Genomic DNA, 113,860 nt, shown 5'->3' on the forward strand with positions numbered 1-113,860 from the left:
CACCCCAGGTGACGCTCGCCGTCGTGCCCGCCAAGGTGGCGCGGAGACCGCTGGGAAGGCCGGGTGGGCACTTTCGCGACGCCTGGCGTCCCGAAAGTGGCTTTCGCGACACGGTCGCCCCCGCGGCCGCGAGCGAATCCCCGCTACCCGACACCTTTGACCTTCTCCTCAACAGAACGCTCATTATCACTCACGACCCCACGTAGAACCGGGCATGGATACGCCAATCGGACACTCAGTGGCCAGGATGTGTCCTTTGTGGATACTGAAGCCCGACCGGCGCCCAGAATCAGGCCTTCACGCGCCAACCGGCAATAACCCGAAACGCCGCTACTCCCCCGCTCCGGCGCGCCACCCCCGCCGTCGTCCCCGCGGCACCACGACGGCCGCCGCGCCCAGCAGAGCGACGGCGACCGCGACCACCACGACCACCGTCCAAGCCGCCTGCTTCGCGGGCGCCAGGTCGGGGCCGGGCGTCACCACCACCGGTTCGCGGCGCGCGGTGGCGGCGGCCGCCGCGGTCGAGACCGACGTCAACGCCGCGAGCGGGTCGAGCACGGTGACGCCTGCCTGCGGGGCCGCGGTGTCCCGCAGCCGCCGGACGAGGTCGGCCGCGGTCGTCTCCGGCCGGTACGACCGGATCAGCGCCGCCGCGGCCGCCACGTGCGCGGCGGCGAACGCGGGGCCGACGCCGATCGCGGCACCGCCGCCCGGTCCCTTTCCCACGACCAGGTTTCCCGGTGCGGCGAGGGATCCGGGAGCGGCCCTGGCGTCCGGTTTCCCGTCCGGCCCGATGGCGGACACCGCGAGCACGCCGGGGAACGCGGCCGGGTAGTACGGGCCCGGCGGGACGTCGCGTGCTTTGGTCGCGTCCAGGCCCGCCGCCGCGACGATCAGCGCGCCGGCCGCGACGGCCCGGTCGACAGCGTGTTTCAGTGCCGGATCCGCTTCGGTGACCGCCGTGGCGACGCAGATGATCCGCGCGCCCGCCGCGACGGCGCCGTCGAGGGCGCCCGCGATACTCGCCGCGGTCGTCGCGCCGGTCTTCTCCGTCCCGCGCACCGCGAGCACCCGCGCCCCGGGCGCGAGCCCGGAAACCTCGGTGCCGTCCGCCACGGGCGCCGCGATCAGGCTCGCGACGACGGTGCCGTGCCCGACACAGTCCGTTCCGGCGTCACCGATCTGCTGCACCGGCAGGACCGCTTTGTCGACCCCGGTGTCCACCACGGCGACGGTGACGCCTTCGCCGGTCGACAACGCCCGAAGCCGGTCCGCGCCGAGATAAGGAAGCTGCCACGGCACCGAAGGGATCTTCTTGCCCGAGGAGGAAGTGCACGCCTGCCCGGATTTCAGCGTCTGCGGGATCTGCGGGAGCTCGGTGCCCTGCGCGGCCGCGAGGCCGCCGTTCGCCAGCAGAACGAGCGTCGCGCACGCCACGGTCAGGTGTCGCCTCATCGTTCCAGTCCAGCATGAGCCGCGCGACGCGCCCAGGAAGAACGACCGGCAGGATCGCCGGGCCGATGAACCCAATGGACCCTCCGCCGCGTTGTCCTGTGTGGAGCCGGAGGGCAGGTTCCGATCGGCGAACGACGAGGGGAGCGCTCGTGTCACGGCACGTGCTCACGGTGGACCGCGACCAGGGCTATCGCACCATTTCGGCCGCGTTGCAGGACGCGCGCAACGGCACGGTGATCTCCGTGCTTCCCGGCCGCTACGACGAATCCCTGGTCGTGACCAAGGTGGTCACCATCGCGGCGAGCGACGCGCGCGGAACCGTGGAGGTCGTGGCACGTCAGGGCAGCGCGGTCCAGCTCGCCGCCGAAGCCGTCAAGCTCACCGGTCTGGTGCTGCGGGGGCAGCACGAAGCCCTGCCCGCGGTCGACATCGCACGCGGACAGGCCGCGGTGGAGGACTGCGAGATCATCGGCGCGGCCTGGACGGCGGTGCTGGCCCGCAATTCGGGTTCGCTGGCGATGCGGGGCTGCCGGGTGAGCAATCCCGGCGGCGCGGGCATCGTGGTCACCTCGCCCGCCCCCAGCACGATCGAAGACTGCGTGATCGAGCACGTGGAGACCTCCGCCGTCGTGATCGCCGAACGCGGCAATCCGATGGTGCGGGACTGCACCCTGAGGCACGCCAAGGGAAACGGCGTCTGCGCGAACGGGCAGGCGCAGGGCACCATCCAGCATTGCGACATCTCCTCGACCGGCAGGCCGGGGATCGCGCTCGAAGAGGACAGCGCGACGAAGGTGTTCGACACCACCGTCCGTGACACCGCGAGCGGCGTCTTCATCAGCACCCACTCCTCCCCCGTGCTCGAAGAGTGCCGTACCACCAACACCACCGGTGACGGGATCACCGTGGCCGACGGCGCCGACCCGGTGCTGCGCCGCTGCCGTACGGCGAAGACCGGCGGCGTGGGGATCCGGGTCACCGGACGTTCCCGCGGCACTTTCGAGGACTGCGAGATCTCCGACGCGGCGGGCGCGGGCATCCACGTCGACGAGGCGAGCGGCCCGTCGTTCAGCCGGACGACCGTACGCGGTGGCACGGCGGAAGGGCTGGTGGTCATCGACGGCGCGACGGCCGAGTTCGACCGGCTGGAGATCCGGGACGTGGCCGGGCACGGTGTGCTGGTGCGGGCCGCCGCGAATCCGCTGTTGCGCCGGGCGACGCTGAACGCCTGCCGGGGCAACGGAATCGAGGTCACCGGCAACGGCCGCGGCCGGATCGAAGACTGCGAAGTACGCGATGCCGGGAAAGCCGGGCTCAGTGTCTCCGAAGGCGGAAGCCCCTACGTCAGTGCGCTTCGGGTGCATCAGCCGAAACTGTCCGCCGTCCTCGTCGGGCCGGGCGGCGTCGGTTCCCTGCGGGACTGCGAAATCGCCGAGGCCGGGGAACACGGCGTGCTGGTGCAGGACGGCGGGGAGCTGATGCTGTCCCGCTCCTCCGTGCGGCGTTCCCGCCGCCACGGCGTGCTCGTGGAAGCGGGCGCCCGGGCGAAGCTGACCGCCGACGACGTCAGCGGGAACCGCGGCGACGGCGTCCGGATCGAGTCGGGCGAAACGGTGAGCGTGGTGGACTGCACGGTTTCCGACAATACCGGCGGCGGGCTCCGGACGACCGTGCCCAACGCACGGCTGTCGGTCGAGAACCTGACCAGCGAGGCCAACGGCGCACCGGACACCGACGGCACTCCGGCCACCGCGGAAGTCACCGCGGCGACCGATCCCGGCGAGGCACCCCAGAACACCGAAAGCGACAGCGGGCCGCTGGCCAGGCTGGAGGAGCTCGTCGGCCTCAGTGGCGTCAAGCATCAGGTGAAGACACTGGTGAACCTGAACAAGATGGCGCGGCGCCGGGAACAGGCGGGCATGGTCGCGCCGCCGACGAGCAGGCACCTGATCTTCGCCGGCCCTCCCGGCACCGGCAAGACGACCGTCGCCCGGCTCTACGGCAGCATCCTCGCCGAACTCGGCGTGCTGCGCGAAGGTCATCTGGTCGAGGTCGCGAGGGCCGATCTGGTCGCGCAGATCGTCGGCGGCACGGCGATCAAGACCACCGAGACGTTCACCAAGGCCCTGGGCGGTGTGCTGTTCATCGACGAGGCGTACACGCTGAGCGCACAGAGCAAGGGCAGCGGGCCGGACTTCGGCCGCGAGGCCATCGACACCCTGGTCAAGCTGATGGAAGACCATCGCGACGAACTCGTGGTGGTCGCGGCGGGCTACTCGCAGGAGATGTCCTCGTTCCTGCAGTCCAACCCCGGCCTGGCGTCGCGGTTCACCCGGACCATCGACTTCGAGAACTACAGCACCGACGAACTGGTGACCATCGTCGAGAAGATGTGCACCGCCCACCAGTACCAGGTGCCCGAGGACACCCGGAACGCGCTGGCCGTCCACTTCGGACAGTTGGAACGCGGCGCGGACTTCGGCAACGGCCGCACGGCGCGCAAGGTGTTCGAGGAAATGGTGGACCGGCAGGCTTTCCGGCTCGCGAGCGATCCGGACGCCGACGACCAGAGCCTTTCGCTCCTGCTGGCCGCCGATGTCCCCGGAGACGCGGGAAAGGCCGCTCAGAGCGGCAACGACGACGAACTGACGGTGCTGCGGACGAAGCTCGACTCGATGATCGGCCTCACCGGGGTGAAGGACGCGATCAACGACCTGGTGAACCTGATCTCCACCGCACGGGCCCGGCGGCAGGCCGGGCTGCCGGTCCCCGCGTTCAACAACCATCTCGTCTTCGCCGGCGCGCCCGGTACCGGTAAGACCACGGTTGCCCGGCTCTACGGCGAACTGCTCGCCGCGCTCGGCGTGCTGCGCAAGGGACATTTGGTCGAGGTCGCGCGCGCCGACCTGGTCGGCCGCTACGTCGGGCACACCGCGCATCTGACCAGGGAGGCTTTCGACTCCGCCCGCGGCGGCGTGCTGTTCATCGACGAGGCGTACGCGCTGACCCCCGAAGGCGCCACGGGCGGCGACTTCGGCCAGGAAGCCGTCGACACCCTGGTGAAACTGATGGAGGACCACCGTGACGACACCGTCGTGATCGTCGCCGGGTACTCCGCGGCGATGCGCTCGTTCCTCGCCTCCAACGCCGGTCTCGCCTCGCGGTTCTCCCGGCACATCGAGTTCGAGAACTACTCCACCGACGACCTGGTCACCATCGTGCACCGGATGGCCTCGTCGAACGGTTACGAATGCGCCCCGGAGACGGTCATCGCGCTGCGCCGTCACTTCGCGGGCGTCGAACGCGACGAGACCTTCGGCAACGCCCGCTACGCGCGGCAGGTGCTGGAGATCATGATGACCCGGCAGGCCGGAAGGCTCAGCACGAGCGGCGCGCCCACCATCGCGGACCTGCGCCTGCTGTCCCCCGCCGACCTTCCCTGAGCTCCCTCTCGACGGCCGTGACGTTCCGCTGCCGGACGTTCACCCGCGCCATGGCAGGATGGCCCCGGCGCGGCCGTCGTTGAGAGGAGTTCCACGCAGCGTGGACAACACCGTGTTCGGAGACTTCCTCCGCTTCTACCGGCTGCGTGTCCCGATGACGCAGGAGGAGCTGGCCGAGCGCACGGGGATCAGCGTGCGCAGCATCAGCGACATGGAACGCGGACGGGTCCGCACTCCGCAGCGGCGTACCGCGGAACTGCTGGTCGAAGGGCTGGGACTGGCGGGCAAGGAGGCGGGCGACTTCGCCGACCTCGCCCGATCCGGACGCCGTCCGGTGCTCGCCCCGGAAGAGCCCGCCCCCGTCGAGGCACCCCACCCCGTCGTCGTCGCCGCCCTGCCACCCCACCTCACCGAACTGACCGGCCGGAACGCCGAACGGCGGCTGCTGGACGAGGTCGCCGAGTCCGCCGCCTCCTCGTCCCGGCTCCAGACCGTGGTGCTGCACGGACTTCCGGGTGCGGGCAAGACCGCGCTGGCCGTGGACGCCGGGCACCGGCACGCCCACCGTTTCGCCCAGGGCTGCCTGTTCCTCGACCTGCGCGGCATGGATCCCGAACCGCTCACCCCGGACAGGGCCGTGCACCGGCTGCTGCGCGGGCTGGGACTCGACGAACGCCAGTTCCCCAACGATCCCGAGGACCGGCTCGCGCTCTACCGGTCGCTGATGCACGACCGCGAGATCCTGCTGCTCCTGGACAACGCGGCCAACGAAGCCCAGGTGCGCCCGCTGCTCGCCACCAGCCCGGGCTCGATGGTGCTGGTGACCAGCCGGAGCACGTTGACGGGGTTGAACGCGCGGCACCGCGTCGCCCTCGACGTCCTGTCCGGCGGCGAGGCGGTGGACCTGCTCGGCGTGGCCGCCGGAGAGCCGCGGCTGAAGGCGGAACCTGCCGCGGCGCGGCGGGTGGCGGAACTCTGCGGTGGTGTGCCGCTCGCATTGCTCATCGCGGGCAACCGGCTGGCCAGCCGTCCTCAGTGGACGATCGCGCACCTCGCCGACCAGCTCGAGAACGAGCGGCGGCGGCTGTCCGTGCTGACCGCGGGCGATCTGCAGATCCGCGCCGCCTTCACGCTCTCCTACCACCACCTAGCCCCCGAAACCGCACGGGTGTTCCGGCGGCTGGCGCTGGTCGACGGCCCGGACGTCTCCGTCGAACTCGTCGCGGTCGCCGCCGGAAGTCCCGCGGACGAGGTCGAAGCGGAACTGGAAAAGCTGGCCGAAGCCAGCCTGCTCGGCTTCGGCGGCGCTTCGGGGCGGTTCACCACGCACGATCTGCTGCGGGTGTTCGCCAAGGAGAAGCTCGAAGCCACCGAAAGCGCCGAGGAGGTCCGGAAGACGACCGAGCGGGTGCGGAACTGGCTGCTCGCGGTGGCGACGAAAGCGGCGCAGTACTTCGACCACGACCGGACCGAGGTGACCCGCACGGTCGACGGGCCCGATCCGGTGCACGACCGGGAGTCCTCGGCCCGCTGGCTGGCCGAAGAGCAGCACCATTGGCGTGGGGCGCTGCGGACGGCGGCGGCACTCGGTGAGCACGAACAGGTCCTCGAACTGGCGCGGTCCATGCACTGGTACTCGGATCTGCGCGGCACCGGCCCGCTCTGGCGCGAGGTGTTCGGCGCGGGCGCGGCGGCGGCCGAGGCACTGGGCGACGTCCGGTCCGCGGGCGAACAGCTGAACTACGTGTCCTGGGCGCACTACGCGCTCTGCGGGGATCCCCACACCGCACGCGAAGCGCATGAACGCGCGGTGGCAGCGGCCACCGAAGCGGGCGACATGATCACCCAGGCCTGGGCCTGGTACTACGGATCCGCCATCGCCCGGCGGCTCGGCTCGCCCCGCGAGGCCGTGCGGCGGTGCCGGAAGGCCGTGGAGCTGTTCGAGCAGGCGGAGTATCCGAACGGCCACTATCTGGCTCGCTCCCTGCTGGGCTTCATGCTGCACAACGTCGGCGAATTCGACGAAGCCGTTGCCGTGCAACGACAAAGCGAGGCCTACTATCGGGGTTCGGCCACCGCGCCGGGTAACGACGAGCTACTCTCGATGGTGCTGACCCAGCTCGCCGACAGTGTCGCGGCGACCGGGGCCGTCGCGAACGCGTTGGACCTGCTGGACGAGGCCGAGTCGCTGTTCCGCAAGCACGGCGCGAAGTTCGCGGTGGCGAGGGCGCAGCATTCGCGCGGCCAGATCCTGTTCAACGCGAACCGGCTCGCCGAGGCCGAGGAACAACTGCTGTCCGCCTTGGCCGGAGCACGCTGGTCCGAACCCAAGATCCAGATCATGATCAACCTCGCGAAAGTGGCCGAGGCCGCGGGAAGACCGGCCGAGGCCAAGGCGCACCGGGTGCACGCCCTCGCCGAATGCGCCAGGTACGAGACGCCGCTCGCCAGGAAAATGGGGCACGAACTGGCCGCCGAACTCGGTGTCGCGATCCCCGAATCGGCCTGAGCCCACCGGTCACCACCCCGCGGCGGTGACCCCGCTGCACGCCAGCACCTCGGTCATGGCGATCGTCGCGTGATGCACCCGGGACTTGACCGTCCCCACCGGCACGCCGATGCTCGCGGCCGCCCGCTGCCGGGTGCGGTCGTGCCGGTAGACCTCGTCGAGTGCTTCGCGCTGGATGGGCGTCAGCTGAGCCAAACCCTCTTCGACAACGCACCGCTCGACGACCTCGTCGGCGAAGTCGGTGTCACCCGGCAGCAAGTCGAAGTCGTCGTCCCCGAACACGACCGGGCGGGCCTTGTCGCGGCGCGCCCAGTCGACGATGAGGTTGCGGGCGACCCTGAACAGCCACGGCCGCGGCGGGATACGCTTCTCGATCAGCGTCTCGCTGTTGCGCCACGCGCGGAACAGGCACTCCTGCACGACGTCCTCGGCCCGATGCGGATCGGTGGGCAGCAGGCTTCGGGTGAAGCGCAGCAGATGGTCCCGGTGCTCGGCGTGCAAGGCCGCCACGAAGGCGTTTCCCTCGGCCGACGGCGCCCTGTCCGCCAGCGAAGTCACCTGAGTATCGCGGTGGCCTGCCACGCCGACCTCCCTGACTAGTTGGCGTCCTTGGCCTCAATTCCACCGGTCGGAGCAGTCCGCGACCATGAGGAAGGACCGGCAGAACTCGGTGACGGCGGGTTCTTCCGGTTCGTCTGCCGCCGTCGGCCCGGCCGCACGGCCTCAGCCCGGTGCGGCACTACCGCTGTACTCGTTGAGGCCTGCCACCAGCTCGGCGACGTCGGGCACGTTCTCGAATCGGCGCCGGTGGACGTCGGCGATCTTCGCGCCGATTTCCGGATCCGGGTCGTCGGTGACGTCGTACGACACGAATCTGTCGATCAGCGGCAATCCCGTCCGGTCCATTTCGAGGTGCGCCGGATGATTCATGTACTGCTCATAACCTTCGATGTCTTCGAGCACCGTGACGGCGCCGTACTCGAATTCCCCACCGAAGTCAGGGCCGACGACGCGTGCCTTGATGACGGGAATGGCATTGCTGTGCTCGGCCATCCGCGCGAGGCCCGCCGCCTTTTCGTCCTCGGTGACACCGGGCTTGAGAGTGAACCGGATGCAGTGGTAGATCATCGGAATTCCTTTCACACGGAAGCGAAAGCGGCGGCGTGGTCGCGGGCGAAGTCGACGATGTCCCGCGCGGGTTTCCCGGTGAGATCGGCGACGGAAGTGTGCACTTCGGCGGCTTCGCCTCTGGCGTAGTGGGCGTAGTCCTCGATGAGGCCCTCGATCTGCCAGGGCGGGAGCAGACCGGTCAGCGCGGCGGCGAACTGATCGGCGGTCGTGTCGTGGAAGGTGACGCTCCGCCCGGTGGCCGTGGAGAGCGCGTCGGCGATCTGGCCGTGGGTCACGGCGCGGGGTCCGGTCAGCGTGTAGGTGCGGCCCGCATGTCCCGGACCGGTCAGCACGGCCGCGGCGGCGTCCGCGATGTCCCTGGTGTCGATGGCGCTGACGGCGGCGTCGCCGATGGGCGCGGCGAAGAAGCCCTGCGAGATGGTGCCGGCGAAGGCGAGCAGCGCTTGCAGGTAGAGGTTGGGACGCAGCACGGTGTGCGCCAACCCCAGTGATCCGACATGCGCCTCGACTTCCGCGTGCCACCGCAGGAATCGCACCGGCGAGTCCGCCTGTGCCGCGTACTGCGAGAGCAGCACGAGCCGGTTCACACCGGCGTCCCGGGCGAGGTCGGCGAACCTGATCTGGAGCGAGGCGGCGTCGGGTGCGGAGGGGCTGTTGAGGAAGGCCGCGTCGACGCCTCGCAGTGCCGCGGTGACCGATTCGGGATCACGCAGGTCGGCGACCACGGTTTCGGCGCCGGGAACGCGGTGGCCGGGGTCGCGGGTCATGGCGCGGACGGTGACTCCGCGGGCCTGAAGGGCGGGGATCAAGGCGGATCCGACGGTTCCGGTCGCGCCGGTCACCAGCACGGTGTCCATTGTGGAATGTCCTTTCGTTGCGGAGATCAGTGTCGTGTCCTTGCCGCGGAAACGAGCGACACCGCGAGGGCGATGACGACGAGCGCGGCCTCGCCGAGGAAAGCGGTCGTGAACGAGATGTCGCCGTGGGTTCCCGCGGCGCCGATGGCGATTCCGGCGAGTGCGGCGAGCCCGACCGCGCCGCCCAGTTGCTGCGCGGCGTTGACCAGCCCGCTGAGCAGGCCCGCTTCCCCGTCCGCGCTGTCGCGGACCGCCATCGCGGTGGCGTTGACGGCACCCAGCCCGAGTCCGGCGCCGATCAGCAGGAACGCGCCGAGCAGGCCGGCCGAGAAGCCACTGGTCGTCGGATCCAGTGCCAGCCAAAGAAAACCGGCGAGCAGGACGGCGAGGGCGAGTGGCAGCGCGCGGCTCGGTCCGACGCGTTTCGCGAGCATCGGCGCGAGGACGCTGCCCACGATGATCATGACGGCGAGCGGGAGCTGGGTCATGCCGGTCGCCAGCGGGCTCATCCCGAGGATGTCCTGCTGGTACTGGGGAAGGAAGAAGAACAGGCTCGTCAGGGTGCCGCCGATCAGCACCATCACCAGGTTCGCCGTGACCACCGGTTTCCGGCGGAACACGCCGAGCGGGACCAGCGGCCGGGCGGAGCGCCGCTCGACGAACACGAACGCCACCAGGGAAACGAGTCCGGCCACGAGGCCGACGATCGTGCCGGGCGCGGTCCATCCCGCGTCGGAGGCCGAGACCATGCCCAGTGCGAGCCCCGAGATCCCGACGGTGATCGTGACGGCGCCCAGCGCGTCGAACCGGCCCGGCCTACCGGGGACCGGCGGCACCGCTCGCCACACCACGATCGCCCCGATGACGCCGAACGGCACCGGGGTCACGAACACCGCCTGCCAGCCGAGCAGCTCGGTCAGCGTTCCGCCGAGGAAGACGCCGACGAGACTGCCCGTTCCCGCGACCGCGCCCCAGATCCCCATCGCGCGGGTGCGTTCCGCGGGAGACGAGTAGATGCCGAGCACGAGCGAGAGCGCGGCGGGCATCAGGAGCGCCGCCCCGATCCCCTGCCCGATCCGCCCGGCGATCAGCATCCCGCCGCTGGTGGCCAGCGCGCAGAAGGCCGAGGCAGCGAGATAGACGGCCATCCCGGTCAGGAACACCTTCCTGGCGCCGAGTACGTCGGCGAGCCTGCCGCCGAGCAGCAGCAGGCCGGCGAACGTCACCAGATAGCTGTCCACCACCACCGTGAGTTCGGCGGCGGTGAGGGCCAGCCCCTGACGGATCGTGGATCCGGCGAGGTTCACCATCGCGGCGTCGAGAATGACCAGGAACATGGCTGACGCGAGGCCGACCATCGCCACCCCGCGCGATATCCGTCTCTTCGCTCGTACTGTCATGCCGTAACGATCGCGCGGGCACCCCTCCGCTCGCGTCGGTGACAATCACCTAAGCCGGACACGGCTTGGTTCACCTCGCTAGGGTTCGGACCATGCCCCCGACGCCCTCCCGCTCGCTCGTCGGCAGGGGAGACGAGATCGATCGCCTCCTCGCCCTGGTCCACGCGGCGGGCCGAGGCGAGGGTGGCGTGCTCGTCCTCCGCGGTGAACCCGGCATCGGCAAGAGCGCGCTGCTGGACCACGTCGCGCACGCGACGGCGGAGGAGTTCCAGCTCATCCGCGCGTCCGGTTCGGAGTTCGAGGGTGAACTGCCCTTCGCCGCACTGCATCAGCTGTGCGTCCCGGCGCTGGCGCACCTCGACAAGCTGTCGGATCCCTACCGTGACTCCCTCCTCGTCGCGTTCGGGCTGGCCGACGGTGCGCCGGACCCGTTCCGGGTCGGTCTCGCCGCGCTCGAACTGCTGGCCGGCACCGCGGGGGCGCGTCCGATGCTGTGCGTGGTCGACGACGCGCATTGGCTGGACACCGCCTCGGCGAGGGCGTTGACGTTCCTGGCGAGGCGTATCTCGGCCGAACCGATCGCGATGGTGTTCGCGGCCCGTGACCAGAACCCGGTCCGCGGGTTGGACGAACTGCCAGGGTTGACGGTCGGTGGCCTGGGCGACGCGGACGCGCGTGCCTTGCTGGCCGAGGAGAAGACCGTGACGCTGGACGAGCGGGTGCGTGATCGCCTGCTCGCCGAGGCACGCGGCAATCCGCTGGCCCTGATCGAACTGCCGAAAGCGGGTGGCTTCGCGCTGCCGGCGCCGTCGCCGATCGCGAGCCGGATCGAGCGGAGTTTCCGGGCGAGGATGGCGGAACTGCCCGCGGACGCGCGGCACCTGCTGATCCTCGCGAGCGCCGATCCCACCGGCGACCCAGCTCTGCTGTGGGCGGCCGCACGGCGGTGGGACCTCGACGTGCCCGCCGCGAGCGCCGCCGCCGAAGCGTCCGGGCTGATCGTGTTCGACACGCGGGCGCGCTTCTGCCATCCGCTGGCGCGCTCGGCGGCATACCGCGCGGCCGAGCCGGAACGGCGCCACGCGGCCCATCGGGCCCTGGCCGAGGTCACCGATCCGGAAGCCGCGGGAGACCGGCGGGCCTGGCACCGTGCTCAGGCCACCACCGGACCGGACGAGCAGGTCGCGGCGGAACTGGAACTGTCGGCTTCGCGTGCGCAGGCACGCGGGGGTGTCGCGGCCGCCGCCGCTTTCCTCGAACGCGCGGCGGCGCTGTCCCTCGACCCCGCCAAGCAGACCGAACGCACGCTCGCGGCCGCGCGGACGACGCTCGAAGCGGGTGGGACGGACGCGGCGGCGGATCTGCTGGCCAGCATCGACACCGAAAACCTGGCTGTCCCCCAGCACGCCTCGGTGGACTTGCTGCGCGGGCGGATCGCCTTCGTGCAAGGCGCGGAGGGTGCGGTCCGCGGGCCGGAACTCATCCTGCGGGCCGCGCAACGGCTCGCCGGAGTCGACCCGGAGCGGTCGCGGGAGTGTTTCGTCGCGGCGCTGGAGATGGGGCTCGTCGTCGGAAGGGCCGCGGGCGTCCTGGACCGGGTCCTCGACGCGGCCCGTTCGGCGCCGCCGGTGTCCGGGCCGCCGGATCTTCTCGACGCGCTCGTGCGGTTGACCACCGAGGGTCACCACGCCGGCGTGCCGGCGCTTCGCCGGATCCTCACCGGCGACGACGCCGGCTGGACCAGGACACCGGCCTTGGCCACCGTGCTCGCGGGTGAACTGTGGGACATCGAGCTGCACGCGACGATCGTCGGCTGGCTGGTGCGGACCGGGCGGGGCACGGGAGCGCCGATGACCATCCGGCTCGGCCTGTCGCAGGTGGCACTGCACGCGGTGCTCACCGGGAAGTTCGGGCAGGCGATGGCCGCGATCGCCGAAGAGGAAGCGATCGCGGACGCCGTCGGCGATCCGCCGCAGCTCTACCCGAGAGTGCATCTGGCGGCGATGCGGGGCCGCCGTCAGGAGGTGCTCGACCTGTTCGCCGAGGCGACGAGCCGGGGCAACGGCCAGCTGACCGCGAACGCCCACTGGGCCACGGCCGTGCTGTACAACGGACTCGCCGAGTACCCGGCCGCGCTGGACGCGGCGAAGCGGGCCGTGGCGAGCGGCGACCTGTTCCTCACCGGCATCGCACTGCCCGAGCTGGTGGAAGCCGCGGTCCGGTGCGGGGACGACGACGTCGCCCGGTCGGCGCTGGAATCGCTGGCCGAACGCACGGAACCCGCGGGAACCACCTTCGCCCTCGGTGTCGTGGCGGGTGCGCGGGCGCTGGTCAGCGACTCCGAAGACGACCACCGGGAAGCCCTCGAACACCTGGCGGGTGGCCCGCTCGCGGTGCATCTCGCGCGGGCGCATCTGCGATACGGGGAGTGGCTACGCCGCGCAGGGCGCCGTCGCGACGCACGCGAACATCTGCGCACCGCGCACGAGCAGCTGTCGGAGATCGGGCTGGAGGCGTTCACCCGGCGGGCCGCCGACGAGCTGCGCGCGACCGGGGAGGTGGCCCGAAGCCGCTCCGGACACTCCTACGATCACCTGACCATGCAGGAGACGCATATCGCGCGCCAGGTCGCGGCGGGCGCCACTTCGAAAGAGGTGGCCACGCGCCTGTTCCTCAGCCCTCGCACGGTGGACGCCCACCTTCGCAACATCTTCCGCAAGCTCGGGATCACCTCGCGCAGGCAGTTGCGGGACATGCCCGACCTCCGCGACGCGGATCAGTAACGCGAGGAAAAGGGGTCCGGCGGCCGAAGGACGCTTTCCCCGCATGCCACGCGACGAAAGCTCCCTTCACCGCACGAGACGCGGGGAAAGGCCCCTTCGGCCGCGTATGCCAGAATTGCGCTCAAAGATATCTTTGGAGTGAACATGTCCCGGATCGATTCGCCAACGGCTTGCGGACCGAATATTCGACGCCCACTCTGGGTTCGGCTATTCGATTCGCGGGCTCTGAGGGGGAGCGATGCGGTTCTACGACACCGAGTACCCGGCCGCCGTCTTTCGGGAAGCGGACTGGATTCGTTCGAGTTACAGCGGGCCCAATGGGGGAACCTGCGTGGAGGTGAATTTCGGCGACCATGCCGTCGCCGGGGTGCGCGACAGCAAACTCGGGCGGCGTTCGCCGATCCTGACCTTTCCGGCCCGCAGTTGGCAGGCCCTGCTCGAGGTCCTGAAGGGGCGCGACCGGCCGTCGCCCCGGGGCAGTGCGAGCGGTGACCGTGGACGATCGGCAGCCACCCACCGACCAGACAGTTCGCCGTGATCTCGGCGAGTTGCTGACCGCCGCGCGGAAGAACGCGGGCAAGCGGCAGGTCGACATCCAGCGGCTGATCGGGAAGTCGCAGAGCACGGTGACGAAGATCGAGCACGGGTCCACGTCGATCTCCCACGAGGACCTGGGCCTCTGGATCGACGACTGCGCCGTGGAAAGCCGGCTTTCCGAGAAGATGTGGATGCTGTGGAGCAGGGCCAACGCGCCTCGGCGCGTCTGGTCCGGCGAGCGGATCGGTATCCCGGAATGGTTCGTGAAGGTACTGGCGACGGAGGCACGGGCCGCGGAAGTTCACTCCTGGACCGGCGAGCGGATCCCCGGCCTGATCCAGAGCGAGGCCTACATGTACGACCAGTTCGGCGGCACCGGGCTCAGCATGGAGGTCTCGCCGAGGTTCACCGAGCGCGTGAAACGGCAGGAATTGTTCAACCATCCCGCCAAGGGTTTCGTGTTCGTGATCAGCGAAGCCGCGCTCGACCGGTTGTGCGCGCAAAAGGACGACATCATCGAAGACCAGCTCGGTCATATGCTGGCACTGACCCGCCGCGCCAATGTCACCATTCGCTACGTGCCCTACCGCGCGGCCGCCTATGTCGATCCGGATTTCATCATCTTCCGTCGCGCGGACCACGGAAAAGACATCGGATACAGCGAGAACAGCGCGGGTATCGACTGGTCGACCCGGCGGTCCATCAAGACCTACGCCAAGGCTTGGGACGCACTGCTGGACACCGCCGCCACCGCGGACGAGACCCGTTCGGAATTGCACCGCCGGTATCAGCGGCAAAGGTCCGGTGACCCCGATCGCGAGTGAGCCTTCCTTCGAGTGCCGTCTATTGCGTCAGGTCACTCGGCCGCTACGTTCGGTCAAGAGGTTCAGAGTGGAGACGAGGAAGGGAGCGGCCGTGGCCGAAGAGGCGTATCCGCCACCGGGGGTCGACATGCGCAAACCCAGCGTCGCGCGGGTTTACGACTACTACCTCGAAGGCACCGCCTCCTGGGCCATCGACCGGAAATTCGGCGACCGGGTGCTCGGCGAATTCCCGATGTTGCGGCCGATCGCCAAGGCCAACCGCGTTTTCCTGCACCGGGTCATCCGCCATCTCCTGCGTCTGGGGGTCACCCAGTTCATCGACATCGGCGCCGGACTGCCCACCATGCAGCACGCCCACCAGGTCGCCGACGACGTGGCGCCGGGAAAGGCACGCGTGGTGTACGTCGACTACGAACCCGTCGCGGTGACCCATTCCCAAGCCCTGCTGGAAGAACACGGCGATCCCCGGCGCCACGCCGCCGTCCACGCCGACCTGCGCGCGCCCGACCGGCTGTGGGCCAAGGTCGCCGAGCAGAAGATCCTCGACCTCGACGAACCCGTGGCCGTCCTGCTCATCGCGGTCCTGCACGTCCAGCAGCCGGCGTCCCCGCGCAGTGGCGACACCGGCGACGTCGGCCCCGCCTCCGTCGAACGCTATCGGGAACTCGTACCGAGCGGTTCCTATCTGGCGATCTCCCATATCACCGACGAAGGTGTGCCGCCGGAATACGAAAAGCCGCTGGTGAAGCTCAAGGAACTGTACGACAGCGGCAGCAGTCCGGTGATCTGGCGCAACCACGGCGAGATCCGGGAATTGTTCGGTGACTTCGACCTTCTCCCGCCAGGATTGACCTGGACCACGCAGTGGCATCCCGAAGACGCGAGCCCGACCGAACCGGAGATCACGTTCGCGACCCCGAACGGCTCGCTCATCCTCGGCGGTGTCGGCCGGAAGCCCTGAAGCGACCGGTCCCCGACTCGCTATGGTGATGGGAACTCCACCCGGGAGACGAGGCGTCGCGACCTGAACCGAAAGGGACGGAACCACGGATGGCACCGATTCCGGATTCCTTCCCTCTCGATTGGACCGATCAGCGCCTCCAGGAACTGCGGAATGCGTTGAGCACGGCGATCTACCGGGACCGGGACATCGAACTCGTCGCGGTCGGCGCGGGGGTGCCCCCGGCCCGGATCTCCTGGAATCAGCCAGCCGAACGCCTCTGGTTCGACGTTCTCAACGAGGCCGCGGCACACGTTCGGGTGAAACAATTGCTGACCGACGTCGGTGACAAATGGCCTGCCTTGGCCGCCCGCATCGACGAGTTGTCGAAGACGGCGCCGGTCCTCACCGCGCGGATCCCCGAGGACCAGGCTCCCGCGTTGACGCCCGAGGACGGGCGCTGGACCAACTTCGGCGGCCTCGAGCGGCAGATCTTCGACGACGAGGAGACGTTGTTCGACGTGTCCTTCCTGGAACAGGGCCTGGACAGGGCGAAGTCGGTCTGCCGGATGACGGTGTCGTTCGAGAAGGCGGGGTGTCACGGCACGGCCTTCCGGATCGGCCCGCGCACCCTGCTGACGAACCACCACGTCCTCCACGACTGGCGGCATGGCGGCAGGCGGGCGAAGGCCGTCCAGGCCGAATTCCACTACGAGCTGGACAGCGCCGGCACGCCGCGGACACCGGTCGTGATCCGGTGCGATACCGCGTCGATCGACGGCGACCGGGCGCACGACTTCGCCGTCGTCACCACCGCCGAGCCGATGCCGGACGACGTGCCGATCGTGCCGCTCCACCGGGCCGCCACCGTCGAAGCGGACGACCGCGTCTACATCATCCAGCATCCGCGCGGCCTGCCGAAGAAGATCGCCATGCACCACAACCTCGTGCGTTACGCCGATGACGACGTGGTGCAGTACTGGACCGACACCGAAGCGGGCTCGTCGGGCTCGCCGGTGTTCGACAGGTATTGGCGTGTCGTCGCGCTGCACCACCAATGGGTGCGATCGACGGCCGACGACGGCGTCGCCTATCGCAATCAGGGACGGGCCATCGGCCGCGTGGTGGAGCGTCTCACCGAACTCGGCGTCGCTGCTGGCCGGGAGTGACATGGTCCGTTGGATCCACTTCCCCGACTGGGGCGACGGCACCGCACGCCTGTTGCACGACACCCTCAACAAGGCGTTCTACCTGCGTGACGAACTGATCGACATCTACCGCGGCGCCGGCTTGGCGCCGTTTGAGGTCGATTGGGGCCAGCCGGCCGCGCAGCTGTGGCCGACGATCACCCGGGACGCCGCCGACGCGGGACGGCTGGCCCACCTGATCGAGCTGGTCAAGGCCCGCTGCCCGGCCGTCGGGCCGGATCTGGACGCCGTGCTCGCCGCGCACAACACCGACGGCAGCTGGTATTCCCCACGGGAACGGCATTTGTCGCTGCTGCTGGGGCCCGGCTGCCAGCGCGCCCTGCTCGACCGGCGCGACCTGCGCGCGCATCTGGTGGACCTGGCCAGGAAACAGTTCCCCGTCCTCAGCATCACGGGCGAACCCGGCAGCGGGAAGTCCTACAGCCGCCACCTCATCCAGCATATGGCCGGTGATCCCGCGCTCGCCTGCGAATTCAGGCTCGTCAACGTCGAGGACGACTTCTACGACCACGTCGACGCGACCGGCTTCATGACCGCTCTGGCCGCCAGACTCGGTCTGCCCACCGATTTTCCCGTCGACCAGCACACCGAACAAGCCCGCACGGTCCGGGAGCTCGTCGACGTCTTCGTCGGCCGTTTCGCCGCCCTACCGAAGAAAATGCGGTGGATCTTCATCGACGGCCTCGACCGGCCGCAGGTGTCGTCGGGGGTGCACATGGTCGTCGCCCAGCTGGCGAAGGAGGTGGAGGCCGGCCAGCTCCCCGGCGCCAGGCTCATCGTCACCGGTCATCCCGGTGACTTCTCCCCCGCCGTGCTGGAAGTGCTCCGGCACGAGAAGCTGACCGGCGTCACCACTTCGCATCTCCAGGGTTTCTTCCGGGGGCTCGCGGACCACGTGGGCAAACCGATCTCGGACGAAGAACTCGAGGCACTGGTCGACCAGGTGCTCGGCGAGGCGGACCTCGACGACCTCCGCGTGCTCGGAAGCGCCGCGTGCCGGGCCGCGCACCTGCATTTCACCCCGGCGGGTGCGCCATGACCTCTCCGCACGAATTACGGCTGCGCGCCACCCTGCTGTCGCATTACGAACTGCCGTGGCTGGGTGTGGGCGCTGAACTCGCCGAGAAGGCCGGGCCGACGCTGTTCCCGGATTCGACAAGGGTCCGCACCGGCGACGGCCACCGGCATTGGCGGCTCAACGACTCCGTGCGCCGGTCACTCGTCCTGCAGGTCGGCTTCGCCGCGCTGCGCGACACCTGGGAGAGGATCCCGCGCCGGCCGTCCGACGACCGGCAATGGGCGATCGACCAGTACGTCGGCGCGGGGATGCCGGTCGACCTGGATTCGCTCAGCCTCCCCCGGCTCCGCGCGGTGGCCTGGCTGGCACGCTGGCTCGGCGGGGCGGCCGAGCACGTGCCGACCGGGGACGAACTGGCGAGGGAACTCGGCGTCGGCGAACTGCTGGAACCGTTCCGGGTGCTCGCGGGCGACCATTTCGTCGGCCGCGCGGAGGTGTTGCGCGCACTGGAAACCCGGTTCCGCGACGGTGGCACGCCGATGCTCGTCCACGGTCTCGGCGGGATCGGCAAATCCGCGGTGGCCGTCCGTCATCTGCTGAACCTCGCCGATCGGCGGCGCGCTTTGGTCGCGTACCTGAACTTCGACCACAGCGCGGTCGATCCGGCGGAACCGGTGAGCCTGGTCGCGGCGATCGCGCGGCAGGTGACCGTGCAGCTCACGGACCCGGCCGGGCACGACGCCGTCGCGAGCCTGGCCACCCGGTGCCATGAGCGGCTGCGCTCGGGCAAACGCGTCGTCGAGTCCCCGAGCGCCGGCAGCAGCGGCAGGCTCCCTTACGAGGACCTGATCGAGCGGCTGGCCGGTGCCCTCGGCGGTGAGCGCCTGCTGGTCGTCTTCGACACCTTCGAGGAGGTCCAACGGCGTGACCGGCCCATCCAGCGCCGGTTCTCGGACTTCCTCGGCGGGCTCTCGCGCCGGCTGGAGCGGCCGTCGATCGTGCTCGCGGGCCGGTCGCCCGCGCCCGAGCTGGACTTCGACGAGATCCGCCTGGACGGGCTCGACCACGACGAAGCCGTCGACCTGCTGCTCAAGCTCCTGCCCGCGCATCCGCCGCCGGACGCGCGGCGGATCGTCGACCAGGTCGGCACCAGCCCGCTCGCGCTGCACCTGGCCGCCGGGGTGCTGCGCAACGCCTCGGACGACGAGGCGCTGCGGGACATCGCCGTACACCGGGGGACGATCGAGGGCGAGCTGTACCGGCGCCTGCTCGGGCACATCCAGGACCCGGACGTCCGGCGCCTCGCCCATCCGGGACTGACCTTGCGCCGGGTGACACCCGAGCTGATCCGAGACGTCCTCGCCAAGCCGTGCGGTGTGGACGTGCCCGACGCCGAACGGGCGTCCGCCCTGTTCGACGGGTTGGCGCGCGAGGCGATGCTGGTGACCCGCACGCCGGACGGGCGCGCGGTGGTCCACCGCGCCGACGTGCGACAGACCATGCTGCACCGCCTCGCCGCGGATGAATCCGTTGTGGCGAACCGGATCCACCGGGCGGCCGTGAAGTTCTACAGTGGAGAGGGCGGGGTGGCCGCCCGCGCCGAGGAGATCTACCACCGCCTGATGCTCGGCCAGCGGCGGGAAACCCTGGACACGCGCTGGGACGGCCGAGCGCTGGCCCATCTGCTGCCGACGCTCGACGATCTCCCTTCCGCGTCCAAGGCGTACCTTGCCGCGAAGTCCCCGACGCTGTCCGTCTCCGACGAGGACCTTCGCCAGGCCGACACCGAGGTCGGCAGACGGCTGGTGACCCGCCGGGCCGCGGAACTCGTCAGCGCGGGCAACGGCGAAGACGCGCTGTGGGAGCTGGACGAGCACGTCGGCCGGACAGACGACGAGTCCCCCGTCCTGAGCGGGCTGCGAGTGCAGGCGCTGGAGCAGCTCGGCCGGTACGAGGAGGCCCTGTCCGTCGCCGTCGTCGAACGCAAACGCCTGGCCCGCACCGGCGCGATGCAGGACTTCGTCCTCTTCACCCTGCACATGGCCAGGATGGACGAGCGGCTCGGACAGGCCGCGCGGGCGAAGCCCTACCTGCTCGAAACACTCGGCCAAACCCGCCGCCTGCCGCCGACCGGTCCGCATCTGATCTGCCGGCTGAGTCTTCTCGTGTGCTTGCTCCGGTTGCGACGGTACGGCCTGCCGCTGGGCGAAAGCCTGGCGGACGACCTGGGCACGGAGGCCGTCACGGTCGCCGATCGGCTGTCGATCAAGGAGATCACCGTGATCCCCGGCCTGCTGCGAGACCTCGCGGCCGAACTGGGGGAACGGTCGCCCCGGCTGCTCAACGCCGCGTTGCGCCGGATCGGCCTCGCCGGCACGGAATCGGAGCTCGCCCTCGATCAGGACGACCCGACGGCGCGGGATATCGCCGAGTCGTACCAGTCGGACGCGGAATCCGCGCTGTACCGCGATTATCAGGACCACGGCGACTCCGTCTCACCGCACGGCACGCTTCCTTTCGGTGACGGCGCCGAAGGGGAACTCGCGAGGCGGTTCCACCGGTCGGGCCGGGCGGCGGAAGCGTTGCCGCACTACGACCGCGCGATCGGCCAAGGCGGGCGGATCGCGCCGCTGCTGCTCGATCGGGGCCTCGCGCATCTGGCGCTCGACAATGTGCAGGACGCGGAGCGGGATCTGTCCGGCAGCCTGCGACTGGCGCGCGAACAGGATCAGGGCCTGCTGCGCGCACACGCCCACCGGAGCTTGGGCACGCTCGCCAGGCATACCGGCGACTTCGCGACCGCGTTGCGGCACTACGAGCTCTGCCTCCGCCTGTATGCCGTCGAGGCGCCGGACCTGCTTCCGGCTGCGCAACTGGATCAGGCCAAGGCGCTGCTCGACGTGGGGTTGTCCGCCGAGGCCGACACCGTGCTGGACGAGGCTCTGCCCGCGTTGCGCAGGCAGAGTTCGGGGCACGAACTGGCACAGGCGGAACTCGTCGCCGCCGCCGCGAAGCTCCTCCAGGACGATCCGGAGGAAGCACGCAAGCTCGCCGCTTCGGCGCAACGACGCTTCGCCCGGCGGCACGACGACGACTGGGTGGAGATCGCCAAGCTGACACGGCTGCGGGTGGACACGGCACTGGCACTGGCCGGGACACCCGCCAGATCCGCGTCGGTGGCCAGGGCCACCGCGCTCGCCGACCGCCTGACCGAGTTCGGTCTCTCCGGCGAAGCCGCGACGGCGAAACTGCTCGGCGTCCGCCTGGCGGTCTACAAAGGACAGCTGGACGTCGCTTTGTCCCTGCTGCGTCAGGTGCGCCGCCCTGGCAAGAACGCCCTGATCGAGCAATGGGTGCTCTGGCATCTGGCGCGTACCGAACTCGCGGCCGCCTCAGGCCACGGTCGAGCCCTGACCCAAGCGCGGCGCGGACTGACGGAACTCAACGCCACCAGGGATCGCCAAGGCGGGATCGACGTGGTGTCCGGTGCCGCGGCGCACGGCAGGGAACTGGGCGAACTCGCCGTCGAACTGGCCCTGCGGCAGGGAAATCCGCAAACCCTGCTCCGTGTCCTGGAGCAGACCAAGGCACAGGTGTACCGCTATCGCCCGCTGACGAAGCCCCGGGACCCGGTCATGCGTGACCGGGTGGACGAGATGCGGTCGGTGGCGTGGTCGTTGCACTCCGCCCGCCGGGAAGGACGGCCCGCCACGCGGCTGGCGGCGCGGCTTTCCGAGTTGCAGCAGGACATCACGCGCCTCGCGTGGCATTCGAGCCCGTGGGGAAGCCCGCGGCCGACGGCCGATCTCGCGACTATCTCCGCGCAGCTGGGAAGCCGCGCGCTGGTCAGTTTCGCCCGCTCCGGCGAGACCTGGTCCGCCGTGGTCGTCGCCGACGGTGCCGCACACCTCGTCCAGCTGGGCTCCGCGTCTGAAGTGGACGAACGGGCCATCAGGCTGCACGCCGATCTCGACGCGCTGGCCCCGGACGGGCTCCCCCGCCCCCTCGCCGACGTCGTCGCCAAATCGGCTTCACATTCGGCGGAGCGGCTCGACCGGGAACTGCTGTCGCCGATCATCCGCGTGACCGGCGAGCGGCCGCTGATCATCGTGCCGACCGGCAACCTGCACGCGGTGCACTGGGGTGCGCTCCCTTCGCTGCGGGGCACCGCCGTCACGGTCGCACCCTCGGCGACGGCGTGGCTGGCCGCGGAAGACGTCGCCCCGCGGCCGGGCGCCGGAGCGGTCGTGCTGGTCTCAGGACCGGGTCTTCCGTCGGCCGTCGGCGAGGTCGACGGCCTCCGCGCCATCCATCCGGGGGCATGGACGCTGACCGGCCGGGACGCGACCGTCTCGCAGGTCCTCGACGCCCTCGACGGCGCCGAACTCGCGCACGTGGCCGCGCATGGTGCGCACGAACCCGGCAACGCGCTGTTCTCCCGCATCGAACTCGCCGACGGTCCCTTGTACGCCCACGAGTTCGCGAATCTGCGCCGCCCGCCCCGCCAGGTCGTGCTCGCCGCCAGCGAACTCGCCCTCGCCCACCTCCGGCCGGGCGACGAAGCGCTCGGGTTCGCCGGTGCGCTGCTCGCGTCCGGTTCGGCGACGATCATCGGAGCGGTCAGCCGAGTGGGTGATCAGGCGGCCGCGGCGGTGTCCGTCGAACTGCACGCGGCGCTCCGGCGTGGCCGGTCCATGGCCGAGGCGCTGGCCGAGGTGGTCGGCCGGGATCCGCTGCGCCGCCCCTTCATCTGCCTCGGCAGCGGCCATCGAGTGCCGTCGCGCTGAGCCTTCGGATCGTCAGATACCGAAATCGATCATGTCTGCGCTCAATGGTCACCAGCACGCGCCGGACAGGCGACGTCCGTGCGGCCGCACGGACGGCCTCGACCGTACCGGCTCGCGAATATTCGAGCATGCGCCATTTCTCACCCAGGAGAACTCACCCCACTGTGCTTTACTGCGAAGTAGAAAGCGGCATGCCGCACCGAAAGTGAGATCGAGTCACACTTTCGGGTGCATTATGGGAAATGGCGAGACGCGAATTCACGCTCCGCGCCGGAGCGATTATTACCCCTCGACCGCTCACCCTCGTTGAGAGACCGGTCGCCGATTACCTACTCGTGCGACTCGCCTTCTCGCGTGCGTTTCTGCAAGCTGGCTTTCAACGGCGGTCGGGGAGGCAACGTCGTGCGACCAGTGTGTGCGTCGCCTTCCCGCACTCAAGCCAGAAATGGACGCGGCCCCCTGCTGGCACAGGGAGCCGCGTGAGTGTTCGTCGTGAAGCCCGACCCAGATCAAGAGCAAGGAGACACGAGAACATGGAGACCGTACCGTTCGATACCGGTGAACCGCCAGAGAAACCATCGCTCGATCCGGTCATTTCCGATCCCGGAAGTAACGTGGTGCCGCCCGCCGCGGCGGCGGAGTACGTGAGTCTCGACGAGTTGCTGGACGCCACGGCCATCCCGGCGCTTCAGCCCGCCGAACCCGCGCTGGTGTTCCAGCCGCCGTGCCGGTCTTCCGCCCGCGGCTGGTGGGACATGGCGAACCGCGTCACCTCTGGCGAGTGGAAGCACACGTGGCAGGCCGTCATCCTGCTCGTCGTGCTCGGCGCCGTCCTGTGCGGCGTGCTGCTCGCCGGGTCCGTGGTACTGCGGGCAGCGGCGCTCTCGGCGCTCGGCCTGTCGGCGTGGGTGTGGCTGAGCAAACGCCACGCGGCCCAGGCTCAGCACGCGTAACCGGATCACCTGAGGAGGAAGGGACCATGCCGTGCCGCTGTTGCTACCAGCGGCACGGCATCCCCGGCTCGGGCGGACGGCCAGGCCGGCCACCCTCACCGTCGGGGATACGTCCGAGCTACGGCGTTCTTACGTCACACGGCCGGATCCGCCGTTCCTTCACCCGGTTGGCGGCAGGAACGCGGCTCACACCGGGACATCACCCGGTGTCCCCCACTGCGTGGTGAACAGGCCGAGGCCGTACCAAGTCCCGTTCGAGGGACGCCACACCACGAAGTCCGACCGTGGGTCGCCACCGAAATTGCCTGCCAGGGGCACATCGCCGGCGACGCCCCATTGCTGCGTCGCGATACCGAGCACGTACCAGACACCGTTGCTCGGCCGCCACACGGCGAAATCGGCACGCCCGTCGGTGTTGAAATCACCGGCCACCGGGATGTCACCCGCGACACCCCATTGCTGCGTCGCGATTCCCCGTACGTACCAGACCCCGTCACTGGGGCGCCAGACGGTGAAGTCGGCCCGTCCGTCCGCGTTGAAATCGCCGGGCACCGGGACGTCACCGGCCACACCCCATTGCACCGTGGCGATGTTCAGCACGTACCAGACACCGTTGCTCGGCCGCCACACGGTGAAATCGGAACGCCCGTCACCGTTGAAATCGCCGGTCAGCGGAACGTCACCGGCCACGCCCCACTGCTGGGTCACCACCGCGCCGGTGCTGCTCTGGATGACGTACCAAGTACCGTTGCTCGGCCGCCACACGGCGAAGTCGGCCCGATGGTCGCCGTCGTAGTCCGCGGCGACCGGAACGTCACCCGAAACGCCCCACTGTTGCGTCACCACACTTCCGTTGCTGCTGCGGATCACGTACCAAATGCCGTTTCCGGGGCGCCACACCGCTTTGTCGGCGAACCCGTCACCGTCGAAATCCGCGGCCGTCTTCTGAGACGAAGGCGAGGCGGTGATACCGACGCCGTCCTCCTCCGCACCCGCGGCCGGTGGTATCACGATCAGCCCAGCGAGCAAACCGGCCAACGCCGTCCCCACCCGAATGGATCTTCGCATTTCCCGCAACCCCTTTTCCGTTCGATGGACACGCTCTTCCCAGTTCGTGGTTTTTGACCGAAGATACGCACCGGGAGGAGTTGCAGCCTGACACCGACGGCCTGCCCTTGTCAGCAAGGATTCCGTCCAGTGGACCGCGCGAGGGGATTTCAATGGAAACCGGGAGAAGACCGAGAAGCGTTCTCGAAGGCGCTTTCACCCTATTGGACGCCTTGGTACGACATCAAGGTGAAGCAGGATTAACCCAGCTGGCGAATTCCTGCTCGATACCGAAAGCGACCGCACACCGATTACTCGAGCAATTGACCGAGCTGGAGGTTGTCCAGCGCAGCGAAAACCGCTATCGCGTCGGCGCGCAGGCATTCCGGCTCGGCCAATCGTGGCAGCCTTATCCGCGACTGCTGGAACTCGCCCGCGGCGAACTCCGGAGATTGGCCGCTGTCACTCGGGCGAGTTCGGTACTCGCCGTGCCCTGTGACGGCCGTATCCTCATCGCCGCCGCCAGCCTCATCCGGCCGGAAGACGGCATTCTGCTCCGGCCGGGTTCGACGGTGCCGCAACGCACCGGCCACTTCTGCCCCCTTTGGCAGGCCGAACACGACCTCGTCGCCGTCGAAGCGCCCATCATGGTGCCGACCGGCGAAACGGTCGGTTCGGTCGCGGCCGTGACCGCGCCGACACCGTCGCCCGGCGTGCCGGACACCGTCGCCCGCGCCGCCCGCACCATCGGCGCGGCGCTGGTGAACCGAGTTGAGACGCACGCGTAGTTTCTCCCTGTGGGATCAGGAATGAAGCCGCGCAGGGTGGTGATCGTCGCGTTCGACGACGCGCAGATCCTCGATGTGGCCTGTCCCAGCGGGGCGCTGGAGATCGCGACCTCGCACGGCGCCGCACCGCCCTATGCCGTCGAACTGGCCACGGTCGACGGGCGGACGACACGGAGTTCGTCGGGGATCATGCTCGCCGGTGCCCGGCGGCTGGCCGAGGTGTCCGGGCGAATCGACACGATGCTCGTGGTCGGCGGCGCGGGAACGGGGACGGCCGCGGCGGACGAGCGCCTGCTGACGCAGGTGCGGCGGCTGGCCGAACGAAGCAGGCGGGTCGCCTCGGTGTGCACGGGCACGTTCGTGCTGGCGGCCGCCGGCTTGCTCGACGATCGGCGGGTCACCACGCATTGGGGCTACGGCGAGCAGCTCGCCGCGGCTTTTCCCGCGGTGACGGTGGATCCGGCCCCGCTCTACATCCGTGACGGCAACGTCTTCACCTCGGCGGGGGTGATCAGCGCGCTGGATCTCACGCTCGCGCTGATCGAGGACGACCACGGGCCGACGCTGGCCCGCGAGGTCGCGCGTGAGCTGGTGACGTATCTGCACCGCCCGGCCGACCAGGCGCAGATCAGCACGTTCCTGGCCGCTCCGCCGCCCGGCAACCGGGTCGTGCGAGATCTGTTGGGGTACATCGCCGCGCATCTCGACGAAGACCTCAGCCCATCGGCGCTGGCCGCGCGGGCAGGCGTCACCACCCGGCACCTCAACCGCTTGTTCGGCACGCATCTCGGCAAGACCCCGGCCCGCACGGTGCGAGCGGCCCGGACCGAAGCCGCCGCCCACCTGGTGCGGTCCACCGCGTTGCCACTGTCCGCGGTCGCGCGGCGGTGCGGGTTCGCCTCGGCGGAAACCCTGCGCACCGCGTTCCGCCACCACTACGGGCTCACCGGGGACACACTTCGCAGGATGACGGACATGCCGCGCCCGATCGGGACTTGAGCGCTCCAGAATCCGCGGCATGACCAGTGCGAAAACAACGCGCAGAACAGTACTGACCGGCGTCGCGGCGGCCGCGGCGTTCGGCCTCACCACCGGCACGGCTCAAGCGGAGACCAAAGGCCCGCGGATCGGCATGCTGCTCTACGACGGTTTCAGCCTGCTCGATCCGACCGGCCCGGCCGAGGTGCTGTCCCGGCTTCCCGGGGCGACGGTGACGATGATCGCCGAGCACCGCGGCCCGGTGCGCACGGACACCCGCGATGTCGCGGTGCTGGCGGAACGTTCGGTGGCCGAGGTGAACCGGCTGGACGTGCTGCTGGTGCCGGGCGCCGGCAACCGCGGCACGATCGCCGCCATGGAGAACCAGGTGCTGCTCGACTGGATCCGCCGCATCCACCGGCACACGACGTGGACGACGTCGGTGTGCACCGGGTCACTGATCCTCGGCGCGGCCGGGTTGCTCCGCGAGCGGGCCACCACGTACTGGGCCTCGGCGGACTATCTGGAGAAGACCTTCGGCGTGCGCTACGTGCCCGAGCGGTACGTTCAGGTCGGCAAGATCATCACCGCCGCGGGCGTTTCCGCCGGCATCGACCTCGCGTTCCATGTCGCTTCCCTGCTGGCAGGCGAGGAAACCGCCCGCGGCATCCAGCTCGCCGTCGAATACGACCCGCAACCGCCCTTCGACTCCGGCAACGCGGCGAAGGCGAGTCCGGAACTCAAAGCGCTCGCGCTGAAACTGGTCGCCGATTCGCAGGAGTAGCACGCGGGAACGCCGTCACCGCATAGGATCGCCACGGCACAGACCGGGCGTCTCGATCCCTGGCGGAGAGCGGTGGAAGGCAAGGCATGTCAGACCTCATGTACACGATCATCGAGGCCATTCCGCGGGTATTGCTGCTCGTGGTGGGACTCCTCGGCCTGATCTTCTCGATCAAGGGACGCTCCAGGGGAGTCTCCGGCCTGATGGTGGCCGCTTTCGTCGTCATGCTCGTCGCCACGACGGCAAGCATCATCTGGCAGTTCGTGGTGTTGAACGTGTCGTCCTGGGTCGCGTCCGAGCAGCTCACCGGCGACGAAGTCCGCTTGATCTTCATGGGCGTCAGCGTCCCGCTCGACGCCATCGCGCTGCTCTCCTGGTTCCTGGTCGCGATCGCGGTCGTCAAGAGCGGCCGTCCGACACGGCAACCCGGCGTCGCGCCGTACCCAGGGCCGGTCAACTATCCGATGGCCGCACAGCCGGGCTTCCCGCACCCGCAGCCCGACAACGCCCAGCCTGGCTACCCGCAGCCCAACCCGCCTGCTCAGCAGCCGCCGAACTAGAGCGATGCCCGTACGCTCGCGGGGCCAGCGGTGAGGTGAAGGCTCCCTTCACCGCGTGCGATGCGACGAAGGACGCCTTCGCCCGCGCGACTTAAGCGTCGACAGGCACGAGCAGTCCGAACACCCGCAGCGCCACTCGTCCCTCGGGCAACGGTGCCGGGCTTTCCGCCACCACCACCTCGCCGGCGGGCCACGGCTCGCTGTCCAAGAGGACCTCATTGTTCAGCAGCCCGCCGTCGTGATGCGCGACGAACAGCCGGAGCCCGTGCACTTTCCGCTCGAGCTTCTCCGCGCGCAACGCCTCCAGCAACCGGTCCAAGACCGGCTCGGCGGACAACGTCGCGTCAGTGAACAGGGTGATCTGAGCACCCAGCACCAGCTCGAACACGCCATCCGGATGTTCGTATCGTTCACGCGTGACCTGATCCGGCGCGGCGCCTGGAGAAAACAGACCGTCGACGATCGGGTGCAGGGCCCCTTGGCTGAACATGTGCACCGCGCGGCCGATCGCCTCGCGCCACGTGGCTCCGAACCCGGCGAAGCTCTCCACCAGCCACGGTTTGGCCAGCGCGGGATGCGCGACGGCGAAATCCACTTGGGCCATCACCATGCCCGCCGGGGCCGGATGCACGATGAGCTTCGTGTCGACTTTCGTGTCCTCGTCGAGTGAGATGCCGTGCTCGCGCAAGAAACCCTCGAAAACCAGCTGCGGCGAAGGCACACCACCGTCACCGTCGACCACCGGTTCCAGATCGGCGCCGAGGGTGGGCTCGCTCAGCTGGAGGTCCGACATCTGCGAGCCGTCGTTCAACGCCTGGTTGATCACCGCGAACGCGCTGCTGCGCACCGCGATCCGCTCGAATTCTCCGCGATCCGCCTGCCTGGCGCGTTCCGACGCCGCCACGAAGACGGGCTCCTCGGACAGCACCACTCGCCCGCCGGGCCCCACCACCGCGTCCGGGTACGAGACATCCGGCAGCAAGCGCCGCGTGTACGCCATCGGGAGGAAGATCAGCAGCCGTTCGGCCAGCCACGGTTCGACTCCCGCGCCAGTCAGCCTTTCCCACACCTGGTCGTCACTCGGCGGTTCCTCGCCCACGCAGAACGCGGCGATCCCGACCTCGAGCGCGGCGTCCGGCCCCCATGATGCGATCACCACGGAAGTCTATGCGTGCCGCCAAAGCGGACGAACCCCAGCGTCGGATGGTCACGGCTTGGTGGCCACCGTCAGCAGATGTGGGCTGGCCCCGAGCAGGCTCGGCTCGCGTTCGACCCGTTCGATCGCCCGCAGGATCGCTGCGCGCGCGGCCGGGTCGTCGAGATCACTTTTGATGGTCGCCGGTGCGCAGGGCCTTCTACGGCGAACACGTCGGCGTCGGGGAAGCCGGAGTGCCGCACTTCCTCACGCAACTCATCCGGCGCGTGAAAGTAGGCGAGCGTAAACCATTCCGGCCTTCCCTGGACGTCGGGATTGCGATGGACCCCGGTCAGGAGGTCGTCCTGAACAATCGCCTCGAAGGTGCCATCGGTGATCGCTCCCGTCCGCGGACCGTCAAGGGTCGAGGCGAAGCGGGAGATACCTGCGGCCAGCAGCAGACCACCCGGACGAAGCACACGGTGCGCTTCCAAGAGCGCCTTCGCGCGGTCGTTCGCGTGCGTCGCCGATCTCCGCACTGGCCAGCGGTGCCATGGTCTGCCCGGCCGACGCACTCCGAGCAGCCTGGATGTGCGCGGAAACCGGGTCGATCAAGTGCACCTCGTATCCGGAGTGAGCAAGCGGAAGCGCGTACGCGCCTTCGGCGCCGCCGACGTCGAGAACGACCGCAGGCGGCGGCGGAAGAAAGCGCGCCATCAACTCCCGGGTTCGCTCCGCCTCCAACCGCCCCCATGTCGTGAGCCGGTTTCGCTCGACGCCTTGAACGTAATGGGCGGCGATATCCGCATCCAGGTCCATGCTCCAGCTCAACACGGACTGCGGCGACGCGCATCCAGTTTTCGTGGTCGCGGTCAGAGTGCGGGGCCCGCGATATAGCGGCGGCGTAAATCGGCGTTTCCACGGTCGGTCAAATCCGTGCTGTCGACGTACTGGTCGATCGCACCGGCCGGCGGCAGAGCCCCGATGGCCGGATCGCTGATCGTCGCGACAAGCGCGTCGGTGAACCGGTAAGCGTCGAGCACCTGGAACGGCCGGTCGTGGAAGTAGCGGACCGACGCCTCCAGCGGCTCCGTGAGACCGAGATCGTTGTGCATCCCCGCGGCGATCTCGTAGGCGGGAGAAAGGTGTCGTTCCCGCTCCTGCCAGCTTTGCGCGGCCAGCGCGCCGGACAGGCAGGGAGTCAGCGCCTCGGCGCAGGGCAGTGCCGCGAACGCGGTGCCCAGCCATTTGCTGTACGGCGGATACACCCGATTCATCAATAGGCACAGCTTCATCACGTCACGGACCTGGCGCGCGGCGACCACGGCCGAGCCCAGGTCGTCGCCGACCTCACCGCAGCGGCCGACAAAAGGTTCCTCCTGGGACAGGCGCATCCATTGACAAGCCAAGACGTAACGCCACACGTCGTCGGGAAACCAGGCGAGATGATCCCGGTAAGGCTCCAGCAGGCCGACGCCGTCGTGGAAGACCGTGCCACCGGTCAGTTCACGCAGGACTTGCGTCGGGACCGTCAACCACGCCGGAATCGGCAGGCCGCCGTCCGGCTCGGCGCCGAGCTGCTCGGTGAAGAAGTCCCGCAGATCCGTGACGTGCACCCAATGCCGGGCCGGCACGCCCGTCGGGAAGGCGAAGCGGACCGGGTAGCCGCGGAACTCGACCGGCAACTCGCGATCGAGCAGGGCGTCCAGATCGTCGGCGAGGGCGTGAAAGTCTTCACTGTCAAGGAAAAGCTGCATCCGCGGTCCCCAGGCGTGGTCGGTGGAGCGCACCGTGTCGAAGCCCTGCACCTCCGAGCCCCAGCCGATCAGCGCCGCCGAGTACGGCACGTCGTCCAGCGCGTTCTCCAAGATCGGAGCGACGACCTCGGCGTAAAACAGCTGGGACAGTTCAAGCCCTGGCAGGAAGGATCGCGTCACGACCGCCACCGTGGCAGGAATGACGGACGACGGCCAGTGGATAACCGGGCGTTCCCGCGTTGCCCGGCTGGTGGAGTCACCGCTCCGTGGGCCAGGTCCGCCTCAGGCTGTCGATCACGTCGATGAACAAGGCGAAGGTGCTGTCGACGCGTTCGCGGTCGTTGGTGGTGAGCAGGTCGAGTTGCAGGCCGCGGGCCTGGGCCACGATCATCGACGCCACCAGAGGTGCCTGTTCCGCAGGGCAGCCGTCTGCTGTGACGAGGCGTTGCATCAGGGTCAGTGAGTCGTGCACGACCTGCTGCAGGAAGCGTTCGTAGCGTTCCGGTTCTCGCGCGGCCTGAGCGAAGACCTCGAACAGCAACCGGTAGACGGGCAGGCGTTCCGTGGCCGTCGAGTTCCGCCACCAGGCCGCAAGGTCGGCGGGCTGGGTCGGCGGGTCGGCCAGGCCTGCCGCGTCGGCCAGTCTCCGGCGCAGCAGATCGATCACTTCGGTGACCAGATTCTCCTTCGAGCCGAAGTGGTGCAGCAACGTCCCATGGCTGACGTTCACCGCCGCGGCCAGCGGCCGCATCGCCAGACCGGCCAGACCGTGTGTCAGGACGTAATCGGTCACCGCGTCGAGCAGTTCGGGCCGCCGGTGCCGGTAGCGGACGCTGCGGCCGTCGATGCGCTCCTCCATCGGCCGGACGATACGGCAACACAAGATAGATTGACCGATTGGTCGAACTACTTTTAGAGTGACCGCATGGCTTCCGAGATCACTCGCCTGCACCACGTCGGCCACGTCGTCCGGGACATGTCCGCCGCACTCGATCTCTACCGGCGGCTGGGCTTTGCCGTGCCGGCGCCCGGTTATCCCGCGATGTCACCCCGCGAGGGCGCCGAGCCGGAGCCGTTCGGTGCCGCCAACACCCATGCCGACTTCTCCCGCGACTTCCTTGAGCTGGCCACCGTGGTTCAGGCCGATGGTCGCGTGCCGCGGAACGCGCGGCTCGTCCCGCTGCAGGCCCCGCCCGACGTGCTACCGACGCTGCTGGAGCGGATCCACGCCACCAGCGCGAACCTGTCGGAATGCCTGGACCGCTTCGAGGGCCTGCACATCCTGATGTTCTCCTCAGCCGACATCGACGCCACCGCCGCAAGGTTGACCACCGCCGCGGTGCGGCACGGCGGGGTGAACACCGTGCAACGACCTGCCGGCGACCACGTCGAGACCGTCCGCTACCTGGAGATCGACGGAGTGCGGCCAGGTGTGGAGGCGGAGGGCAGGGTCGGCGTCGTCGCGGATCTGGACCCACGGATCCAGGCCACCCGGCCGGCCGACCACCCGAACGGCGCCGTCGGCCTCCTCGATGCCACGTTGTGCGTCACCGACGACGAACTGGACGCCGCCCAGGCTCGCTACGAGCGTTACCTCGGCCGGGCACCTCGCACTGAAGGATCCACCCGGGTCTTCGACCTCGACGGCGCGACACTCACCCTTGCGCCCGCCTCCGGTCTCGCCACACTGTTCCCCGGCGAACAACCCCCCGCGTTGCCCGCTCTCGTCGCGTGCACGGTCGCCGTCACCGATCTGACCGCAACGAAGAATCTGTTGCAGAGCAACGAGGTCCCGCTGCGACAGACGCCGCTCGGAGATGTCTTCGTGCCTGCCGCCACGGCCCTCGGCGTCACCATCGTTTTCCGGTAGGCGCCACACCATCTCAGGCGCGAGCGACGACGAGCAGGGCGAAGGCAGCGATGGTGACGGCGACGCGCACGTAGTGAAAGCGGTCCCAGCGGATCATTTGCCGCTTCCAGTCCGCGGGCCGGTTCTCGGCGGTCCACGTCTTACTCCGGTTGTTGATCGGGACGAGCAGCAGGATCGACATGACCACGCTGACGATCAGCAGCGCGCCGGCGGTGACGACGAGTCCGGCGCCGGGGTGCTGCCACCCGGCGATGGCCCAAATCGCGACGAGGACGAGCGAACCGATGTACCAGACCGGCATGACCGCGCCGAGCATGCGACCCCCGTGGGCACGACCGCTCACCATGCTCTCCTCGGGAAGGGCGTTGAGGATCGGGTTGATGACGAACGCGACGGAGAACTCCACCCCCACCATGACGCCGACGATCACGGTCGTGACGATCTCAAGTGCGTTGAGCATGACTGCCTCTCCTGAAATCTAGCATTGCTAGCTGATGCGGCAACGCTAGCACTAGCACTGCTAGTTTGCCTAGCGGTGCTAGAAAACTTCTCGATCACCAACCGCCTGTCGTGACGACTCCGTGGCCACCGGCGGCGGCCTGCTCGAGCAGTGTGATGTGCGAAAACGTGAAGTAGCGGAAGTCGTGGAACCACAGCACCGCACCCTGCGGTGGATCGCGCTGCTCCTGCGGAATCGCGTCGCATTCCTCACCGAGACGGGTCAGGAGGTCCCAGGGCAGCAGATGAGCCGCGTCGAGCAACTCACGCACACTGGCCGGGCGCAGCGTGTAGTTCAGCAGGTGGCGCCAGTCCTCCGGTGGCGACTGAGCGTGGGGTCCCGCGTCCGCCGCCAGGTCATCGCGGCGCTCCGGCTCCCACTCCTCGGTGAAGACGTAGCCGGTGGTCAGTGTGCCGAGCACGGTGTCGGTGAGTGCGCGAGTCTCGGGACTCAGCCGTGGACGCAGACAGTCGCCGTAGTACCAAAGGCTGTTCCAGTGACCTTTGGTGCCGGGCATGTCGTCCACGGACAGAAACGGCGCCATCGGCTCTTCCGCGTCGTCCCACAGCCACACATGAGCCCAATGCGGCTCGCGAGTGAGGGCGAGCAAAGGCTCCCACTCGACCACGGCCCCGTAGGCGTCGTACCCCATGCCGCGAGTATCACTCACCGGATCGGTTTCAGGGAGCGAGGTTCGTACAAGGCACTCAGATGTTCAGCCGCCAGAGGGCGCGCTGCTGAGGTCGACAACGCAGAAGCGGTTGCCATCCGGGTCGGCGAGAACGACGAAGTCCGGGTTGGGCGGATAGCGGTCCCAATCGACGTCTCGGGCCCCGAGTTCCTTCAGACGTGCGACTTCGGCTTCTTGCTCCGCGGCGGTATCGACGAACAGGTCGAGATGGATCCGCGGATACGGCTCGAGCGGCGAAGTACTCGACATCAGCCCCAGCACGCGACCGGCCCCATCGGCGCCGACCAGGGTCCGCCAGCCGTCGCTCGCCCACTCGTCGTCGGCAACGAGGTTCAGCGCCGCGGTCCAGAATTCCACCGCCCGCGGCAGATCCGACACACCGATCACGGGCAACCCGAGCCTGAGCATGCCTTCAGGGTAGCCATGCTCCGGCTTGTCCGACGGGCACCTGCGCCTGGACCACTCGGCTGGCCGGGTCAGCAGCATTGGGGTCGCGTACTCGATCGGTGACCAAGAAGCCGGGGAGTTCAAGCCCATGTTCTTCCGTGAGCAAAAAGGTTCCACCGCGCACGTCCGGTTCCCAGCCGACCGTCAGCGCGTGTTCGATCAGTCGTCGAATGTCGACAGCGCCCGGATACGACCCATCCGTCTCGACAGGGGCCCACCCCACCCCCATGTCCTTGGAAAGCAGGTCCGCCTCCAGCGCACGACTGTTCTTGCCGTCGCCCCATATCCGTACGTTGATACATCGATGGAGACTTCCAGTATCGCCTGGCACCGCACCGATCCGGGCACGCCAGGTGAAGTCCCGTTCCCCGACGCGAAGTGCCCGCAGTCTCCTTCGCATTCTCCCGAGCTTACGGGCCTGCGCACGATTGTGCGCTTCTTTTACAGGTCACGGCGTCTTGCCCAAAACTGGTTCTGCCCGACGCCGCGGACGTCGGCGATCAGGTGACCGTTTTCCGGAAAACGACCGTTTTACGAAGACTTTCCGGCCGGTCGGTCCGGAATCAGAACCGTCGGGCATCGTCGATGACGCCGCCCCTTCCCGCGGGGAGGCTGATCACCGTGTTCACCAACCGATCGGTGATCCTCGACGGCATCCTGCACGCGGTCGGATGTGGCCGAGTCATCTACGGCGACTCCTACGCGGGACCCAACATTTCCGACTACCTCGGCAGCGGGAGTTCGACTCCGCGCTGCGACGGAAACTGGCCCTTCCACGTCCCGGTCCCGGCGGACAAGCCGGGCAGCGCAATTCGGAAGCCGGAGCGCCTACCGGGCGAGGGGTCGCGTCCGGGTTCTCCGCCCCGACCGCGTCGTGCCGGCGCTCGACAAACGTTCGGACGTTCCTGGTTCGGTCAGCGCTCGGCGGCGATCCTGAGGAATCTCGCTATCGAAGATGACCGGCTCCCTGAGCGCCAGAGTGCCAGGGTCCGGTACGGCGTCGCATCACCGACCGGCAGGTAGACGACGTCCGGGCGGACGTTCACGGCGGCCAGCGAGGCGGGCACCAGTGCTACGGCCTGCCCGAGAGAGACCACCTCCAGCAGCTGGGCGGTGTCGCGCACGACCGGCCCGTCGGACCGGCGATCGGGATGGCCCAGCCAGTGGCCGCGCTCGACGATCCGCGAATCCGCCCATCGCGGAGCGGGCTCGGCGAGCAGATCGGCGACGCTGAGCACCTCGTGCCCGGCGAGCACGTGATCGGCGGCGAGCGCGGCGACGCGCGGTTCGGTCGTCAGGAGTTCGGTTTCGAGGCCTTCGCCGTCCACACAGGCGGCGATCGCCAGATCGGCGCGTCCGTCGCGGACCAGCTCGGCCTGTTCACCGAACCCGCTCACCACCACACGGATCTCCGGCGCGGCCGGATCCTCCTGGAAGCGTTCGCGGACGCGGTGCAACAGTCGGGTGGCCACTCCGGGTTTGGCGGTCACCACGAGCGCGTTCCCGTCCCGCCGCGTCCGGCGAACGGCTGTGTCCAGTGCGGCGAGGACCTTGGCCGACTCGGCGAACAGGGTCTCCCCGGCGGGAGTCAGCGCCAGTCGCCGCCCGGTGCGATCGAACAGTTCCGAGCCGATCCGGCGTTCGAGCCCACGGATGGCCCGCGACAGCGGCGGTTGCGCGATACCGAGACGACCGGCCGCGCGGGTGATGTTCAGGTCTTCGGCGACGGCGCGGAAATAGCGCAGTTCGCGGATCTCCGGATCCGGCATACCGCCAGGGTAGGGCCCGCACACCGGATCGGTGCTTCTGTTCCGGCGTGCGGTCGGCTGAGGTGGTGGCATGCACCCCCACGAAGTCGCGCTCGTCACCGGCGGCGGCAAAGGCATCGGCAAGGAGATCGTCCGGCGACTGGCCGGACGCGGACTCACCGTCTACCTCGGCGCGCGGGATCCGGAAGGGGGCGGCGCGGCCGGACCGGGCATCCGGCCCATCCGGCTCGACGTCACCGACGAAGCGTCCGTGGCAGCGGCGATCGAAGCGATCGAGGCCGAGACCGGCAGACTGGACGTCCTGGTCAACAACGCCGGCATCACCAGCGAATGGGGCCTGCGCACCACCGACTTCACGGCCGCGCATCTGCGCGAGGTGTACGAGGTCAACGTTTTCGGTGTCGTCACGATGATCTCGGCCTGCTTGCCCTTGCTGCGCCGCTCCCCCAACCCGCGCGTGGTCAACCTGTCGAGCGGGCTCGCGTCCCTCACCCTGCTGAGCGATCCGGAGATTTCCCTGCCCACCGAAGGATTCCTCGCCTACAGCTCATCCAAGGCCGCGCTCAACGCCTTGACCCTGCTCTACGCCGAAACCCTCAATGCCGACGGCATCAAGGTCAACGCCGTCAGCCCCGGCATGGTGCCGACCGACCAGAACGCCGGCGCCCCTTTCCCACGCGGGCACCGCACCGTGGCCGAGGGCGCGGCCGTTCCGGTCCTGCTCGCGACGATCCCCGCGGACGGCCCGTCCGGCGTCTTCCGCGGCCCAGATTCCCTCGAGGACGTCATCCCCTGGTGAACCGGACTCCGCCGTCAAGGAGCACCATCTCCGACGCCGCCTCCGCCATCCGATACCCAGGACTGCTCGCGCTCGGGCTCGCTGTCGAGGCCGGCTGTCAGAATCGCCGATGATGCGATGCGGCGTGGCCAGGTCCAGGCGGAGCGCAGGATGAAGGCCAGGAGCAGCACCTCGAGTCCGATGGAGATGCCGTAGAAGGAGAAGTAGGTCCAAGACTCCCCTACCGCGTTGAACATCGAGACAGGGATGTAAAGCGTTGCCACGACGAGGTTGATGGTGCGGTTGACACGGGCGGGCAGTGTCGCGGAGAGCAGGATCATGAGGATCGGGATGGCCATGAGCGTGAGCGCGATGGCGACAAAGGTTGGGCCGAGGTCGAACTCGTGGACGATGCCGGCCTGGATGTCGTCGATGAAGCCGGGCTTGTACAGGGCGAGATAGTCGACGTAGATGTAGAGGAACATGAAACTGGTCCAAGCTGCGGCGAGCTTGGCCTGCACGGGTATGCGCAGAACTTCCAGCGTGCTCCGCGGCGGCGGATCCTCTAGTGCGGTGCGGGATCGAGGCGTTCTCATCACAATGCTCCCTGGCTTGATCGGGTGGGTGCTTCCACCTTCACGAATGCCGGCGGCGGGCACATCGGCCGCGGAGCCTGGTTCGACCTGGCCGTTGGCGCAGCCGGGCTCTTGTACTTTCGGCGGATACCCCGAGCACGCGGGCTGCCTAGGCTGATCAGATGGCCACCAACGCACTCCGCTCGCTGTGGGCCGAACCGCGACCCACGAATGTCCCGGACCTGGGACCGCGGGACTGGGCCTTGGTCGCTGTACTGATCTGCTGGTCGGTGGTGGAAGCGGTGCTCCGCCAGGACCTGGCGCCACGCCCGCTGCCGCTACTCGCGGTGCTCGCGGTCCTCGGCCCCCTGCTGTGGCGGCGCAGGCACCCGCTCGTCGCGGTTGCGGTCTCTTTCGGCACGTTGACGATCGTCGACATCGTCAGAATCCTCACCGGGTCGCAAGGCGCCCTGCTGAACAGCAGCATTGCGGTGCTGATCCTGGCCTACGCCCTGTTCCGGTGGGGCTCCGGCCGGGAAGCCGCAAGCGGTCTCGGCATCATCCTGCTCTGGCCGGCTGCCATCACCACCCTCGGCGCCGACGCCACCAGCCTGGCGGAGGTGGTCGCGGGATACGCGTTCTTCCTGTTCGCCGCCGCGCTCGGCACCGCGATCCGCTATCGCACGAAGATCCGCATCCGCGACATCGACCAAGCCAAGGCCCGCGAACGCGAACAGCTCGCTCGTGAACTCCACGACACCGTCGCCCACCACGTCTCGGGCATCGCCATCCAGGCCCAAGCAGGACGTGCCATCGCGGCCTCCCACCCCGAGCGTGCCATCGAGGCCCTGGCCATCATCGAGGACGCAGCGACCCGCACCCTCACCGAGCTGCGCGCCGTCGTCGGCGTGCTCCGCGCCACACAGGACACCGAGTTCGCGCCGCAGCCCGGCCTGGCCGAGGTCGAGCAGCTCGCCACCGATGGCCGGACGCGTCCCTGCGTCGAGGTGACGATGTTCGGCGAGTTCGACGACCTCAGCCCGGCGGTCGGGGCCGCGATCTACCGCCTAGCCCAGGAGTCCATCACCAACGCTCGACGGCACGCCCGGCACGCGACCCAGGTCATCGTCGCCGTCACAGGCGACGCCGACCAGGTACGGCTGACCATCGACGACGACGGCTCCGCCGCCGGCGCCCGCGCCCCAGCAGGCTACGGCCTGGTGGGCATGCGGGAACGCGCCTCACTGCTCGGCGGCACCTTCCACGCAGGCCCTGCCGCCGAGCGGGGCTGGCGGGTAGAGGCGGTCCTGCCTCGAACCGGGACGCCACGATGAGCATCAGGGTCCTCATCGCCGACGACCAGCCCATCGTGCGCACCGGGCTGACCATGCTGCTCGACGCCCAACCCGACATCGAAGTGGTCGGCGCGGCCGCCGACGGGCGCGAGGCGGTCCGCCTGGCGCTCCAGCTGCGCCCCGACGTCGGCCTGTTCGACATCCGAATGCCGCTGATGGACGGCATCGAAGCCACCCGACGCCTCGCCGGCCCCGACGTCACCGACCCCCTGCCGATCGTGGTCATCACCACCTTCGACCTCGACGAATATGTCCACGGGGCGCTCAAAGCCGGCGCCCGCGGGTTCCTGCTCAAGGACGCCGGAGCCGCCCTGCTGTCCCAGGCCATCCACGCCGCCGCCGGCGGAGACGCACTGATCACACCCAGCGTGACCGTCCGACTGCTCGCAGCGTTCGCCCACGCACAGACCTCACCACCGAGGCAGCCGATAGAACCGCTCACCGCCCGCGAGGAGGAAGTCCTCGTGCCGGTAGCCCAAGGCCGCACCAACAACGAGATCGCCAGCGAGCTCTACATCACCCCAAGCACCGTCAAAGCCCACCTCGCCAGCCTCATGCGAAAGCTCGGCGCCCGAAACCGCGTCGAGGTCGCCATGTGGGCTCACGAGACCGGCCGCATCTGACGCTGCAAAGGCTCCCGCCGCCGTTGCCGCGACCCCCACAGCGCCACCAACCAGCTCACCTCGAGCGCGGACATCCTGTTCACCGCCCATGGGGAAGCCGCATCGGCGTGAACCATGCGGAGAACTTCGCACCGCCGCCCATACTCGGACGCCTCCCAGCCGCCCCTCGCCATGTGATCGGGATTGTGTCGCGCGTTTGGCCGCTCTCGTTTGTTTGGTGCCGCCGACGGCGGAGTACCAAGCCGGCCTACTGGTTCGGGAGAGCGTGCTACCGAGCATGCGGCCCCGCTCCCTGGCGGGAGCGGGGCCGCCGGTCACGCGGTCAGTTAACGTACACCGAGTAGCCGATGCCACCCGACCTGGTGCCGTCGGCCGTGTTGCCCCGCACGTGGACCGAGTAGATGCCTCGGTCCGGTGGGGTCCACGTCATCGTCCCCGTACCGGAACCGTCCGCCGGTACGGTGAGCTCCTCTGTCACGGCGCCCCGGTCGTTCCGGACGGAGTAGGTGTACGAGACGATGCCGGGCATACCCGGCGTGAAGGTGAACGTCCCCGGCACACCGGTACCGCCCGACCACTCGCCTTCCGGGTATTCCTTGGACGACACGTACGGCGCGCTCAATATGTTGAAGTAGTACGTTTCCTCCTGCGAGAAGACGTTGTCGGCGGTCACCGTACGCACCCGCAGGTTGTAGTCGGCCGAGCCGTCCGGTGGCAGCGGGGGAGTCCACGCCAGCACGGCGCGCCCGTTCTCAGCGGCTGTCCGCTGGAACGGACCCCAGTTGAACGAGTACTCGAACGCCACCGCGCCCGGCTGGCGGGCTTCGAACGTGAAGGTGCCGGGGAACACCCGCGCGTTCGCCTGGAACTCCTTCGAGGTCACCGTCGGATCGTTCGTCACCATCCACGTGATGTTGTCCGCCGCCGACCACACGCCCGCCGTGTTCTTCGCGCGCGCCAACATCTCGTAGTCGCCGATCTTCGGCGGGGTGTAGCTCACCGTCGCGGTGTTCCCGCTGACCGGCGCGGTCCACCTGGTCGACGGGTCCGCCGTCAGCCAGTACTCGAACTCCACGGCGTTCGGCATCGGGGTGGTGAACGTGAACGTGGCGGCTCTGCCCTCGGTCCCGATGTCGCCCACGTAGCCGATCGTGGGTCGCCAGGTGTTGAGCGACAACCGTTTCTCCGTCACCGGGGACAGCCCGCCGGACGCGTCGCGGGCCTGGACCCGCAGCAGGTTCCCCTCGGCCGAGGTGAAATCGACCGGCAGCGTGGCAGTTCCGTCGGCGTTCGCCTTGACCGTCCACTTCGTACTCTCGGCACTCGCGAACCAGTAGTCGTATTCGACGACGTGCGGCATTCTCGGTTTCGCCGTGTACGTGGCCGAGGTGCCCAGGTCGACGTTTTCGGGCCCGCTCACCACCGGTGACGCGTCGACGAGGAATCGGTACTCCCGTTCCGGCGACTTCACGCCCGAGGTGTCGGTGCTGCGCACGAACAGCACGTGATCACCACCGGTGACCGGCGTGATCGTCACCTCGGCGACGCCGTCCTGGCCTGCCGTGACCGTGGCGGACGCGCCGTCGTCCAGCCGGTAGTCATACGCCACGACGTTCGGCATCCCCGGCGCGAACCGGAACACGCCCGGCACGCCGATGCCGCCGTCCGGGCCGCCCTGCGGCGGGTAGCGGTCGGACGTGACCGTCGGCCGCGTCTCCTTGACGATGAACGAGTAGTAGGTGCTGAGCGAGAGGTTGCCCGCCCGGTCCCACGCCCGTACGACCACAGACTGCCAGCCGTTGGCCGTTGGCGTGAAGCTGACGGTGGCCGTGCCATCGGGGCCCGCGGCGATCTCCCGCGTGTTCCCGCCGAAGTCGTAGTCGTACCGCACGACGTCGGTGGAACCGTTGGGAGAGAAGGTGAACTGGCCCGCCACACCGACCCCGCCGCCCTCGGCGTCCGCCGGGTACGTCGCGGAGACGACGGCAGGCGCTTTCGGATCCGTGCGGTCGACGGTGAACCGGCACGGGGCCGCCGTGGACGACTTCGCACCCCAGCTGTCCTGTGCGTACACCTCCCACGCATAGGTACCGTCGGCGAGGCCCCAGGTGTCCGGGTACGCCGCGGCGGGGTTGCCCGACCCGGCACCCGTGTGCCGTTGCGACGGGTCCGCCACGGGCCACCACGTGAACTGCCCGGACGTGGAGTCGCCGTCCGGGTCGGTTACCTGTGCGCTCAGCTTCACCTGGCGGCTCACCAGCGCTCCGGTGCCGTCCTTGGCGCAGGGTTCGTCGTTGGTGCGGAGGTCGGTCGGCGTCGCGGGCGGCGCGTTGTTGACCACCCGCAGCGTCGCCGGGGCCTTGATCAGCCGATAGAACGCCGGGTCCGCCTCGTGTGCTTCGGCGACGCGGAAGCCCAGCGTGAGATGACGGACCTTGTGTGCGATCGCGTCCCGCACCGCGGAGGTGACGTCGAACGTGGCGTCGTTGTCGATGCAGGTGCCGTCGGCACCCCTGGACGCAACCCGTGTCCGCTCCGCCGGGCGGTTCTGCCAGGTCGACTGCTTGGCGTAGGCGGAGGTCCGCCACACCTCGGTGGCGCGGCTGTCGCAGCCGACGTAGTGCGTCTCGCCGGCCGACAGCAGCACGGTCGTGAACGGCACACCCCGCAACGAGCTCAGGTCGAAATTCACGTACGAGCGTTGGAGGTGCGGTGTGTTGTCCCAGGTGCCGATCGGCAAGTTGCCGGATGGCTTGAAGTAGGCGGTGGTCGGCGTCGCCGAGTCGACGTAACCCCAGGACGTCGCGGACAGCGTCACCTCGGAACGCTGTTGACCAGTGGCTTCCGTTGCCGCCATCGCGCCATCGGTGAAGGTGAGCGCGATGGTGAGCGCGACTGCGGGCAACGTCAGTGATCTTCGTAAGGTCATGCTGGCCCTCCCTTGTTGCAGGCATGCAGGACGTACACGCCTGAAGGGGAGGATCGGTTGCCCTATGTTTCAGCCCGCTCGCAGGCGCTTCACAGGCGGGAGAAGGAAGACGTAGACCCACCACCACCGTCGCCGCCCTGACCAGAGCCGGAGCGCTCGGCGCGACCGCGCCGAGCGTCCAGGATCACGCACGCACTCGCGGAAGAACGACACAGCTCAGTGCCTGGCTTTCAGAGCCTTTTCGCTTTTGTCGGCAACTTGCGCCGCACGGAATCTCACCGGAATGTCGTTGACGACAGTCACACGACAGGACAGGCGGGATTTCAACACAAATCGTGAGAATCTACACCTACTGACCAGCGGTGCAGGTTCTCGCCGCTCGTGCCATGTCGATCTTTTGCGACCAGGGCGTTCTCCGCTGTCGGTGGCCCGGGCCAGCTCTCACAGCACGTCGCTCGGCGTAGCGAGTTCCTGCAGCTACTAATCCGCCAAGCGAAATCGCATTCTTGAGCCCCGCATCGACATTTGTCAGTACTGGCCGCGTATGCAGGCGGACGCGGTTTGATAGCACTCCGCATAGCCGGTGATGACATCCCGAACGTCGGTTACGAAAACTCCCAGCTCTTGGACTCCTCCAGGAGGGCCCGATGTCTCGGTGATTGTCCCGAGCGAATATGTGTGGTTGACAGCTGGGCAGACGCTGCCGCTTGCGGGGTACCGGTACGGATCAGTCACCACAGTGCCGCCTTGGTACCCGGCGATCAGCAGGTAGGCGCACTCACCACCTTTGACAAAGAATCTGACGTTCGTGAGGGTGACAGTCTTCAGGGAAGTGGACCAACCCATGGCTCCCGTGGCGGACGTTGCCGTAGCGCCTGTACCACCGCCGTGGACCGCTGCGGCGGTAAACCCGCCCGGCGCGGCAGAAGCCGTCGTAACCGTTGCCGCTACGAGCATCGCCGTGATTCCTGCGATCGTCACGATTACCGAATACATGGCAGCGAACGGGGTGCCGTGGAGGAGCTCGACCGAGAACTGATCGATGCGATGGACCGGCGCATCACGGAGATCGAGGACTGCGGGCTGGATCCAGGCATCCAACTCGACCTCTAGCAGCTCCGCCACGAACACCAGCAGCGTCCAGGATCCCTGGCCGCCACACTGCAGCGTGTACCTGCGACGAACTGGACAGCCGTTCGCTACCACAGACCTGGGTCACTAACTGCAATGCCGTGGCCGCTCATCGGCATGACCTCGCGCCCGGTCGCTGCGCATCGACCGATTCGCGGCATGAGCGGATATCAGCTGGCATCCTTGCGGCATGCCGGATGTGGGGGACGTTGAGCGCGCATCCGCCGTCTACCGCGACACGTTGCTCAAGATGGCGGAAATGTCCGGGGGCAAGGGCGCAGTCGCAGCTCCGAGATCATGGAACCGGCTGGTGAATCGGCTGGAAACGCAGCGACTGGTGCTGTCGATGTCCGAGACCGGGCGCGCGGCCATCTCGGCACTCTTGGACCACCCCCACCCGACAGTCCGCTTGTGGGCGGCGGCAGACGCGCTGCGATGGGACGAACAGCGAGCACGACAGGTATTGGAGTCCCTGCGGGACTCGCCCGACGATGTCGGCCTTCACTCGACCAGCGCTCGGTACACCCTGAAGGAGTACGACGCAGGCCGACTTCGCTGAATGCCTGTCATGGACCAGGAAGGTCACGTCCGGTCGTCGGCATGAGCGGACGTCGGGCGAGTGGATCTACGATCACCCGTTCTTCCTGATCCTCGACAAACGCGGTCGGCGGTGAGTGGCCTGGGCCGCCCGGCCCAGGAACGCAGCTCCCGCAGAACACCTGTGGAGGTTCCTGCCGGCGTGACAGGTAGCGCGCGCAGGCTTTTCAGGTGGCTCGGCGCCTGGTTTCGAGGCTTCGGGATCAGCGCCTGGTTGTGGTGGCCATCCTTTGTGAACTCTCGAACCGGCGGCAAAACACGCTTCCGCAACCAATGAGACCGGCGGGCCTGTTACGGCTACGCTCCGTCAATACGACATACCGATCAAGCCACGCGTACGGCCATTACAGCAGTCACCGGGCAGTCATCTGGACGAGCGTCAAAATCGGCACCAAATCGCCCCTGGTACCCCAGACACGAAGAAGCCCAGGCCGCGTGGCCTGGGCTTGTGCTCCCCCGCTTGGACTCGAACCAAGAACCCTCCGGTTAACAGCCGAATGCTCTGCCAGTTGAGCTACAGGGGATCGTGCTCCGTACCGGCCGGATCGCTCCGACCGATGAGAGAACTTTAGCCCATGCCCTCCGGCGGCCGTGCACCCACCCCCACTTTCTCCGGCCACCTCGTCAAGCTCGCGTTTTGAGGGACAATGGCAGCCGGAGCAAGATCGAAGGAGGCGTGGACTCGGATGAAGATGTTCCTGCTGGGTGCGGCCGCGGGCTACGTATTGGGCGCGAAGGCCGGCCGGGGACGGTACGAGCAGATCGTGCGGACGTACCGCAAGATCGCTGACCACCCCATGGTGCAGGGCGCCGCCGGGGTCGCTCGCGCCAAGGTCGGTGAGCGGTTCGGGCGGCCTCAGCGCTGACCGCACCCAAGACGTGCCGAAAGGGCCCTTCACCGCATGAGACGCGGTCAAGGGCCCTTTCGCATACAGAGAAGTCAGCCCACCGTGGCGACCACGAAGACGCGCCGGAACTCGAACCAGGTGGTCCCGTCGGGGCGCGGCGGGTAGGCCTTGTCCAGTTCGCGGGCGATCTGCGCGCGGAACTGGTCCCATTCGGCTCCGGCGAGGGCCTCTTTGACCGGCAGCAGCGAGGTGCCGGTGATCCATTCGAGTACGGCGTCCTCCCCCGCCAGCCGCTGCAGGTACGTCGTCTCCCAGGCGTCGACGGCGCAGCCGGCGTCGGCGAGCAGGTTCCCGTAGCCGAGCGGGCTGTCGACGGCCTCGTTCTCCCGCAGGACGACGTCGGCGAGGCGCGGAGCCCACTCCTCGGTGCGCGCGAGGGCGCGGACCAGGGCATGCGACGGGGCGTCGAAGTTGCCGGGGACCTGGAACGCGAGCGTCGCCCCGGACGGCAGGAGGCCCACCCAGCGGCGGAGCAGGTCACGGTGCTCCGGGACCCACTGGAGCACGGCGTTCGAGATCACCACGTCGGTGTCCGGTTCGGGCACCCAGTCGTTGACGTCGAGCACTCGCGCGTCGACGCCGCGTGAGCGTGCGGCTTCGACCATTTCGGGTGAACTGTCGCTCGCCTCGAAGATCGCGTCCGGCCAGCGTTCCGCCAGCCCCGCGGTCAGGTTGCCGGGGCCGCAGCCGAGGTCGGCGACCCGGCGGGGTTTCTCCGCCGTGATCCGCCCGACGAGGTCATGGAACGGCCTGGCCCGGAGGCCGGCGTAGTCGAGGTACTTGACCGGATCCCACATGGCGCCTCCCAGCGATACAGTACGAGCGTACTGCTAGCCGTGGGGCTTCGCCAGTTTCTCGGCCGCTTCCTCGGCGATCGCCTTGACCACGTCGGCGTCCGTGCCCGGATCGGGCCGCACCTGCAGCACCGTGCCGTCCTGGCCGGGGACCTTGCGCTCGACGAACCACGCTCCGCCGGTCCCGAAGTCCTTGCGATGCCGCCCGCGGACCGAGCCGTCGACCCGCTGCCGCACCAGGAGCGGGACCTTGCCCGGCCGGGCGAGCCGGAACCGGACCGGCGTCTTGTCGGCCAGCAGCACGGCCTTCCCCGCGGTCCCGGTCTCCTCGGATTCGGTCAGGGTCAGCACGCCGTCCGACCACGCGGCCTTGCCGACCAGATGCCAGCCGACCCTGCGCGGCCCCGGGATCCACAACCCCAGCGCCGTCACCAGCAGGTATCCGCCGCCCTCGACGGCCGCGCTCCCGACGACGTGCTCGCCGTCGTCCAGTGTGCCGTCGAAATCCGCCGGGACACGGTCACCCAGCAGGTGACGCAGCCAGCCCATGCTCAGTCCAATCCGCCGATGGCCTGTTCCTTAAGCGCCTTCCGGTACTGCTCGAGCGCGACGAGGTCGCCGAACAGCGCGCGGTAGTCGTCCGGCGCCTCGACCGGCGAAAGCCGCTGGAGCTTCGACTTGATCTCGTTGATCTGGCGGGCGACCAGGCTTTCCTGCACCGCCGCGAGCTGCGCGGAAATGTAGCGCGAGTCGACCTCGCCCTTGGCGCGCAACGGTTCCACCGAAAGTTCGCTGAGCACTCGCCGCACCGTCCCTTGCGGACAGTGCGGGACGGCCGCGTCGAGCAGGGATGGCCCGGTCAGCCCGGAACCCGCTCCCCCGGCGGACAGCAACGCCTTGTGGATGGCGACGTAAACCGGATGGGTGAACGCGTCCTCGGGGAGCGCGTCGTACTCCGCCCCGGCGAGCATCGGCTGCTGCAGGGCCGCCTTGAGCGCCTCACGCTGCGCGATGAACCGCGGATCGCCGGGCGCGGGCCGTGGCAGGTCCTCCTCGGCGGTGGCCGTGGCCCCGGTGGCGGGCCGCCGGACCTCGATCGTCGTGGAGCGTTTCGCCGTGGCACCCGCGCTGCCGCGGACCCGGTTCACCACCTGTGCCGCGTCCTGCCAGCCGACCCACCAGGCGAGTTTCGACGCGTAGCCGTCGCGGCTTGCGCGGTCCTTGATGCCCGCGACCATCGGGACGGTCTTCTGCAGCGCCGCGACCTGTCCGTCGACGGAGTCGAGGTCGAAGCCCTTGAGCATGCTCTTGATCGCGAATTCGAACAGCGGGATCCGCCGCGCGACCAGGTCGCGCACGGCGGTGTCGCCCTTGGCGAGCCGCAGTTCACAGGGGTCCATGCCGTCGGGGGCGACCGCGATGTAGGTCTGCCCGGCGAAGGTCTGGTCGCCCTCGAAGGCCTTCAACGCCGCCTTCTGGCCGGCTTCGTCACCGTCGAAGGTGAAGATCACTTCGCCGCGGAAGGCGTCGTCGTCCATCATCAGCCGCCGGAGGACCTTCATGTGGTCCTCGCCGAACGCCGTGCCCGACGACGCCACGGCCGTCGGAACTCCGGCGGCGTGCATCGCCATCACGTCGGTGTAGCCCTCGACGACGACGACCTGGTGCCGCTTCGCGATCTCGCGTTTGGCCAGATCGAGGCCGAACATGACCTGCGACTTCTTGTAGATCGGCGATTCCGCGGTGTTCAGGTACTTCGCCGAGACACGGTCGTCGTCGTACAGGCGCCGCGCGCCGAACCCGACCACCTCGTTGCCGACGTCGCGGATGGGCCAGAGCAGCCGCCGGTTGAACCGGTCCATCGGCCCGCGCTGGCCTTCCTTGGCCAGCCCGGCCGTGAGCAGTTCCTTGACCTCGAAACCGCGGTTGAGCAGATGTTTGGTGAGCTTGTCCCAGCCGGCGGGCGCGTATCCGCAGCCGAACGTCTGCGCGGCGGCGGCGTCGAAACCCCGTTCGGACAGGAAGTCCCTCGCCGCGCGCGCGTCCGGGGTGAGCAGCTGCTCGGCGTAGAACTCCTGGGCCGCGCGGTGCGCTTCGATCAGCCGGGCGCGGGTGCCGCGATCCCGCTGGACGCTTCCGCCGCCGCCTTCGTAGGTCAGCCGGAACCCCGCGCGATCCGCGAGCCGCTCGACGGCTTCGACGAACGAGATCAGGTCCATCTTCTGGATGAACTTGATCACGTCACCGCCTTCGCCGCAGCCGAAGCAGTGGAAGGTGCCGTGGGAGGGGCGCACGTTGAACGACGGGGTCTTCTCGTTGTGGAACGGGCAAAGCCCTTTCAGGCTGCCGCCGCCGGCGTTGCGGAGGGCCACGTAATCCGCGATGACCTCGTCGATCCGGTTGCGCTCGCGCACCTCCGCGATGTCGCTGTCCCGAATCCGTCCTGCCACGCTCATCACTCTAGTTCCCGCTCGCGGAGCACTGTGCGGCACACTCGGGGAATGAGCACCGCCCTGGACGAACTCGCCGGGAACTTCGCCACGCTGCGCCCTCATCTGGTGTCGGTCGCCTACCGGCTCACCGGCACGCTGTCCGACGCCGAGGACGCGGTCCAGGAGTCCTGGCTGCGCCTGAGCGGCCTGGACGAGCGCCGCCGTTCGGCCATCGAAGACCACAAGGGCTGGCTGACCACCGTCGTCAGCCGGATCTGCCTCGACCGGCTGCGGTCCGCGGTGGTGCGCCGCGAACGGTACGTCGGCGAATGGCTGCCCGAACCGGTCCTCGGCCCGCTGGGCACGCCGTCGTCGGAGGATCCGCTGACCGTCGCGGTCCGCGACGACGGGATGCGGATGGCGGCGATGGTGGTCCTCGACCGGCTCACGCCGGAGCAGCGCGTCGCGTTCGTCCTGCACGACGCGTTTTCGGTGCCGTTCGGCGAGATCGCCGAGATCCTGGGCTGCACGCCGGAGGCCGCGCGCCAGCACGGTTCCCGCGGCCGCCGCGCGGTCGCCGACGCCGATCCGCCGCCCCGGACGGTGCTCGCCGAGCAGCAGCAGATCATCGAGAAGTTCATGACCGCGATGCTCACCGGCGACATCCAGGCGGTGGCGGAGGTCCTCCACCCCGACGTCGTCCTCGTCGGCGACGGCGGTGGCAAGGCGCGCACGGCGGTGCGCACGGTCGCCGGGTTCGACAAGGTCACCCGGCTGTTCCAGGGGCTCATGCGGATGTACGACCCGGCCGGGATCGAGCAGGCAAGGGTCGCGCTCGTCAACGGCGACCTCGGGCTGTACATCCCGCCGCAGGCGGCCTCCGCCGGCTACCGGGCGCTCGACGAGCACGTCGACGCGTTCGTCATCCGCGACGGGAAGATCGTGGCGATCTACGACATGGCGAACCCGGACAAGCTCACCACCGCGCGGACCCGCGTCGGCCCCTGACGCAATTCGTCACCTGCTTGCGGGGGTTCGGGGCGCCGAACCCTCGCAAGCAGGTGACGAATTGCGACGGAGGGTCAGGGAAGCGGGATCTTGCAGGCGTCGCCCGAGGTGAAGCCCTGCGCGGTGATGTCGAGGGCGCTGTTCATCCGGGCACGCATGTTCTCGAGCCCGATCTGGTAGGTCAGCTCGATGACGCCCTTGCGGCCGAACTCGCGTTCCAGTTCGGCGACCTGCTCGTCGGTGACGGTCACCGGGCTCGCGGTCATCGCGTCGGCATACGCGAGCCCGAGCCGTTCCTGGTCGGTGAAGGCGGGCGACTTCGCGTAGTCGTCGATGTTCTTCAGCCGTTCGATGTCGAGCCCCTCGTGCAGTTGCAGCATGGTCCCGAAGTCGATGCACCACGTGCAGCCGAGCTGGGTCGCGACGCGGTACACGGCCAGCTCGCGCACGTTGGCGGGCAGCGTCTTGCTGGCCTTTTCCACCAGCATTTCGTGCATGCCGTTGGCCCGGAGCAGTGCCGGGTGGTGCGCGTAGACGGCCATCGGCTCGGGGACGGCACCGAAGCGTTTGCCGGCGAACTTGTAGATCAGCTTCAGCAGGAAGCCGGCTTCGGCGGTCTTGACGGCGGGAATGCGCGGCATGGTGTCCTCCTCGTGCGGTTGCGATCACCCTCTGGACGAGGCCGGCGGCGCAGACGTGACAGGCGCTCTCCGGTGACGTGGACCACGCGGAGTATTTAGCCTTTTCGCCGGAACCCTCATTCGATCAATGAAGGTACGCTTACGCTCTGCGATTCCTTCGATACAACCGGCGAGCCCTCCGCACTCTCACCCCGGAGGAACACATGGACCATCCGAGGCTCGCCGTCGAGAATCCCGCGACCGGGCGGCCGATCACGACCGTCCCGGACGACGGCCCGGCCGATGTCGACAAAGCGGTACGCGCCGCCGTCGGGGCCTGGCCCGCCTGGCATGTCTCGGATCGGCACGCCGCGCTGATGTCGTGCGCGGTCGTCGTCGAGGAGGCCGCGCCGGTGCTGGCCCCCGTGCTGACCGAGGAGCAGGGGAAACCGCTCCGGGAAGCCAAAGAGGAGTTCACCGAGGCCGCCGCGCGGTTCCGGTACTTCGCCGGTGCGCGGGGAGGATCGCTTCTCGTCGGCCAAGGCCCGGTCGCCGCGATCACGCCGTGGAGCTTTCCCGTGCGACTGGCCGCCGCGGAACTCGCGCCGTCGTTCGCCGCGGGCGACACGGTGGTGCTCACACCGTCGCCGCATACCCCGCTCACCACCCTGCACCTGGGCCGGATGCTGGCGGAGGTGCTGCCGCCGGGGGTGCTGACGGTGCTCACCGGACGGGATCCGCTCGGCGAGCGGCTGGCCGCCGCGCCCGGACTGCGACGGCCGAGGCCGGAACCGGGCGGCAACGATCCCGCGATCGTGCTCCCCGGCACCGATCCGGCCCTCATCGCGGAAAGCCTGTTCTGGAGCGCGTTCACCAATTGCGGGCAGCTGTGCACGGCGGTCGAACGGGTCTACGCCGTCGGGTCCGCGTACGACGGCGTAGTCGAGGCGCTCGCGGCCCTGGCGGCGAAGGTCGTGGTCGGCGACGGGCGGACGCCTGGGACGCAGATCGGCCCGGTGAACAACCGGGCGCGGCACGACCGCGTCACCGGCCTCACCGAGGAGGCCAGGTCGGACGGCGCGCGGATCGTCACCGGCGGACCGCTCGACGGACCCGGCTACTTCTTCGCCCCGGCGATCGTCGCCGAAGCACACGACGGGATGCGCGTGGTGGCCGAGGAACAATTCGGCCCGGTGCTGCCGGTCGTCCGATGCTCCACAGCGGACGAAGCGCTCGGGCTCGCCAACGCCACGACGCCCGGCCCGCGCGCATCGGTGTGGGGCACGGACGAGGAGCACGCCGAGGCAGTCGCGGCGCGGCTCGAATACGGGACGGTGTGGGTCAACGAGCACAAGGCCTCGTGAATCCCGCGGTCAGGGAGTGATCGTCCGCACGTCCCACACCCAGACGCCGTCGACGAACTCGGCGGGTTTCCGCAGCAGCAGGTCGACGGTGGCCCGGAAGGCGTCCTGGTGCTCGCGCGGGATCAGCACGAGGACGTCGGCGTTCCAGTACCGCAGATCCGCTAGCGCCTGCTCCCGCTGCGACTCGGTGATCGTCGCCGGGATGCCGGTCTGCTTGATCTGGTCGAAGATGATCGACGTCGGCCGCTGGATGGCGCCGTAGCGGCCGCGTTTGTCGTCCGGGCCGCTCGGCCCGACGAAGTAGCCCTCCGGCATCGCGTAGCCGAGTCCCGCGTCGATCTGCCAGTGCAGTGGTTCGGATTCGCCGGAACTCGGCAACGGCACGGGTACCACGGTCCCGCCGGGCGCGACGTAGCTCCGCCAGGTCCCGTCGGCGAGGAACCGCGGCGTCGGCGGCCGGTCCTTCACGATCAGTTGCGTCGGCGCGATCGGCAGCAGAACCGCGATCACGACGCCGATCCACACCAGCCGCAACGGAAATCGCCGCTCCCCCGGCACTTCCGGCAGTTGCGACGCGACCGCGTAGACGCGCTCGGTCGCCAGCGCCAGCAACGCGCCGATGAGCGGGATGCAGCCCATCGCGAGCCGCGATTCCAGCAGCGACTCGAACAGGGGCAGTTCGGAGAAGAGTTTCCACGGCCCCGGGATCCCGGTCTCCTCGTGCACCACGATCAGTTGCACACCAAGGGAAAGCCAGGCCATCACGAACATCGAGATCGCCAGCGCCCGCGCGAACACCTCACGCCACAGCCAGGCGGTGATCACCACCATCAGCACGATCAACGGCCAGCCGAAGAAGGCGTTCTCCTCGGTGCGGTTCATCGACACGTCCGCGGCGGCCTGCGGCTGCCCGGCGACCGACTGGGTCGCGAACCGGGTGAACGCGGCGGTGTCGTTCCCGACGGGGCCGTGCTCGATCGCCTGATAGCTCTGCGGGCCGAAGAACTGCCACCACAGCGGGAAAGCACACAGCACGAGCGCCACGAGGACACCGATGCCGACGCCGATCCCCAGCGGTTTCGCCATCGGCGGGAACTCGCGGTAGTTCGTCGCGAAGTACGCGATGGCGAAGATCGCGAACGCCATCGCGAAGATCAGCAGCGGTTCTTCACCGAGGAAGATCTGGTACGCCGCCAGCAGGCCGAGGAAGATCCCGTTGCGCACCGGACGCTCGCCGCGCGCGATCTTGAAGACCAGCAGCGCGATGAACGGCAGGACGAACCACGCGACGAAGTTCGGATGCGCGTTGCCGTGCGAGATCATCGGCGGGGCGAAGCCGGCGAACGCGCCGCCGATGGCCGCGCCGACCCGGTGGGTGACCAGATGCCGCGAGAAGACCCAGTACCAGGCCGCCGCCGTGCCGGCGAGGCCACCGGTGAGCGCGATGGCCCAGGTGACCGTCGGGCCGAAGGTGAGCGTGACCGGCGCCAGCGGGATGCCGACGCCGAGCATGGCCGTGTTGGCCATCAGGTTCACGCCGAGCGGATGGTTCTGGAAGTGCGAGCTGAGCGGATTCCTCAGGTGCAGCACGTTGTCCGCGGTGACGGAGAAGAACCACTCCCACAGGTTCTGGTCCGACGCGCTGTTCCAGAGATAGCCCTCCTTGAGGTCGAGCCAGAGCCCGTTGTAGAGCAGGAAGGCGAACAGCAGGAAGCCGCCCATGATGGCGGCGTCGGCGGCGGCGAACCGGCGAGGTCTCGTGGGAGTCTTCCCGGCCTCCACGTCCGCCGCCTCAGCCTGGAAAAGACTCACTGACCATCCTCACGGCTCGACAACGCGGGCGAGAAAGTAGATCACACCCGTCGAGGCATGCCTGACGAGCAGAAGGAAGGGGCGATCGACGGCGACTTCCAGGGGTTCGTCGACGATGAGCGACGTCAGCCGCATCAGCACCGCCGTCGCGGCGGCACCTTCGAGGCCTTGTTCGTCGATGCGGAGCACGGACTGGTGGACGACCTCGGACACTTCGAGCCGGTCGTCGTCGGCGAGCGCGGTGAGGTCTGCGGCGGCGGTGAACATCGTGCGCACACCGAGATCCTGGAGTTTCGCCGTCAGCGGGCTGTCGACGTCGAGGTCGAGTTTCGGCAGTGACAGGGCGATCGTCTTGGACCGCGTGTTCTCCAGCAGGACCGCCAGCTTGCCCGCGTCGAGTTCGGCGTCGTCGAGATCGCCGTCCGGCAGCAGGATGACCGCCTCCACCCCGCCCTCGGCACCGAGGCGGACGACCTGCCAGCCGTCCTCGTGGGTGTGGTCGAGCTGTTTTTCGAGCCACATCGTCGGCACCGTACGGGTACCGGACGGTGCGTGGAAGTCCGCGGGCGCGGTGTTGTCACCGGAGAACGGATTGGTCCACGCGGTTTTGAGATACAGGGCGTTGACGATCGCGGCGACGGTGTCCGGCGCGACGGTTCCCTGCTTCAGCAGTTCGGGGATCAGCTCGCGGGTGGCCTCGGCGACATCGGCGTTGATCAGCCGCCGCGCGGCCTCCGGATCGTCGCCGAACGGGGCGCTCTCGACCTTCCCGCCCGGCCAGGAGGCGAGTTCCGCGCGGAAGGAATCCTCGATCGGGAGCCCGTCCCAGGCCCAGAGCGTGTTCGCGACCGCGAGTTCGGGGCCGTCGTCGAGCAACGACGAGGCCTTGCCCAGCAGGTCGGCGAGCTCGTCCGGGTCGCCGAGCAGCGCGATCAGTTCTTCTCTGGTCTTCCCCTTGGCGGCCTGCGTCACCAGGCCGAGCGCGCTCGCGATCGAGTACGGCGAGAAGCACGCGTTCTCCGTGCGGCTCGCCAGCACCCGATAGAGGTCCAGACCAAACCGGAGGTGGCTTTCGACAGCGCCCATGCCGCAGACCGTACCGTGCACGGGCCCGTCCGTCTCCTGTCCGAAAGTTCCGCCTTGCCGGCGGTCCGGCTCAGGCGGCGCAGGTGGCGGTGTCGCGTGATCGCACGGACGACACACGTGATCAGAGGGACGACACACGTGCCGTCCACTCAGTCACGCGAACCCGCCGTTCGGTACAGGCGGTCGTGAGTGTTTCGGGTCGCTCTGGCGAGTCTCCCCTTAGGTACCCACTGCGTGACCTGCGGCGCTTCTTGCGTGTGAATGCCTGGGATCAACCGCAGCCGGAATCCACAGAGGTACCTACAAGCTCCCGTCAGCCGTGCCGGCCCGTGTGCCAGGCATGCCACGCGTAGGCCTGCGCGTCCGTGAGCGACGCCACCTGGTCGACGACCACGCGCAGGCGTGCCGCGTCGTCCGGGGCGGCCTCCCACGCGGGAAGGAACAGCCCGTCGAGCGCGTCGGGCGCGCGGCGGCACAGCGCCTCGACCAGTTCGGCGAGCGTCTGACGCTGGCCGTCCTGCATCGCGAGACGCCGCCTGTCGCTCATCACGTACCGCAGCGCGAGCGCCTTGAACAACGCGACCTCGGCCGCGACCTGCTCCGGGATGACGAGCCGCGCGGCGTAGCGGCTCAGCGGTCCTTCGCCGTGCACCTCCCGCGTCGCGCCGACCACCGCCGTCGCGAACCTGCCGACCAGCTCACTCGTCAGCCGCTTCAGCGCGACCTGCGCCTTGAGCGATCCGTCGAGGCCCGGTTCGATGAGTTCGGCGACCACGGGCAGGTCGAGCAGTTCCTTCGCCGCACCCTCCAAAGTGGACTGAGACTGCCCCGAGAATCGGCGCGCCGCCTCGGCCACCGCCGCGCGTTCCTCCGCGTCGGCCAGCACCCGCAACGAGATCCGGCCGGCCAGCACCCCGTCCTCGACGTCGTGCACCGAGTACGCGACGTCGTCGGACCAGTCCATGATCTGCGCTTCGAGACAGGTGCGACGCTCCGGCGCGCCCTCCCGGACCCACGCGAACACCTCGGCGTCGTCGGCGTAGACGCCGTACTTCGGATTGCCCTCTTCACGCTGCCACGGGTACTTCGTCGAGGCGTCGAGACAGGCGCGGGTGAGATTCAACCCGCAGACGACCCCGCCTTCGAGCAGGACCTTGGGCTCCAGCCTGGTCAGGATCCGCAACGTCTGCGCGTTGCCCTCGAAACCACCGCACGGCTGCGCGACCTCGTTCAGCGCGCGCTCGCCGTTGTGCCCGAACGGCGGATGCCCGATGTCGTGCGCGAGACCGGCGGTGTCCACCAGATCCGGGTCCGCGCCCAGTTCGTCCGCGATCCCCCTGCCGATCTGCGCGACCTCCAGCGAATGCGTCAGCCGGGTGCGCGGCACGCCGCTGACCTCGGCGCCTTCACCCGGCCCGACCACCTGCGTCTTGCCTGCCAGCCGCCGCAGCGCCGCCGAGTGCAGAACCCGCGCGCGATCACGGGCGAAGGCGCTTCGCCCATCACTGGCGCCCTCCAGCGCCGCGCCCTTGGGCCGCTCGGGCAGCAGACGCGCCCTGTCGGCCTGGGTGTAGGTGTCGCTCACCCGACCAGCTTAAGCCTGGTCACCGACACTCAGCGGGTTTCAGACGACGGCCGGGGACTTCGTGAGCCGGTAATACAGCAGCGCGCCGGTCTCACGGACGATGTAGCGCGCCTGCGTCTCGCGGGCCTGCACGACCGGACCGCGGTGGGTCGGCGAGGTCCAGGTCTCCAGCCCGAGGTCGTCGGCCATCACCCGCGCGCGGAACGAATGCCACGGGTCGCTGACGAGCACCGCGGTCTTCCATCCCCGCTTCTGCACCTGCTCGGCGACCGCGCGCAGGCTGCGCAGGGTGTCGCTGCCCTCGCCGACGGGCAGCGTCGCCGACTGGGGCACGCCGCGTTTGCGCAGCCACTGCACACCCGCCTGCGCCTCGGTGTAGTTGTCGTCGGCCTTCTTGCCGCCCGCGGTGACGATCACCTTCGCGACGCCCTGGTCGTACAGCGTCTTCGCCTTCGCCAGCCGGGCCTGGAAGATCTCCGACGGCCTGCCGTTGTACTGGGCGGCGCCGAGCACCACGATGACGTCGGCCTGATCGCGCACGTCCTCCCGCGCGACCTGCCAGACCCGGAACGCCGTTCCGCCGATCACCGCGACGACGATCAGCAGGAAACCCGCCAGGATCCGGCGCACCCAGTTCGCGCGGGTGGGTTTCGTCCGTTCGGCGGTACTCACGAGAGTGATTCTCGCAGAGCGGCGAGACGATCTCAGAGCCAGCCGTGCTCTTCCGCGAGCCGCACCGCCTCGGCCCGTGTCCTCGCCCCGGTCTTGCCCATCGCGGCCGAGAGATGGTTGCGCACGGTGCCTTCGGAAAGGTGCAGCGCACCCGCGATGCCGGCCACCGTGCTGCCGTCCTTGGCGGCCCGCAGGACGTCGTGCTCGCGTCCGGTGAGCGGGCTCGCGCCGGTGGCGAGCGATTCGGCGGCGAGCGCGGGATCGACCACCCGGAGCCCGCCGTGGACCCGGCGGACGGCGTCGACGAGCTGCTCCGGCGGCGCGTCCTTGACCACGAATCCGGCCGCGCCCGCCGCCATCGCCCGCGAGAGATAACCGGGTCTGCCGAAGGTGGTGCAGATGATGATCCGGCACAACGGGAGCGCGCCGTGCAGTTCCGCGGCGGCTTCGAGACCGTCCTTGCCCGGCATCTGGACGTCGAGCAGCGCGACGTCCGGAGCGGTCTCCTTCGCCCGTTGGAGCACTTCGTCGCCCGAGCCGACCTGGGCGACCACCTCGATGTCGGTTTCGAGGCCGAGCACGGTGGCCAACGCCCCGCGCACCATCGCCTGGTCGTCGGCGAGCAGGACCCGGATCACGCGCAGCCTCCAGCGGGTTCGGAGAGCGGCGCACGCGCGACGCTCCGCAAGGCGGATTCGGGTACCTCCGCCCGGACGAGCCATCCTCCCCCAGGCGGCGTGGTGGCGGTCAAGGTCCCGCCGACCGCGGCCAAGCGTTCGGCGAGCCCGCGCAGGCCGTTGCCCGGCTTCTCCTCGCTGCCCTCGCCGTCGTCCTCGACCTCCAGCCACGTCTTGCCGAAGCGGACTTTGACCCGCTTCGCCCCGGAATGCCGGAGCACGTTGGTCACGGCCTCCCGCAGCACGTAGCCGAAGGTCCGTTGCAGGGCGGGATCGACGTTGTCCACCGCGTGCGGCAGCTCCGCGTCGATCTCCGCCGCCCGCAGCGCCGCCCTCGCCCCGGCGACCTCCGCCGACAGCGACACCTCGCGGTACTCGGAGACGGTGGCGCGGATGTCCGTGAGCGCGCTGCGGGTCAGGCTCTCGACCTCGCTGATCTCCTGCAGCGCGCGGCTGTCGTCCTTGCCGCTCTCCAGGATCCGGCGCGCGAGCCCCGCCTTGACCGTGATGGTGGTGAGACTGTGGCCGAGGATGTCGTGCAGATCCCGTGCCAGGCGCTCGCGTTCACCCGCGACCGCGAGCGTCGCGATCTCCTGGTTGGCCGCCTCCAGTTTCCGCACCGCGCGGACCAGGTTCGCCATGAAGAACATCGCCGCCGTGATCGAGGTGACCGCGACGATGTCCCCGAAGTCGTCCTTCCCGAGGGCCAGGTGGACGGCCAGCACCAGCAGGAGCGCGCCACCGTCCAGGATCAGCGCCCACGCCGGCGGCAGCGTGAAGGCCAGCACAGCCGTCGCGTAGATCAGGACGTACGGGTTGTTGTCGTGCAGGAACACCAGCGCGAGACCGATGAGCAGCATCAGCACCGAGAAGACGTAGGTCGCCTTCCGCTGGGAGGGCCGCAGGCTGAGCGGGAACAGCACGTAGCAGGAGCCGTAGAAGAGCAGGAGAGCGGCGATCACCAGCTCTTTCGCGGTCGCCCCGTCGGTGGCCAGATCGACCGCCGCGGGGACGAAGCCGGGCACGATGAAGGCGAGGCCGAAGAACACCCACCGCCTCGGCCGGGGACCCCGGCCGGTCCGCGGCGGCATGTCCGCCCACCAGTTCTCCCGGCTGTTCAAGCCCGTTCTGACTCTGCCCGGGTAGTCGCTCACCGGTTCACCCTCTTCTCAGACCCGCGCACTGTCCTTACGGTAACGCCTGATCACCAGCGTCCCGAGGACCGCGGTCCACGCCGCCAGCACGCCGAGTGCGGCCGTGAGGCTCACCGTGAGATGGTCGGTGACCACCGGGCGGACCAGCTGGATCAGCCAGTACGTCGGCGTCAGCTGAGCGAGATCGGCCATCCACGACGGCATCCCGTCGATGGGGATCCACAGGCCGCCGAGGAAGCCCATGCCCATCATGACGATCATGTTCACCGGCTGCATCGACTCCGGCGTGCCGAACTGGCCGAGCAGCAGGCCGAGCAGCACCAGCGGGATCGCGCCGAGCCAGATGCCGAACACCAGCCGCAGCCAGCCGGCGGCGTCGAGGTGGACGCCCTGGAAGAGGACGCCGACCAGTGGGACGACGAGCAGCGCGGGAAGGGCGACGAGCATCGACGAGAGCGCCTTGCCGCCGAGATAACCCGCGCCGGTCAGTGGGGTGAGCCGCAACTGGCGCTGCCATCCGGTGGACCGTTCGATGGCCAGTTTCGTGCCGCTCGTCATCGCGGCGGAGAAGGTGCCGAAGGCCATCATGTTGACCATGATCACTCCGGCGATGTTCACGTTGGAGCCGCCGAAAACGTTGGCCTGCAACAGGAACATCAGCACCGGGAAGGCGACGGCGAAGAGCACGAACCGCGTCGAACGGAAGGTGCGGACGATCTCGGTCTTGAGATAGGTCGGGTTCATCGGACGGCTTCCTCGGTGCTGTCGGTGGTCAGGGAAAGGAACGCGCCTTCGAGGCCGACGGCGCTGATCTCGATGTCGCGCACCTCGGGCACGTGGGTCAGCAGCGCCCGCAGCGTGACGTCGGAATCGGAACTGGAGATCGCGGCACGGCCGCCGCGGAGTTCGAACGCGGTGATCGCGGGCAGCCCCGCGATCACCGGCTCCGCCGCCGCCGGCACCACCGCGCGGATCGTGCGTCCCCCCGCCAGCGCACGGACCTGCGCGACCGAACCGTCCGCCACGATCCGCCCCGACCGCATCAGCACGACACGGTCGGCGAACTCCTCGGCCTCTTCGAGATAGTGAGTGGCGAACAGGACCGTGCGGCCGGAGTTCGTGTACTCGTACATCGACTTCCAGAACTCGCGGCGCGTGCCGACGTCCATCGCGGCGGTCGGCTCGTCGAGGATCAGCAGATCGGGGTCGCTCACGAGCGCGACGGCGAACCGCACACGCTGTTTCTGCCCGCCGGAAAGCTTGGTGGAGCGCCGGTCCGCGAGATCTTCGATCCCCGCGCGGCGCAGCGCCTCACGCACGGGCATCGGCTTGCGGTGCAGCGCGGCGACCATGCCGACGGTCTCGCCGACCGTGAGATCCTCGACGAGCGCGCCGCCCTGCAGCATCGCGCCGATCATCCCGTCGCCGACCGCGTCGCCCGGCTCGCGCCCGAAGACGGTCACGGTGCCGCTGTCGGGTGCCGTGAGCCCCAGGATCATGTCGACCGTGGTGGATTTGCCCGCGCCGTTGGGGCCGAGGAGGGCGACCACCTCGCCCGGCGCGATCGTCAGTTCCACGCCGTCGACCGCGTGGACGTCGCCATAGTGCTTACGCAGCCCGGAAAGCCGTACCGCCGCCCCTGCGGTGATGTCTTGTTCTCGCATGCTTAGAGCTTGTCGCGGCGGGGCGCCGTGGACGTGGGTCGCGCGTCATGACCTGAGGGTGACAGTTGTCAGGGGTGAGGCTCCCCGAACGCCATGAAAGGTCCTTTCCTTGCAAATTTTGCAAGGAAAGGACCTTTCATGGCGTTTCGCCGGGTGGGAAAAAGAGCGTCAGGCGCCGATCAGCCGACCCGCCAGGTACGACTCCAGCTTGTCGATCGCGACCCGCTCCTGCGCCATGGTGTCGCGCTCGCGCACGGTCACCGCGTGGTCGTTGAGCGAATCGAAGTCGACGGTGACGCAGTACGGCGTCCCGATCTCGTCCTGGCGCCGGTAACGGCGGCCGATCGCTCCGGCGTCGTCGAAGTCGACGTTCCAGTGCTTGCGCAGCGCCGCCGCGACGTCGCGCGCCTTCGGCGTGAGATCGGCGTTGCGGGACAACGGGAGCACGGCGACCTTGAACGGCGCGAGCCGGTAGTCCAGCTTGAGCACCGCGCGGGTGTCGGTGCTGCCCTTGGCGTTCGGCACCTCTTCCTCGTGGTACGCGTCGACGAGGAACGCCATCATCGACCGGCCGACACCGGCCGCGGGCTCGATGACGAACGGGCGGAACCGCTGCTTCGTGGCCTGGTCGAAGAACGACAGGTCCACGCCGGAGTGGTTCGAGTGCGTCGTGAGGTCGAAGTCGGTGCGGTTCGCGATGCCCTCGAGCTCGCCCCACTCCTGGCCCGCGTTGAACGCGAAGCGGTACTCGATGTCGACGGTGCGCTTCGAGTAGTGGGAGAGCTTTTCCTTCGGGTGCTCGTAAAGGCGGAGGTTGTCCGCCTTGATGCCGAGGTCCTTGTACCACTCGGTGCGCGCGTCGATCCAGTACTGGTGCCAGGTCTCGTCCTCGCCCGGCTCGACGAAGAACTCCATCTCCATCTGCTCGAACTCGCGCGTGCGGAAGATGAAGTTGCCCGGCGTGATCTCGTTCCGGAACGACTTGCCGATCTGGCCGATGCCGAACGGCGGCTTCTTGCGCGCCGCGGTCTGCACGTTGAGGAAGTTGATGAAGATGCCCTGCGCGGTCTCCGGGCGGAGGTAGTGCACGCCTTCCTCGGACTCGACCGGGCCGAGGTAGGTCTTGAGCATCATGTTGAAGTCACGCGGCGCGGTGTACTGCCCGCGGTTGCCGCAGTTCGGGCACGGCACCTCGGACAGGTCGTCCTCGGACACCTCCTTGCCCGAACGGGCGGAGAAGTCCTCGGCCAGCTGGTCGGCGCGGAACCGCTTGTGGCAGGAGAGACATTCGATCAGCGGGTCGGTGAAGACGTCGAGGTGACCCGACGCGACCCACACCTGACGCGGCAGGATCACCGAGGAGTCGAGGCCGACGACGTCGTCCCGGCTCTGCACCACGGTCTTCCACCACTGGCGCTTGATGTTGTCCTTGAGTTCGACACCGAGGGGCCCGTAGTCCCACGCCGACTTGGTACCGCCGTAGATCTCTCCACACGGGAAAACGAAGCCTCGACGCTTGCACAGGCTGACGACGGTCTCAATGGTGTTGGCGGGCACTCCACGCTCCGAAGCATGCGGGGACGGTTATCGGACTAGAACGACAAGACTAACCGGGAGGTCCCGCGCGACTTCCGGCGAGGTTGGAACGGGTCAGGGGCGGCTCACCAACGAGGCGGTGACGATGCGGTTGTCCTCGTAACCGTCGGTCCCGCCGACGTACTCGCCACCACAGGTGACCAGCACCAGCCGATGCGGTCCGTCCGGCCCGAACAGCTTCTCCGCCTGCTCGGCCAGCTTCGTCTTGTGCACGGTGACGATCTCGTCGATCTTGTAGACCCACTTGCCGCCGTCGGTGTCGACGACATCCACCTGCTGACCGGCCTTGAGCCGCCACAACTCGTCGAACGGGCCCTTCTTCCCCTTCCAGTTCACATGCCCGGAAAGGAGGGACGCGCCCTGGTCGGCGCCCAGTTTCGCGCCCCACCAGGTGGCTTCGTCGAGACCCTCGGGGATGGGGAGGGTCCCGTCGGCGGTCAGTTCCTTGCGGATCAGTTTCGCCGTGCCACCACCGGGGAGTTTGACCGTGCCGGGCGCCTGCCCGGCGGGGACTTCGGACGTTTGCACGGCCGACGTGTTCGCCTGGTCCTGAGCGGCCGCGACGACGGGATCACTCTTTCCGGTGAACACGACCACCGCGACCACGGCCGCCACCACGAAGATCGCGGCACAGGCGAGGACCCAGCCCAGGACGGAGCGCTTCTTCGGCCGCTCCTCGCCCGCCGCGGCGGCGTCATCCACGTCAAACTGTCCCACCATCGGGTATTACTCCTTGCTCGCGTCAAGCCGCCGAAGCGGCCGGTGTCGCTAGACACGCGACGCGAGCCGAGAGAGGTTGCACCGACTTCCCGCATCCAGATGACGAATTGCGGGAGTTCAGGCGGGCGGTCCGGAGACGGGAGTCGCGACGATGACCCGGTTGTCCCGGTAGCCGTCCGTTCCGCCGAGGTAGTCGCCGCCGCAGGTCACCAGGACCAGCCGGTGCGGCCCGCTCTGCGCGAACAGCTTCGCCGCCTGCGCGGGCAGGTCGTTCTTGTGCACCGTGACGACCTCGCGCACGCGATAGACCCAGATGCCGCCCGCAGCGTCGCTGACGGCCACTTCCTGGCCTTCCCGCATCCGCCACAGCTCGTCGAACGGTCCTTTGACGCCACCCCAGTTGACGTGCCCGGAGATCAGCGACGTACCCGCTTCGGCACCGAGCCGCGCACCCCACCAGGCCGCGTCGCCGAGCCCTCGCGGGATCGGGAGGACACCGTCGGAGTTGACCTCGGAGCGGACGAGCTTCGCCGATCCACCTTCGGGCAGCCGGATGGTGCCGGGCCGCTGCCCGCGTGTCGAACTGTCGGCGGGCAGCGCCAAGGGAGCGCCGTCTTCGCCCGGTATGACCGCGGGTTCCGCGAACGAGACCGCCTGTTCGGGCGGGATCCAGGTCAGCACGATCACGCCCGCGGAAATGGCGAGCGCGGAGACGACGGCGGAGAGTCCCGCCAGCCAGGGCCGCACGGGGGCCGCTACTTCTCCCGCACCGGAACGGGCTTACGACGGCGAAGGAACAGCATCGCCGCGGCACCGATCACGATGCCGCCGCCCAGCAGTCCCAGCCCGACCACGGTCCGCGTCGAGTCGGCGGTCTGCGGCGGGATACCGCCCGTGGGGACCGTCCCCGGCACCGCGGGCTGCTCGGGCGCCGCACCCGGTCCCGTGCCGCCGGCGGGCTTCGCCACGAAGTTCCTCGGGATCGCGCAGCTCACGCCGCCGAGCACGATCGTCGTGCGGGCCTCGCGCAGGTCCTTGCCCGCGTCGTCACGCACGTGCGTGACGATGTCCAGCTTCCAGCCCGCCGCCTTGGTCACGTCGCCGCTGCGCCAGCCGTCCTGCCGGATGAGCTGGTCGAAAGCGGTCACCCGGGACACGGTCAGGTCGGAGGTGGTGTCGTCCTTGCTGGCCGTCTTGTCGATATCGCCGGTCGAGGGCGGGCCGAGCTTGAGCCCCTTGATGTCGACGCCCGAAGCACCGGACGGCTGAAGCTTGCCGGTTTCGTCACGCACCCAGATCTTGCTCACGCTCGTCGCCGACGTCGCCTTGCTCGGCGACGAGCAGTCCACCGAGCTCTTCGCGCCTTCGAGCACCAGCACGGTGTTTTCGGCGGGTGTCGCACCGCCGCGGCCGTTGTCGATGAGGGCGTAGTTGCTCTCCGCGACCGCTGTCGGGACCGTGGTCTGCTGCAACGCGGCGATCACGTTGTGGTCGCGGCTGGCGATACCGGCCGGGTACGGGCTCTGCGCCCCGTAGCGGCCCAGGTTGATGTCCCATTTCTTGCCGAAGGTGGTCCGCTCGCCGTCGTCACGCGGGACGACGGTGCGATCCGGGGAGAGTTTCGACTGGCCGGGCGTCAGCGGCGAGCGCTGGGTCTCGGTGATCAGCGATCCCGGGTTCCCGATGCGCACGGACGCCACGTTCGCGAACGACACGGGGCCGGACTTCTCATCGACGGCCTGTGTCGTCTGCGCCGAGGCGAGCCCCGGAGCCGACGCCAAAACGAAGGCCGCCGTCGCGGCGGCCAGCTTCGTCACGAAACGAGTCATGTCTCCCCACTGCCTCTCCGGGCCCATCAGAGCGCGGTCGTCAGCGTACGAGAAGCGACGAAACGCTCCGCGACAACTTTGCACCGTTGGCGACCACATGCGAAGTGGAATGGTCATTTCTTCGCGAAGTCACCCGAATGGAGCAGTAACGACGCGGCCAAGTGGTCCCCCGCTCGGCGAACAGACCGCCGGGGACGGGGAACACTAAGATGGCCTGGACTGTTACTGGCAATGACTTCGGAAATCATGATGGACATGGAGGCGGCGATGGCTACGGTGACCCCGGACTCGGCCGCCCCGGGCTTCACGGAAGACCCCGGACCGCATTCGACGGCCCGTCCCCCCGCCGAGCCCGCCGCCTCGGCCTCGGCCGCCGCGCTCGCGGACGCCGGCGACCTGCTCAGAGCACTCGCCGCGCCCGTGCGCATCGCCATCGTCCTGCAACTGCGTAACGCGGACAGGTGCGTACACGAACTGGTGGACACGCTCGATGTCGCGCAGCCGCTGATCAGCCAGCACCTGCGGGTGCTGAAGACCGCGGGGGTCGTACAGGGTGAGCGACGCGGCCGTGAGGTGGTGTACCGGCTGGTCGACGATCACCTTGCGCATATCGTGGTGGACGCCGTAGCCCACGTTCAGGAGGGGAAGTGAGCATGAGTCCGACGACGGCCAACAGTTCCGCGCCGGTCCCGGGACGCCGGTCGACGAAACAGCGGGCCGCCGTGGTCGAGCTGCTCAAGGAGATCGACGACTTCCGTTCCGCCCAGGAACTGCACGACGAGCTGCGCAAACGCGGCGACGGCATCGGGCTCACGACGGTGTACCGGACGCTGCAGTCGCTCTCGGAGGCGGGCGAGATCGACGTCCTGCGCACCGACACCGGCGAGGCCATCTACCGGCGCTGTTCGTCGCACCACCACCATCACCTGGTGTGCCGGATCTGCGGCAGCACCGTCGAGGTCGAGGGACCGGCCGTGGAGCGGTGGGCGGAGAAGATCGCCTCGGAGCACGGGTTCTCGGACATCAGCCACACCGTGGAGATCGTCGGGACCTGCTCGAACCACTGACACCCCAGGCGCTATGAAAGGTCCTTTCCTTGCAAATTTTGCAAGGAAAGGACCTTTCATAGCATCCGGCTCAGTGCTCGGCGTGACTCCCGTGAAGGGGCCTTCTCGCGGCCGCCGACCAGGGCAAAAAGCTGCAATGAAGGGGCTTCCGGGTCAGTACTCGTAGGGGTCCTTCGGCGCCGGCACCTGCCGCACCGAGGTGAGCGTCAAGTCCGGCATGTAGCTGTTCTCCCGCACCGCGGTGCCCGGCACGACCGTCCCGGTCACCTCCAGCCAGGTGTCGTCGCGGAAGCCCGCCACGTCTTGGCCCACGAGCCGCACGGTGATCGGGAAGGCGTCGGCGGCGCAGCAGCCGATCACCATCCTGGCCAGCATCGTGTTGCCCTCGTTGTGCACGACGAACCCGGACAGCCGCACCGGCCGCCCGTTCAGGCTCCCGCTTTTGTCCCACCCCGCGCGGCTGACGAACTCGTTGACCTCCAACGGAACCACGTCGCCGGCGGGCAGGGGCGGGAAGGCGGCCGCGTTACTCGCCGAAGCGCTTTGCGGCGCCCTGGCCTCGGTGCGGGTCACCGAATCGGCGCCCAGCGCGGGCGGCGCGACCAGGAAGACGGCCAGCACCGGCACCATCAGCAGCCAGGCCGAACGGGTGTTGTGCTCGTGCGCGTGGACATCGCCGGACACGACGGCGGCGGCCCGCGCGGCCAGCAGGTCACGGACGATCGCGATCGCGCCCAGCGTGACCATCACCGCGCCGCCCGCGATGATCCACGGCTGCTGCGCGGGTTTGACGTAGCGCAGGTAGTCGCCGTTGATCGTGATCTTGAGCAGGGCGCCGCCGAGCAGGATCAGCAGGATGTTCTGGGTCTCGCGTTTCACGCGCCACCTCCGAGGATGAGCATGCCGGAGACGACGGCGCAGGACAGCGCGACGACGAACGTCACGGGCGCGAACCGCATCGCGAAGGATTTGCCGAAGGTGCCGGTCTGCAAAGCGAACAGTTTGACGTCGATCGCGGGCCCGACCACCAGGAACACCAGTTTCGGCAGCAGCGGCATCGCGGTCAGCGACGCGGCGACGAAGGCGTCGGCCTCACTGCACAGGGCCAGCACGACGGCGAGCACGGCCATCACCAGCACCCCGAGCACGATCTGCTCGCCGAGCACGCCGAACCATTTGGCGGGCACCAGCACGTTCATCGCGGCGGCGATCATCGCGCCGAGCACGAGGAAACCGCCCGCCTCGACGAGATCCGCCCGCGCGGTCTCGGCGAAGGTCTTCCACCGCGAACCGTGCTGGACGTCCGGCATGCGCCGCAGCGCGCGCTCCGCGATCCAGTCGAGCTTGCCCCACTTCGCCCACAGCCAGCCCATCACCATCGCCGTGGCGAGCGAACCGGCGAACCGGGCGAACACCATTTCCGGGTTCCCGGGGAACGCCACCGCCGTCGCGACCAGGACCACCGGGTTCACCGCGGGCGCGGCCAGCAGGAACGTCAGCGCGGCCGCGGGCGCGACACCCTGGCCGATCAGCCGCCGCGCGACGGGCACCGACGCGCATTCACAACCCGGCAGGGCGACCCCGGCCAGCCCCGCGACACCGACCGCGGCACCGGCTCGGCGGGGAAGCACCTTCTTCAGCACCCGCGCGGGCACGAACGCCGCGATCGCGCCACTGATCAGCACCCCGAGCACCAGGAACGGCAGTGCCTGCACGCAGACGGCGACGAACACCGTCGAGCCGGTCCGCAGCGCGGGCACGTCGAACACCTGCTGGAGCCAGCTCTGCCCGAGGATCGCGATCAGCAGGATCGCGCAGAGCACCTCGATCGAGGTGATCTTGAACCGCCGGGCCGGTTTCTCCGGGGCGCTTCTGGAAATGGTTTCCATGCGCGAGATGATGCCAGGTGACCCTGTGTGGAGACGGTCAGTCCCCGGTGGCGGTGCCCAGGAGGTCGGAGCGCAGCTGCGACGCGGTGGAGACGACCAGCATGAGCAGCGTCCCGAGCGGCGAGGCGTCCATGCCCTCGGCCGGAAACGCGTACCTCAGCGTGATGTCGATGCCCTTCTCCGACCGCACGACGCCGAGCGTGCCGAACAGGCCCTGTCCGGCACGTTCCGCCGCCGAGGCCGCGATCGCCGGATCGTCCGGCAGGTCCCAGGCCACCACGCAGGTCAGGCTCAGCACGGTCAGCCCTTCGGCCAGCCGGGTCGCCTGGATGACACACGGGACGTCCGCGTGCGAGAAGGTCAGTGCGCCGTCGTCGTCGACGTGGACTTCGAGATAGCGCTCGAGGGCTTCCCGTGCCGACGTCAGCAACGCCGCCGTATCGGCTGCTTCGGTGGTCATGAGGTCCCTTCGGAAGCCTTGTCGATGGCCCCGCCGAAGCGGCGGTCCCGTTTCGCGAACTCGAGGCACGCCCGCCAAAGGTGGGTGCGGTCGAAGTCCGGGAAGAGCGTGTCCTGGTAGACCATCTCGGCGTAGGCCGACTGCCAGAGCAGGAAGTTCGACGTCCGCTGCTCCCCCGACGGCCGCAGGAAGAGGTCCACGTCCGGCATGTCGGGCTGGTACAGGTACTTGCCGATGGTCTTCTCGGTGACCTTGTCCGGGTTCAGCTTCCCGTCGGCGACGTCCTGCGCGATCCGCCGCATGGCGTCGCCCAGTTCGGCGCGGCCGCCGTAGTTGACGCACATGGTCATGTTCAGTGCCGTGTTGTTCTTGGTCTTCTCCTCGGCGACCTGCAGTTCCTTGATCACGCTCGCCCACAGCTTGGGACGGCGGCCCGCCCAGCGGATGCGGACGCCGATCGAGCCGAGGTAGTCGACCTGACGACGGATGGTGTCGCGGTTGAAGCCCATCAGGAAGCGGACCTCTTCCGGGCTCCGCTTCCAGTTTTCGGTGGAGAAGGCGTACACCGACAGCCATTTGACGCCGAGTTCCACGGCACCGCTGGCGACGTCGATCATCACCGCTTCGCCGCGTTTGTGGCCCTCGATGCGCGGCAGTCCCCGCTGGTTGGCCCAGCGGCCGTTGCCGTCCATCACCAGCGCGACATGCTTCGGGAGGAGTTCCCGGGGGATCTCCGGCGGCCGGGCACCGGACGGATGCGGCTCCGGCGCGCGAAGTTCGAATTGTGACGCCTTGTTCTCGCGTCCCCTGCGCAGCACCTTCGAGCCTCCTGATCGAGTGAACCTGTGCCTGCGACCCTACTGCGCTCCGGTGGTGCTCTCCCGAGCACGCCTCTCCACCAGCGGCAGCGAGCGCAACTGGCGCTCCAGATGCCATTGCAGATGCGCCGCGACCAGTCCGGACGCGTCACGCCTCGGCACCGGCTGCGACGCTTCGGCCACCGGCCATTCGCCGTGCAGAAGCGCGGCGAGCAGGGTCAGCACCTCGTGGGAGGGGTGCACACAGCCGGGAACCCGGCAATCCGGGCACATCGAGCCGCCGGCCGACACGCTGAACGCCTTGTGCGGACCCGGCAGGCCACATCGGGCGCATTCGGTGATCGCGGGCGCCCAGCCGGCATAGGCCATGGCCCGCAGGAAGAAGGCGTCGAGCACGAGGGAACTGTCACGTTCACCTCCCGCGAGAGCGCGAAGGGCGCCGACGACGAGCATGTAGAGCTTGAGTACCGGCTCGCCCTCTTCGGCGGACAACCGGTCCGCCGTCTCGGCGATGGCGCTCGCGGCGGTGTAGCGCTGGTAATCGGCCACCAGCGGCAACGCGAAGGCGTCGACCGTCTCGACCTGGGTGATCACATCCAGGGAGCGGCCGGTGTAGAACTGGACGTCGACGTGGCCGAACGGCTCCAGCCGCGCGCCGAAGCGCGAGGACGTCCGACGCACGCCTTTCGCGACCGCACGGACCTTGCCGTGCCGTCGCGTGAGCAGGGTGACGATCCGGTCGGCCTCACCCAGCTTGTGCGTCCGCAACACCACCCCGGTGTCGCGATAGAGGTTCACCACCCCGACATCGTCCCACCCGGGACCGACATCGGGGTGGTGTGCCCCGGAATCAGCAGTAGCGCCCGTAGCAGCTGGGCACGGACGAGGCCGCGACGATCGAGATGATGATCATCACGATGGCGAAGACGCAGCCGAGCCCACCGATGATCGACGCGATCATGCACATGGTCCTCGTGGACCGCGACGCGTCCGCGGCGGCGGCGTAGTTGCCCTGCATCTTGTAGGTGTTGACCTCGTTGGACTTCATGATCGCGAAGATCGCGATGATCCAGCAGAGGAAGATGCAGCCGATCGCCCAGCCCTTGTAGTCCTTGATGGCGTTGATGTCGCCACCGCCACCGGGCATACCGCCCGGGGCACCGTAGGGAGAAGGCTGGCCGTACGGAGCCGGCTGACCGTAGGGAGCGGGCATGCCGCCGGACGGCGGCCCGTAGCCGGGCTGCTGTCCGTAGGGCTGCTGCTGGCCGTAAGGGTTGGTCATGAAAGTGGTCCTCGTTGTTCTTTCGTTCTACGGTCGGGCTAGAACGCCGTCGCGGCGGCCAGGATGATCCAGAGGATGGAGAACAGGCAGCCGACGCCGCCGATGATCGACGCGATCATGCACATGGTCTTCGTCGACTTCGACGCGTCCATGGCGGCGGCGTAGTTGCCCTGCATCTTGTAGGTGTTGACCTCGTTGGACTTCATGATCGCGAAGATCGCGATGATCCAGCAGAGGAAGATGCAGCCGATCGCCCAGCCCTTGTAGTCCGGGATCGAATTGATGTCGCCACCGCCACCGGGCATGCCACCCGGAGCGCCATACGGCGCGGGCTGACCGTACGGCGCGGGCTGGCCATAGGGCGCCGGCTGGCCGTACGGCATCGGGTTCGCACCGGACGGCTGACCGTACGGCGCGGGCGTGGCGCCGGACGGGGGTCCGTATCCGGGCTGAGGCTGCTGGCCATAGGGCTGCTGCTGGCCGGGGCCGGGCTGCTGGCCGTACGGGTTCGTCATCGGGTTCCCCACTTGTGTCGTGCTTCCCGGCGGGTGGATCCCGCCGGTCGTTCCTTACTGCTGCGGTGTGCCGGGCCCGTTCGACCCGTCCGCTCCTGGCAACTGCTGCCTCAGCTGCTCCGGCGTGATCTTCTGCGTCGGCTCGGCTTCGTCGAACCCGGACGGCGCCTGCTGAGGCGGCTGGCCGGGGCGAAGGACCTGAGTCGGCTCGGCCTCGCCCAAGGCCGGTCCCGGCTGGGACTCCGGGGACGGCGCCGCGGTTCCCTGCGGCTGCTGACCGAACGGCTGGGACGGCTGCTGCCCGAACGGCTGCGGCTGCTGGGCCTGCTGCCCGAACGGGGACGGCTGCTGCTGCGCGCCGAACGGCTGCTGCTGCGGCTGCTGGCCGAACGGCGAGGGCTGCGCGGGGAACGACGGCGAAGAAGGCGGCGGCGCGGGGAATCCCGGGTTCTGGCCGAAAGGTGCCGCCGCGACCGCGGCGGCTTCGCCCGGGACGACGACGGTGCTGAGGATCTTGTCGGCGAACGTCTGCTTCTTCTCGTCCCACAGCGGCCAGAGGTAACCGAGGCCGCAGATCCAGCCGTCGAGGTTGTGGCACAGGTCCCGGACGAAGGCCATCAGCGGCCCGATCGGCTGCCCGTCGGCCTCGCGGACGAGCTTGATCTTCAGGATCTTCTTGCCGAGGGACTGGCCGGTGGTGCCCATCCGGATCCATCGGTTGTAGACGGTCCAGCCGAATCCGGCGAGATAACCGAGACCGGCGATGAACAGGCCGACCGTGCGAAGCCCTGTCGCCGAAATGATCATGCCGATGATCGGGAGCACGACGATCGGGCCGAAGTCGATGAGGGTCGCGCCCGCGCGAAGGCCCCAGTGGGCGTAGTCGGTCTGCGGGCCGAACTGGGCGGCCTGGCCGAACGGCGAAGGCTGGCCGGGCTGCTGACCGAACGGCGAAGACTGCGGGGGCTGCTGCCCGAACGGCTGCTGCTGCTGCTGCGCGCCGAACGGCTGGCCCGGTTGCTGCGGCTGCTGCCCGAACGGAGCCTGCGGCGGCTGCCCGAACGGCGAAGACTGGTCACTCTGGGGAGCGTGCGGCTGCTGCTGGCCGAACGGCGAAGGCTGCTCGCCGGATGGCTGCTGCCCGAATGGTGAGGGCTGTTCTCCCGACGGCGGCTGTCCGAACGGCTGCTGCGGCTGCGGTGACTGCCCGTCCCCCGGCGCGGGCCCGGACCCGGGCGGCGGCTGCTGTCCCGGCGGCTGCTGGCCGTAGGGAGTGGTCATCGAAATCCCCTCGCTGGTTCCTCGCCCCTGGCGCACGGGGCCTCGTGCGGCGACCCGGGCTGAATGTACGGCATGGGTATACGCCGAGCAGACCGGTGCGCGGGAGCGTACTCGGTACCACCGACGATCCGGGCCTCGGCCCGGCACTCAGACGTAGAGCGAGGTGAACGGGGCGAAGGGCAGGTTACGGATGATGAACCAGACGACGAACACGACGCCGAACGCGAGCGGTGTCCAGCGCCAGTGCAGCCAGCTGTTCACGGCCCGGCCGCGAAGTCTGCCCACCGCCCAGGCGGCGGTGCTCCAGACGAGCAGCAGAACGACCACAAAGGACACCGCGTTGTAGTGCAGCGCGGCGGGGATGTCCCCGTGCAGCGCGCTGTAGACCATGCGCATGCCACCGCAGCCGGGGCAGGCGATGCCCAGTAATGACTTGGTGGGACAGACCGGAAGCGGTCCGCCCGGAGTGGTGGGATCACCCAGCCAGAGGACGACGCAGCCGAGGCCGGCGCCGGCCGCGATGGCCAGGGGCGGCCCCAGCGCGCGGGCCCTTGCTTTGAACCCGCGCGCCGGGAATCCCGTGTAGACGGACGTCGTCACGGCGTGAAGCTTCCCGCCGACGCGCCGATGATGACCATCACCACGATGAAGATGATGTACAGCAGGAAAAGTCCACCGGTGGCGATCGCTCCCCACATGGACCACTTCTTCGCGTCGTCGGCGGCCTTCTGGGCTTCCGCGTGGAAACCCTGTGACCACAACGTCTGCACCTGGCTCGACTTCACGATCGCCACGATACCCAGCGGCAAGCAGCACAACACCGTGCAGAGAATGGCCCACACCAGGTTGTTGTCCGGCGGGGGACCGTAATTCGGCATGCCACCGTAATACGGCTGCTGCGGCGGAGGCCCGCCCGGGGGCGGGTAGTTCGGGTATTGGTCGGTCATGAGGTCTCCCCCTCGATCGCCTCGATCAGCGGTAGTTGTTCACGTCGACTGAGGCCGAGAAGACACCCAGGGCGACGACGAGAACAAGGTAGAGGATGCCGATCACGACACCGACGATGGCGGCGATGATCGACCACTTCTTGGCGGCGTCGGCCGCTTCCTGCGCCGCGGCGGGCTGGCCCTGCGCCCAGAGGGTGTTCACCTGGTTCGCCTTGACGATGGCGACGATGCCGAAGGGCAGGCAGCACAGGATCGTGGTGAGGATGGCCCACACCAGGTTGTTGTTGGGCGGCGGGCCGGGGTTGTTGAAGCCGCCACCGCCCTGAGGGTCGCCGGAGTAGTTGGGCAGGCCCTGGTTGTCGGTCATTTACCGCTTTCCCTTCACGAATGAGATGCAGAACTACGACCCGGGCGCGCCGCCCGATCAGCGATCACCGGAGTCAAGGGTTGAGACTCTAAGGTCACCCGTCCGGTTCCACATCATCAACCGGTCTCCGCGACCGAATCGAGACATTCCGTTCAGTCAGAAGCCCAGCCGTCGCAACTGACGGGGGTCGCGCTGCCACTCTTTGGCGACCTTGATGTGCAGGTCGAGGTAGACCTTCGTGCCGAGAAGCCCCTCGATCTGCTGCCGCGCGCGGGCGCCGACGTCCTTGAGCCGCTCACCCTTGTGCCCGAGGATGATGCCCTTCTGGCTCGGTCGTTCCACATAGAGGAACGCGTGCACGTCGATCATGTCGTCCCTGCCCTCGTGCGGCAGCATTTCCTCGACGGTGACGGCGATCGAGTGCGGAAGCTCGTCCCGGACACCTTCCAGCGCGGCCTCGCGGATCAGCTCGGCGACCAGGGTCTGCTCGGGCTCGTCGGTGAGTTCGCCGCCCGGATACAGCTGTGGGCCTTCGGGAAGGTGCCGTACCAGCAGATCCGAGAGCGCGCCGACCTGGAAACCGTCCACAGCGGACACCGGGATCAGCTCGGCGAACTCCATGACCTCCTGCAGGGCGAGCAACTGCTCGGCGACCTGCTCGGGTTTCACGAGATCCGTCTTGGTGACCACGCCGATCACCGGGGTCCGCTTGGCGATCTTCTTCAGTTCGGCGGCGATGAACCGGTCACCGGGACCGACTTTTTCGTTGGCGGGCACGCAAAGTCCGACAACGTCCACTTCGGACCATGTCGAGTGGACGATGTCGTTGAGCCGCTCGCCGAGCAGTGTCCTCGGCCGGTGCAGCCCCGGTGTGTCGATGATCACCAGCTGGGCGTCGTCGCGGTGGACGATACCGCGGATGGCGTGCCGGGTGGTCTGCGGTTTGCTGGAGGTGATCGCCACCTTGCTGCCGACGAGCGCGTTGGTCAGCGTGGACTTGCCCGCGTTGGGCCGCCCGACGAAGCAGGCGAAACCGGAACGGTGCGGCTCGGCCATCAGCTCAGCACCTTGCCACTGGGATCCGCGAGATAGACCGGGGCCTTTTCGGCGATGTCACGCACCGCCTGCACGGACGCCTCCTTGAGCAGGCCTTCGGCGGTGACCACGACGGCGGCCTCGATTCCTTCGGCTCCGCTCGAAACGGCGGCGGCGACGGCGGCCTGCAGCGCGGTGAGTTGGAACGACGGCTGGTCGACCGTGCTCGCCGCGTAGGTGCGGCCGTCGGTGTCGCGAAGCGCGGCGCCCTCGGCGGCCTGGGTGCGGGCTCGCGCGGACCTGGCCAGGGTCACCAGCTTCTGGTCCTCGGCGTCCAGCTCAGGCATGTTCGACACTCCTGTCACTTTCATCGGGCTGCGGGACCCGGGTGCGACGCCTGCCCTGGGCTGCGTCGGTCACCGCGTCCGCGTGGGCGGGGTGGACGACCACCGTGGTGATCCGCATCCGCCCGCGCCGGTCCTTACCGCCTTCGGCGAACAGCCGAAGTCCGGCGACCTCGGCTTCGGCCCCCGGCAGCGGGACCCTACCCAGTCGCTCGGCGAGCAGTCCGCCCACGGTCTCCACGTCATGGTCTTCGAGATCGATCCCGAACAGTTCGCCGAGGTCGTCGATCGAGAGCCGGGACGACACGCGGACCGCGCCGTTTTCGAGCTCTTCGACCTCGGGACGCTCGTCGGTGTCTGATTCGTCGGTGATCTCGCCGACGATCTCCTCGAGGACGTCCTCGATGGTGAGCAGGCCGGCGGTGCCGCCGTACTCGTCGACGGCGATCGCCATGTGGTTGTGCGAGACCTGCATCTCCTTGAGCAGATCGTCGAGCCGCTTCGAGTCCGGCACGAAGCTCGCCGGGTTCATCAGCTCCTCGACCTGCCGCTGCGAACCGCCCTCGGCCATGTACGCGGGCATGAGGTCCTTGATGTTGACCACGCCGACGACATCGTCGACGGAGTCGCCGATCACCGGCAGCCGGGTGAACCCGGTGCGCAGGGCCAGCGCGAGCGCCTGGCGCACGGTCTTGTCGTGCTCGATCCAGACGATCTCCGTCCGCGGCACCATGACCTCGCGCGCGACGGTGTCGCCGAGTTCGAACACCGAGTGGATCATCTCGCGTTCGGATTCCTCGACGACGCCGCGTTCCTGGGCGAGGTCGACCAGCTCACGCAGTTCGACTTCGGAGGTGAACGGGCCTTCCCGGAAGCCGCGGCCGGGGGTGATCGCGTTACCGAGGACGATCAGCAGCCTGCTGAGCGGGCCGAGGATCGAGCCGAGGACGCGGACGGGACCCGCGACGACGAGACCGATCCGGTACGGGTGCTGGCGGCCGAGGGTGCGCGGGCCGACCCCGATGAGCACGTAACTCACCACGACCATCACCCCCGCCGCGACGACGATGGCGAGCCACAGCGGCCCGATCCAGCGGAGGATGTCGACGGTGACCAGCACCGTGGCGGTCAGCTCGCAGGTCATCCGCAGCAGCAGGATCAGGTTGATGTGGCGGCGGCGTTCGGCGATGACCAGCGCGAGCTGACGCGCGCCGGGGCGGCCGAGCCGGACGAGGCCGTCGGCACGGGCTTTGGAGACCGTGCTGACCGCCGCGTCGGCGGCCGCGAACACCCCGGCGAGCAGGATCAGCGCGATGGCGATGACCAGCAGGGCCGTGGGACTACCCATTTCTAGGCGGGGGGTTCGTCGGCGGGCACGGTGTCGAGACCGGCGGTGCCGAGGAGCCTGTCGTCCGCGGTGCGCTGCGCGTCGCGCCTGTTCACCGCGGCCACGGCGGCCTGGAACTCGCCGAGGATCCGCTTCTGCAGACCGAACATCTCGCGTTCCTCGGCGGGTTCGGCGTGGTCGTAGCCGAGCAGGTGCAGCACGCCGTGCGTGGTGAGCAGGTGCAGCTCGTCCATCAGCGAATGGCCCGCCGTCTTGGCCTGGTCCTTCGCGAACGCCGGGCACAGCACGATGTCACCGAGCAGCGCGGGTGAGGCGTCGGGCGCGTCGGGGCGGCGCGACGAGTCGAGCTCGTCCATCGGGAAGGCCATCACGTCGGTGGGACCGGGCAGGTCCATCCACCGTTCGTGCAGGTCCTCCATCACCTCGAGGGTGACGAGCAGGATGGACAGCTCGGCGAGCGGGCTGACCTCCATCTTGTCGAGCGCGAAGCGGGCGGCCGACACGATCGACGTCTCGTCGACGTTCACGCCGGACTCATTGGCGATCTCGATGCTCATGACCGCCGCTGACCCTTCCAACCGTTGCCCTTGTCCTGGCTGTCCTGCAGCGCCTGCCACTTCTCGTACGCGTCGACGATGTCGCCGACGAGCCTGTGCCGCACCACGTCCTGGCTGGTGAGCTGGGCGAAGTGCAGGTCTTCGACACCTTCGAGGATGTCGCGGACCACCCGCAGGCCGCTCTTCTGGCCGGTGGGGAGGTCGACCTGGGTGATGTCACCGGTGACGACGATCTTGGCGCCGAACCCGAGCCGGGTGAGGAACATCTTCATCTGTTCCGGCGTGGTGTTCTGCGCTTCGTCGAGGATGATGAAGGCGTCGTTGAGGGTGCGGCCGCGCATGTACGCGAGCGGCGCGATCTCGATGGTGCCCGCCTGCATCAGCCGCGGGATCGACTCGGGCTCGACCATGTCGTGCAGCGCGTCGTAGAGCGGGCGCAGGTACGGGTCGATCTTCTCGTTGAGCGTGCCCGGCAGGTAGCCGAGGCGCTCGCCCGCTTCGACCGCGGGGCGCGTCAGCACGATGCGGGTGACCTGCTTGGCCTGCAGTGCCTGGACGGCCTTGGCCATCGCGAGGTACGTCTTGCCGGTACCGGCGGGGCCGATGCCGAACACGATGGTGTGCTTGTCGATGGCGTCGACGTAGCGCTTCTGGTTCAGCGTCTTGGGCCGGATCGTCTTGCCGCGCCGGGAGATGATGTTCATGCTCAGCACTTCGGCCGGTGACTCGTGGTCACCGGTGGAGAGCATGCCGACGGTGCGGCGGACGGTGGCCGGGTCGACCTGCTGGCCGCGGCCGGCGAGCGTCACGAGTTCGGCGAAGACACGTTCGGCGAAGGCGACGTCGGCGGGGGCGCCGGTCAGGGTGACCTCGTTGCCCCGGACGTGGACGTCGGCGGCGAGAAGTTCTTCGGCGACGCGGAGGTTTTCGTCCCTCGAGCCGAGCAGGCTGAGCGCGGCGGCTTCGGGGATGGGGAATCGGGACTGGGCCGCTTCGATGACAGCGGCCTCGTCGGCCTTCGTCGGGGTGACGTCCGTGGGAACGTCGGGTCGGGCGGCTTCACCCGGTACGGTTCCGGCCACGTGGCCTCTGGCCTACTTCCTGCGCTTACGCTGCGATTTTCAACGACAGTGACAAGGTCGATGTTACTGGTTGCGGAGGGCGGCACGCAGTCCGGTTTCCGCAGGCCGCGCGCTTCAGCGTCCGAAATGCCCCAGCTGCTCGCCGCCGAGCACGTGCGCGTGCACGTGGAAGACGGTCTGCCCGGCGTCACGGTCGGTGTTGAAGACCACCCGGTACCCGGATTCGGCGATCCCCTCGAGCTCCGCGACCTTCTTGGCGGTGGCGGTCACGTCGGCGAGGAGCCGCGGGTCCGCGGCGGCCAGTTCGGCGACGTTCCGGTACCGCTTCTTCGGCACGACGAGCACGTGGACCCGCGCCTGCGGCGCTATGTCCCGGAACGCATAGGTCGTCTCGTCCTCGTACACCTTGTCGGACGGGATCTCGCCCGCGATGATCCGCTCGAACAACGTCTCCGCGTCACTCATTCCCCCACCCTAACGTCGCGGTTGGTCTCGCTGGTGATGTGCTCGAACAAACCGGCGTGGATGCGGGTGCGCACTCCCTCGGCCCACGGTTCGTCGAGCTCGGCGGCGTCGAGGGCGGCCATGTTGTTGAGAAGCATGCCGAAGGCGAGGAACGACTTCAGGGTCACCGGATCGAGCTGCGCGGCTCCGGCGACCGTGTCCCACATGTGGCCGAACCGCGACCGCACGAAATCGCGGACCTCGCTGTCCCCACAAGCCGCGAAGCCCTGCAGCTGCACCATGAGCGTGGTCCGATCGGCGAGCAACCCGTGATACTGCGCGCCCATCAACGAAAGCGCGTCAAGCCCCTCGGCCCCCTCAGCCGCCTCCGCCATCCCCTCACTGAACCGATCGAAGGCAGCCCCCACCACCTCCAGAAACAACGCCTTCTTCGTCCCGAACATCCGGAACACATACGCCTGCGTAATCCCCGCCTCGCGCGCGATCACCTCAACAGACGCCCCCTTCAGCCCATTCTCCGCGAACTCCCGCGCCGCGACCCCCACCACCTGCGCCCTTCTCTCCGCCCCGCCCATCCGCTTCGCCATCCCGCCAAGCTACTGCCCACCACCCACAACCCCCGCACACACCAGCGGGCCGCGCTTCCCGCTCACCAGGCAAGGGCCGCCAGGCCCAACGCCGACCCGCTTCCCTCTCACCAGGCAAGGGCCGCCAGGCCCAATGCCGACCCCACCCGCCAACCGCCGCCGGACGCACCGTGGGGGGTCCGGGGGGCTCGGCCCCCCGGGCAGACACGCGGAACCGCGCCGCGGCGCGAAATTTGGGACGCAGCAAGGAGCGAAGCGACTTGCGAAGCCCCCAAATGAAGACGCCGCGGCGCGGTGGAGCCTGGGGGTCGCTCCACCGCCGCCGCGGCTCCGCCGGACCGAGGGGGGAGGTGCCCGGCGGGGATTCACGCGCGCGACTGGGCTTCATCCCCAGTGGCGCGCCGAAACCGTGTGTTGCGCGTCAGTTAACGAGAGTAACGGCTGTTTGTGTGATCGCGCCATAACTCGCCGCAAATTAGTGGGGTGTTTTTTCACTTCCAGCGGTCGGTGAGTGCGCCGAGTGCGCCGAGTGCGACGGCGGCGGCGGTGGAGGTGCGTAAAACGGTGGGGCCCAACCGGATGGCGGTGGCGCCGGCGTCGGTGAGGGTGGTGAGTTCTTCGTCGGTGATGCCGCCTTCGGGGCCGACGATGAGGAGGATGTCGCCTTGTGCCGGGAGTTCGATCTCGGTGAGGCGGGTGGTGATGCCGGATTCGAGGACGAGTGCGCGGGAAACGGTCTGGGTGAGTTCGGCGAGTTCGCGGGTGGTGGCGGGTTCGGCGACTTCGGGGACGTGGGCGCGTCGGGCTTGTTTGGCGGCGGCGCGGGCGGTGGCGCGCCAGCGGCCGAGGGCTTTGTCGCCGCGGGTTCCTTCTTCCCAGCGGGCGACGCTGCGGGCGGCGCGCCAGGGGACGATGGCGTCGGCGCCTGCTTCGGTGGCGAGTTCGACGGCGAGTTCGCCGCGGTCGCCTTTGGCGAGTGCCTGGGCGACGATGACGCGCAGTGCGGGTGGTTCCTCGGTCCAGTGTTCTTCGATGGCGAGGGTGAGTGCCGCGTCTCTGCCTGCTTGGACGGCTTCGACGACGCAGCGCGCCATGCCGCCTTCGCCGTCGGACAGCACGAGGTGTTCGCCGACGCGCAGTCGCCGGACGGTGGCGGCGTGCCGGGCTTCCTCACCGTCGAGGGTGGTGCGCCCGGAGCCGGGCAGCGCGGCGGTGAGGAAGACCGGCAGTGTCGTCTCTGGCACGGGTTACCGGTGGTTCTTGGTGCGCAGCTTGGAGAACAGTCCGCCGGGCTTGGAGCCGTTCGAGGAGAGCGAAGGGACGTCTTCGCCGCGCTGCTGGGCGAGTTCGACGAGGAGGTCGCGCTGGGCGTCGTCGAGTTTGGTCGGCACGACGACGTCGATGTGGACGTGCAGGTCGCCGCGGCCGTCGACGCGGCCGGAGGACCGCAGCCGCGGCATGCCCTTGCCGGTGAGCACGAGTTCGGTGGCGGGCTGGGTGCCCGGCTCGATGTCGAGTTCGTAGTCGCCGTCGACGAGGGTCTCGATGGGCACCGTGGCACCGAGGGCGGCGGTGGTCATCGGGATGCGGAAGTTGCAGTGCAGGTCGTTGCCCTGCCGGACGAAGACCTCGTGCGGTGCCTCGTCGATCTCGACGTACAGGTCGCCGGCGGGGCCGCCGCCGGGGCCGACCTCGCCCTGTCCGGAGAGCCGGATGCGCATGCCGTCGCCTACGCCCGGCGGGATCTTCGCGGTGACGTTGCGGCGCGAGCGGACGCGGCCGTCGCCGCCGCACTGGCGGCAGGGGTCGGGGATGACCTCGCCGAAGCCGCGGCAGACCGGGCAGGGGCGGGCGGTGACGACCTGGCCGAGGAAGGACCGCTGCACGGACTGGACCTCGCCGGCGCCGCCGCAGGTGTCGCAGGTCTTGGTGCCGGTGCCGTCGGCCGCGCCGGCACCGCGGCACAGGTCGCAGAGGATGGCGGTGTCGACGGTGATCTCGCGGTCGACGCCGGTGGCGCAGTCCTCGAGGGTCAGGCCGAGGCGGATGAGCGCGTCGGAGCCGGGCTGGACGCGGCTGCGCGGGCCACGGCCGCGGCCGCCGCCGCCTCCGGCGGCGCCGAAGAAGGCGTCCATGATGTCGCCGAGGCCGCCGAAGCCGGAGAACGGGTCTCCGCCCCCACCGCGCGCCCCGCCGTCCATCGGGTCGCCGCCGAGGTCGACGATCTTGCGCTTCTGCGGATCCGACAGCACCTCGTATGCGGTGGTCACCTCGCCGAAGCGATGCTGGGCGTCCTCCGACGGGTTGACGTCGGGGTGCAGTTCACGGGCCATTTTGCGGTACGCGCGCTTGATCTCCTGATCCGTCGCGTTCTTCGCAACCCCGAGAATGCCGTAATAGTCCCTCGCCACCGTCTCCGCCTTCTCCTTCTGCTTTGCCCTCACCGCCGCGTTCAGCGGCCGGCGAGGATCTGCCCCACGTAGTTCGCCACCGCGCGCACCGCGGCGATGGTGTTCGGGTAGTCCATCCTGGTGGGCCCGACGACGCCCATCCCGCCGAGCAGCAGGTCGTCCATGCCGTAGCCGATGGACACCACCGAGGTGCTGCGCATCTGCTCGTCCTCATTTTCCTCACCGATGCGGACGCTGATCGCACCGGGGTTGCGGGCGGCCGCGAGCAGCTTGAGCACGATGACCTGCTCCTCGAGTGCCTCCAGCACCTGCCGCAGCGATCCGGGGAAGTCCGAGACGTTGCGGGTGAGGTTCGCCGTGCCGCCGAGCACGAGCCGCTCTTCGGGGTGCTCGACCAGCGATTCCACCAGCACGGTGCAGACGCGGGTGAGGTTGTCGCGCAGTTCGCCCGGCGATTTCTCGGGCAGTTCGGCGACCGCCGCCGCGGCCTCGGAGAGACGTCGGCCCGCCAGCGCGCCGTTGAGCACGGTGCGCAGCCTGCCGACGTTCTCCTCGGTGATGACGTCCCCGAGGTCGACGGTGCGCTGGTCGACGCGGCCGGAGTCGGTGATCAGCACCAGCATCAGCCGCGCCGGGGTGAGCGGCACCACTTCGAGGTGCCGGACGGCGGAGTTGGTCATCATCGGGTACTGGATGACCGCGACCTGCCTGGTCAGCTGCGCGAGCAGCCGGACGGAGCGGCGCAGGACGTCGTCGACGTCGGTGCCGCTGTCGAGGAAGGCCGTGATGGCCCGGCGTTCGGCCGCGCTGAGTGGTTTGACCTCGGCGATCCGGTCGACGAAGAGCCGGTAGCCCTTGTCGGTGGGGATGCGGCCCGCACTGGTGTGGGGCTGTGTGATGTAGCCCTCTTCTTCCAGCGCCGCCATGTCGTTGCGCACGGTGGCGCTGGACACGCCGAGGTTGTGCCGGTCGACGATCGCCTTGGATCCGACGGGCTCCTGGTTGGAAACGTAGTCGGCGACGATCGCGCGAAGCACCTCGAAACGCCGCTCTTCCGCGTTGGCCACCTGCACCTCCCTCGGCTCGTCCTCACAACGAGTTTACGGAAGGCATAGTGCCCGAGGAGCCGCCGGACGTCTTTGGGGCCGTCAGCCGCGCCCGCGAAGGGAGCGCCGCCGGTGCTCCACGGGCCTTCGGATCACTTTCACCGACCCCCACCAGGCGAAACCCGTGACGCGCAGCACCGGCGCGCCCGTCGTCGGCCGCCGTCGCCCCGTCCTGCGGCCGGTGCCGAATCCGCCCATCAGGCCGATGCCCCGGACATCGAGGGCGAAGTCCTCGGGCACGACGATCTTGACACCGCCCATGACCGCCACCGCCCTGATCGTGCAAGATCCGGCGGCGATCCGGGCCTGCCGCAGATCGAGGCGCACGCTGCCCCAGAACGCGCGGCTGACATGGTTCGACGGCAGAGGTCCGGCGAACCGCCGCGTGGTGGCGGACATGACGGCGAACGAGCGCCGTCCGCCTTGCTCCTCGTCGCCGGCGTGGGACAGGGTGAGGGGGCCGCCGGAGGACAGATCCGCGACGACGGGTTCGAATTCCGAGAAAGTCCTGGCCGCGTAGACGGCGTCCAGCCTCGTTTCCAGTTCGGCGGCGGTGATCCGTCCCGCACCCATGGCTTCGCACAGCAGACGCGCGACGTTTTCGCGATCGGAATCGGCCACTCGCATCGCCGACCGCTTCGGTTCTGACATGACGGCGATGCTAACCGGAATCGGCGATCGTTCCGGCGATCCCCGGCGGCCGGGCGAAAAGCCATGACCGCCATGAGCGAATTCGGTTTCGCCGCACTGCCGGTAATGACAAAACCATTTCCGCCTGGCAATCGCGGACGCGGACAGCCGTCCCGCCGCGACAATTTGACGACCGGCGATCCAGGCATTTCTTCCACCGGCCGGCACTGTCCGACTCAGCGTGGAGCGCCGTGCCCGTCGAGTCCGAAGAGCTGCGCCTCGACATGGGCAGCGTGACCAGTGGACGCTAGCGCGTGCGATGAAAGGCCTCTTAATTGCAAATTTTGCGATGAAGGGGCCTTTCATCGCACGCGCTCGCTAGTGGTCGTCAGCGAACTGATCGCCTGCGCCGCACGACGCGAAGGGGACTTTCCGCGCGCACGATGCGGGGAAAGCTCCCTTCATCCCGGCCTGTCCGTTCCTGGCAAATTTCACAAGGAACGGACCGTTCATGGCACCGGCGGCGAGGCCCGAGCGTCAGCTGTTGCGCGGGAACCCGAGGTTCACCCCGCCCTGCGAGGGGTCCGGCCAGCGTGAGGTGACGACCTTCGTCCGCGTGAAGAAGTGGAACCCTTCCGGCCCGTACGCGTGGCTGTCGCCGAACAGCGAGTCCTTCCATCCGCCGAATGAGTAGTAGCCGACCGGCACCGGGATGGGCACGTTCACGCCGACCATCCCGACCTCGACCTCGTTCTGGAACCGCCGCGCGGCCCGCCCGTCGTTGGTGAAGATCGCGGTGCCGTTGCCATAGGCGTTGGCGTTGATCAGCTCCAGCGCCGCGTCGTAGCCCTCGGCCCGCGCGACCGCCAGCACCGGTCCGAAGATCTCGTCGGTGTAGATCGACATGTCCGGGGTGACCTGGTCGAACAGGGTCGGGCCGAGCCAGAAGCCGCCGTCCTCGCCGTCGACCTCGATACCGCGGCCGTCGACGACGAGCCGGGCGCCCGCTTCCACTCCGGCTTCCACATAGGACTCGACGCGTTCGTGGTGGGCGGCGGTGACGAGCGGCCCCATCTCCGAGGTGGGCCGCATGCCGTCGCCGACGCGGAGCCGCTTGATCCGCTCGGCGATCTTGGCGACCAGTTCGTCGCCGACCGGGTCGACGGCGACCACGACCGACACCGCCATGCACCGCTCCCCCGCCGAGCCGAAGCCCGCGGAGACGGCCGCGTCGGCGGCGAGGTCGAGGTCGGCGTCCGGGAGGACGACCATGTGGTTCTTCGCGCCGCCGAGCGCCTGGACGCGTTTCCCGTGCCTGGTCCCGGTTTCGTAGACGTACTTCGCGATCGGCGTCGATCCGACGAACGAGATCGCCTTGACGTCGCGGTGTTCCAGCAGCCCGTCGACGGCCACCTTGTCGCCGTGCAGGACGTTGAGGACGCCGTCGGGAAGGCCCGCCTCGGCGAACAGTTCCGCGATGAACACGGCCGCGGACGGGTCCTTCTCGCTCGGCTTGAGCACGACGGTGTTGCCGCAGGCGAGCGCGTTCGGCACGAACCACAGCGGGACCATCGCCGGGAAGTTGAACGGCGAGATCACCCCGACCACGCCCAGCGGCTGCGAGATCGAGTAGACGTCGACACCGGTGGAGGCGTTTTCGCTGAACCCGCCCTTGAGCATTTGCGCCGCGCCGCAAGCGAACTCGACGTTCTCGATGGCGCGCGCGACTTCGCCCGCCGCGTCGGATTCGACCTTGCCGTGTTCGCTGGTAACGATCTTCGCCAGCTCGTGACGCCGCGCCGAAAGCAGCTCACGGAAGGCGAACAGCACCCGCGTCCGCCCGGCCAGCGACGTCCCGCGCCAGCCCGGCAGCGCCCGGGAGGCGGCCGCGACGGCGGCGTCGACGTCGTCCTGCGCGGCGAAGGCGACCTTCGCGCGCACCTGGCCGGTGGCCGGATCGAACACGTCACCGGATCGTTCGCTCACGCCTTCGCACGGTTTGCCGTCTATCCAGTGGGTGATGCGGTCGGTCACGGATTCGCCTTCCTGTTCGCCGGATGCCTGCTCCCGGTCGAGTCTGGGCGCGCGCGCCACACCGACGCCATCGGCAACGTGTACGGAGTCCCGGTCCCGGCCGTACAGTCTGTCTCTGTGCTGTTGGCGGAGCTGCAGACGTACCTCGAAAGGTGACCAGACGCGTGAACCCGCCACGGCCGAAGGCCCCGCTATCGCGGTAGCGTCCTGCCGACGTCGATCGCGGACGCGGGTTCACCGACGAATACTCTGCGTTCCGACCAGGTGGGAGGCCGATGTACCCGACCGTCGCCGAGGTGCTCGCGCTGCCGGTGCTGCGTCAGGGCAGGCCCCACGTGGTGGCGGGGGCGGCGGGGCTGGACGCGCCGGTCCGCTGGGCGCACGTCGCCGAGGTCGCGGACATCGCCCCGCTGCTGCGCGGCGGGGAACTCGTGCTCACCACCGGGGTCGCGCTGCCCGACGACGGCGCCGCGCTGGCCAGGTACATCGCCGATCTCGCCGGTGTCGGAGTGGTCGGGATCGTCATCGAACTGGTCCGGCACTGGAGCGAGAAGCTGCCGTCCGCGCTGGTCGACGCCGCCGACCGCCACGGTGTCCCGCTGATCACCCTTTCACGCGAGACGCGCTTCGTTTCGGTCACCGAGGCGGTGAACGGGCTGATCGTCGACGCCCAGGTCGACGAACTCCGCGCGGCCGAGCGGGTCCACGAGACGTTCACCGCGCTGACGGTCGCGGGCGCCGAACCGGGCGACATCCTGCGCGAGGTCGCGAGGCTCACCGAACATCCCGTCGTGCTGGAGACGCTCGCGCACGAAGTCCTCGCCTACGACACGGCCGGGACCGATCCCGGTGAACTGCTGCCCGGCTGGCCGTCCCGGTCGCGGCCGGTGCAGGTCGGCGAGCGGACCGGCTACCACCCGGGCGCGGGCTGGCTGATCACCGTGGTCGGCGCGCGCGGGCACGACTGGGGACGGCTGGTCGTCGTCTGCGGGGATCCGCCGCCGCGACGGCACGTCGTGGTCGCCGAACGCGCCGCGTCCGCGCTCGCGGTCCACCGGCTGGTCGCCAAGGACACCGACAGCCTCGAACGCCAGGCGCATCGCGCGATCCTGACCGAACTGCTGGCGAATCCGGTGCCGCCCGCCGAGCTGACCGCGCGGGCGTCCGCGCTGGGTGTCCCGCTGACGGGACGGCTGCTGGTCGGGGTCGCCGTGCGGCCAAGGATCACCGCGACCGCCAAGACCACGCAGTCGACCCCGGTGCTGCTGCGGGAACTCGCCGAGGCGACCGCGCTCGCCGCCCGGCGCGCCAAGGTGTCCGCGCTGGTGGCCACGGACGACACGCTGGTGCGCGCGCTGATCGCGCTCTCGCCGGAGGCGGGGGTGGACGCGGTCCTGCGGCGGCTGGCCACCGACGTCCACGAGGCCCGCGCCGGGGCGCCCGCCGTGGTCGCGGTCGGCACGACGGGCAGCGGACCCGCCGAGGCACGCCGGACACTCGTCGAAGCCGCGCAGGTCGCCGCCGCGGCGCTCACCGAGAACGTCGAACGGGTGGTCCACCGGCTCGACGACGTCCGGTTGCGCGGGCTGCTGCATCTCCTGTCCGGCGACGAACGGATCACCGCGTTCGCCGCGCGGGAGCTCGGCCCGCTGCTGAACCGGGACGCCGCACAGGGCAGCAGACTCGTTCAGGCGTTGAGACATTACTGCGAACACGGCGGCAACAAATCGGCGGCCGCGGCGGCCGCGCACACCTCCCGCACCGCCTACTACCAGCAGCTGGCCAGGATCGAGCAGGTACTCGGGGTGCGGCTCGAAGAACCGGAGTCGATGCTCTCCCTTTATGTCGCTTTGCTCGCCCACGACATTCGAGAAGCCGACGACCACACGTCCGAGTGAGCAAATCTCACCCAAGCGTGGAACACAGTCACCGGGTCATGTCAGCCGATAGGGTTGATATGGCTTTCTTCGAACCGATCGGCGCCTGCGTACTCGCGTTGGCCTGCATGGCCCCGGCGCAACCCGCCGAATCCACGTTTCAGCTGACCAGCCACGACACCAGGGGCCGGGTCGGCACCGTCTCGCTCACCTGCGAACCCACCGGGGGGTCTCACCCGGGACGCGGCGGCGCCTGCGCCAAACTGTCCGAAGTGGACGGAGAGTTCGACAGGCTACGGCCCGAACCGCGGGCCTGCACCTTGGAATACTCCCCGGTGGACGTCTCCGCCGTCGGCAAGTGGCGCGGCGAACCGGTCACCTACCGCACCTCGTACGCCAACCGCTGTGTCGCCGACGCCGAATCGGCGGGCGTCTTCACCTTCTGACCGCGACACCGCCGGCAAGGTGACCGCCGGGCCTCCCCCTCGGTGGCCCGGCGGCGCCGTTCACCGCGGCCTTGATCGCCCTCACCCCCACGAGGGCGATCAAGGCCGTGGTGTCACGGCTCAAGAACGGGGCAGGTACCGGCACCCGATCCCGTCCTTCGCGGCAACGGGGGTCTGACGCGCGAGGGACCGGCTCAGGTTCCATTCGCGCCAATCATCTTCCGGAATTCCCGTCACGACCCGGCCGAGCACGCACGACCGCAGCGGCTCCGGGAGCCGGTCGGCCGACGGCACGACGTCGGCCGAAAACCGGGACAGATAACCGGTATCGAGGGTTTTGCCGTGGGCGAGCCGGTCGATGTTGCGGTCGGCGATGAACCGTTCCGGATCGAGGACGGCCAGCCCCAGCAACGCCGCGACAGCGGCTCCGATGGCCGCGCGCGGCAGCCAGGCCGACCGCAGCGGGATCAAGGAAACCAGCACCAGCAGGAAGATCAGGCCGAGCCAGAGTTCGCAGACCTCGACCAGCAGCCGCAGCACGGTGAACCCGTATGCCTGCTGATATGTCCACATGCGACTCAACGCCGACGCGACCAGCACCAGGCTGAGCACGCTCAGCGCGCCGAGCAGTCCCCGCTGCCAGACGCGATCGGCCGCCGAGGACTTCGGCGCCCAGCGCAACGCGGCGGCCACCAGCACCAGGGTCAGCACGGTGATGGCGGACAGCTGCCAGAACCCGCTCCTGGCGTATTCGGCCGCCGTCAGGCCGCTCGTGGCAAGGAGGTATTCGGTGCCGCCGAACAACACGACCAGGCGGACCACGACGAAACTCGTGAACAGCAGCACCAGCACACCCAGCGGCAACGTCCATTCGAGCCGGTGCGCGAGGCGTTTGCGGGGCGCTTCGTCGTCGGCGGGCAGCGGTGGTGCCGCCAGCAGGTAGCACGCCCCGGTGACGGCGAACGCGGCCGCGACGAAGAGGAAACCCCAGCGCACGAAGGTTCCCGGGTTCAGCTCGGGGATCACCGCGTCGACGACGCTCGCGAACGCGGCGTCCGCGCCGCGCAACAGCGGGACGAACACCAGCAGCAGCCCGGCGCTCGCCAGCACCGGCACCAGGAACCTCGGCCGCGTACGGCCTTCCTGTTTCGTGCCGAGCTTCGCGAGCCCGCGCCCGATCCACGGGATCGAAAGCAGCGCTTCGATCGGGACCGCGAAGACGTCATAGATGATCGTGTTCACCGTGCGTTTCCCGACCACCGCGAGGGATCCTGCGACGAACGCGGCCAGCACGCACAGCACGTTCAGCCACACCGACGCGCGGAACATGCCGACCGCGAGCAGTCCCAGCGCTGCCGCCGCCCACACCGCGTTGACCAGGCGGAAATGCGGTTCGCCGTCGCCGCGGGCGCGTTTGTCGGCGAAGTAGACGGCCACCGCGAAGGCGAGCCCAGCGATGAACCAGCCGACTCCGGGGTCGTCCGGCATGGCGACGGCGGTGACCAGTCCGGCCGCGACCGCCGCGGGCAGGACCGAACCGGGCAGCGGGACGATCGTCGATTTGGGCGGCACCCGGGGCCGCCTCAGCACCGGGATCGGCGGTGCGGGCGGCAAGGGTTGGGGCGGCAGTGTGGTCGTCGCCGCCGGGGGTGACGCGTGCGCCTGCCGGTCTTCTTGGTCTTCGCTCATCAAATCCTCCAGTTTGCGAAAGCACATCTCGTGAGTCACAAGGAGGGCTGAAAGGGTCCTTCACCTCATCTCACGCGGCGAAGGGCGCTTTCGCCTCATCGCATGCGGGGAAAGTCCCCTTCAGCCCCTACGGAACGGGGATCACGACGCGGATGACGCAGCCCTGCCGCTGCTCGGGGGTGACGACGGCGATGCTGCCGTCGTGGAGGTCGACCACCCATCGCGCGATCGCGAGACCGAGGCCGGTGCCGCCGCCGCCCGCCCGCTCGCCGCGGGTGAACCGCTCGAACACGCTGTCCCGCTCCCCCGGCGGGATCCCGGGGCCTTCGTCTTCGACCTCGATGACGACGTCGGCCTCACGGACCTCCGCCCGCACCCTGACCTCGCCCCCGGCCGGTCCGTGCCGGACGGCGTTGTCGAGCAGGTTGACCACGACCTGGTAGAGCCTGCCGCGGTCGGCGACGGCCGTCGCGCCGGGCGGCTGGACGTCGACGGCGAACCGCACGCCACGGCCGGTCGCGGCGGCGGTGATCCCCGCTTCGGCGGCGACCTCCTCCAGCAGCAATTCGAGGTCGAATTCCTCCAGTTGCAACGGGAAGGCGCCCGCGTCGATCCGTGAGAGGTCGAGCAGTTCCGAGACCAGCCTGCCGAGCCGTTCGGTCTGCTGCAGCGCGGTCTTCAACGTCGCCGGATCGGGTTTGGCGACGCCGTCGACCAGGTTCTCCAGCACTCCGTTCAGCGCCGTGATCGGCGTGCGGAGTTCGTGGGAGACGTTGGCGATCAGCTCGCGCCGGCGCTGATCCGAGGCGTCGAGGTCGGCGGCCATCTGGTTGAAGGCGTGCGACAGCTCCCCGACCTCGTCACGGGCGGTCGCGCGGACCCGCCGGGTGTAGTCGCCCTTGGCCATCGCGCGGGCGGCGGCGGTCATCTCGCGCAGCGGCCTGGTCATCCCGTGCGCCAGGATCTGCGAGGTGACCACGGCGAGCACCATCGCGGCGATCGTGGTCCGCGGCGGCAGCCAGCCGATCTGCCAGTTGAAGAAGGCGAACGCGATACCGCCCGAGGACACCAGCAGGATCGCGAGTTTGAGCTTGATGGAGCGGACCGGGTCGAGCGGTCTCGGGAGCGCGTCGACGATCCGGCCGAGCAGCGGGCGAAGCTTCACGATCCCACCTCCAGCGCGTAGCCGACGCCGTGCACGGTGCGGATGAGGTCCGCGCCCAGTTTGCGGCGCAGCGCCTTGATGTGGCTGTCGACCGCGCGGGTGCCCGAACCCGTGCCCGCGACGTCCCAGTCCCAGACCTCGCTCAGCAGGCGTTCCCTCGGCTGCACGGCTCTCGGACGTTTCGCGAAGTGGACGAGGAGGTCGAATTCGATCGGCGTCAGCTGGGCCGGATTGCCCGCCCGCGTGACCCGCCGCTGCTCGACGTCGATTTCGAGGTCGCCGAGCACGATCTTCGTACCGGCTTCGCTCACGTCGGTGCGGGCCGACCGTTCGACGCGGCGCAGCAGCGCGTGCACCCTCGCCGAGAGCACCCGCATCGAGAACGGCTTGGTGAGATAGTCGTCGGCGCCGACGCCGAGACCGATCAGCATGTCCGTCTCATCCGAACGGGCGGTCAGCATCAGCACCGGGACCGGGCGGCGGGCCTGGATCCGGCGGCAGACCTCGAGCCCGTCGAACCCCGGCAGCATCACGTCGAGCACCACCAGATCCGGCTCCCGCTCGGCGTCGGTCTCGACACCGGACGGGCCGTCGTGCGCCAGGTCCACGGTGAATCCCTCGGCCCGCAGCCGCGCGGCGATGCTCTCGGCGATCGTCACGTCGTCCTCGACGACCAGCACCCGGCGTCCTCCCAGTTCCATGGGGATGACTGTAAGCACCGGCCGTGGAGACCATCCGGGTGAGCTGTGGAGATCCTGTGGAGATGTTTCGGCCGGTTTGCCGGATTGCAACGACCGCGTGTGTGACGCAGGTCATGCACCAGGAGCCTTCGAACGCAATCGACAGTCTGCGCTCCGACGCCCTCAACAGTGAACAGTCTGCCAGTCCCACCCGCGCGGCGCGGGCGAGCACGATTCCGCAATGGAGCCGACGGCACGCGGAACGCAGCACGTGCATCCTGATGGCCGGGTCGAACTCGGCGAGGTCGAGTCCTTGAAGGACAGCCGCTTCTACAACGAAGAACTCGCTCCGGTCCCGGTCGAAAAGCGGACCTGGACCACCTACACCTACTTCGCGCTGTGGATGGGCATGGCGCACAACATCCCGTCCTACGCGCTCGCCGCGTCGCTGATCGCGCTCGGGATGAACTGGGTGCAGGCGCTGCTCACGATCACCATCGGCAACCTGATCGTGCTGATCCCGATGCTGCTCAACAGCCACGCCGGGACGAAGTACGGGATCCCGTTCCCGGTGTTCGCCCGCGCCTTCTTCGGCATGCGCGGCGCGAACCTGGCGGCGTTGCTGCGGGCGTTCATCGCGTGCGGCTGGTTCGGCATCCAGACCTGGGTCGGCGGCGAGGCGATCTACATCATCGTCGGGCGGCTCGCGGGCTCCGGCTGGAAGGACTCCACCGTCGTCCTCGGCCAGCACTGGACGCTGTGGCTTTCGTTCGGGGTGTTCTGGCTGGTGCAGATGCTCATCATCTGGCGCGGCATGGAGGCGGTCCGCAAATTCGAGAACTGGACGGCGCCGCTGGTGTCGGTCGGCTTCCTGATCCTGCTGGGCTACGTGCTGGTCAAGGCGGGCGGCTTCGGCCCGATCCTGGCCGAGCCGGGGAAACTCGGCTGGGGACCGGACTTCTGGAAGGTGTTCGCCCCGGCACTGATGGCGATGATCGCGTTCTGGTCGACGCTTTCGCTGAACATGCCGGACTTCACCCGGTTCGGCGGCAGCCAGGGCAAACAGGTCCGCGGCCAGCTCCTCGGCCTGCCGACCACGATGACGTTCATCGCGATCGTGGCCATCCTGACCACCTCGGGCGGCAGCGTCCTCTACGGCGAGCAGATCTGGGACCCGGCGAAACTGGCCGACCGGTTCGACTCGCCGGTCGTCGTGGTGGTCGCGCTGATCGCGCTGGTGCTGGCTACCGTGTCGGCGAACCTCGCGGCCAACGTGGTCAGCCCGTCCTACGACTTCTCCAACGCGTTCCCGAAGAAGATCACCTTCGCCGTCGGCGGGCTGATCACCGGGCTCATCGGCATCCTCATCCAGCCGTGGCGGCTCTACTCCGATCCGAACATCTACATCTTCGCGTGGCTCGGTTTCTACGGCGGTCTGCTCGGCGCGGTCGCCGGGGTGCTCGTCGCCGGCTACTGGGTGGTCAATCGCACACACCTCAACCTGCGGGATCTCTACACCGAACGCGGCATCTACTGGTTCAACGGCGGCTGGAACTGGCGCGCGCTGGCCGCGACGCTGGTCGGCGCCGTGCTCTCGGTCGGCGGCGCGTACGGCGGGCCGTTCCCCGAAGACGGCCTGATCCCGCTCCTGAAACCGCTCTACGACTACAACTGGGTCGTCGGCCTGGCGGGCGCCTTCGTCGTCTACCTGCTGTTGTCCCTGTCCGAACGCAAGCGCACCACCTATATCGAGGAGGACGCAAGTGAGCGACCTGGTCCGAGCCGGATTGATCCAGCAGCGGTGGACGGGTGACAAGGAGTCCATGATCGCGAACGCGGTCGAAGCCATCGGCAAGGCCGCTTCGCAGGGAGCGCAGGTCGTCTGCCTGCAGGAGTTGTTCTACGGCCCGTATTTCTGCCAGGTGCAGGACACCGACTACTACTCCTACACGGAAGGCATCCCCGACGGGCCGACGACCAAGCTCATGCAGGAGGTCGCCGAACGCCACGGTGTCGTGCTGGTCGTCCCGATGTACGAGGTCGAGCAGCCCGGCGTGTACTACAACACCGCCGCGGTGATCGACGCCGACGGCACCTACCTCGGCAAACACCGCAAGAACCACATCCCGCAGGTGAAGGGGTTCTGGGAGAAGTTCTACTTCCGGCCCGGGAACCTCGGCTACCCGGTGTTCGACACCGCCGTCGGCCGCATCGGCGTCTACATCTGTTACGAGCGGCATTTCCCGGAGGGCTGGCGCGCGTTGGGCCTGGCGGGCGCGAAGATCGTGTTCAATCCGTCGGCGACCAGCCGGGGCCTTTCGGAGTACCTGTGGCGGCTGGAGCAGCCGGCGGCCGCCGTCGCGAACGAGTACTTCGTCGGCACGATCAACCGCGTCGGCGTGGAATCACTGGGCGACAACGACTTCTACGGTCAATCGTACTTCGCGGACCCTCGCGGTCAGCTGATCGGCGAGGCCGCTTCCGACACCGAGGAGGAGATCGTCATCCGCGACCTCGACATGGGCAAGCTCGCCGAAGTCCGTGACCTGTGGGCGTTCTATCGAGACCGCCGCCCCGACAGCTACGGACCCCTCGCGGAGGCGTGATGACCACCCTCATCAGCGGCGGGCAGGTGCTGTCCACGGCGGGCGCTTCGGCGGCGGACGTCCTCGTCGACGGCGAGACGATCTCGGCCGTCGGCGCCCCCGGCACGCTGGGACCCGCCGACGAGACCATCGACGCCACCGGGAAGTACGTGCTGCCCGGTGGGATCGACGCGCACACTCATATGGAGATGCCGTTCGGCGGAACGCATTCCGTCGACACCTTCGGCACCGGGACGACGGCGGCGGCGTGGGGCGGGACGACGACGATCATCGACTTCGCCGTCCAGGCGAAGGGCACCTCTCTGCTGTCCACTATGGACAAGTGGCATGAGAAGGCCGACGGGAACTGCGCCATCGACTACGGCTTCCACATGATCGTCTCCGACGTCAACGATTCGTCGTTGAAGGAGATGCAGGCCTGCGTCGACGGCGGCGTCGGCAGTTTCAAGATGTTCATGGCGTATCCCGGGGTGTTCTACTCCACGGACGGCGAGATCCTGCTGGCCATGCAGAAGGCGCGCGAGATCGGCGCGACGATCATGATGCACGCGGAGAACGGCATCGCGATCGACCAGCTGGCCGCTCAGGCGTTCGCCGCCGGGAAGATCGATCCGGTGCAACACGGGCTCACCCGGCCGCCGGAGCTGGAGGGCGAGGCGACCTCGCGCGCGATCCAGCTGGCCAAGGTCACCGGGGCGCCGCTGTACATCGTGCACCTCTCGGCGTCGCAGGCGCTGGCCGCGGTCGCGGAAGCGCGCGACAACGGGCAGAACGTCTTCGCGGAGACGTGTCCTCAGTATCTCTATCTGTCCATTGAGGACTTGGCCAAACCCGATTTCGAGGGTTCGAAGTACGTCGCCTCTCCCCCGCTGCGGGAGAAGTCGCATCAGGCGGACCTGTGGCGAGGGCTGCGCACCAACGACCTCTCGGTGGTGTCCACGGATCACTGTCCTTTCTGTTTCAAGGACCAGAAGGAGCTCGGCCGCGGCGACTTCCGCGCGATCCCCAACGGGATCCCCGGCGTCGAGCACCGGATGGACCTGCTGCACCAGGGTGTCGTGGCTGGCGAGCTCACCCTCGGCCGCTGGGTCGAGACCTGCTCCACCACCCCGGCACGGATGTTCGGGCTGTACCCGCGCAAGGGCGTCATCGCGGCGGGTTCGGACGCGGACATCGTCGTCTACGACCCGGCGGCGAAGCAGACCCTGTCGGTCGAGACGCACCACATGAACGTGGACTACTCGGCCTACGAAGGACTGGAGATCACCGGCAAGGTCGAAACGGTGCTGTCGCGCGGCCGCGTGGTCGTGTCGCCGTCCGGCTTCTCGGGCAGTACGACGCACGGGAAATTCCTCTCGCGCGACCTGAACCAGTACCTGAACTGAGGCGGTGGCCGTGGACTTCGGGATTGTGCTCCAGACCGACCCGCCCGCACGCGACCTCGTGCGGCTGATGAAGGCCGCCGAGGACCAGGGTTTCCGCTACGGCTGGACGTTCGACTCGTGCGTGCTGTGGCAGGAACCGTTCGTCATCTACTCGCAGATCCTCGCGGCGACGTCGTCGATGATCGTGGGCCCGATGGTGACCAGCCCGGCCACCCGGGACTGGTCGGTGATGGCGTCGACCTTCGCCACGCTCAACGACATGTACGGCAACCGGACCGTCTGCGGGATCGGCCGCGGCGACTCGGCACACCGGGTGGTCGGCCTGCCACCGTCCACTTTGGCCACCGTGCGCGACTGCATGCACGTGGTCAAGGAACTGGCCGAAGGACGCGAAGTCCTGCTGCGGGACAAGCCGGTGCAGATCCCCTGGATCCGCAACGGCAGACTCGAAATGTGGATGGCGGGATACGGGCCGAAGGCGCTGAAGACGGTCGGCGAACACGCCGACGGCTTCATCCTGCAATGCGCCGATCCCGCGATCGCCCGGTGGACCATCGGTTCGGTCCGTGAGGCCGCTCGCGCGGCCGGACGGGATCCGGCCGGGATCACGATCTGCCTCGCGGCCCCGGCCTACGTCGGCGACGATCTGGCGCATCAGCGGGAACAGTTGCGCTGGTTCGGCGGGATGGTCGGCAACCACGTCGCGGATCTCGTGGCGCGGTACGGCGATTCCGGGCCGGTGCCGCACGAACTGACCGACTACATCCGCGAGCGGCAGGGTTACGACTACTCGCACCACGGACGGGCTGGCAATCCGTCGACCGATTTCGTCCCGGACGAGATCGTGGACCGGTTCTGCCTGCTCGGGCCGTCTTCGGCGCATGGGGAACGCCTGGAGGAGCTGGCTTCGCTCGGTGTCGACCAGTTCGCGCTGTACCTCATGCACGACCAGCGCGAGGAAACCCTGAAACGCTACGGCTCCGAGGTCATCAACCGCTGACTCCCGCAACTAGTCACCTACTTGCGCGCGAAACCGCCGCAAGTAGGTGACTGATTGCGTGGGGGGGTAACGCAAAGGTGTCGGGTCGCGGGGATTCGCTCGCGGGCCGTGGGCGACCGTGTCGCGAAAGCCACTTTCGCGACGCCTGGGGTCGCGAAAGTGGCTTTCGCGACGCATCTCGACCATGGGTCTCAGCCACAGCGGCCGCGCGCGAAAGCCCCCTCCTCGCTACCGTACCCTGCACCCGACGTTGCGAACTTGGCCTTACCCCTCAATAACTCGCGTGTTTGGACGCCGGACACCCGAATGCGGCATCCAATCACGCGAGTCACGGCTTAGCTCCGCCCGCCCCCGGGACGAACGGGCTCGCACCACAGAGCAGGGACGAAGGACGCCTTCACCTCACCGCCGGCCCCACCACACGACCACGACACCTTTGACTTACCCCTCAAATAATTGCGGTGGGGGGGTCAGCCGAACCAGGCGGCGAGGGCCTCGCGCAGGCCTTCGGCGTCGGTGTCGCCCGCCCAGGCGACGTAGCCGTCCGGGCGGATCAGGAGGACGTCGGCGGGCCGGTCCTCGGCCTTCGCGGTGTGAACGTCCACGCGCCCCTGCGCGAGTTCGCGGAGTTCCGGTCGCCCGGCGAGGTCGAGCAGGACCGGCCGCGCCGGCCGCAGCAATTCGGCGACGCTGGTCGCGCCCTGGTCGGTCTCCAGCGCGAGATCCGGGACGAACCTGCCGGCGAGCGCGTGCCCGGAGCCTGGCATCGGGTAGCGCGTGTCGGTGCCGGCGACGTGGGAGGCCAGTCGTCGCGCGGCCTGTTCGTCGTCCAGCAGTTCCTGGAAGACCGCGCGGAGCGCTTCTGCGGCTTCGTCGTGCCCGCGCCGCAACGCGACCTGTGCCTGGGACTGCAGGAGCGCACGCGCACCGGCGGCGTGCCGTTCCGCGTGATAGGTGTCCAGCAGTCCTTCCGGCGCCCGGCCCTGGATCTCGGCGGCCAGCTTCCACGCCAGGTTGACCGAGTCGGACATGCCGACGTTGATCGCCGTGCCGGTGGACGGCAGCAGGTGGGCCGCGTCGCCCGCCAGCAGGATCCGCCCCTCGCGATAGCGCTCCGCCTGGCGGGCGGAGAACTGGTAGCGAGAGAGCCGGACCGCGTCGCCCAGCGGGACGTCCCCGCCGAGCACCCGGCGGATGCTGTCCCCGAGTTCGGCCAGGGTCATCGGCACGTCGTCGTCGACCTCGCCGGGATCGTCCTCAGTGGTCTGGATGAACAGGATCCCCGGTGTCAGCGAACCGAGCGCGAACACGCCGGCCTCGGTGCGGGTGAAGCCCGCTTTGATCCGGCCCAGTTCCGGCGTCTCGATGTCACCGTTGTCGTGGACGGTCAGCCCGTCGGGGATCTTGACCTGCCCGATCCGGTTGACCTCGGGGTAGGTGGTGCCGGGGAAGCCGATCCCGGCCATCGCACGGACGGGGCTGCGGCCGCCGTCGCAGCCCACCAAGTACGGGGCGGTGACCTCGTACGATCCGTCCGGGCCGCGCACTTCGGCGGTCACCGACTCGTCGTCCTGGCGCAGGCCGACGACCTCGTGCCCACGACGCACCTCCGTGCCGAGCTCGATGGCGTGCTCCTCGAGCAGCCGCTCCAGCGACTGCTGCCGTACCGAAAGCGCCTTCAGCGGCGGCTCCTCGAACCGGGTGAGGTCGACGTGCACCCCACCGAACGGGAAACGATGCGGTGGGACGGGGTCGGTGACGAGCCCCCGCACCCGCTCCAGCAGGCCGCGATAGTGCAGCAGGTCCAGGATCTGCCCGCTGAGGCCGTGGGCCTTCGGAGTCTTCCCCTGTTCCGGCCGCCGTTCCAGGACCAGCGGGCGCGCACCGGCCAGCCGGAGTTCGGCGGCCAGCATCAGACCGGTCGGGCCGGCACCCACGATGATCACGTCGACGTCCGTCAAATCTTCACTCCTGTTCGGCCTGTTCTCGCTACGGCCGAGGATTCTGCGGCACCACCGGGGTCTTGCCGCAAGCCCCCCGGTGCGCTATACATTGAACATGGAGGGGCACGCCCCACCATGTTTCCGGGTACACGCACCAGGGATCGCGCGCTCGCGAGGCGAGACGCTGGGCCGGTGACCAGAATCCGCATCCTCACTGCGCTCACCCTCACCGCACTCGCCGCCGTCACGATCACGCCCGCGGTTTCGGCCGCGCCGAAAGGTCTCGCCTGGGGCCCCTGTCCGTCCGGCTCTCCACCGGGTTACGACTGTGCCGAGATCGAGGTCCCGATGTCCTATCAGGACCCTGGCGGACCTCGGATCACCATCGCGCTCGGCCGTCTCCCCGCGACGGACCAGAAGCACAAACGCGGCACCCTCTTCACCAATCCCGGTGGCCCCGGGAACCCCGGCCGTTTCAGCAAGTTCCAGACGCCGTCCCTGCACCGGCAGTTCGACATCGTCGGCTTCGACCCGCGCGGTGTCGGCGCCAGCACGCCGGTCCGCTGCTTCACCAGCGAGGCGGAAACCGAGCCGCTCAAACGAGTTCTGGGGAACTTCCCGATCACGACCGAACAGGAGACCCGGCAGATCGCCGACGTCCGCGAGGTCACCGCCGCATGCGGCCGCAACGCCGGGCCGTTACTCGGGCATCTGTCCACCGCGAACGTCGCCAGGGATCTCGACAGGCTGCGCGAAGCCGTCGGCGAGCCTCGCCTGCGCTATTACGGCCTTTCCTACGGCACTTACCTAGGCGAGGTGTACGCCAACCTGTTCCCGCATCGCGTCGGAGCCTTGGCGCTGGACGCCGTCAACGATCCGATCGCCTGGTCCACCGGGCACCGTCCGGAGGACGCGAACGTCCCGTTCAGCACCAGGCTCGGCGGCTTCCGGGACGCGGACCGCGCGCTGCAGGCGTTCCTCGACGCGTGCGCGGCCGACACCCGGTGCGCGTTCCGCGAGCCGGGCAAGGACTTGCGGGCCAAGTACGACGCGCTCCTCGACCGGCTCGAAGCCACGCCGGGCGCGATCACCTATCAGGAGGTCATCCGGCGCACCCACAGCGCGCTGACCGACGAGGCTCGCTCCCCCGCGCTGGCGGAATTCCTCCAGTCCGCGACGAAACCCGTTGCGGCGAGGGCCATCCCGACCCCCTTCGACTCCGCGTTGGGTGGCGGCGGGACGATCTGCGCGGACACGACGAACCCGCGTGACCCGGCAGTCTGGCCTCGCGCGGCCCGCGCGGCCGACCGGGAAAGCCGCGGTTTCGGTTCCTACGACACGTATCTCTCCCTGCCGTGCGCCTTCTGGCCCGCCTCCGACCCGGCGCGATACACGGGGCCATGGAACCGGCCGACCGCGCCGATCCTGTTGCTGGCCAATGGCAAGGGCGACCCCGAAACGCCGTACGCCGGGGCGAAACGGGCCGAACGCATCCTCGGCAACGCCCGGCTCCTGACGCTGGACGCCTGGGGGCACGGCGCCGCGAACCGCAGCGCCTGTGTCGACGCGGCACTCGACGCGTACCTGGCCAACGGACGCCTTCCGGCACGCGGCACCGTCTGCGCCCCGGATCACGCGCCTTTCGACGCCAGGTAGGCGCGAGCGGCGCCCTCGTCGGTGAGCCAACCGGCGTAGTCGACGGGGTCGGAGAAGATGTTCGCGAACCGGCGCGCCACCTCGGGCGCCGTCTGCGCGGCTTCCAAGGTGGCCAGCACGTGATCCGGTGGCGGAGCGAGCAGATCGTTGCTCAGCCGGGTCGCGTGCTGCGCCTTTTCCCAGTATTCGGCGAAAGTGCCGCGCAGGAACGCTTCGTCGAACGGACGGTCACCGTGGTCGAGGATGCGCCGTTCGTAGACGGCCGCGGCGTGCGCCGCCATGTTCGCGCCCTGTCCGGCGACCGGATCGTTCGTCACCGCGGCGTCGCCCATCGCCAGGACCTTCGCCCCCGACGGCAGCGTTCCGACCGGATCGCGCACGATCGGCAGGACCCGGCCGCGCAGGACGTCCAGCGGCCCGCTGGGGCGGGCGTCGGCGAGCGACTCCTCGACCCACGGGAACTGCTTGCGCAGCAACGCCATCGCGAGGGCGAAATGCTCGTCGAGGCCGGTGACGCCGTCCCAGACGTCCATGGGGCCGCCGGGCACGCCGAAGAACCCGAGACCGAAGACGGGTCCGCGCACGGACTGGATCGGCAGCCCGAACAGCTCACCGGCCGGGGAGAGCCCGAACGTCAGCCCCGGATACACCGGAAGCGGTTCGCCCCGGCCGGACACGAGGTACAGGATCCCGATGGCCCGCTGTGGTTCGCGGTGCGGGGAACGTGCGTCGTCACGCGGGAAGAGGGCGTCGAACTGCGGTCCCCGTCCGGCGGCGACCAGCACGAGATCGAACTCGCGGGCGTACTCCTCCAGCGCGTCCGGGGTCACCTTGCCGATCCGGATTTCGCCGCCGCGTTCGGCGAAGGCGGTCAGCCAGTCGGATACCTTGACCCGCTGATCGACCGACTGCGCGGGATGGTCGAACCGGGCCTGCCACGAGACGGCGGGCTCCGGGGAGTCCCCGGCGAGCCCGAACGACGCGCCGAGGATCTCCGGGGCCTGTCCGTCCCAGAAGTTGATGCCCAGCGCGCGTTCCCTGGTCAGCGCGGGGTGGAACACGCACTGGTTCGAGATGAGCCTGCCCGCGTGGATGGTTTCGGCGTCGCGGTCGGTGACCACGGTGACGGCATATCCGTGCCGTTGCAGGCCCAAGGCCAGGACCAGCCCGGCTTGTCCGGCCCCGACCACCACGATCCGGCGCATGGCTCCCCCCTCAGTCGACCAAAGCCTGATACACCAGGTTCCTCAATTCGACGCGGATCGGATAGGTCGACGACGGCAGCAACTGGGTGAAGAACAGGACCGTGATGTCCTCGTCCGGATCGACCCAGAACGCGGTGCTCGCCGCGCCACCCCAGGCGAATTCCCCGGCGCTGGCGAGGGTCTTGGCCTTCACCGGGTCGTCGAGCACTGAAAAGCCCAGCCCGAAGCCGAAACCGTCGTACGGCGCCTCGGAGAACCCGGTCCGTCCGCAGGTCTCCAGGTCCACGCCGCCGGGCAGGTGGTTGGTCGCCATGAGCCGCACCGTACGCGGGCCGAGCAGCCGGACGCCGTCGAGTTCGCCGCCGCGCACCAGCATCTGGGCGAAACGGTGGAAGTCACCCGCTGTGGAGACCAGCCCCCCGCCGCCCGAAAAGCACGAGGGCGCGACGCGGCCGACGTTGCCCAGCTCGTCGTGACGGAACGGCTCCTTGGTGACCGGATGCGGCACGTAGAGCGCGGCCAGCCGGTCGAGATCACCGGCGGCGGCCTGGAATCCGGTCTCGTGCATGCCGAGCGGGGTGAAGATCCGCTCGGCGAAGAAGGCGTCGAGTGACTGACCGGAGACGACCTCGATGAGCCTGCCGAGGATGTCCGTCGCGACCGAATAGTTCCATTCCGAACCCGGCTGGAACAGCAACGGCAGCCGCGCGATCGCTTCGGAAACAGCCGCCAGATCGAGCCCCGGCGCGGTGCCGAGGTCGAACCCCGCCTCACGGTAGAGCGCGTCGACCGGATGCGTGCGGTGGAAACCGTAGGTCAGCCCCGCGGTGTGGGTGAGCAGATGCCAGAGGCGGATCGGTTCGGCCGAGGGCACGGTCGCCTGCTTCACCGACGAGCCCCCGGCGAACACCCGCGGTTCCGAGAACTCCGGCAGCCAGCGGGAGATCGGGTCCTTGAGGTCGATGAGCCCCGCTTCGACGAGCATCATCGCGGCAACGGAAGTGACCGGCTTCGTCATCGAGTAGACGCGCCAGATCGTGTCGGTCTCGACCGGCAGCCCGGCCTCGATGTCACGCTGCCCGTTCGACGCGAGATGCGCGACCTTCCCGTTCCTGGTCACCACGGCCAGGTACCCGGGAATCCGATTGCGCTCCAGGTACCCGTCGAAGTGCTTGTCGATCCGGCGCAGTCGCTCCGCGTCGAAACCCACCTCGGCCGGGTCGACGTCCACCTTCAGCTCGATCATGCGACCGAGGCTACGCGTTCCGTTCGGCCCGTTTCTCCAGTCGCCACGCCTCGTCGGTCTTCCCGATCCGCCAGTATCCGGAGATGGACAGCAGGTCGCGCCGCATGACCCGGTCGTCCAGCAGATGACGCCGCAGGTCCCGGACGAACCCGGCCTCGCCGTGGACGAACGCCTGCACGACACCTTCACGCCAGTCGAGCGCGCGGACGGCGGCCGCGAGATCGTCACCCCGGCTCCGGTGCAGCCAGGTGATCCGCGCGTCGCCCTTGGTGGTCAGCGACTGCTCTTCGGCCGCGTCCTCCACGAGGATCACCGCGTGCACGGGCACACCCGCCGGCATCGCCTCGAGCGAAGCGGCGATCGCCGGCAGGGCGCTCTCGTCCCCGGCGAGCAGATGCCAGTCGGCCTCCTCGCCCGGCGCGTACGCCCCGCCGGGTCCGGAAATGAGCAGTTCGTCGCCCGGTTCCGCGGCGGCGGCCCACGGCCCGGCGATGCCCTCGTCACCGTGGTGGACGAAGTCGAGCACCAGTTCGCCGAGGTTCGGGTCGAACGCCCGGACAGTGTAGGAACGCATCCGCGGCCACTGTTCGCGCGGCAGTTCCTCGCGGACCCGCGTCAGGTCGAACGGTTCGGGATAGGTGACGCCGGGTACCGGGAAGTGCACCTTGACGTAGGCGTCGGTGAATTCGTTGGGCTTGAACGAGGCGATCCCTTCGCCCCCCGCGACGATCCGGACCATGTGCGGGGTGATCCGCTCGGTGCGCAGCACCCGCAACCGGGTCGCTGATACCGCTCTCCTCGCCTCGGCCATGCACACTTCCTCTCCTGGGTTAGGTGAACCTAACCGAGCGTACGCCTCTCGCCCGTCTACCGGGTCAGGTTTCCCATCATCCGATCAAAACCGGACGCTTCACGAAGCCTTCGCGGCCGGATCACTCACCCGGGTGTTCTGGAAGGACGCGACGCGCCAGCCGTCGGACTCCTCCACGAGCACGTAGGTCAGCGTCGATTCCCGGCCCGGCTCCGGCTTGCCGCCCGACAGCGACGACCCGCCACCGGACACGACGATCGCGACGTCCGGCCGGATGAACCGGACCTTCGGCTCGCCACCGCCCACCACCAGCTTCGATCCCTTGAGCGGCCCTTCGAACAGGGCCCGGTGCGCGCTTTCGATGACCGCGCGGCCCGGCATGTTCATCCCGAAGACGGTCACGTAGTCGGCGTCTTCGGTGAAGAGCGACGCGTACGCGGCCGCGTCGCCGTCGTTCCACGCGTCGGCGAGCCTGCTCAGCACGGCGAGTACTTCGGTCTGTCGTTCGGTCATGACTTCCTCCAGTTAGACGAACGGTGTTCGTTTGACGAACACCGTTCTACAGGCGAACGGCGTTCGCGTCAAGTAGAGTGCCCCGGGAACCCGGACCAGGAGGCGAACAAAGTGAGCAGGCCCCGGCGTCGCGCCGAGAAACCCGTGCTGTCCCAGGAACTCGTGGTGAAGACGGCACTCGACCTTCTCGCCGCCGAAGGGCTGGAGGCGGTGAGCATGCGGCGCGTGGCCCAGGCGCTGGAGACCGGCCCGGCGTCGCTCTACGCCCATGTCGCGAACAAGGAAGAGCTCCACGAGCTGATGGTCGACCACGTGCTCGCCTTCGGCCCGTTCCCCGAACCCGATCCGAACCGGTGGGTCGAGCAGGCGAAAGAGCTGCTGCGCGAGAACGTGCGCGCCCTGACGTCGTTCCCCGGGGTCGCCAAGATCGCGTGGGCCATCCCCGTACCCGTCGGCGCGAACGCCTTGCAGCAGGCCGAAGCCATGCTCGCGGTACTGCGCGCGGGCGGCCTCGACCTCAAGCGGGCACTGTTCGCCGCCGACGCGTTATGGCTCTACGCCAAGGCTTTCGCCTACGAAGGCGCCGGCTGGCAGCACGGCGACATCGACCTGGCCGAACAGGAGGAACGCGGCAAGCGGATGGTCGAGTACATGACGTCGTTCCCGCCCGGCGCCTTCCCGAACCTGCTGGCTTCGGGCGAGTACTTCACCGCGGAGACGGCGCAGGAACGGTTCGAGTTCGCCATCGACCTGTTCCTGCGGGGCTTGGCCTCGACCACCTCGTGATCTGACGTGGCGACATGTCGCGAAAGCCACTTTCGGGACATCAGACGTCGCGAAAGTGGCTTTCGCGACACGCCTCGGTCCGCCGTGCCCGGGCGATAGACCGGTCGGGCTTGGCCGTGCGCGGGCGGCGGTTTCGCGTGTCTGGATGGACGACACGCGTGCTTGGCTGGACCAGGTCAGAGCAGCGCGACCGCGGCCGCGTACTGCGGCACCAGATGCGCCCCCAGTGAAGCCTTCATCTCCGACATCTTCTTCCCGAACACCACCTGCGGCCGCCCGGTTTCCACCGCCCACCCCACCGTTTCGCCGTAGAAGTGGAAGTACAGATTGGGCCGCCCGCCGAGTTCCGGCGGCAGCGCCGCCCAGTGCCGGGCGATCGGCAGCGTCGGGTGGTCGAGAAGGGTCGCGACGGCGATCGCCCGGCCCGTCGCCGTCTCGCGGTACTCGATGACGTGCACGTCCGGCTGCCGCAGGAGGGCACCCACGTAACCCACGAACGCCGGTAGCGGCACGATCGGCACGTCGTGGTGTTTGGATTCGTTGTACCGCAACAGCTCCGCGATCTCGACCGGATCGGCCTCGGCGCCCGGACGCACGCGTACCCCGATCGACGGGTCGGCGTCGAAGGTCCGGAAGATCTTGCGCAGGTTCTGTTTGCGTTTCCTGGCCAGCGAATGCATCCAGTCGTCCCGGCTCGAGAACGGCGAGACGTCGAGGACCGCGACGTCCTCGGTCCGCCGCACCATCTTCGGCCCGCCGCGGACACTGTCCACTCCGGACTCCCCGACCTGGCGCACCAGCAGCGCGCGCAGGCCGAAGCCGAGTTCCGCGCGCATGGCCGGGACGAACAAGTCCAGCAGCATGCCGACGCCGCCGTCCTCTTCCGCGCCGTCGAACCACCAGCCCGGCATCGCCCCGGAGCCGGGGGAACGGACGTCGAGCCCGCCGAACCGTCCGCGTCCCACCGAGCGGGCGAACCGGTGCCGCCGGGTGATTCCGGTGACCCAAGCGGAACTGACCACGCCACGCGGTTCCCCGCCTTCGAGCAGGACCGTGACCGGCTGCTCGGTGCGCGCGGACCACGCCTGGGTGGTGAGCACCTCCCAGCTCCAGTCCGCGCGCAGACCGGCCTTGGCCCGCAACGGTTTCCAGTAAGCGGGCTCCGGATCGCGGCGGGGGTCCAGCACTTCGATCACCATCGCGTCACCGGTCTCGGCACGACGACCCCGAGCAGCGGGACCGGCTGGAAACCGAGTGTCGCCTTGAGGTCGGTCAGCCCCCGCCCCATCGACAGGGACTTCCGGTTGCCTTCGACCATGTAGCGCACATTCCGGACGACAGCCTCGAAGTAGAGGTGCTTCGGCCGCCCCTCTTCCGGGGCCAGCGCCGCCCAATGCTGGTGCAGGGGCGCGACGGGATGGTCGAGCACGTTGGTGAACGCGAGCAGCCTGCCCTCACCGTCGTGGTAGGTCGAGGTGATCACATCCGGTCTGCGCACGAGTTCGCCGAGGTATTCGGCGGTGACCGGACCGCGCCGGTCGAACTTCACCGGTCCCATCCGCTCACGGTGCTCCCGCAGCATGGTGGCCAGTTCGAGGGCGTCGAGGTCGGTGCGGGCGGCCTCGGTGCGGACGATCACGGCCGGGTCGGCGGCGATCTTCTTCGACTGGCCGCGCAGGCTCAGCCGCCTGCTCCGGCGCAGGGACGCCAGCCACCCGTCGACGTCGACGAACCGGTTTTCCAGGACCGACGTCGGCATCGTGTCGCGCACGGGCCTGCCCCGTCCGGTCAGCATGTCGATCGACTCCGGCTCGACGGTCCGGTAAAGGACGCCGAGACACCCGGGCCCGGTGTAGCGGCAGACGGCGCGCTCGAACCGGCGCATGATCTCTCGCCTGTCGGCGGCGTCGACACCATCCGCGAACAGCCACGGCGGATATCCGGAAAGCCACGCGTGCTGCACCTCGACCCAACGCGGGCCGAGCCGCGCCAGGCCGCGCACGGCACCGGGGCGGTCCGGGGAGACCGGGGCGCACAGCATCGCCAGCACCGCGGCGACGATCTCGCCTCCGTCACTGATCACGGTGAGGACGTTGGGGCTGCGGGAAAAGCGCGACTCCACCCGCAGCAATCCGTAGTCCCACGGGACCGGCGCCTGCTGCGCGACGAGGAACGCCGCCCAGCCCTCGGGTTCCGGATCGGTCCGCGGGTCGAGCACCCGCACTTCCCAGGTCATCGACCCAGCACCGGTCTCGGCACGGCGACCGACACCAGGGGCCTGGTGCCGAAGCCGAGCGGGGTCTTGTTCTCGAGCATCGCCCGGCCGGCGGCGAGTTCTGGGCGCCGGTGCGTGATCATGTGCTCCACTCCCCTGGCGTAGAAGTCGACATAGAGCCCTTTCCGTCCGCCGCCCGCGCTCGGCAACGCGGCCCACTGGTGCAGCGCGCAGCCGTCTTCGGCGTCGAACACCGTGCCGAAGCCCAGCAGCCGCCCGGATCCGTCGCGGTAGGTACGGGTGATGACGTCCGGGCGGCGGACGAGCGCGTCCAGATAGGACGGTGCGATCGGGCTGCGAGTGTCCATGTGCAGCCCGCCGAACCGCGACCGCTGTCCCCCTGCCCAGGCGCGGTCGTCCTGCCTGGACCGGTGGGCGTTGAGCAGCACGGCGAGTTCGTGGCAGTCCAGGTCCCAGCGGGCCGGCGCCGCCTCGGTATGAAAGTCGTCGTCTTCACGCAGTTCGTGCAGCGTCTTCCGGACCCCGTCGTCGAGCGACCGTTCCCATTCGTCCACAGTGGAATACTCGTTGGTCAGCACCGCTGCCGGGTCGATCTCGCGGGACATCCGGCCGCGTCCGTCGAGCGCCGGAAGGAGTTCCGGGTTCATCGCGCGGTAGATCACGCCCAGCAGTCCCGGGCCGAGGTGGGCGCACAGCGCCCGTTCGAACCGGCGGACCAGTTCCCGCCGCTCGCTCTCGTCCAGCCGCTCGTCGAGTACCCCGGCGGGATACCCGCTGAGCTGCCAGAGGTAGGCCTCCGCCCAGCGCGGGCGGAACCGTCCACCCAGGACGGACAACGGCGCGAAGTCACCCGCTCGCCAGCTCCGGCACACCATCACGGTGAACGCGCCGACGATCGTCCCGTTCCGGCGGAGCACCGCGAGCACCGCCGGGTTCTTCGCCATCCAGGCTTCCCGGCGCAGAACCTCGTACTCCCACACCGGCCACAATCTCGCCCGCCGCAGGAAACCACTCCAGCCCTCGGGTTCGGCCGCGGTTCTCGGATCGAGCACCTCGACCTCGAACGCGGTGCTCCGTGCCGCCACCTTCACCGTCACCATCACGTGAGCACGACCGGTGTCCCGTGTCGCGGGCACGGCGCGACCTCACCACGGACACCGCCCGCCGGGAGCACGTCCACGAACCGCGGGGAATCCTGACGCAGCAGTGTGAACGCGAGACCGCCCGTCGTCGGGCGCGCGTAGACGCGAGGCCAGTCGAGGTGCCACCGGCCGCATTCCTCGATCGCGCCCAGGTACCCCAGCGCCGGATCGTGGAGAACCCCGTACGGGCCGGAATCCATTGTGTCCAGTTCTCGTCGCGGTACGGATTCGACCCGGTACGCACGGTCCTCGGGCAGTGACGCGGTGAAGACGGCCAGTTGCTTGTCGTCACCGATCGCGAGCACCCGTTGCCCGCGGCGCAGCGCGGCGGACAGTTCCGCGAGCACACCCGGCGCCGGGACGTCGGGATCCACCACACAGCAACGAACTCCGCGCGGCAGGTCCACCGACGGCCGCACCCCGTCGTCACCGAGCACCACGACCAGTGCGTCCCCGGTCACCGAACGTGCCTTGCGCAGCACGGGACCCAGCCCCCGGCTCGACTCGATCCGTTGCGTGCCACCTGCGAGCGGTACGAGATCGATGATCTTGTGCACCGCCTCGGCCAGCGGCGCCGCGCCGGAATCCGTCCCGGTGCGACCGGGCACCAGCACGGGATCCGTTCGGCCGTCGAGTGCCCAGCGCTCCCGGTAGAACGGCACCGTCGCGAAGGCCGACCGTACCGAACGCCGATAGGCGGCCCGCCAGGCAGCACTCACCCCCACTGTCCACATGGCGCGCAAGCCTGCGTCATCGACGCAGGTTTGGGAATACCCCGCGCCGGGTTCATCCGGTTTCCGGCCGACTTCCCACCTTTTCGACTGAGCTGAAAGGACGAACTTTCGGTATGTGCTGGCGATAACAAAGCGAGTCTGCCTATAACACGGGAACTTTCGAGCCGGCACGACCTGCCGGACGCCTGGGGCCAAGGGGACTCATGAACCGTGAAATCACGACGAGTGACGCTACGAACACAATAGCGCAAGCAGTGCCGGGAACCGAAAGATGAGCCGGTCGGTCCCCGGTCCGGCGCAGAGTGGACTCACCGTAGTCGTTCCGTGCTTCAACGAAGTCGACAACGTCGAGCCCTCCTATCAGGAGATCGTCGCCGAGTTGGGGAATCTCCCACTCGAACTGCTCTATGTGGACGACGGGAGCACCGACGGGACACTGGACGTCGTCCGGGCGCTCGCGCATACCGACCCCCGGGTGCGGTACCTGTCCTTCACCCGGAACTTCGGGTTCGAAGCGGCCTTTTCCGCGGGTTACCGGTACGCGGGGAAACCGTGGATCCTGCATATCGACGCCGACCAGCAGTTTCCGGCAGCCGAGGCGGAGAAATTGATCACCGCCGCCGAGGAGGGCAACGACGCCGTTTTCGGCGTGCGCACAAATAGGCAAGACCCCTTACTAAGACGCTGGGGTACCGCGGCCTTCCATTTCCTCGGCCGCCGCGTGCTGCGTATCGAGATCCCGCCCGGCGCGACGGCGTTCCGGCTGGTGCGCACGGAGCTCGCGCGCAAGATCGTCGATCTCCACCTGGGGACCCCGTACTTCCTCGCCACCGTGCCGAGGCTGACCAGCCGCTACACCACCGTCCCGGTGGCACACCGGGCACGCGCACGCGGCGAGTCCAAGGTGGGCTTCGGTTTCCTTTCCTCGCACGCCATCGAGTTGTTCGTCGGCTTCACCAGACGGTTGACGACCATGGCTTCCACCACGGCGATGGCGGCCGCCGGGATCTCGGCACTCGCCGGGATCGCGGCCGCCACCGGGCTGCTCGGCCTGAACGCCGCGGCGACGCTGGAGTTCGTCCTGTTCGCCGTGCTGCTGACCGTGCTCGCGCTGTCCGTCCGCTACCTGGTCGTGGTCGGCGCGGGACAGGCGCGGCCACGGCAGTTCTACATCAGGGAAGCCAACTTCCCGGTCGACGAGGACGACCGGCTCTACGCCTCGGCCACGGCCGAGGTCCATCCTGGGGAAAGGCAAGCGGGAGTGAAGAAAACCGAAGAGACGGCGGCACCTCGGAGCCTGGTGATCCTGGGCGGGGCCGACGGTTCGGTCAGCACGTACCACCGGGCGCGGGAACTCGGGTTCCGCACCATCTGCGTGGACGTCCGCGCGAGCGCGCCCGCGGCGGCGCTGGCCGACGAGTTCGTCCAGGTCAGTGTCCGCGCGCCGGAACAGATCGCGGCGGCGCTGGACGGACGGGACGACATCGCCGGGGTGCTCTGCCCGGCCAGCGACGTCGGGCTGCCCGCGCTCGCCTGGCTCACCCGGCACTGGAACCTGCCGGACCCGCTGCCCGAAGCCGCCGTCGCCGCGTCCGTCGACAAGTCCGTCTTCCGCGAACTCTGCGACAGGCTGCGGCTGCCGACCTACCGCAGTGTCGGCGGGAAACCCGGACCGGACCTCGCGCTCGCCGCGCAGCAACTGCGGTTCCCCACGCTGGTGAAACCGGTCGACTCCTCCGGGAGCCGCGGTGTCGTCTCGTGCGCGAGCCCCGGCGGCCTGGACACCGCGTTCACCGACTCGCTCGCGTTCTCGCCTTCCGGGCGGCTGGTCGTCGAGGAACATCTCGACGGCTCGCACTACACGATCGAAGCACTCGTGGTCGACGGCCGGATCGTGTTCCACGCGGTCACCCGGCGCACGCTCACGCCGCCGCCGTTCTTCGTGACGGCCTCCCATCTCCTGCCCGCCGGGCTGCCGCCGATGGTCGACCGCGCGCTCCCGGTGATGCTGGCCGGGTTGTGCGCGGAACTCGGCTACCGCACCGGGCCGCTCACCCTCGACGCCGTTCTCGGCCGCGACGGGAAGTTCTACCTGATCGAGATGGGCGCCAGGATGGGCGGGAACGGGCTGGCCGAGGCGATCGAGCTCAGCACCGGCGTCGACCTGATCGCCGCGGGGATCGCCGCCGCGACCGGCGGTGAAGTGGTGCTCGCGCCGCGCGACCCGCGGCCGACCCTGATCCACATCCTCGCCTCCGACCGCAGCGGCCGGATCGTGCGGATCGAAGGCGCCGACGAGGTCCGCGCCATGCCCGCGGTGCACAACCTGGAACTGTTCGCGGAGCAGGATTCCTACGTCAAACCGTACGAGCAGGCCGGCTACAAGATGGGCTACGCCGTGCTTTCGGCGCCGACCGTACCCGAAGTCCTCGCGGCGGAGGACGAGTTGCGCGGCACGCTGAAGTTCCTGCTCGACGAACAGGGTATGGCGGTGCCGCTCCCTTGACCGGCACTTCGCTCACCGGCGCCGGCACCGCGTCGATCGCGGCGCCGAAACCGTCGATGGTGCTGCGGCTGCTCGCCGGTCGCGGCGTCTTCCGGCTGGCGATCCAGGCGATGGGCCTGGTGCTGGTCACCGCGTGGGGGGCGCACGACTACGGCCGGTTCGCCACCGCACTCGGGCTGATGACGTGGCTCAACTTCGTGCCGTCCGCGGCGGAGAAGTCGGCGCTGAAATGCCTGCCCCGCCTGCGGGTGACGCGGGACGCGGTCGCGGCCTTGGCCGTCCGGGTCGCCTTCGTGCCGGTACTGGTGGTGCTGGTGGCGATGGCGGTCGCACTGCTCGTCGCGCCGGGCTCGGACGCCGCGCTGTACCTGACGGCGGCGGGCTGGTCGATCTCCGGCGGCCTGCTGATGACCGTCTCCGGCCTGCACCGGTTCAACGGCAAGTCCACTTTGGACGCGCTGGCGTTCACCGCGGGCGCGATCGTGGTCGGCGCGGTGACCGTGGGCACCTGGTTCGTCCGCTGGCCGCCCCTGACGCATCTCGGCCTGCTGCTCGGCGGGATCCTGCTCATCCTCGGCTGCTCCGCGGCACTGCTGCCGAAGAAGTGGCTACGGATGGAAAGGATCGACGGGCATCGGCTCTTGCCCGCGTTCGGCCGGACCACCGCGCTGCTCGGGATGACCGAGGTCCTGGACGTCCTCGCGACATCGTCGGTGTTCGGCGTGCTGGCACTGGCCGGACGCACCGTCGACAGTGGACCGTTCTACGTCGCCTTGCTGGCCAGTAGCGCGTTCTGCTCGCTGCTGTTCTATCAGCTCCGGGTGCACCAGCCGACGATTTCCGCCCGGCTGCGCGGAAGCGGGGCGGCGGCGGGCCGGGCCCGTGCGGTCGAACTGATGAAACTCGTCGAACGGGGCGCGCTCGCCTTCCTCGCCCTGGTGGGCATCGGCCTCGTGATCCCGGCGGCCCGCACGGTGCTGACCGCCGAAGACACCACGGGCGCCTATGTGGTCCTCGGTGTCTTCGTCCTGGCCGAAACGGTGCTGTTCGCCGTGCTGCTCTACGCGGGCTTCCTGATCGAGAACACCAACAGCAAGGTCCTCACGCTCACCGCGGCCGCCTCGATCGCCGGTCTGGTCGCCACCCCGCTGGCCGCCGCCGCGCTCGTCCCGGCGATGGGGCCGGTCGGCGGATTCGCCGCCCTCGTCTTCGCCATCGGCACGCGGGCGGCCGTGCTCCGGCGGCTGCTGCGCCGCCACCACCCCGAACTCTGAACGTCGCACTGGAGAAGGAACATGTACGTACTGGGAATCAGCAGGGTCCACGACTCGGCGGCCGCGCTCGTGCGCGACGGCGAGATCATCGCATTCGCCGAAGAAGAACGCTTCACTCGGAAGAAGCATGACGGGGGCTTCCCCGCAGAGGCGATCAAGTTCTGCCTGGAGCGCGGCGGGATCACTCTCGCCGACGTCGACCACGTCGCCTACTACTGGCAGCGCTGGCGCGAAGGCATCCACGCGGCGAAGGTGTTCGCGAAGTACTTCCCGGCGACGCTGGAGGTCTTCCGCAACCAGAACGGCGACGAGGGCGGCTCCTCCGCGGGCATGGTGGAGACGTTCAAGACCGGTGGCGGCAAAGGCGTCGACGACTACCACGTCGGCGGCGCGGTGCTCGCGCACCTCAAACGGTCCTACACGCTCGCACGCGACGTGAAGGAAGCCGTGGGCTGGACCGGCCCGACGAAGTTCAAGACGCATCTGGTCGACCATCACAAGGCCCACGCCGCCAGCGGCTACTTCATCTCGCCGTGGGAAGAGTCGGCGGTGCTCACCTTCGACGGCATCGGCAGCGACGGGACCGCGACGTATCTCGGACACGGCAAGGGAAACCGGATCATCGACATCCGGCGGATCAAGTTCCCGCATTCACTCGGCGCGATGTACGCCGGTGTCACCGGGTACCTCGGCTTCTACCCCACCCGTGACGAAGGCAAGATCATGGGGCTGGCGCCGCTCGGCGACGACACCTACGTCGACGCGTTCAAGCAGCTGATCCACCTCGACGACGATGGCGGGTACGAGCTCGACCTGAGCTTCTTCGGCCACCACCGCACCGGCAAGCACGTGATGTCGAAGAAGTTCACCGACCTGTTCGGCCCGGCGCGGCCCAAGACCCGGGTCACCGCCGAGAACCCGGTGCCGCAGCACTACTGCGACGTCGCCTACGCGTTGCAGGTCACCTTGGAGGAAGCCGGGTTGCATCTCGCGCGCTGGCTGCAGAGGGAAACCGGGTCGAGCCGACTGTGCGTCGCGGGTGGTGTCGCGCTGAACAGCGTGATGAACGGACGGATCCTGCTGGAAACCCCGTTCGAGGACTTCTTCGCCCAGCCCGCGGCCGCCGACGATGGCTGCGCGCTCGGTTCGGCGCTGGAGGTGTCGGTCGGCAAGTACGGCAAGCCGCGCCCCCGCGACGGCTACACCTACACCGGCCCGGACTACACCGAGGCGGAGATGGAACTGGCACTGCAGGACGCCGGCGTCCGGTACACCAAGGTCGACGACATCGCCGCCCACACGGCGAAGAAGATCTCCGAGGGCAAGATCATCGGCTGGGTACAGGGCCGGATGGAATGCGGGCCGCGCGCGCTCGGCAACCGTTCGCTGGTGGCCGACCCGCGCGACCCCGGCTCGAAGACGCGGATGAACGAGAAGGTCAAGCACCGCGAGGCGTTCCGGCCGTTCGCCCCGTCGTGCCTGGCGGAACGCGCGGGCGACTGGTTCGTCAGCGACTACCCGTCGCCGGTGATGCTGCTGGTGTTCGACGTCCTGCCGGACAAACGTGACGAGGTCCCGGCCATCACCCACGTCGACGGGACCGCCCGCGTGCAGACGGTGAGCGAAACGGACAATCCGTTGTACTACCGCATGATCAGCGAGTTCGAGAAGCTCACCGGCGTGCCGATGGTGGTCAACACCTCGTTCAACGACAACAACGAACCGATCGTCGCCGGCCCGGCCGACGCGGTGGCCTGCTACCTGAAGACCGATGTCGACGCGCTCGCCCTCGGGCCGTTCTGGGCAGAGAAGGACGACCTGTGACCGCCACACTGCCCGACACGGACGGATGGGTGCCCGCGCTTTACCGGCGGCGCAAATGGTTGTGGCTGGTGGCCGCCGTCCCGGCCGTGGTGACCACGCTGCTGATCATGGTGATCCTGCCGCCGGACCAGACGCTCGACAACGTCGTGGACTGGGCGTTCAAGCTGTGCCCGTTCGTCTTCGCGGTCTTCACGGTGGCGCTCTTCCCGCGCACCAAGTGGGGCCCGGCGCTGATCGTGCTCGCGGTGTTCGTCTACATGTCCTATTTGGACACCGAACTGATCATGCGGATCCAGGCGTTCGCCAGGAACGCCGCCACCGACGAGAACGCCTTCCAGCCGGTGTACCAGTTCGAACTGTTCATCGTGACGTTCATCGTCCTGTTCGGGCTGATGGCGTACCGGCTGGGCGGCGGCCGGACGGCGAACGTGCTCAAAACCGGCATCGCGGCGATCCTCGTCGTGATCTCGGGCGCGAACGACCTGACGTTCTGGGCGCTCAACGACGTCTGGGCCGCCGGAACGAAACCGACCGAGCTCAAATGGGCGTCGCATATGATCGTGTTCCTCGGCGGTCCGCCGAGCGTTCCGGTCGCGGTCGTGTTCATGCTGGTGCACCTGGTGCTGGCGGCGATCGTGGTGGCGCTGCCGGTCGGCCGGTGGGTGGACCGGGCACTGGGACTCGCTTCGACCTGACGCACGGTCACTTTCCAGGTGGCGTGCCCGTGACTCGTGGCTTCCGGCGAGGCGCTCACAGAGCGGTCGTCATCCCGTCGCTCAGGTGAGCCGGCGCACCAGGCCGTCCGCCAGCAACCGCCCGCGGTCGGTCAGCA

The 113,860-nt window shown here is 68.9% G+C and carries 107 protein-coding genes, 1 tRNA gene and 2 pseudogenes (1 of these 110 cut by a window edge); 39 read left to right on the forward strand and 71 right to left on the reverse strand.

Features of this window, described 5'->3' with window-relative positions:
* A partial coding sequence (locus ACLJO0_RS34045; protein WP_410583136.1) for a hypothetical protein occupies positions 1 to 206 on the forward strand: 206 nt, incomplete at its 5' end.
* 124 nt (positions 207 to 330) lie between these two features.
* Here the strand turns inward: ACLJO0_RS34045 and ACLJO0_RS34050 are convergent.
* The gene (locus ACLJO0_RS34050; RefSeq protein ID WP_410583138.1) at positions 331 to 1,455 is read right to left on the reverse strand and encodes a S8 family serine peptidase; all 1,125 of its coding nucleotides are present in this window, start codon (positions 1,453 to 1,455) and stop codon (positions 331 to 333) included.
* A 149-nt stretch (positions 1,456 to 1,604) separates the two neighbouring features.
* On the opposite strand from ACLJO0_RS34050, the gene ACLJO0_RS34055 reads away from it, so the two are divergent.
* The gene (locus ACLJO0_RS34055; RefSeq protein WP_410583139.1) at positions 1,605 to 4,898 is read left to right on the forward strand and encodes a right-handed parallel beta-helix repeat-containing protein; all 3,294 of its coding nucleotides are present in this window, start codon (positions 1,605 to 1,607) and stop codon (positions 4,896 to 4,898) included.
* A 100-nt stretch (positions 4,899 to 4,998) separates the two neighbouring features.
* A complete protein-coding gene (locus ACLJO0_RS34060; protein ID WP_410583141.1) occupies positions 4,999 to 7,407 on the forward strand; it encodes an ATP-binding protein in 2,409 nt (802 codons plus the stop codon).
* A gap of 9 nt (positions 7,408 to 7,416) precedes the next feature.
* Here the strand turns inward: ACLJO0_RS34060 and ACLJO0_RS34065 are convergent, their stop codons facing one another.
* The 4 genes from ACLJO0_RS34065 to ACLJO0_RS34080 form a co-directional block, all read right to left on the reverse strand.
* Positions 7,417 to 7,989, reverse strand: a complete 573-nt coding sequence (locus ACLJO0_RS34065; RefSeq protein ID WP_410583142.1) for a sigma-70 family RNA polymerase sigma factor — start codon at positions 7,987 to 7,989, stop codon at positions 7,417 to 7,419.
* A 141-nt stretch (positions 7,990 to 8,130) separates the two neighbouring features.
* Complete coding sequence (locus ACLJO0_RS34070) at positions 8,131 to 8,535, reverse strand: Dabb family protein (RefSeq protein ID WP_410583143.1); 405 nt, start codon at positions 8,533 to 8,535, stop codon at positions 8,131 to 8,133.
* Between the two features lie 11 nt (positions 8,536 to 8,546).
* Positions 8,547 to 9,395: an SDR family oxidoreductase gene (locus tag ACLJO0_RS34075; protein ID WP_410583144.1), complete on the reverse strand. Its 849-nt coding sequence runs from the start codon at positions 9,393 to 9,395 to the stop codon at positions 8,547 to 8,549.
* Positions 9,396 to 9,421: 26 nt separating this feature from the next.
* Positions 9,422 to 10,795 (reverse strand): MFS transporter, encoded by a 1,374-nt coding sequence (locus ACLJO0_RS34080; RefSeq protein ID WP_410583145.1) that lies wholly within the window; start codon positions 10,793 to 10,795, stop codon positions 9,422 to 9,424.
* A gap of 92 nt (positions 10,796 to 10,887) precedes the next feature.
* Between ACLJO0_RS34080 and ACLJO0_RS34085 the strand changes: the two genes are divergently transcribed.
* The 8 genes from ACLJO0_RS34085 (at position 10,888) to ACLJO0_RS34120 (ending at position 23,845) form a co-directional block, all read left to right on the forward strand.
* Positions 10,888 to 13,578: an ATP-binding protein gene (locus ACLJO0_RS34085; protein WP_410583146.1), complete on the forward strand. Its 2,691-nt coding sequence runs from the start codon at positions 10,888 to 10,890 to the stop codon at positions 13,576 to 13,578.
* Positions 13,579 to 13,816: 238 nt separating this feature from the next.
* Positions 13,817 to 14,116, forward strand: coding sequence for a DUF397 domain-containing protein (locus ACLJO0_RS34090; protein WP_410583147.1), 300 nt, complete (start codon positions 13,817 to 13,819; stop codon positions 14,114 to 14,116).
* Positions 14,067 to 14,939: a helix-turn-helix domain-containing protein gene (locus ACLJO0_RS34095; RefSeq protein ID WP_410583149.1), complete on the forward strand. Its 873-nt coding sequence runs from the start codon at positions 14,067 to 14,069 to the stop codon at positions 14,937 to 14,939. Before ACLJO0_RS34090 ends, ACLJO0_RS34095 begins: the two co-directional genes overlap by 50 nt.
* A gap of 127 nt (positions 14,940 to 15,066) precedes the next feature.
* Positions 15,067 to 15,900, forward strand: a complete 834-nt coding sequence (locus ACLJO0_RS34100) for an SAM-dependent methyltransferase (protein ID WP_410583521.1) — start codon at positions 15,067 to 15,069, stop codon at positions 15,898 to 15,900.
* An 89-nt stretch (positions 15,901 to 15,989) separates the two neighbouring features.
* Complete coding sequence (locus tag ACLJO0_RS34105) at positions 15,990 to 17,048, forward strand: trypsin-like peptidase domain-containing protein (protein ID WP_410583151.1); 1,059 nt, start codon at positions 15,990 to 15,992, stop codon at positions 17,046 to 17,048.
* A gap of 1 nt (position 17,049) precedes the next feature.
* A complete protein-coding gene (locus ACLJO0_RS34110) occupies positions 17,050 to 18,126 on the forward strand; it encodes a hypothetical protein (RefSeq protein WP_410583153.1) in 1,077 nt (358 codons plus the stop codon).
* Positions 18,123 to 22,892 carry a CHAT domain-containing protein gene (locus tag ACLJO0_RS34115; protein ID WP_410583155.1) on the forward strand — a complete coding sequence of 1,590 codons (4,770 nt, stop codon included), beginning with the start codon at positions 18,123 to 18,125 and terminating at the stop codon, positions 22,890 to 22,892. The genes ACLJO0_RS34110 and ACLJO0_RS34115 overlap by 4 nt, the downstream gene beginning before the upstream one ends.
* Positions 22,893 to 23,425: 533 nt before the next feature.
* Positions 23,426 to 23,845, forward strand: a complete 420-nt coding sequence (locus ACLJO0_RS34120) for a hypothetical protein (protein ID WP_410583156.1) — start codon at positions 23,426 to 23,428, stop codon at positions 23,843 to 23,845.
* A gap of 186 nt (positions 23,846 to 24,031) precedes the next feature.
* On the opposite strand, the gene ACLJO0_RS34125 is transcribed toward ACLJO0_RS34120, so the two are convergent.
* On the reverse strand, positions 24,032 to 24,913 hold the full coding sequence (locus ACLJO0_RS34125; RefSeq protein WP_410583158.1) for an FG-GAP-like repeat-containing protein: 882 nt from the start codon (positions 24,911 to 24,913) through the stop codon (positions 24,032 to 24,034).
* A 152-nt stretch (positions 24,914 to 25,065) separates the two neighbouring features.
* Between ACLJO0_RS34125 and ACLJO0_RS34130 the strand changes: the two genes are divergently transcribed.
* The 4 genes from ACLJO0_RS34130 to ACLJO0_RS34145 all read left to right on the forward strand — a co-directional run bounded on the left by ACLJO0_RS34130 (position 25,066) and on the right by ACLJO0_RS34145 (position 28,002).
* Complete coding sequence (locus ACLJO0_RS34130; protein ID WP_410583522.1) at positions 25,066 to 25,680, forward strand: helix-turn-helix domain-containing protein; 615 nt, start codon at positions 25,066 to 25,068, stop codon at positions 25,678 to 25,680.
* Between the two features lie 21 nt (positions 25,681 to 25,701).
* Positions 25,702 to 26,679, forward strand: a complete 978-nt coding sequence (locus ACLJO0_RS34135; RefSeq protein ID WP_410583160.1) for a GlxA family transcriptional regulator — start codon at positions 25,702 to 25,704, stop codon at positions 26,677 to 26,679.
* 19 nt (positions 26,680 to 26,698) lie between these two features.
* Positions 26,699 to 27,442 (forward strand): DJ-1/PfpI family protein, encoded by a 744-nt coding sequence (locus tag ACLJO0_RS34140; RefSeq protein WP_410583161.1) that lies wholly within the window; start codon positions 26,699 to 26,701, stop codon positions 27,440 to 27,442.
* An 86-nt stretch (positions 27,443 to 27,528) separates the two neighbouring features.
* On the forward strand, positions 27,529 to 28,002 hold the full coding sequence (locus tag ACLJO0_RS34145) for a hypothetical protein (protein WP_410583163.1): 474 nt from the start codon (positions 27,529 to 27,531) through the stop codon (positions 28,000 to 28,002).
* Between the two features lie 91 nt (positions 28,003 to 28,093).
* Here the strand turns inward: ACLJO0_RS34145 and ACLJO0_RS34150 are convergent, their stop codons facing one another.
* The 4 genes from ACLJO0_RS34150 to ACLJO0_RS34165 form a co-directional block, all read right to left on the reverse strand.
* Positions 28,094 to 29,158, reverse strand: coding sequence for a DUF6348 family protein (locus tag ACLJO0_RS34150; protein ID WP_410583165.1), 1,065 nt, complete (start codon positions 29,156 to 29,158; stop codon positions 28,094 to 28,096).
* Between the two features lie 71 nt (positions 29,159 to 29,229).
* Positions 29,230 to 29,631: a hypothetical protein gene (locus ACLJO0_RS34155; RefSeq protein WP_410583166.1), complete on the reverse strand. Its 402-nt coding sequence runs from the start codon at positions 29,629 to 29,631 to the stop codon at positions 29,230 to 29,232.
* A 378-nt stretch (positions 29,632 to 30,009) separates the two neighbouring features.
* Positions 30,010 to 31,074, reverse strand: a complete 1,065-nt coding sequence (locus ACLJO0_RS34160; protein WP_410583167.1) for a DUF4037 domain-containing protein — start codon at positions 31,072 to 31,074, stop codon at positions 30,010 to 30,012.
* Positions 31,075 to 31,150: 76 nt separating this feature from the next.
* Positions 31,151 to 31,753 carry a TetR/AcrR family transcriptional regulator gene (locus ACLJO0_RS34165; protein WP_410583169.1) on the reverse strand — a complete coding sequence of 201 codons (603 nt, stop codon included), beginning with the start codon at positions 31,751 to 31,753 and terminating at the stop codon, positions 31,151 to 31,153.
* A 66-nt stretch (positions 31,754 to 31,819) separates the two neighbouring features.
* On the opposite strand from ACLJO0_RS34165, the gene ACLJO0_RS34170 reads away from it, so the two are divergent.
* Positions 31,820 to 32,764, forward strand: a complete 945-nt coding sequence (locus ACLJO0_RS34170; RefSeq protein WP_410583170.1) for a VOC family protein — start codon at positions 31,820 to 31,822, stop codon at positions 32,762 to 32,764.
* A 13-nt stretch (positions 32,765 to 32,777) separates the two neighbouring features.
* Here the strand turns inward: ACLJO0_RS34170 and ACLJO0_RS34175 are convergent, their stop codons facing one another.
* From ACLJO0_RS34175 to ACLJO0_RS34195, 5 genes are all read right to left on the reverse strand, one after another.
* Complete coding sequence (locus ACLJO0_RS34175) at positions 32,778 to 33,224, reverse strand: anthrone oxygenase family protein (protein ID WP_410583172.1); 447 nt, start codon at positions 33,222 to 33,224, stop codon at positions 32,778 to 32,780.
* A gap of 94 nt (positions 33,225 to 33,318) precedes the next feature.
* Positions 33,319 to 33,915: a hypothetical protein gene (locus ACLJO0_RS34180; protein ID WP_410583174.1), complete on the reverse strand. Its 597-nt coding sequence runs from the start codon at positions 33,913 to 33,915 to the stop codon at positions 33,319 to 33,321.
* A 63-nt stretch (positions 33,916 to 33,978) separates the two neighbouring features.
* A complete protein-coding gene (locus tag ACLJO0_RS34185; protein WP_410583175.1) occupies positions 33,979 to 34,362 on the reverse strand; it encodes a VOC family protein in 384 nt (127 codons plus the stop codon).
* Between the two features lie 4 nt (positions 34,363 to 34,366).
* Positions 34,367 to 34,801 (reverse strand): hypothetical protein, encoded by a 435-nt coding sequence (locus ACLJO0_RS34190; RefSeq protein WP_410583177.1) that lies wholly within the window; start codon positions 34,799 to 34,801, stop codon positions 34,367 to 34,369.
* Between the two features lie 514 nt (positions 34,802 to 35,315).
* Entirely contained in the window at positions 35,316 to 36,170 is an 855-nt protein-coding gene (locus ACLJO0_RS34195; protein ID WP_410583178.1) for a LysR family transcriptional regulator, read from the reverse strand.
* 70 nt (positions 36,171 to 36,240) lie between these two features.
* On the opposite strand from ACLJO0_RS34195, the gene ACLJO0_RS34200 reads away from it, so the two are divergent.
* Positions 36,241 to 36,969: an SDR family NAD(P)-dependent oxidoreductase gene (locus ACLJO0_RS34200; protein ID WP_410583179.1), complete on the forward strand. Its 729-nt coding sequence runs from the start codon at positions 36,241 to 36,243 to the stop codon at positions 36,967 to 36,969.
* Between the two features lie 14 nt (positions 36,970 to 36,983).
* Here the strand turns inward: ACLJO0_RS34200 and ACLJO0_RS34205 are convergent, their stop codons facing one another.
* A complete protein-coding gene (locus ACLJO0_RS34205; RefSeq protein ID WP_410583180.1) occupies positions 36,984 to 37,544 on the reverse strand; it encodes a DUF6326 family protein in 561 nt (186 codons plus the stop codon).
* A 161-nt stretch (positions 37,545 to 37,705) separates the two neighbouring features.
* Here ACLJO0_RS34205 and ACLJO0_RS34210 point away from each other — a divergent pair, with 161 nt between their 5' ends.
* Both ACLJO0_RS34210 and ACLJO0_RS34215 read left to right on the forward strand, forming a co-directional pair.
* Positions 37,706 to 38,857: a sensor histidine kinase gene (locus ACLJO0_RS34210; protein ID WP_410583181.1), complete on the forward strand. Its 1,152-nt coding sequence runs from the start codon at positions 37,706 to 37,708 to the stop codon at positions 38,855 to 38,857.
* A complete protein-coding gene (locus ACLJO0_RS34215; RefSeq protein ID WP_410583182.1) occupies positions 38,854 to 39,501 on the forward strand; it encodes a response regulator in 648 nt (215 codons plus the stop codon). The genes ACLJO0_RS34210 and ACLJO0_RS34215 overlap by 4 nt, the downstream gene beginning before the upstream one ends.
* A 322-nt stretch (positions 39,502 to 39,823) precedes the next feature.
* On the opposite strand, the gene ACLJO0_RS34220 is transcribed toward ACLJO0_RS34215, so the two are convergent.
* On the reverse strand, positions 39,824 to 42,430 hold the full coding sequence (locus ACLJO0_RS34220; protein ID WP_410583184.1) for a hypothetical protein: 2,607 nt from the start codon (positions 42,428 to 42,430) through the stop codon (positions 39,824 to 39,826).
* 528 nt (positions 42,431 to 42,958) lie between these two features.
* Positions 42,959 to 43,555 (reverse strand): hypothetical protein, encoded by a 597-nt coding sequence (locus ACLJO0_RS34225; protein ID WP_410583186.1) that lies wholly within the window; start codon positions 43,553 to 43,555, stop codon positions 42,959 to 42,961.
* 196 nt (positions 43,556 to 43,751) lie between these two features.
* On the opposite strand from ACLJO0_RS34225, the gene ACLJO0_RS34230 reads away from it, so the two are divergent.
* Positions 43,752 to 44,120, forward strand: coding sequence for a hypothetical protein (locus ACLJO0_RS34230; RefSeq protein WP_410583187.1), 369 nt, complete (start codon positions 43,752 to 43,754; stop codon positions 44,118 to 44,120).
* A gap of 489 nt (positions 44,121 to 44,609) precedes the next feature.
* Here the strand turns inward: ACLJO0_RS34230 and ACLJO0_RS34235 are convergent.
* Positions 44,610 to 44,682 (reverse strand) — tRNA-Asn (locus ACLJO0_RS34235).
* Between the two features lie 162 nt (positions 44,683 to 44,844).
* On the opposite strand from ACLJO0_RS34235, the gene ACLJO0_RS34240 reads away from it, so the two are divergent.
* On the forward strand, positions 44,845 to 45,024 hold the full coding sequence (locus tag ACLJO0_RS34240; RefSeq protein WP_007031230.1) for a hypothetical protein: 180 nt from the start codon (positions 44,845 to 44,847) through the stop codon (positions 45,022 to 45,024).
* 74 nt (positions 45,025 to 45,098) lie between these two features.
* On the opposite strand, the gene ACLJO0_RS34245 is transcribed toward ACLJO0_RS34240, so the two are convergent.
* Genes ACLJO0_RS34245 through dnaG form a run of 3 tightly spaced genes read right to left on the reverse strand, consistent with a single transcriptional unit; the run spans position 45,099 to position 48,316 of the window.
* Positions 45,099 to 45,863, reverse strand: coding sequence for a trans-aconitate 2-methyltransferase (locus tag ACLJO0_RS34245; protein WP_410583188.1), 765 nt, complete (start codon positions 45,861 to 45,863; stop codon positions 45,099 to 45,101).
* 33 nt (positions 45,864 to 45,896) lie between these two features.
* Positions 45,897 to 46,409: a hypothetical protein gene (locus tag ACLJO0_RS34250; RefSeq protein WP_410583189.1), complete on the reverse strand. Its 513-nt coding sequence runs from the start codon at positions 46,407 to 46,409 to the stop codon at positions 45,897 to 45,899.
* Between the two features lie 2 nt (positions 46,410 to 46,411).
* Positions 46,412 to 48,316 (reverse strand): DNA primase, encoded by a 1,905-nt coding sequence (gene dnaG / locus ACLJO0_RS34255; protein WP_410583191.1) that lies wholly within the window; start codon positions 48,314 to 48,316, stop codon positions 46,412 to 46,414.
* Between the two features lie 45 nt (positions 48,317 to 48,361).
* Here dnaG and ACLJO0_RS34260 point away from each other — a divergent pair, with 45 nt between their 5' ends.
* Positions 48,362 to 49,300: a sigma-70 family RNA polymerase sigma factor gene (locus tag ACLJO0_RS34260; RefSeq protein WP_410583192.1), complete on the forward strand. Its 939-nt coding sequence runs from the start codon at positions 48,362 to 48,364 to the stop codon at positions 49,298 to 49,300.
* A 74-nt stretch (positions 49,301 to 49,374) separates the two neighbouring features.
* On the opposite strand, the gene ACLJO0_RS34265 is transcribed toward ACLJO0_RS34260, so the two are convergent.
* On the reverse strand, positions 49,375 to 49,941 hold the full coding sequence (locus ACLJO0_RS34265) for a carboxymuconolactone decarboxylase family protein (protein ID WP_410583194.1): 567 nt from the start codon (positions 49,939 to 49,941) through the stop codon (positions 49,375 to 49,377).
* 203 nt (positions 49,942 to 50,144) lie between these two features.
* Here ACLJO0_RS34265 and ACLJO0_RS34270 point away from each other — a divergent pair, with 203 nt between their 5' ends.
* A complete protein-coding gene (locus tag ACLJO0_RS34270) occupies positions 50,145 to 51,284 on the forward strand; it encodes an aldehyde dehydrogenase family protein (protein ID WP_410583195.1) in 1,140 nt (379 codons plus the stop codon).
* 9 nt (positions 51,285 to 51,293) lie between these two features.
* Here ACLJO0_RS34270 and ACLJO0_RS34275 read toward each other — a convergent pair whose 3' ends face one another.
* From ACLJO0_RS34275 to ACLJO0_RS34330, 12 genes are all read right to left on the reverse strand, one after another.
* Positions 51,294 to 53,096 (reverse strand): glycosyl transferase, encoded by a 1,803-nt coding sequence (locus ACLJO0_RS34275; protein WP_410583197.1) that lies wholly within the window; start codon positions 53,094 to 53,096, stop codon positions 51,294 to 51,296.
* Positions 53,097 to 53,105: 9 nt separating this feature from the next.
* Positions 53,106 to 54,182 carry a serpin family protein gene (locus ACLJO0_RS34280; protein WP_410583198.1) on the reverse strand — a complete coding sequence of 359 codons (1,077 nt, stop codon included), beginning with the start codon at positions 54,180 to 54,182 and terminating at the stop codon, positions 53,106 to 53,108.
* Between the two features lie 313 nt (positions 54,183 to 54,495).
* Complete coding sequence (locus tag ACLJO0_RS34285; RefSeq protein WP_410583199.1) at positions 54,496 to 55,767, reverse strand: deoxyguanosinetriphosphate triphosphohydrolase; 1,272 nt, start codon at positions 55,765 to 55,767, stop codon at positions 54,496 to 54,498.
* 39 nt (positions 55,768 to 55,806) lie between these two features.
* Positions 55,807 to 56,439 (reverse strand): YdcF family protein, encoded by a 633-nt coding sequence (locus ACLJO0_RS34290; RefSeq protein ID WP_125793237.1) that lies wholly within the window; start codon positions 56,437 to 56,439, stop codon positions 55,807 to 55,809.
* A gap of 32 nt (positions 56,440 to 56,471) precedes the next feature.
* Complete coding sequence (locus tag ACLJO0_RS34295) at positions 56,472 to 57,077, reverse strand: response regulator transcription factor (RefSeq protein WP_410583200.1); 606 nt, start codon at positions 57,075 to 57,077, stop codon at positions 56,472 to 56,474.
* Positions 57,074 to 58,270 (reverse strand): sensor histidine kinase, encoded by a 1,197-nt coding sequence (locus ACLJO0_RS34300; RefSeq protein WP_410583202.1) that lies wholly within the window; start codon positions 58,268 to 58,270, stop codon positions 57,074 to 57,076. The genes ACLJO0_RS34295 and ACLJO0_RS34300 overlap by 4 nt, the downstream gene beginning before the upstream one ends.
* A 15-nt stretch (positions 58,271 to 58,285) precedes the next feature.
* A complete protein-coding gene (locus ACLJO0_RS34305) occupies positions 58,286 to 59,014 on the reverse strand; it encodes an ABC transporter permease (protein WP_410583204.1) in 729 nt (242 codons plus the stop codon).
* Positions 59,011 to 59,934, reverse strand: coding sequence for an ABC transporter ATP-binding protein (locus tag ACLJO0_RS34310; RefSeq protein WP_410583205.1), 924 nt, complete (start codon positions 59,932 to 59,934; stop codon positions 59,011 to 59,013). Before ACLJO0_RS34310 ends, ACLJO0_RS34305 begins: the two co-directional genes overlap by 4 nt.
* A gap of 168 nt (positions 59,935 to 60,102) precedes the next feature.
* The gene (locus ACLJO0_RS34315; RefSeq protein ID WP_125793233.1) at positions 60,103 to 61,491 is read right to left on the reverse strand and encodes a glycine--tRNA ligase; all 1,389 of its coding nucleotides are present in this window, start codon (positions 61,489 to 61,491) and stop codon (positions 60,103 to 60,105) included.
* Between the two features lie 93 nt (positions 61,492 to 61,584).
* Complete coding sequence (locus tag ACLJO0_RS34320; protein WP_410583207.1) at positions 61,585 to 62,250, reverse strand: class F sortase; 666 nt, start codon at positions 62,248 to 62,250, stop codon at positions 61,585 to 61,587.
* A 117-nt stretch (positions 62,251 to 62,367) separates the two neighbouring features.
* The gene (locus ACLJO0_RS34325; protein ID WP_410583209.1) at positions 62,368 to 62,997 is read right to left on the reverse strand and encodes a class F sortase; all 630 of its coding nucleotides are present in this window, start codon (positions 62,995 to 62,997) and stop codon (positions 62,368 to 62,370) included.
* 8 nt (positions 62,998 to 63,005) lie between these two features.
* Positions 63,006 to 64,079, reverse strand: coding sequence for a hypothetical protein (locus ACLJO0_RS34330; protein WP_410583211.1), 1,074 nt, complete (start codon positions 64,077 to 64,079; stop codon positions 63,006 to 63,008).
* A gap of 267 nt (positions 64,080 to 64,346) precedes the next feature.
* Between ACLJO0_RS34330 and ACLJO0_RS34335 the strand changes: the two genes are divergently transcribed.
* Complete coding sequence (locus ACLJO0_RS34335; protein WP_101613013.1) at positions 64,347 to 64,730, forward strand: ArsR/SmtB family transcription factor; 384 nt, start codon at positions 64,347 to 64,349, stop codon at positions 64,728 to 64,730.
* A gap of 2 nt (positions 64,731 to 64,732) precedes the next feature.
* On the forward strand, positions 64,733 to 65,146 hold the full coding sequence (locus tag ACLJO0_RS34340; protein WP_034316411.1) for a Fur family transcriptional regulator: 414 nt from the start codon (positions 64,733 to 64,735) through the stop codon (positions 65,144 to 65,146).
* A 153-nt stretch (positions 65,147 to 65,299) separates the two neighbouring features.
* On the opposite strand, the gene ACLJO0_RS34345 is transcribed toward ACLJO0_RS34340, so the two are convergent.
* The 23 genes from ACLJO0_RS34345 to ACLJO0_RS34455 form a co-directional block, all read right to left on the reverse strand.
* Positions 65,300 to 66,025 (reverse strand): TIGR03943 family putative permease subunit, encoded by a 726-nt coding sequence (locus ACLJO0_RS34345; protein ID WP_410583213.1) that lies wholly within the window; start codon positions 66,023 to 66,025, stop codon positions 65,300 to 65,302.
* Positions 66,022 to 67,035, reverse strand: a complete 1,014-nt coding sequence (locus ACLJO0_RS34350; protein ID WP_410583215.1) for a permease — start codon at positions 67,033 to 67,035, stop codon at positions 66,022 to 66,024. The genes ACLJO0_RS34345 and ACLJO0_RS34350 overlap by 4 nt, the downstream gene beginning before the upstream one ends.
* Before the next feature lie 37 nt (positions 67,036 to 67,072).
* A complete protein-coding gene (locus ACLJO0_RS34355) occupies positions 67,073 to 67,495 on the reverse strand; it encodes a hypothetical protein (protein ID WP_125793227.1) in 423 nt (140 codons plus the stop codon).
* Positions 67,492 to 68,313: an isoprenyl transferase gene (locus ACLJO0_RS34360; protein ID WP_125793226.1), complete on the reverse strand. Its 822-nt coding sequence runs from the start codon at positions 68,311 to 68,313 to the stop codon at positions 67,492 to 67,494. Before ACLJO0_RS34360 ends, ACLJO0_RS34355 begins: the two co-directional genes overlap by 4 nt.
* 39 nt (positions 68,314 to 68,352) lie before the next feature.
* Positions 68,353 to 69,114, reverse strand: coding sequence for a DNA repair protein RecO (gene recO / locus ACLJO0_RS34365; RefSeq protein WP_125793225.1), 762 nt, complete (start codon positions 69,112 to 69,114; stop codon positions 68,353 to 68,355).
* A gap of 49 nt (positions 69,115 to 69,163) precedes the next feature.
* Positions 69,164 to 69,595 (reverse strand): CD225/dispanin family protein, encoded by a 432-nt coding sequence (locus ACLJO0_RS34370; RefSeq protein ID WP_125793224.1) that lies wholly within the window; start codon positions 69,593 to 69,595, stop codon positions 69,164 to 69,166.
* Between the two features lie 38 nt (positions 69,596 to 69,633).
* Positions 69,634 to 70,110: a CD225/dispanin family protein gene (locus tag ACLJO0_RS34375; protein ID WP_125799701.1), complete on the reverse strand. Its 477-nt coding sequence runs from the start codon at positions 70,108 to 70,110 to the stop codon at positions 69,634 to 69,636.
* A 54-nt stretch (positions 70,111 to 70,164) separates the two neighbouring features.
* Entirely contained in the window at positions 70,165 to 71,391 is a 1,227-nt protein-coding gene (locus ACLJO0_RS34380) for an RDD family protein (protein WP_410583217.1), read from the reverse strand.
* Positions 71,392 to 71,538: 147 nt separating this feature from the next.
* Positions 71,539 to 71,991: a DUF2752 domain-containing protein gene (locus tag ACLJO0_RS34385; RefSeq protein ID WP_125785851.1), complete on the reverse strand. Its 453-nt coding sequence runs from the start codon at positions 71,989 to 71,991 to the stop codon at positions 71,539 to 71,541.
* Positions 71,988 to 72,338, reverse strand: a complete 351-nt coding sequence (locus ACLJO0_RS34390; protein WP_007034859.1) for a CD225/dispanin family protein — start codon at positions 72,336 to 72,338, stop codon at positions 71,988 to 71,990. The genes ACLJO0_RS34385 and ACLJO0_RS34390 overlap by 4 nt, the downstream gene beginning before the upstream one ends.
* A gap of 25 nt (positions 72,339 to 72,363) precedes the next feature.
* Entirely contained in the window at positions 72,364 to 72,705 is a 342-nt protein-coding gene (locus ACLJO0_RS34395) for a CD225/dispanin family protein (protein ID WP_410583219.1), read from the reverse strand.
* A gap of 156 nt (positions 72,706 to 72,861) precedes the next feature.
* Positions 72,862 to 73,761 (reverse strand): GTPase Era, encoded by a 900-nt coding sequence (era, locus tag ACLJO0_RS34400; protein ID WP_125785853.1) that lies wholly within the window; start codon positions 73,759 to 73,761, stop codon positions 72,862 to 72,864.
* Complete coding sequence (locus ACLJO0_RS34405; RefSeq protein WP_410583221.1) at positions 73,761 to 74,087, reverse strand: cytidine deaminase; 327 nt, start codon at positions 74,085 to 74,087, stop codon at positions 73,761 to 73,763. The genes era and ACLJO0_RS34405 overlap by 1 nt, the downstream gene beginning before the upstream one ends.
* Positions 74,080 to 75,432: a hemolysin family protein gene (locus ACLJO0_RS34410; protein ID WP_410583222.1), complete on the reverse strand. Its 1,353-nt coding sequence runs from the start codon at positions 75,430 to 75,432 to the stop codon at positions 74,080 to 74,082. Before ACLJO0_RS34410 ends, ACLJO0_RS34405 begins: the two co-directional genes overlap by 8 nt.
* 2 nt (positions 75,433 to 75,434) lie before the next feature.
* Positions 75,435 to 75,989, reverse strand: coding sequence for an rRNA maturation RNase YbeY (gene ybeY, locus ACLJO0_RS34415; protein WP_125785856.1), 555 nt, complete (start codon positions 75,987 to 75,989; stop codon positions 75,435 to 75,437).
* Positions 75,986 to 77,071, reverse strand: coding sequence for a PhoH family protein (locus ACLJO0_RS34420; RefSeq protein ID WP_125793217.1), 1,086 nt, complete (start codon positions 77,069 to 77,071; stop codon positions 75,986 to 75,988). Before ACLJO0_RS34420 ends, ybeY begins: the two co-directional genes overlap by 4 nt.
* Positions 77,072 to 77,185: 114 nt before the next feature.
* Positions 77,186 to 77,536 (reverse strand): histidine triad nucleotide-binding protein, encoded by a 351-nt coding sequence (locus tag ACLJO0_RS34425; RefSeq protein ID WP_410583224.1) that lies wholly within the window; start codon positions 77,534 to 77,536, stop codon positions 77,186 to 77,188.
* Positions 77,533 to 78,123, reverse strand: coding sequence for a TetR/AcrR family transcriptional regulator (locus ACLJO0_RS34430; RefSeq protein ID WP_410583226.1), 591 nt, complete (start codon positions 78,121 to 78,123; stop codon positions 77,533 to 77,535). Before ACLJO0_RS34430 ends, ACLJO0_RS34425 begins: the two co-directional genes overlap by 4 nt.
* 491 nt (positions 78,124 to 78,614) lie before the next feature.
* A complete protein-coding gene (locus ACLJO0_RS34435; protein ID WP_410583227.1) occupies positions 78,615 to 79,367 on the reverse strand; it encodes a 16S rRNA (uracil(1498)-N(3))-methyltransferase in 753 nt (250 codons plus the stop codon).
* A gap of 3 nt (positions 79,368 to 79,370) precedes the next feature.
* Positions 79,371 to 80,534, reverse strand: coding sequence for a molecular chaperone DnaJ (gene dnaJ / locus ACLJO0_RS34440; RefSeq protein WP_410583228.1), 1,164 nt, complete (start codon positions 80,532 to 80,534; stop codon positions 79,371 to 79,373).
* 41 nt (positions 80,535 to 80,575) lie between these two features.
* Complete coding sequence (gene hrcA, locus ACLJO0_RS34445) at positions 80,576 to 81,601, reverse strand: heat-inducible transcriptional repressor HrcA (protein WP_125793213.1); 1,026 nt, start codon at positions 81,599 to 81,601, stop codon at positions 80,576 to 80,578.
* Positions 81,602 to 81,682: 81 nt separating this feature from the next.
* Positions 81,683 to 82,291 carry a DUF1707 domain-containing protein gene (locus tag ACLJO0_RS34450; RefSeq protein ID WP_410583229.1) on the reverse strand — a complete coding sequence of 203 codons (609 nt, stop codon included), beginning with the start codon at positions 82,289 to 82,291 and terminating at the stop codon, positions 81,683 to 81,685.
* 516 nt (positions 82,292 to 82,807) lie between these two features.
* Positions 82,808 to 84,304 (reverse strand): CoA-acylating methylmalonate-semialdehyde dehydrogenase, encoded by a 1,497-nt coding sequence (locus ACLJO0_RS34455; protein ID WP_410583231.1) that lies wholly within the window; start codon positions 84,302 to 84,304, stop codon positions 82,808 to 82,810.
* A 275-nt stretch (positions 84,305 to 84,579) separates the two neighbouring features.
* Between ACLJO0_RS34455 and ACLJO0_RS34460 the strand changes: the two genes are divergently transcribed.
* Together ACLJO0_RS34460 and ACLJO0_RS34465 are read left to right on the forward strand one after the other, a co-directional pair.
* Complete coding sequence (locus ACLJO0_RS34460; protein ID WP_410583232.1) at positions 84,580 to 86,202, forward strand: PucR family transcriptional regulator; 1,623 nt, start codon at positions 84,580 to 84,582, stop codon at positions 86,200 to 86,202.
* A 59-nt stretch (positions 86,203 to 86,261) separates the two neighbouring features.
* Positions 86,262 to 86,627, forward strand: coding sequence for an SSI family serine proteinase inhibitor (locus tag ACLJO0_RS34465; RefSeq protein ID WP_410583233.1), 366 nt, complete (start codon positions 86,262 to 86,264; stop codon positions 86,625 to 86,627).
* 120 nt (positions 86,628 to 86,747) lie between these two features.
* On the opposite strand, the gene ACLJO0_RS34470 is transcribed toward ACLJO0_RS34465, so the two are convergent.
* From ACLJO0_RS34470 to ACLJO0_RS34480, 3 genes are all read right to left on the reverse strand, one after another.
* Positions 86,748 to 88,316: a DUF4153 domain-containing protein gene (locus tag ACLJO0_RS34470; protein ID WP_410583234.1), complete on the reverse strand. Its 1,569-nt coding sequence runs from the start codon at positions 88,314 to 88,316 to the stop codon at positions 86,748 to 86,750.
* Between the two features lie 127 nt (positions 88,317 to 88,443).
* The gene (locus tag ACLJO0_RS34475; RefSeq protein ID WP_125793209.1) at positions 88,444 to 89,481 is read right to left on the reverse strand and encodes a sensor histidine kinase; all 1,038 of its coding nucleotides are present in this window, start codon (positions 89,479 to 89,481) and stop codon (positions 88,444 to 88,446) included.
* A complete protein-coding gene (locus ACLJO0_RS34480; protein ID WP_255431248.1) occupies positions 89,478 to 90,161 on the reverse strand; it encodes a response regulator transcription factor in 684 nt (227 codons plus the stop codon). Before ACLJO0_RS34480 ends, ACLJO0_RS34475 begins: the two co-directional genes overlap by 4 nt.
* Positions 90,162 to 90,402: 241 nt before the next feature.
* Here ACLJO0_RS34480 and ACLJO0_RS34485 point away from each other — a divergent pair, with 241 nt between their 5' ends.
* The 4 genes from ACLJO0_RS34485 to ACLJO0_RS34500 are packed head-to-tail and all read left to right on the forward strand — an operon-like array spanning position 90,403 to position 95,152.
* Complete coding sequence (locus ACLJO0_RS34485) at positions 90,403 to 91,974, forward strand: NCS1 family nucleobase:cation symporter-1 (protein ID WP_410583235.1); 1,572 nt, start codon at positions 90,403 to 90,405, stop codon at positions 91,972 to 91,974.
* Positions 91,925 to 92,767 (forward strand): nitrilase-related carbon-nitrogen hydrolase, encoded by an 843-nt coding sequence (locus ACLJO0_RS34490; RefSeq protein ID WP_410583237.1) that lies wholly within the window; start codon positions 91,925 to 91,927, stop codon positions 92,765 to 92,767. The genes ACLJO0_RS34485 and ACLJO0_RS34490 overlap by 50 nt, the downstream gene beginning before the upstream one ends.
* Positions 92,767 to 94,152, forward strand: a complete 1,386-nt coding sequence (gene hydA / locus ACLJO0_RS34495; RefSeq protein ID WP_410583239.1) for a dihydropyrimidinase — start codon at positions 92,767 to 92,769, stop codon at positions 94,150 to 94,152. The genes ACLJO0_RS34490 and hydA overlap by 1 nt, the downstream gene beginning before the upstream one ends.
* Before the next feature lie 10 nt (positions 94,153 to 94,162).
* Positions 94,163 to 95,152 (forward strand): TIGR03842 family LLM class F420-dependent oxidoreductase, encoded by a 990-nt coding sequence (locus ACLJO0_RS34500; protein ID WP_410583241.1) that lies wholly within the window; start codon positions 94,163 to 94,165, stop codon positions 95,150 to 95,152.
* Between the two features lie 470 nt (positions 95,153 to 95,622).
* Here ACLJO0_RS34500 and ACLJO0_RS34505 read toward each other — a convergent pair whose 3' ends face one another.
* Positions 95,623 to 97,113, reverse strand: a complete 1,491-nt coding sequence (locus ACLJO0_RS34505; protein ID WP_410583243.1) for an FAD-dependent monooxygenase — start codon at positions 97,111 to 97,113, stop codon at positions 95,623 to 95,625.
* A gap of 174 nt (positions 97,114 to 97,287) precedes the next feature.
* Here ACLJO0_RS34505 and ACLJO0_RS34510 point away from each other — a divergent pair, with 174 nt between their 5' ends.
* Positions 97,288 to 98,751 carry an alpha/beta hydrolase gene (locus ACLJO0_RS34510; protein WP_410583245.1) on the forward strand — a complete coding sequence of 488 codons (1,464 nt, stop codon included), beginning with the start codon at positions 97,288 to 97,290 and terminating at the stop codon, positions 98,749 to 98,751.
* On the opposite strand, the gene ACLJO0_RS34515 is transcribed toward ACLJO0_RS34510, so the two are convergent.
* From ACLJO0_RS34515 to ACLJO0_RS34530, 4 genes are all read right to left on the reverse strand, one after another.
* Entirely contained in the window at positions 98,727 to 99,956 is a 1,230-nt protein-coding gene (locus ACLJO0_RS34515; RefSeq protein WP_410583246.1) for a styrene monooxygenase/indole monooxygenase family protein, read from the reverse strand. The genes ACLJO0_RS34510 and ACLJO0_RS34515 overlap by 25 nt on opposite strands.
* Positions 99,957 to 99,966: 10 nt before the next feature.
* A complete protein-coding gene (locus ACLJO0_RS34520; RefSeq protein ID WP_125793201.1) occupies positions 99,967 to 101,202 on the reverse strand; it encodes a serine hydrolase domain-containing protein in 1,236 nt (411 codons plus the stop codon).
* Positions 101,203 to 101,212: 10 nt separating this feature from the next.
* Positions 101,213 to 102,013 carry a siderophore-interacting protein gene (locus ACLJO0_RS34525; RefSeq protein WP_410583248.1) on the reverse strand — a complete coding sequence of 267 codons (801 nt, stop codon included), beginning with the start codon at positions 102,011 to 102,013 and terminating at the stop codon, positions 101,213 to 101,215.
* Positions 102,014 to 102,112: 99 nt separating this feature from the next.
* Complete coding sequence (locus ACLJO0_RS34530) at positions 102,113 to 102,526, reverse strand: SgcJ/EcaC family oxidoreductase (protein ID WP_410583249.1); 414 nt, start codon at positions 102,524 to 102,526, stop codon at positions 102,113 to 102,115.
* A gap of 111 nt (positions 102,527 to 102,637) precedes the next feature.
* Between ACLJO0_RS34530 and ACLJO0_RS34535 the strand changes: the two genes are divergently transcribed.
* Positions 102,638 to 103,312, forward strand: a complete 675-nt coding sequence (locus tag ACLJO0_RS34535) for a TetR/AcrR family transcriptional regulator (protein ID WP_410583251.1) — start codon at positions 102,638 to 102,640, stop codon at positions 103,310 to 103,312.
* A 176-nt stretch (positions 103,313 to 103,488) separates the two neighbouring features.
* Here the strand turns inward: ACLJO0_RS34535 and ACLJO0_RS34540 are convergent, their stop codons facing one another.
* From ACLJO0_RS34540 to ACLJO0_RS34555, 4 genes are read right to left on the reverse strand one after another with little or no spacing between them, the layout of a single operon-like run.
* A complete protein-coding gene (locus tag ACLJO0_RS34540; protein WP_410583253.1) occupies positions 103,489 to 104,511 on the reverse strand; it encodes a GNAT family N-acetyltransferase in 1,023 nt (340 codons plus the stop codon).
* Entirely contained in the window at positions 104,505 to 105,548 is a 1,044-nt protein-coding gene (locus ACLJO0_RS34545) for a GNAT family N-acetyltransferase (RefSeq protein WP_410583254.1), read from the reverse strand. The genes ACLJO0_RS34540 and ACLJO0_RS34545 overlap by 7 nt, the downstream gene beginning before the upstream one ends.
* Entirely contained in the window at positions 105,545 to 106,648 is a 1,104-nt protein-coding gene (locus tag ACLJO0_RS34550; RefSeq protein ID WP_410583523.1) for a hypothetical protein, read from the reverse strand. The genes ACLJO0_RS34545 and ACLJO0_RS34550 overlap by 4 nt, the downstream gene beginning before the upstream one ends.
* Entirely contained in the window at positions 106,648 to 107,424 is a 777-nt protein-coding gene (locus ACLJO0_RS34555; RefSeq protein ID WP_410583255.1) for a hypothetical protein, read from the reverse strand. Before ACLJO0_RS34555 ends, ACLJO0_RS34550 begins: the two co-directional genes overlap by 1 nt.
* A 271-nt stretch (positions 107,425 to 107,695) precedes the next feature.
* On the opposite strand from ACLJO0_RS34555, the pseudogene ACLJO0_RS34560 reads away from it, so the two are divergent.
* From ACLJO0_RS34560 to ACLJO0_RS34585, 6 genes and pseudogenes are all read left to right on the forward strand, one after another.
* Positions 107,696 to 108,649, forward strand: a pseudogene (locus ACLJO0_RS34560) (glycosyltransferase family 2 protein); the annotation flags it as partial.
* Positions 108,650 to 109,033: 384 nt separating this feature from the next.
* Positions 109,034 to 109,609, forward strand: a pseudogene (locus ACLJO0_RS34565) (acetyl-CoA carboxylase biotin carboxylase subunit family protein); the annotation flags it as partial.
* 21 nt (positions 109,610 to 109,630) lie between these two features.
* Positions 109,631 to 109,930: a hypothetical protein gene (locus ACLJO0_RS34570; protein ID WP_410583524.1), complete on the forward strand. Its 300-nt coding sequence runs from the start codon at positions 109,631 to 109,633 to the stop codon at positions 109,928 to 109,930.
* On the forward strand, positions 109,927 to 111,204 hold the full coding sequence (locus ACLJO0_RS34575; RefSeq protein WP_410583257.1) for a hypothetical protein: 1,278 nt from the start codon (positions 109,927 to 109,929) through the stop codon (positions 111,202 to 111,204). The genes ACLJO0_RS34570 and ACLJO0_RS34575 overlap by 4 nt, the downstream gene beginning before the upstream one ends.
* A 21-nt stretch (positions 111,205 to 111,225) precedes the next feature.
* A complete protein-coding gene (locus ACLJO0_RS34580) occupies positions 111,226 to 113,028 on the forward strand; it encodes a carbamoyltransferase (RefSeq protein ID WP_410583259.1) in 1,803 nt (600 codons plus the stop codon).
* On the forward strand, positions 113,025 to 113,723 hold the full coding sequence (locus ACLJO0_RS34585; RefSeq protein ID WP_410583261.1) for a hypothetical protein: 699 nt from the start codon (positions 113,025 to 113,027) through the stop codon (positions 113,721 to 113,723). Before ACLJO0_RS34580 ends, ACLJO0_RS34585 begins: the two co-directional genes overlap by 4 nt.
* Positions 113,724 to 113,804: 81 nt before the next feature.
* Here the strand turns inward: ACLJO0_RS34585 and hemW are convergent, their stop codons facing one another.
* A protein-coding gene (gene hemW / locus ACLJO0_RS34590) for a radical SAM family heme chaperone HemW (protein ID WP_410583263.1) crosses the window boundary here: on the reverse strand, positions 113,805 to 113,860 show its final stretch. 1,159 nt of this gene lie beyond the right edge of the window; only the last 56 of its 1,215 coding nucleotides appear in the window; its start codon lies off the right edge, out of view; its stop codon occupies positions 113,805 to 113,807.

It is taken from the genome of Amycolatopsis sp. lyj-108, from assembly GCF_046549005.1.
GTDB lineage: Bacteria > Actinomycetota > Actinomycetes > Mycobacteriales > Pseudonocardiaceae > Amycolatopsis.

Coding starts and splice junctions, on each gene's coding strand:
- ACLJO0_RS34050 (WP_410583138.1), bottom strand. CDS start 1,455: ATGAGGCGACACCTGACCGTGGCGTGCGCGACGCTCGTTCTGCTGGCG.
- ACLJO0_RS34070 (WP_410583143.1), bottom strand. CDS start 8,535: ATGATCTACCACTGCATCCGGTTCACTCTCAAGCCCGGTGTCACCGAG.
- ACLJO0_RS34075 (WP_410583144.1), bottom strand. CDS start 9,395: ATGGACACCGTGCTGGTGACCGGCGCGACCGGAACCGTCGGATCCGCC.
- ACLJO0_RS34080 (WP_410583145.1), bottom strand. CDS start 10,795: ATGACAGTACGAGCGAAGAGACGGATATCGCGCGGGGTGGCGATGGTC.
- ACLJO0_RS34085 (WP_410583146.1), top strand. CDS start 10,888: ATGCCCCCGACGCCCTCCCGCTCGCTCGTCGGCAGGGGAGACGAGATC.
- ACLJO0_RS34090 (WP_410583147.1), top strand. CDS start 13,817: ATGCGGTTCTACGACACCGAGTACCCGGCCGCCGTCTTTCGGGAAGCG.
- ACLJO0_RS34100 (WP_410583521.1), top strand. CDS start 15,067: ATGCGCAAACCCAGCGTCGCGCGGGTTTACGACTACTACCTCGAAGGC.
- ACLJO0_RS34105 (WP_410583151.1), top strand. CDS start 15,990: ATGGCACCGATTCCGGATTCCTTCCCTCTCGATTGGACCGATCAGCGC.
- ACLJO0_RS34110 (WP_410583153.1), top strand. CDS start 17,050: ATGGTCCGTTGGATCCACTTCCCCGACTGGGGCGACGGCACCGCACGC.
- ACLJO0_RS34115 (WP_410583155.1), top strand. CDS start 18,123: ATGACCTCTCCGCACGAATTACGGCTGCGCGCCACCCTGCTGTCGCAT.
- ACLJO0_RS34120 (WP_410583156.1), top strand. CDS start 23,426: ATGGAGACCGTACCGTTCGATACCGGTGAACCGCCAGAGAAACCATCG.
- ACLJO0_RS34125 (WP_410583158.1), bottom strand. CDS start 24,913: ATGCGAAGATCCATTCGGGTGGGGACGGCGTTGGCCGGTTTGCTCGCT.
- ACLJO0_RS34130 (WP_410583522.1), top strand. CDS start 25,066: ATGGAAACCGGGAGAAGACCGAGAAGCGTTCTCGAAGGCGCTTTCACC.
- ACLJO0_RS34135 (WP_410583160.1), top strand. CDS start 25,702: ATGAAGCCGCGCAGGGTGGTGATCGTCGCGTTCGACGACGCGCAGATC.
- ACLJO0_RS34140 (WP_410583161.1), top strand. CDS start 26,699: ATGACCAGTGCGAAAACAACGCGCAGAACAGTACTGACCGGCGTCGCG.
- ACLJO0_RS34145 (WP_410583163.1), top strand. CDS start 27,529: ATGTCAGACCTCATGTACACGATCATCGAGGCCATTCCGCGGGTATTG.
- ACLJO0_RS34165 (WP_410583169.1), bottom strand. CDS start 31,753: ATGGAGGAGCGCATCGACGGCCGCAGCGTCCGCTACCGGCACCGGCGG.
- ACLJO0_RS34170 (WP_410583170.1), top strand. CDS start 31,820: ATGGCTTCCGAGATCACTCGCCTGCACCACGTCGGCCACGTCGTCCGG.
- ACLJO0_RS34175 (WP_410583172.1), bottom strand. CDS start 33,224: ATGCTCAACGCACTTGAGATCGTCACGACCGTGATCGTCGGCGTCATG.
- ACLJO0_RS34180 (WP_410583174.1), bottom strand. CDS start 33,915: ATGGGGTACGACGCCTACGGGGCCGTGGTCGAGTGGGAGCCTTTGCTC.
- ACLJO0_RS34185 (WP_410583175.1), bottom strand. CDS start 34,362: ATGCTCAGGCTCGGGTTGCCCGTGATCGGTGTGTCGGATCTGCCGCGG.
- ACLJO0_RS34190 (WP_410583177.1), bottom strand. CDS start 34,801: ATGCGAAGGAGACTGCGGGCACTTCGCGTCGGGGAACGGGACTTCACC.
- ACLJO0_RS34195 (WP_410583178.1), bottom strand. CDS start 36,170: ATGCCGGATCCGGAGATCCGCGAACTGCGCTATTTCCGCGCCGTCGCC.
- ACLJO0_RS34200 (WP_410583179.1), top strand. CDS start 36,241: ATGCACCCCCACGAAGTCGCGCTCGTCACCGGCGGCGGCAAAGGCATC.
- ACLJO0_RS34205 (WP_410583180.1), bottom strand. CDS start 37,544: ATGAGAACGCCTCGATCCCGCACCGCACTAGAGGATCCGCCGCCGCGG.
- ACLJO0_RS34210 (WP_410583181.1), top strand. CDS start 37,706: ATGGCCACCAACGCACTCCGCTCGCTGTGGGCCGAACCGCGACCCACG.
- ACLJO0_RS34215 (WP_410583182.1), top strand. CDS start 38,854: ATGAGCATCAGGGTCCTCATCGCCGACGACCAGCCCATCGTGCGCACC.
- ACLJO0_RS34220 (WP_410583184.1), bottom strand. CDS start 42,430: ATGACCTTACGAAGATCACTGACGTTGCCCGCAGTCGCGCTCACCATC.
- ACLJO0_RS34230 (WP_410583187.1), top strand. CDS start 43,752: ATGCCGGATGTGGGGGACGTTGAGCGCGCATCCGCCGTCTACCGCGAC.
- ACLJO0_RS34240 (WP_007031230.1), top strand. CDS start 44,845: ATGAAGATGTTCCTGCTGGGTGCGGCCGCGGGCTACGTATTGGGCGCG.
- ACLJO0_RS34245 (WP_410583188.1), bottom strand. CDS start 45,863: ATGTGGGATCCGGTCAAGTACCTCGACTACGCCGGCCTCCGGGCCAGG.
- ACLJO0_RS34250 (WP_410583189.1), bottom strand. CDS start 46,409: ATGGGCTGGCTGCGTCACCTGCTGGGTGACCGTGTCCCGGCGGATTTC.
- dnaG (WP_410583191.1), bottom strand. CDS start 48,316: ATGAGCGTGGCAGGACGGATTCGGGACAGCGACATCGCGGAGGTGCGC.
- ACLJO0_RS34260 (WP_410583192.1), top strand. CDS start 48,362: ATGAGCACCGCCCTGGACGAACTCGCCGGGAACTTCGCCACGCTGCGC.
- ACLJO0_RS34265 (WP_410583194.1), bottom strand. CDS start 49,941: ATGCCGCGCATTCCCGCCGTCAAGACCGCCGAAGCCGGCTTCCTGCTG.
- ACLJO0_RS34270 (WP_410583195.1), top strand. CDS start 50,145: ATGGACCATCCGAGGCTCGCCGTCGAGAATCCCGCGACCGGGCGGCCG.
- ACLJO0_RS34280 (WP_410583198.1), bottom strand. CDS start 54,182: ATGGGCGCTGTCGAAAGCCACCTCCGGTTTGGTCTGGACCTCTATCGG.
- ACLJO0_RS34305 (WP_410583204.1), bottom strand. CDS start 59,014: ATGAACCCGACCTATCTCAAGACCGAGATCGTCCGCACCTTCCGTTCG.
- ACLJO0_RS34310 (WP_410583205.1), bottom strand. CDS start 59,934: ATGCGAGAACAAGACATCACCGCAGGGGCGGCGGTACGGCTTTCCGGG.
- ACLJO0_RS34320 (WP_410583207.1), bottom strand. CDS start 62,250: ATGGTGGGACAGTTTGACGTGGATGACGCCGCCGCGGCGGGCGAGGAG.
- ACLJO0_RS34330 (WP_410583211.1), bottom strand. CDS start 64,079: ATGACTCGTTTCGTGACGAAGCTGGCCGCCGCGACGGCGGCCTTCGTT.
- ACLJO0_RS34335 (WP_101613013.1), top strand. CDS start 64,347: ATGGCTACGGTGACCCCGGACTCGGCCGCCCCGGGCTTCACGGAAGAC.
- ACLJO0_RS34340 (WP_034316411.1), top strand. CDS start 64,733: ATGAGTCCGACGACGGCCAACAGTTCCGCGCCGGTCCCGGGACGCCGG.
- ACLJO0_RS34350 (WP_410583215.1), bottom strand. CDS start 67,035: ATGGAAACCATTTCCAGAAGCGCCCCGGAGAAACCGGCCCGGCGGTTC.
- ACLJO0_RS34355 (WP_125793227.1), bottom strand. CDS start 67,495: ATGACCACCGAAGCAGCCGATACGGCGGCGTTGCTGACGTCGGCACGG.
- ACLJO0_RS34370 (WP_125793224.1), bottom strand. CDS start 69,595: ATGACCAACCCTTACGGCCAGCAGCAGCCCTACGGACAGCAGCCCGGC.
- ACLJO0_RS34375 (WP_125799701.1), bottom strand. CDS start 70,110: ATGACGAACCCGTACGGCCAGCAGCCCGGCCCCGGCCAGCAGCAGCCC.
- ACLJO0_RS34380 (WP_410583217.1), bottom strand. CDS start 71,391: ATGACCACTCCCTACGGCCAGCAGCCGCCGGGACAGCAGCCGCCGCCC.
- ACLJO0_RS34390 (WP_007034859.1), bottom strand. CDS start 72,338: ATGACCGACCAATACCCGAACTACCCGCCCCCGGGCGGGCCTCCGCCG.
- ACLJO0_RS34395 (WP_410583219.1), bottom strand. CDS start 72,705: ATGACCGACAACCAGGGCCTGCCCAACTACTCCGGCGACCCTCAGGGC.
- era (WP_125785853.1), bottom strand. CDS start 73,761: ATGGCCGAGCCGCACCGTTCCGGTTTCGCCTGCTTCGTCGGGCGGCCC.
- ACLJO0_RS34405 (WP_410583221.1), bottom strand. CDS start 74,087: ATGCCTGAGCTGGACGCCGAGGACCAGAAGCTGGTGACCCTGGCCAGG.
- ACLJO0_RS34410 (WP_410583222.1), bottom strand. CDS start 75,432: ATGGGTAGTCCCACGGCCCTGCTGGTCATCGCCATCGCGCTGATCCTG.
- ybeY (WP_125785856.1), bottom strand. CDS start 75,989: ATGAGCATCGAGATCGCCAATGAGTCCGGCGTGAACGTCGACGAGACG.
- ACLJO0_RS34425 (WP_410583224.1), bottom strand. CDS start 77,536: ATGAGTGACGCGGAGACGTTGTTCGAGCGGATCATCGCGGGCGAGATC.
- ACLJO0_RS34430 (WP_410583226.1), bottom strand. CDS start 78,123: ATGGCGAAGCGGATGGGCGGGGCGGAGAGAAGGGCGCAGGTGGTGGGG.
- ACLJO0_RS34450 (WP_410583229.1), bottom strand. CDS start 82,291: ATGTCAGAACCGAAGCGGTCGGCGATGCGAGTGGCCGATTCCGATCGC.
- ACLJO0_RS34460 (WP_410583232.1), top strand. CDS start 84,580: ATGTACCCGACCGTCGCCGAGGTGCTCGCGCTGCCGGTGCTGCGTCAG.
- ACLJO0_RS34465 (WP_410583233.1), top strand. CDS start 86,262: ATGGCTTTCTTCGAACCGATCGGCGCCTGCGTACTCGCGTTGGCCTGC.
- ACLJO0_RS34470 (WP_410583234.1), bottom strand. CDS start 88,316: ATGAGCGAAGACCAAGAAGACCGGCAGGCGCACGCGTCACCCCCGGCG.
- ACLJO0_RS34485 (WP_410583235.1), top strand. CDS start 90,403: ATGGAGCCGACGGCACGCGGAACGCAGCACGTGCATCCTGATGGCCGG.
- hydA (WP_410583239.1), top strand. CDS start 92,767: ATGACCACCCTCATCAGCGGCGGGCAGGTGCTGTCCACGGCGGGCGCT.
- ACLJO0_RS34515 (WP_410583246.1), bottom strand. CDS start 99,956: ATGCGCCGGATCGTGGTGGTCGGGGCCGGACAAGCCGGGCTGGTCCTG.
- ACLJO0_RS34520 (WP_125793201.1), bottom strand. CDS start 101,202: ATGATCGAGCTGAAGGTGGACGTCGACCCGGCCGAGGTGGGTTTCGAC.
- ACLJO0_RS34525 (WP_410583248.1), bottom strand. CDS start 102,013: ATGGCCGAGGCGAGGAGAGCGGTATCAGCGACCCGGTTGCGGGTGCTG.
- ACLJO0_RS34530 (WP_410583249.1), bottom strand. CDS start 102,526: ATGACCGAACGACAGACCGAAGTACTCGCCGTGCTGAGCAGGCTCGCC.
- ACLJO0_RS34540 (WP_410583253.1), bottom strand. CDS start 104,511: ATGGTGATCGAAGTGCTGGACCCCCGCCGCGATCCGGAGCCCGCTTAC.
- ACLJO0_RS34545 (WP_410583254.1), bottom strand. CDS start 105,548: ATGACCTGGGAAGTGCGGGTGCTCGACCCGCGGACCGATCCGGAACCC.
- ACLJO0_RS34550 (WP_410583523.1), bottom strand. CDS start 106,648: ATGGTGACGGTGAAGGTGGCGGCACGGAGCACCGCGTTCGAGGTCGAG.
- ACLJO0_RS34555 (WP_410583255.1), bottom strand. CDS start 107,424: ATGTGGACAGTGGGGGTGAGTGCTGCCTGGCGGGCCGCCTATCGGCGT.
- ACLJO0_RS34580 (WP_410583259.1), top strand. CDS start 111,226: ATGTACGTACTGGGAATCAGCAGGGTCCACGACTCGGCGGCCGCGCTC.